Source organism: Pseudomonas sp. Irchel 3E13 (assembly GCF_900187455.1).
In the GTDB taxonomy this organism is placed as follows: domain Bacteria; phylum Pseudomonadota; class Gammaproteobacteria; order Pseudomonadales; family Pseudomonadaceae; genus Aquipseudomonas.
Genome location: NZ_FYDX01000010.1, coordinates 1 through 111,674, shown reverse-complemented (window position 1 = coordinate 111,674; position 111,674 = coordinate 1). Strand labels below are relative to the sequence as shown.

At 62.7% G+C, this 111,674-nt stretch carries 117 protein-coding genes, 1 other RNA gene and 2 pseudogenes (1 of these 120 running past the window's edge); 37 read left to right on the top strand and 83 right to left on the bottom strand.

Features of this window, described 5'->3' with window-relative positions; genetic code table 11:
• Nucleotides 1-373, top strand: partial view of an NADH-quinone oxidoreductase subunit NuoN gene (gene nuoN / locus CKW37_RS18925; RefSeq protein ID WP_095157251.1) — the final stretch only. Its footprint begins 1,097 nt before the window's first position; the window shows 373 of its 1,470 coding nt (coding positions 1,098-1,470); the start codon falls outside the window, past its left edge; it ends in the stop codon at nt 371-373.
• A gap of 170 nt (nt 374-543) precedes the next feature.
• Here the strand turns inward: nuoN and CKW37_RS18920 are convergent, their stop codons facing one another.
• Nucleotides 544-822, bottom strand: coding sequence for an ogr/Delta-like zinc finger family protein (locus tag CKW37_RS18920; RefSeq protein ID WP_095157250.1), 279 nt, complete (start codon nt 820-822; stop codon nt 544-546).
• A 234-nt stretch (nt 823-1,056) separates the two neighbouring features.
• Between CKW37_RS18920 and CKW37_RS18915 the strand changes: the two genes are divergently transcribed.
• Nucleotides 1,057-1,467: a helix-turn-helix domain-containing protein gene (locus CKW37_RS18915; protein ID WP_095157249.1), complete on the top strand. Its 411-nt coding sequence runs from the start codon at nt 1,057-1,059 to the stop codon at nt 1,465-1,467.
• A gap of 9 nt (nt 1,468-1,476) precedes the next feature.
• Here CKW37_RS18915 and CKW37_RS18910 read toward each other — a convergent pair whose 3' ends face one another.
• The 3 genes from CKW37_RS18910 to CKW37_RS18900 are packed head-to-tail and all read right to left on the bottom strand — an operon-like array spanning nt 1,477 to nt 2,484.
• A complete protein-coding gene (locus CKW37_RS18910) occupies nt 1,477-1,830 on the bottom strand; it encodes a putative holin (RefSeq protein ID WP_095157248.1) in 354 nt (117 codons plus the stop codon).
• Entirely contained in the window at nt 1,823-2,212 is a 390-nt protein-coding gene (locus tag CKW37_RS18905) for a head completion/stabilization protein (protein ID WP_095157247.1), read from the bottom strand. Before CKW37_RS18905 ends, CKW37_RS18910 begins: the two co-directional genes overlap by 8 nt.
• A 14-nt stretch (nt 2,213-2,226) precedes the next feature.
• Entirely contained in the window at nt 2,227-2,484 is a 258-nt protein-coding gene (locus CKW37_RS18900) for a LuxR family transcriptional regulator (protein WP_095157246.1), read from the bottom strand.
• 225 nt (nt 2,485-2,709) lie between these two features.
• On the opposite strand from CKW37_RS18900, the gene CKW37_RS18895 reads away from it, so the two are divergent.
• A complete protein-coding gene (locus tag CKW37_RS18895; RefSeq protein WP_095157245.1) occupies nt 2,710-4,791 on the top strand; it encodes a TonB-dependent receptor domain-containing protein in 2,082 nt (693 codons plus the stop codon).
• 18 nt (nt 4,792-4,809) lie between these two features.
• Here CKW37_RS18895 and CKW37_RS18890 read toward each other — a convergent pair whose 3' ends face one another.
• A complete protein-coding gene (locus CKW37_RS18890; RefSeq protein WP_095157244.1) occupies nt 4,810-5,874 on the bottom strand; it encodes an AI-2E family transporter in 1,065 nt (354 codons plus the stop codon).
• A gap of 122 nt (nt 5,875-5,996) precedes the next feature.
• Between CKW37_RS18890 and yegQ the strand changes: the two genes are divergently transcribed.
• Complete coding sequence (gene yegQ / locus CKW37_RS18885; RefSeq protein ID WP_095157243.1) at nt 5,997-7,316, top strand: tRNA 5-hydroxyuridine modification protein YegQ; 1,320 nt, start codon at nt 5,997-5,999, stop codon at nt 7,314-7,316.
• A gap of 13 nt (nt 7,317-7,329) precedes the next feature.
• On the opposite strand, the gene CKW37_RS18880 is transcribed toward yegQ, so the two are convergent.
• Nucleotides 7,330-9,645, bottom strand: coding sequence for an acylase (locus tag CKW37_RS18880; RefSeq protein WP_371864302.1), 2,316 nt, complete (start codon nt 9,643-9,645; stop codon nt 7,330-7,332).
• Nucleotides 9,646-9,859: 214 nt separating this feature from the next.
• On the opposite strand from CKW37_RS18880, the gene CKW37_RS18875 reads away from it, so the two are divergent.
• Nucleotides 9,860-10,243, top strand: a complete 384-nt coding sequence (locus CKW37_RS18875; RefSeq protein WP_095157241.1) for a fe2+ zn2+ uptake regulation protein — start codon at nt 9,860-9,862, stop codon at nt 10,241-10,243.
• A 41-nt stretch (nt 10,244-10,284) separates the two neighbouring features.
• Here CKW37_RS18875 and CKW37_RS18870 read toward each other — a convergent pair whose 3' ends face one another.
• Nucleotides 10,285-10,473, bottom strand: a complete 189-nt coding sequence (locus CKW37_RS18870) for a hypothetical protein (protein WP_095157240.1) — start codon at nt 10,471-10,473, stop codon at nt 10,285-10,287.
• Between the two features lie 166 nt (nt 10,474-10,639).
• Between CKW37_RS18870 and CKW37_RS18865 the strand changes: the two genes are divergently transcribed.
• The 4 genes from CKW37_RS18865 (at nt 10,640) to CKW37_RS18850 (ending at nt 13,123) form a co-directional block, all read left to right on the top strand.
• Complete coding sequence (locus tag CKW37_RS18865) at nt 10,640-11,098, top strand: hypothetical protein (RefSeq protein ID WP_095157239.1); 459 nt, start codon at nt 10,640-10,642, stop codon at nt 11,096-11,098.
• Between the two features lie 304 nt (nt 11,099-11,402).
• A complete protein-coding gene (locus CKW37_RS18860; RefSeq protein WP_095157238.1) occupies nt 11,403-11,783 on the top strand; it encodes a Mor transcription activator family protein in 381 nt (126 codons plus the stop codon).
• Nucleotides 11,784-11,852: 69 nt separating this feature from the next.
• Entirely contained in the window at nt 11,853-12,491 is a 639-nt protein-coding gene (locus CKW37_RS18855) for a DUF2589 domain-containing protein (protein WP_095157237.1), read from the top strand.
• Between the two features lie 95 nt (nt 12,492-12,586).
• The gene (locus CKW37_RS18850; RefSeq protein ID WP_256587811.1) at nt 12,587-13,123 is read left to right on the top strand and encodes a DUF2589 domain-containing protein; all 537 of its coding nucleotides are present in this window, start codon (nt 12,587-12,589) and stop codon (nt 13,121-13,123) included.
• Nucleotides 13,124-13,132: 9 nt separating this feature from the next.
• On the opposite strand, the gene CKW37_RS18845 is transcribed toward CKW37_RS18850, so the two are convergent.
• The 3 genes from CKW37_RS18845 to CKW37_RS18835 all read right to left on the bottom strand — a co-directional run bounded on the left by CKW37_RS18845 (nt 13,133) and on the right by CKW37_RS18835 (nt 19,263).
• Nucleotides 13,133-16,807 carry a translocation/assembly module TamB domain-containing protein gene (locus CKW37_RS18845; RefSeq protein ID WP_095157235.1) on the bottom strand — a complete coding sequence of 1,225 codons (3,675 nt, stop codon included), beginning with the start codon at nt 16,805-16,807 and terminating at the stop codon, nt 13,133-13,135.
• The gene (locus CKW37_RS18840) at nt 16,804-18,546 is read right to left on the bottom strand and encodes an autotransporter assembly complex family protein (RefSeq protein ID WP_095157234.1); all 1,743 of its coding nucleotides are present in this window, start codon (nt 18,544-18,546) and stop codon (nt 16,804-16,806) included. The genes CKW37_RS18845 and CKW37_RS18840 overlap by 4 nt, the downstream gene beginning before the upstream one ends.
• 66 nt (nt 18,547-18,612) lie before the next feature.
• Nucleotides 18,613-19,263 (bottom strand): GNAT family N-acetyltransferase, encoded by a 651-nt coding sequence (locus CKW37_RS18835; RefSeq protein ID WP_095157233.1) that lies wholly within the window; start codon nt 19,261-19,263, stop codon nt 18,613-18,615.
• A gap of 169 nt (nt 19,264-19,432) precedes the next feature.
• On the opposite strand from CKW37_RS18835, the gene xthA reads away from it, so the two are divergent.
• The 3 genes from xthA (at nt 19,433) to CKW37_RS18820 (ending at nt 22,858) form a co-directional block, all read left to right on the top strand.
• A complete protein-coding gene (xthA, locus tag CKW37_RS18830; RefSeq protein ID WP_095157232.1) occupies nt 19,433-20,245 on the top strand; it encodes an exodeoxyribonuclease III in 813 nt (270 codons plus the stop codon).
• Nucleotides 20,246-20,379: 134 nt separating this feature from the next.
• Nucleotides 20,380-21,684, top strand: a complete 1,305-nt coding sequence (locus CKW37_RS18825) for a substrate-binding domain-containing protein (protein WP_095157231.1) — start codon at nt 20,380-20,382, stop codon at nt 21,682-21,684.
• 178 nt (nt 21,685-21,862) lie between these two features.
• Nucleotides 21,863-22,858 (top strand): TerC family protein, encoded by a 996-nt coding sequence (locus CKW37_RS18820; RefSeq protein ID WP_095157230.1) that lies wholly within the window; start codon nt 21,863-21,865, stop codon nt 22,856-22,858.
• A 107-nt stretch (nt 22,859-22,965) separates the two neighbouring features.
• On the opposite strand, the gene CKW37_RS18815 is transcribed toward CKW37_RS18820, so the two are convergent.
• Entirely contained in the window at nt 22,966-24,195 is a 1,230-nt protein-coding gene (locus tag CKW37_RS18815) for an acyl-CoA dehydrogenase (RefSeq protein ID WP_095157229.1), read from the bottom strand.
• Nucleotides 24,196-24,332: 137 nt separating this feature from the next.
• On the opposite strand from CKW37_RS18815, the gene CKW37_RS18810 reads away from it, so the two are divergent.
• Nucleotides 24,333-25,259: a LysR family transcriptional regulator gene (locus tag CKW37_RS18810; RefSeq protein ID WP_095157228.1), complete on the top strand. Its 927-nt coding sequence runs from the start codon at nt 24,333-24,335 to the stop codon at nt 25,257-25,259.
• A 212-nt stretch (nt 25,260-25,471) separates the two neighbouring features.
• On the opposite strand, the gene CKW37_RS18805 is transcribed toward CKW37_RS18810, so the two are convergent.
• Entirely contained in the window at nt 25,472-26,128 is a 657-nt protein-coding gene (locus CKW37_RS18805) for a CoA transferase subunit B (RefSeq protein ID WP_095157227.1), read from the bottom strand.
• A gap of 36 nt (nt 26,129-26,164) precedes the next feature.
• Nucleotides 26,165-26,863 (bottom strand): CoA transferase subunit A, encoded by a 699-nt coding sequence (locus CKW37_RS18800; RefSeq protein ID WP_095157226.1) that lies wholly within the window; start codon nt 26,861-26,863, stop codon nt 26,165-26,167.
• A 131-nt stretch (nt 26,864-26,994) separates the two neighbouring features.
• On the opposite strand from CKW37_RS18800, the gene CKW37_RS18795 reads away from it, so the two are divergent.
• Nucleotides 26,995-27,891, top strand: a complete 897-nt coding sequence (locus CKW37_RS18795; protein ID WP_095157225.1) for a LysR family transcriptional regulator — start codon at nt 26,995-26,997, stop codon at nt 27,889-27,891.
• A gap of 39 nt (nt 27,892-27,930) precedes the next feature.
• Complete coding sequence (locus CKW37_RS18790) at nt 27,931-28,752, top strand: aldo/keto reductase (protein WP_095157224.1); 822 nt, start codon at nt 27,931-27,933, stop codon at nt 28,750-28,752.
• 3 nt (nt 28,753-28,755) lie between these two features.
• On the opposite strand, the gene CKW37_RS18785 is transcribed toward CKW37_RS18790, so the two are convergent.
• From CKW37_RS18785 to lexA, 4 genes are read right to left on the bottom strand one after another with little or no spacing between them, the layout of a single operon-like run.
• Nucleotides 28,756-31,857: an error-prone DNA polymerase gene (locus tag CKW37_RS18785; RefSeq protein ID WP_218241318.1), complete on the bottom strand. Its 3,102-nt coding sequence runs from the start codon at nt 31,855-31,857 to the stop codon at nt 28,756-28,758.
• Nucleotides 31,833-33,248 carry a DNA polymerase Y family protein gene (locus CKW37_RS18780; RefSeq protein ID WP_095157222.1) on the bottom strand — a complete coding sequence of 472 codons (1,416 nt, stop codon included), beginning with the start codon at nt 33,246-33,248 and terminating at the stop codon, nt 31,833-31,835. Before CKW37_RS18780 ends, CKW37_RS18785 begins: the two co-directional genes overlap by 25 nt.
• 6 nt (nt 33,249-33,254) lie before the next feature.
• Nucleotides 33,255-33,875, bottom strand: coding sequence for a translesion DNA synthesis-associated protein ImuA (gene imuA, locus CKW37_RS18775; RefSeq protein ID WP_095157221.1), 621 nt, complete (start codon nt 33,873-33,875; stop codon nt 33,255-33,257).
• The gene (gene lexA / locus CKW37_RS18770) at nt 33,875-34,492 is read right to left on the bottom strand and encodes a transcriptional repressor LexA (protein WP_177454448.1); all 618 of its coding nucleotides are present in this window, start codon (nt 34,490-34,492) and stop codon (nt 33,875-33,877) included. Before lexA ends, imuA begins: the two co-directional genes overlap by 1 nt.
• A 91-nt stretch (nt 34,493-34,583) precedes the next feature.
• On the opposite strand from lexA, the gene CKW37_RS18765 reads away from it, so the two are divergent.
• The 3 genes from CKW37_RS18765 to CKW37_RS18755 all read left to right on the top strand — a co-directional run bounded on the left by CKW37_RS18765 (nt 34,584) and on the right by CKW37_RS18755 (nt 36,664).
• Nucleotides 34,584-35,240 (top strand): HAD family phosphatase, encoded by a 657-nt coding sequence (locus tag CKW37_RS18765; protein WP_095157220.1) that lies wholly within the window; start codon nt 34,584-34,586, stop codon nt 35,238-35,240.
• 99 nt (nt 35,241-35,339) lie between these two features.
• Entirely contained in the window at nt 35,340-35,741 is a 402-nt protein-coding gene (locus CKW37_RS18760; RefSeq protein WP_095157219.1) for a MerR family DNA-binding transcriptional regulator, read from the top strand.
• Nucleotides 35,742-35,764: 23 nt separating this feature from the next.
• On the top strand, nt 35,765-36,664 hold the full coding sequence (locus tag CKW37_RS18755; protein WP_095157218.1) for a hydroxymethylglutaryl-CoA lyase: 900 nt from the start codon (nt 35,765-35,767) through the stop codon (nt 36,662-36,664).
• A gap of 559 nt (nt 36,665-37,223) precedes the next feature.
• Here the strand turns inward: CKW37_RS18755 and CKW37_RS18750 are convergent.
• The gene (locus CKW37_RS18750; protein ID WP_095157217.1) at nt 37,224-37,739 is read right to left on the bottom strand and encodes an MgtC/SapB family protein; all 516 of its coding nucleotides are present in this window, start codon (nt 37,737-37,739) and stop codon (nt 37,224-37,226) included.
• Between the two features lie 170 nt (nt 37,740-37,909).
• Between CKW37_RS18750 and CKW37_RS18745 the strand changes: the two genes are divergently transcribed.
• From CKW37_RS18745 to CKW37_RS18730, 4 genes are all read left to right on the top strand, one after another.
• Complete coding sequence (locus CKW37_RS18745) at nt 37,910-38,149, top strand: DUF3203 family protein (RefSeq protein ID WP_095157216.1); 240 nt, start codon at nt 37,910-37,912, stop codon at nt 38,147-38,149.
• 121 nt (nt 38,150-38,270) lie between these two features.
• The gene (gene ccoG / locus CKW37_RS18740; protein ID WP_095157215.1) at nt 38,271-39,683 is read left to right on the top strand and encodes a cytochrome c oxidase accessory protein CcoG; all 1,413 of its coding nucleotides are present in this window, start codon (nt 38,271-38,273) and stop codon (nt 39,681-39,683) included.
• Between the two features lie 40 nt (nt 39,684-39,723).
• Nucleotides 39,724-41,133, top strand: a complete 1,410-nt coding sequence (gene mapR / locus CKW37_RS18735; RefSeq protein ID WP_095157214.1) for a GntR family transcriptional regulator MpaR — start codon at nt 39,724-39,726, stop codon at nt 41,131-41,133.
• A gap of 56 nt (nt 41,134-41,189) precedes the next feature.
• A complete protein-coding gene (locus CKW37_RS18730) occupies nt 41,190-43,259 on the top strand; it encodes a PAS domain-containing sensor histidine kinase (protein ID WP_095157213.1) in 2,070 nt (689 codons plus the stop codon).
• On the opposite strand, the gene CKW37_RS18725 is transcribed toward CKW37_RS18730, so the two are convergent.
• Nucleotides 43,256-44,002 (bottom strand): SDR family oxidoreductase, encoded by a 747-nt coding sequence (locus tag CKW37_RS18725; protein ID WP_095157212.1) that lies wholly within the window; start codon nt 44,000-44,002, stop codon nt 43,256-43,258. The genes CKW37_RS18730 and CKW37_RS18725 overlap by 4 nt on opposite strands.
• A 162-nt stretch (nt 44,003-44,164) precedes the next feature.
• Between CKW37_RS18725 and CKW37_RS18720 the strand changes: the two genes are divergently transcribed.
• The 5 genes from CKW37_RS18720 to CKW37_RS18700 all read left to right on the top strand — a co-directional run bounded on the left by CKW37_RS18720 (nt 44,165) and on the right by CKW37_RS18700 (nt 50,143).
• A complete protein-coding gene (locus tag CKW37_RS18720) occupies nt 44,165-45,877 on the top strand; it encodes a copper resistance system multicopper oxidase (protein WP_095157211.1) in 1,713 nt (570 codons plus the stop codon).
• Complete coding sequence (locus CKW37_RS18715; RefSeq protein ID WP_095157210.1) at nt 45,870-46,760, top strand: copper resistance protein B; 891 nt, start codon at nt 45,870-45,872, stop codon at nt 46,758-46,760. Before CKW37_RS18720 ends, CKW37_RS18715 begins: the two co-directional genes overlap by 8 nt.
• A gap of 43 nt (nt 46,761-46,803) precedes the next feature.
• Nucleotides 46,804-47,235, top strand: a complete 432-nt coding sequence (locus tag CKW37_RS18710) for a DUF411 domain-containing protein (protein ID WP_095157209.1) — start codon at nt 46,804-46,806, stop codon at nt 47,233-47,235.
• Nucleotides 47,236-47,368: 133 nt separating this feature from the next.
• Entirely contained in the window at nt 47,369-49,156 is a 1,788-nt protein-coding gene (locus CKW37_RS18705) for a monovalent cation:proton antiporter-2 (CPA2) family protein (RefSeq protein WP_095157208.1), read from the top strand.
• A 75-nt stretch (nt 49,157-49,231) separates the two neighbouring features.
• On the top strand, nt 49,232-50,143 hold the full coding sequence (locus tag CKW37_RS18700; RefSeq protein WP_095157207.1) for a LysR substrate-binding domain-containing protein: 912 nt from the start codon (nt 49,232-49,234) through the stop codon (nt 50,141-50,143).
• Nucleotides 50,144-50,396: 253 nt separating this feature from the next.
• Here the strand turns inward: CKW37_RS18700 and CKW37_RS18695 are convergent, their stop codons facing one another.
• Nucleotides 50,397-51,215, bottom strand: a complete 819-nt coding sequence (locus CKW37_RS18695) for an alpha/beta fold hydrolase (RefSeq protein WP_095157206.1) — start codon at nt 51,213-51,215, stop codon at nt 50,397-50,399.
• A 58-nt stretch (nt 51,216-51,273) separates the two neighbouring features.
• Nucleotides 51,274-51,840, bottom strand: a complete 567-nt coding sequence (locus tag CKW37_RS18690) for an antibiotic biosynthesis monooxygenase (protein WP_095157205.1) — start codon at nt 51,838-51,840, stop codon at nt 51,274-51,276.
• 233 nt (nt 51,841-52,073) lie between these two features.
• Here CKW37_RS18690 and CKW37_RS18685 point away from each other — a divergent pair, with 233 nt between their 5' ends.
• On the top strand, nt 52,074-52,508 hold the full coding sequence (locus tag CKW37_RS18685) for a YqaA family protein (protein WP_095157204.1): 435 nt from the start codon (nt 52,074-52,076) through the stop codon (nt 52,506-52,508).
• A gap of 18 nt (nt 52,509-52,526) precedes the next feature.
• Here the strand turns inward: CKW37_RS18685 and zapE are convergent, their stop codons facing one another.
• From zapE to CKW37_RS33700, 53 genes and pseudogenes are all read right to left on the bottom strand, one after another.
• A complete protein-coding gene (gene zapE, locus CKW37_RS18680; RefSeq protein ID WP_256587804.1) occupies nt 52,527-53,666 on the bottom strand; it encodes a cell division protein ZapE in 1,140 nt (379 codons plus the stop codon).
• An 85-nt stretch (nt 53,667-53,751) separates the two neighbouring features.
• Nucleotides 53,752-54,900 carry a PQQ-dependent sugar dehydrogenase gene (locus CKW37_RS18675; RefSeq protein ID WP_095157202.1) on the bottom strand — a complete coding sequence of 383 codons (1,149 nt, stop codon included), beginning with the start codon at nt 54,898-54,900 and terminating at the stop codon, nt 53,752-53,754.
• Between the two features lie 23 nt (nt 54,901-54,923).
• Nucleotides 54,924-55,205 carry a hypothetical protein gene (locus tag CKW37_RS18670; RefSeq protein WP_371864309.1) on the bottom strand — a complete coding sequence of 94 codons (282 nt, stop codon included), beginning with the start codon at nt 55,203-55,205 and terminating at the stop codon, nt 54,924-54,926.
• Between the two features lie 178 nt (nt 55,206-55,383).
• Nucleotides 55,384-57,825: a TonB-dependent receptor gene (locus CKW37_RS18665; RefSeq protein WP_095157200.1), complete on the bottom strand. Its 2,442-nt coding sequence runs from the start codon at nt 57,823-57,825 to the stop codon at nt 55,384-55,386.
• A gap of 118 nt (nt 57,826-57,943) precedes the next feature.
• Nucleotides 57,944-58,816, bottom strand: a complete 873-nt coding sequence (locus tag CKW37_RS18660; RefSeq protein ID WP_095157199.1) for a FecR domain-containing protein — start codon at nt 58,814-58,816, stop codon at nt 57,944-57,946.
• A 4-nt stretch (nt 58,817-58,820) separates the two neighbouring features.
• Nucleotides 58,821-59,327, bottom strand: a pseudogene (locus tag CKW37_RS18655) (RNA polymerase sigma factor); the annotation flags it as partial.
• Between the two features lie 191 nt (nt 59,328-59,518).
• A complete protein-coding gene (locus tag CKW37_RS18650) occupies nt 59,519-59,947 on the bottom strand; it encodes a phage tail assembly chaperone (RefSeq protein WP_095157197.1) in 429 nt (142 codons plus the stop codon).
• 12 nt (nt 59,948-59,959) lie between these two features.
• The gene (locus CKW37_RS18645) at nt 59,960-61,417 is read right to left on the bottom strand and encodes a hypothetical protein (RefSeq protein WP_095157196.1); all 1,458 of its coding nucleotides are present in this window, start codon (nt 61,415-61,417) and stop codon (nt 59,960-59,962) included.
• On the bottom strand, nt 61,417-61,992 hold the full coding sequence (locus CKW37_RS18640) for a YmfQ family protein (RefSeq protein ID WP_095157195.1): 576 nt from the start codon (nt 61,990-61,992) through the stop codon (nt 61,417-61,419). The genes CKW37_RS18645 and CKW37_RS18640 overlap by 1 nt, the downstream gene beginning before the upstream one ends.
• Nucleotides 61,989-63,059: a baseplate J/gp47 family protein gene (locus tag CKW37_RS18635; RefSeq protein ID WP_095157194.1), complete on the bottom strand. Its 1,071-nt coding sequence runs from the start codon at nt 63,057-63,059 to the stop codon at nt 61,989-61,991. Before CKW37_RS18635 ends, CKW37_RS18640 begins: the two co-directional genes overlap by 4 nt.
• Before the next feature lies 1 nt (nt 63,060).
• Nucleotides 63,061-63,378: a phage GP46 family protein gene (locus CKW37_RS18630; protein WP_256587803.1), complete on the bottom strand. Its 318-nt coding sequence runs from the start codon at nt 63,376-63,378 to the stop codon at nt 63,061-63,063.
• A gap of 89 nt (nt 63,379-63,467) precedes the next feature.
• The gene (locus tag CKW37_RS18625) at nt 63,468-64,010 is read right to left on the bottom strand and encodes a phage baseplate assembly protein (RefSeq protein WP_095157192.1); all 543 of its coding nucleotides are present in this window, start codon (nt 64,008-64,010) and stop codon (nt 63,468-63,470) included.
• On the bottom strand, nt 64,010-65,137 hold the full coding sequence (locus CKW37_RS18620; protein ID WP_095157191.1) for a phage baseplate assembly protein: 1,128 nt from the start codon (nt 65,135-65,137) through the stop codon (nt 64,010-64,012). The genes CKW37_RS18625 and CKW37_RS18620 overlap by 1 nt, the downstream gene beginning before the upstream one ends.
• Complete coding sequence (locus CKW37_RS18615; RefSeq protein ID WP_095157190.1) at nt 65,127-66,491, bottom strand: DNA circularization protein; 1,365 nt, start codon at nt 66,489-66,491, stop codon at nt 65,127-65,129. Before CKW37_RS18615 ends, CKW37_RS18620 begins: the two co-directional genes overlap by 11 nt.
• A complete protein-coding gene (locus CKW37_RS18610) occupies nt 66,488-68,836 on the bottom strand; it encodes a phage tail tape measure protein (RefSeq protein WP_095157189.1) in 2,349 nt (782 codons plus the stop codon). Before CKW37_RS18610 ends, CKW37_RS18615 begins: the two co-directional genes overlap by 4 nt.
• Before the next feature lie 177 nt (nt 68,837-69,013).
• Nucleotides 69,014-69,400, bottom strand: a complete 387-nt coding sequence (locus tag CKW37_RS18605; protein ID WP_095157188.1) for a hypothetical protein — start codon at nt 69,398-69,400, stop codon at nt 69,014-69,016.
• 4 nt (nt 69,401-69,404) lie between these two features.
• The gene (locus tag CKW37_RS18600; RefSeq protein ID WP_095157187.1) at nt 69,405-69,776 is read right to left on the bottom strand and encodes a phage tail protein; all 372 of its coding nucleotides are present in this window, start codon (nt 69,774-69,776) and stop codon (nt 69,405-69,407) included.
• A 12-nt stretch (nt 69,777-69,788) separates the two neighbouring features.
• A complete protein-coding gene (locus tag CKW37_RS18595; protein WP_095157186.1) occupies nt 69,789-70,886 on the bottom strand; it encodes a phage tail sheath C-terminal domain-containing protein in 1,098 nt (365 codons plus the stop codon).
• Complete coding sequence (locus CKW37_RS18590; protein ID WP_095157185.1) at nt 70,883-71,092, bottom strand: hypothetical protein; 210 nt, start codon at nt 71,090-71,092, stop codon at nt 70,883-70,885. Before CKW37_RS18590 ends, CKW37_RS18595 begins: the two co-directional genes overlap by 4 nt.
• Nucleotides 71,093-71,665, bottom strand: a complete 573-nt coding sequence (locus CKW37_RS18585; protein ID WP_095157184.1) for a phage protein Gp37 — start codon at nt 71,663-71,665, stop codon at nt 71,093-71,095.
• Nucleotides 71,665-72,156: a phage protein Gp36 family protein gene (locus CKW37_RS18580; protein ID WP_095157183.1), complete on the bottom strand. Its 492-nt coding sequence runs from the start codon at nt 72,154-72,156 to the stop codon at nt 71,665-71,667. Before CKW37_RS18580 ends, CKW37_RS18585 begins: the two co-directional genes overlap by 1 nt.
• Nucleotides 72,153-72,746, bottom strand: coding sequence for an HI1506-related protein (locus tag CKW37_RS18575; protein ID WP_095157182.1), 594 nt, complete (start codon nt 72,744-72,746; stop codon nt 72,153-72,155). Before CKW37_RS18575 ends, CKW37_RS18580 begins: the two co-directional genes overlap by 4 nt.
• A gap of 3 nt (nt 72,747-72,749) precedes the next feature.
• Nucleotides 72,750-73,658 (bottom strand): Mu-like prophage major head subunit gpT family protein, encoded by a 909-nt coding sequence (locus tag CKW37_RS18570; protein WP_095157181.1) that lies wholly within the window; start codon nt 73,656-73,658, stop codon nt 72,750-72,752.
• A 26-nt stretch (nt 73,659-73,684) separates the two neighbouring features.
• The gene (locus tag CKW37_RS18565) at nt 73,685-73,984 is read right to left on the bottom strand and encodes a hypothetical protein (RefSeq protein WP_256587802.1); all 300 of its coding nucleotides are present in this window, start codon (nt 73,982-73,984) and stop codon (nt 73,685-73,687) included.
• Nucleotides 73,985-74,082: 98 nt separating this feature from the next.
• Complete coding sequence (locus CKW37_RS18560; RefSeq protein ID WP_095157180.1) at nt 74,083-75,063, bottom strand: phage protease; 981 nt, start codon at nt 75,061-75,063, stop codon at nt 74,083-74,085.
• A gap of 295 nt (nt 75,064-75,358) precedes the next feature.
• The gene (locus CKW37_RS18555) at nt 75,359-75,895 is read right to left on the bottom strand and encodes a phage virion morphogenesis protein (RefSeq protein WP_256587801.1); all 537 of its coding nucleotides are present in this window, start codon (nt 75,893-75,895) and stop codon (nt 75,359-75,361) included.
• 114 nt (nt 75,896-76,009) lie between these two features.
• Nucleotides 76,010-77,290: a PBECR2 nuclease fold domain-containing protein gene (locus CKW37_RS18550; RefSeq protein WP_095157178.1), complete on the bottom strand. Its 1,281-nt coding sequence runs from the start codon at nt 77,288-77,290 to the stop codon at nt 76,010-76,012.
• 441 nt (nt 77,291-77,731) lie between these two features.
• Nucleotides 77,732-79,285, bottom strand: a complete 1,554-nt coding sequence (locus CKW37_RS18540) for a DUF935 domain-containing protein (RefSeq protein ID WP_095157176.1) — start codon at nt 79,283-79,285, stop codon at nt 77,732-77,734.
• A complete protein-coding gene (locus tag CKW37_RS18535; protein WP_256587800.1) occupies nt 79,285-80,853 on the bottom strand; it encodes a hypothetical protein in 1,569 nt (522 codons plus the stop codon). Before CKW37_RS18535 ends, CKW37_RS18540 begins: the two co-directional genes overlap by 1 nt.
• Complete coding sequence (locus CKW37_RS18530; protein WP_095157175.1) at nt 80,850-81,776, bottom strand: DNA cytosine methyltransferase; 927 nt, start codon at nt 81,774-81,776, stop codon at nt 80,850-80,852. Before CKW37_RS18530 ends, CKW37_RS18535 begins: the two co-directional genes overlap by 4 nt.
• The gene (locus CKW37_RS18525) at nt 81,773-82,285 is read right to left on the bottom strand and encodes a DUF3486 family protein (protein WP_095157174.1); all 513 of its coding nucleotides are present in this window, start codon (nt 82,283-82,285) and stop codon (nt 81,773-81,775) included. The genes CKW37_RS18530 and CKW37_RS18525 overlap by 4 nt, the downstream gene beginning before the upstream one ends.
• Nucleotides 82,286-82,288: 3 nt before the next feature.
• Nucleotides 82,289-82,597 carry a hypothetical protein gene (locus tag CKW37_RS18520; RefSeq protein ID WP_095157173.1) on the bottom strand — a complete coding sequence of 103 codons (309 nt, stop codon included), beginning with the start codon at nt 82,595-82,597 and terminating at the stop codon, nt 82,289-82,291.
• Complete coding sequence (locus CKW37_RS18515; protein ID WP_095157172.1) at nt 82,594-82,926, bottom strand: hypothetical protein; 333 nt, start codon at nt 82,924-82,926, stop codon at nt 82,594-82,596. Before CKW37_RS18515 ends, CKW37_RS18520 begins: the two co-directional genes overlap by 4 nt.
• Entirely contained in the window at nt 82,923-83,138 is a 216-nt protein-coding gene (locus tag CKW37_RS18510; RefSeq protein ID WP_095157171.1) for a TraR/DksA C4-type zinc finger protein, read from the bottom strand. The genes CKW37_RS18515 and CKW37_RS18510 overlap by 4 nt, the downstream gene beginning before the upstream one ends.
• Nucleotides 83,125-83,766: a DNA-packaging protein gene (locus CKW37_RS18505; RefSeq protein ID WP_143502037.1), complete on the bottom strand. Its 642-nt coding sequence runs from the start codon at nt 83,764-83,766 to the stop codon at nt 83,125-83,127. Before CKW37_RS18505 ends, CKW37_RS18510 begins: the two co-directional genes overlap by 14 nt.
• The gene (locus CKW37_RS18500) at nt 83,763-84,401 is read right to left on the bottom strand and encodes a transglycosylase SLT domain-containing protein (protein WP_095157169.1); all 639 of its coding nucleotides are present in this window, start codon (nt 84,399-84,401) and stop codon (nt 83,763-83,765) included. The genes CKW37_RS18505 and CKW37_RS18500 overlap by 4 nt, the downstream gene beginning before the upstream one ends.
• 2 nt (nt 84,402-84,403) lie before the next feature.
• Complete coding sequence (locus tag CKW37_RS18495; RefSeq protein WP_095157168.1) at nt 84,404-84,706, bottom strand: putative holin; 303 nt, start codon at nt 84,704-84,706, stop codon at nt 84,404-84,406.
• A complete protein-coding gene (locus CKW37_RS32495) occupies nt 84,703-84,996 on the bottom strand; it encodes a hypothetical protein (RefSeq protein WP_143502035.1) in 294 nt (97 codons plus the stop codon). The genes CKW37_RS18495 and CKW37_RS32495 overlap by 4 nt, the downstream gene beginning before the upstream one ends.
• Nucleotides 84,997-85,108: 112 nt before the next feature.
• The gene (locus tag CKW37_RS18485; RefSeq protein WP_095157166.1) at nt 85,109-85,561 is read right to left on the bottom strand and encodes a Mor transcription activator family protein; all 453 of its coding nucleotides are present in this window, start codon (nt 85,559-85,561) and stop codon (nt 85,109-85,111) included.
• Nucleotides 85,554-85,958 (bottom strand): gp16 family protein, encoded by a 405-nt coding sequence (locus tag CKW37_RS18480; RefSeq protein ID WP_095157165.1) that lies wholly within the window; start codon nt 85,956-85,958, stop codon nt 85,554-85,556. Before CKW37_RS18480 ends, CKW37_RS18485 begins: the two co-directional genes overlap by 8 nt.
• Nucleotides 85,955-86,635, bottom strand: coding sequence for a DUF2786 domain-containing protein (locus CKW37_RS18475; protein ID WP_095157164.1), 681 nt, complete (start codon nt 86,633-86,635; stop codon nt 85,955-85,957). Before CKW37_RS18475 ends, CKW37_RS18480 begins: the two co-directional genes overlap by 4 nt.
• 30 nt (nt 86,636-86,665) lie before the next feature.
• On the bottom strand, nt 86,666-87,073 hold the full coding sequence (locus CKW37_RS18470; RefSeq protein ID WP_095157163.1) for a hypothetical protein: 408 nt from the start codon (nt 87,071-87,073) through the stop codon (nt 86,666-86,668).
• Nucleotides 87,074-87,081: 8 nt separating this feature from the next.
• An RNA gene (locus CKW37_RS18465) (hammerhead ribozyme type II) lies at nt 87,082-87,152 on the bottom strand.
• The gene (locus tag CKW37_RS18460; protein WP_095157162.1) at nt 87,151-87,384 is read right to left on the bottom strand and encodes a hypothetical protein; all 234 of its coding nucleotides are present in this window, start codon (nt 87,382-87,384) and stop codon (nt 87,151-87,153) included. The genes CKW37_RS18465 and CKW37_RS18460 overlap by 2 nt, the downstream gene beginning before the upstream one ends.
• A 41-nt stretch (nt 87,385-87,425) precedes the next feature.
• The gene (locus tag CKW37_RS18455) at nt 87,426-88,070 is read right to left on the bottom strand and encodes a DUF3164 family protein (protein ID WP_095157161.1); all 645 of its coding nucleotides are present in this window, start codon (nt 88,068-88,070) and stop codon (nt 87,426-87,428) included.
• The gene (locus CKW37_RS18450) at nt 88,070-88,543 is read right to left on the bottom strand and encodes a hypothetical protein (protein WP_095157160.1); all 474 of its coding nucleotides are present in this window, start codon (nt 88,541-88,543) and stop codon (nt 88,070-88,072) included. The genes CKW37_RS18455 and CKW37_RS18450 overlap by 1 nt, the downstream gene beginning before the upstream one ends.
• On the bottom strand, nt 88,536-89,030 hold the full coding sequence (locus CKW37_RS18445) for a hypothetical protein (RefSeq protein WP_095157159.1): 495 nt from the start codon (nt 89,028-89,030) through the stop codon (nt 88,536-88,538). The genes CKW37_RS18450 and CKW37_RS18445 overlap by 8 nt, the downstream gene beginning before the upstream one ends.
• The gene (locus CKW37_RS18440) at nt 89,030-89,515 is read right to left on the bottom strand and encodes a hypothetical protein (protein ID WP_095157158.1); all 486 of its coding nucleotides are present in this window, start codon (nt 89,513-89,515) and stop codon (nt 89,030-89,032) included. Before CKW37_RS18440 ends, CKW37_RS18445 begins: the two co-directional genes overlap by 1 nt.
• A complete protein-coding gene (locus CKW37_RS18435) occupies nt 89,499-89,873 on the bottom strand; it encodes a hypothetical protein (RefSeq protein WP_095157157.1) in 375 nt (124 codons plus the stop codon). The genes CKW37_RS18440 and CKW37_RS18435 overlap by 17 nt, the downstream gene beginning before the upstream one ends.
• Nucleotides 89,870-90,640 (bottom strand): hypothetical protein, encoded by a 771-nt coding sequence (locus CKW37_RS18430; protein WP_095157156.1) that lies wholly within the window; start codon nt 90,638-90,640, stop codon nt 89,870-89,872. Before CKW37_RS18430 ends, CKW37_RS18435 begins: the two co-directional genes overlap by 4 nt.
• Nucleotides 90,640-91,362, bottom strand: coding sequence for an AAA family ATPase (locus CKW37_RS18425; protein ID WP_095157155.1), 723 nt, complete (start codon nt 91,360-91,362; stop codon nt 90,640-90,642). The genes CKW37_RS18430 and CKW37_RS18425 overlap by 1 nt, the downstream gene beginning before the upstream one ends.
• Nucleotides 91,363-91,424: 62 nt before the next feature.
• Entirely contained in the window at nt 91,425-93,476 is a 2,052-nt protein-coding gene (locus CKW37_RS18420; protein ID WP_095157154.1) for a Mu transposase C-terminal domain-containing protein, read from the bottom strand.
• Between the two features lie 65 nt (nt 93,477-93,541).
• Nucleotides 93,542-93,772: a transcriptional regulator gene (locus tag CKW37_RS33700; RefSeq protein ID WP_371864308.1), complete on the bottom strand. Its 231-nt coding sequence runs from the start codon at nt 93,770-93,772 to the stop codon at nt 93,542-93,544.
• A 275-nt stretch (nt 93,773-94,047) separates the two neighbouring features.
• On the opposite strand from CKW37_RS33700, the gene CKW37_RS18410 reads away from it, so the two are divergent.
• Nucleotides 94,048-94,725 carry a helix-turn-helix transcriptional regulator gene (locus CKW37_RS18410; RefSeq protein WP_095157152.1) on the top strand — a complete coding sequence of 226 codons (678 nt, stop codon included), beginning with the start codon at nt 94,048-94,050 and terminating at the stop codon, nt 94,723-94,725.
• A gap of 80 nt (nt 94,726-94,805) precedes the next feature.
• Here CKW37_RS18410 and CKW37_RS18405 read toward each other — a convergent pair whose 3' ends face one another.
• On the bottom strand, nt 94,806-95,174 hold the full coding sequence (locus tag CKW37_RS18405; RefSeq protein WP_095157151.1) for a phage protein Gp27 family protein: 369 nt from the start codon (nt 95,172-95,174) through the stop codon (nt 94,806-94,808).
• 186 nt (nt 95,175-95,360) lie between these two features.
• A complete protein-coding gene (locus CKW37_RS18400; RefSeq protein ID WP_095157150.1) occupies nt 95,361-95,627 on the bottom strand; it encodes a hypothetical protein in 267 nt (88 codons plus the stop codon).
• A 133-nt stretch (nt 95,628-95,760) separates the two neighbouring features.
• Between CKW37_RS18400 and CKW37_RS18395 the strand changes: the two genes are divergently transcribed.
• Entirely contained in the window at nt 95,761-96,081 is a 321-nt protein-coding gene (locus CKW37_RS18395) for a YqjD family protein (RefSeq protein ID WP_095157149.1), read from the top strand.
• 64 nt (nt 96,082-96,145) lie between these two features.
• Here CKW37_RS18395 and CKW37_RS18390 read toward each other — a convergent pair whose 3' ends face one another.
• Nucleotides 96,146-96,772: a response regulator transcription factor gene (locus CKW37_RS18390; protein ID WP_095157148.1), complete on the bottom strand. Its 627-nt coding sequence runs from the start codon at nt 96,770-96,772 to the stop codon at nt 96,146-96,148.
• 14 nt (nt 96,773-96,786) lie between these two features.
• Entirely contained in the window at nt 96,787-98,583 is a 1,797-nt protein-coding gene (locus CKW37_RS18385) for a PAS domain S-box protein (protein WP_095157147.1), read from the bottom strand.
• 206 nt (nt 98,584-98,789) lie between these two features.
• Between CKW37_RS18385 and CKW37_RS18380 the strand changes: the two genes are divergently transcribed.
• The 3 genes from CKW37_RS18380 to CKW37_RS18370 all read left to right on the top strand — a co-directional run bounded on the left by CKW37_RS18380 (nt 98,790) and on the right by CKW37_RS18370 (nt 103,412).
• Nucleotides 98,790-100,412: an acyl-CoA synthetase gene (locus CKW37_RS18380; protein WP_095157146.1), complete on the top strand. Its 1,623-nt coding sequence runs from the start codon at nt 98,790-98,792 to the stop codon at nt 100,410-100,412.
• A 30-nt stretch (nt 100,413-100,442) separates the two neighbouring features.
• The gene (locus tag CKW37_RS18375; RefSeq protein ID WP_095157145.1) at nt 100,443-102,212 is read left to right on the top strand and encodes an acyl-CoA dehydrogenase C-terminal domain-containing protein; all 1,770 of its coding nucleotides are present in this window, start codon (nt 100,443-100,445) and stop codon (nt 102,210-102,212) included.
• Between the two features lie 186 nt (nt 102,213-102,398).
• Nucleotides 102,399-103,412: a FecR family protein gene (locus tag CKW37_RS18370; protein WP_095157144.1), complete on the top strand. Its 1,014-nt coding sequence runs from the start codon at nt 102,399-102,401 to the stop codon at nt 103,410-103,412.
• 31 nt (nt 103,413-103,443) lie between these two features.
• On the opposite strand, the gene CKW37_RS18365 is transcribed toward CKW37_RS18370, so the two are convergent.
• Entirely contained in the window at nt 103,444-104,763 is a 1,320-nt protein-coding gene (locus CKW37_RS18365; protein ID WP_095157143.1) for a Na+/H+ antiporter family protein, read from the bottom strand.
• Between the two features lie 268 nt (nt 104,764-105,031).
• Between CKW37_RS18365 and CKW37_RS33695 the strand changes: the two are divergent.
• Both CKW37_RS33695 and CKW37_RS33690 read left to right on the top strand, forming a co-directional pair.
• A pseudogene (locus CKW37_RS33695) lies at nt 105,032-106,321 on the top strand (HAMP domain-containing protein); the annotation flags it as partial.
• Between the two features lie 102 nt (nt 106,322-106,423).
• Nucleotides 106,424-107,179, top strand: a complete 756-nt coding sequence (locus CKW37_RS33690; protein WP_371864307.1) for a methyl-accepting chemotaxis protein — start codon at nt 106,424-106,426, stop codon at nt 107,177-107,179.
• Nucleotides 107,180-107,203: 24 nt separating this feature from the next.
• Here the strand turns inward: CKW37_RS33690 and CKW37_RS18355 are convergent, their stop codons facing one another.
• The 4 genes from CKW37_RS18355 to CKW37_RS18340 are packed head-to-tail and all read right to left on the bottom strand — an operon-like array spanning nt 107,204 to nt 109,810.
• Nucleotides 107,204-108,526 (bottom strand): sensor histidine kinase, encoded by a 1,323-nt coding sequence (locus tag CKW37_RS18355; protein WP_095157141.1) that lies wholly within the window; start codon nt 108,524-108,526, stop codon nt 107,204-107,206.
• The gene (locus tag CKW37_RS18350) at nt 108,523-109,188 is read right to left on the bottom strand and encodes a response regulator transcription factor (protein WP_095157140.1); all 666 of its coding nucleotides are present in this window, start codon (nt 109,186-109,188) and stop codon (nt 108,523-108,525) included. The genes CKW37_RS18355 and CKW37_RS18350 overlap by 4 nt, the downstream gene beginning before the upstream one ends.
• On the bottom strand, nt 109,188-109,502 hold the full coding sequence (locus tag CKW37_RS18345; RefSeq protein ID WP_095157139.1) for a PepSY domain-containing protein: 315 nt from the start codon (nt 109,500-109,502) through the stop codon (nt 109,188-109,190). The genes CKW37_RS18350 and CKW37_RS18345 overlap by 1 nt, the downstream gene beginning before the upstream one ends.
• Nucleotides 109,502-109,810, bottom strand: coding sequence for a PepSY domain-containing protein (locus tag CKW37_RS18340; RefSeq protein ID WP_095157138.1), 309 nt, complete (start codon nt 109,808-109,810; stop codon nt 109,502-109,504). Before CKW37_RS18340 ends, CKW37_RS18345 begins: the two co-directional genes overlap by 1 nt.
• 169 nt (nt 109,811-109,979) lie before the next feature.
• Here CKW37_RS18340 and CKW37_RS18335 point away from each other — a divergent pair, with 169 nt between their 5' ends.
• Both CKW37_RS18335 and queD read left to right on the top strand, forming a co-directional pair.
• The gene (locus CKW37_RS18335) at nt 109,980-111,062 is read left to right on the top strand and encodes a hypothetical protein (protein ID WP_095157137.1); all 1,083 of its coding nucleotides are present in this window, start codon (nt 109,980-109,982) and stop codon (nt 111,060-111,062) included.
• 50 nt (nt 111,063-111,112) lie between these two features.
• Nucleotides 111,113-111,469, top strand: a complete 357-nt coding sequence (gene queD / locus CKW37_RS18330; RefSeq protein WP_095157136.1) for a 6-carboxytetrahydropterin synthase QueD — start codon at nt 111,113-111,115, stop codon at nt 111,467-111,469.
• Nucleotides 111,470-111,674 lie beyond the last annotated feature (205 nt).

Sequence of the window (111,674 nt, the reverse complement as noted above, 5' to 3'; positions counted from 1 at the left end):
CCTGTTCTGGCGCCGTCCGTACCTGACCGCAGTGCTGACCGTGATGATGCTGTCGCTGGCCGGTATCCCGCTGACCGCAGGCTTCATCGGCAAGTTCTACATCATCGCTACCGGCGTCGAGTCGCAACTGTGGTGGCTGGTCGGTGCCCTGGTAATCGGTAGCGCCATCGGCGTGTTCTATTACCTGCGCGTCATGGTCACCCTGTTCCTGATCGAGCCGAACCTGCGTCGTCACGATGCACCGCTGAACTGGGAACAGCGCACCGGCGGCGTCATGCTGCTGGCCATCGCGATCCTGGCCTTCGTCCTCGGCGTCTATCCGCAGCCGCTGCTGGACCTGGTGCAACACGCCGGCCTGCAACTGGTCGGCTGATAGCCCCGGAAAGACAAACACCCCGCTTCGGCGGGGTGTTTTTTTTCCACGACATTACGATTGCCTCCTTCCCTGGCAACGTCACGCCAGATCCTGCTTCAGCCAAACACCGGCTGACAGGGACCGCGTGCCCCTTCGACGAAGATCCCTTCCCCGTCAATCGACCTGCATCACAGGCTCATGCCCTCCTGGCCCGTCCCTTCCGGCATGGGTGCAGGGAAAGCCGCGCGTCGCAACTCACTGTCGGCACGCGGCAGATGCACCTCCGGGTTGGGCATGCCGCTGGGGGACAGCTCGTGGGTCATTTCGAATTCGGCCCGTACCGACCAGCCGCAGGCTTCCGTGGTGCACTGCAAGTAGGCTACGCGCAAGAAAATGTGCCGGCCCTCGCTGGTGCGGATACGCATGCGGCTTTTGCAATGCGGGCATACGAGCTTGTAAGTACTCACAGCAGCCCCCTCGATGTGAGGCAGCACACTCCGCTGTTCTGACGGTAATTCATTCCTATTCCAATCTCCTGTAAGCTCAAAACGCCCAAGCAGAGAAATTTCCTATTCTCATGATGGAAACTTCCGACATTTAATTTCCCCAAACGAGTAGTGCTCGATGTTGCAAAGAGAGAGAATGCGATTTGCATATTTTTTTGCCGAACATTATATCAGCACCCCACAGGATTACTCGTTATGAGTATTAATGGATTTGCTGCGGTTCTTGCCAGAATGAAGCTCGTGACCCAGTCAACCACCGATTCAGGCCTGTCATCCGCACTTGGCGTAAGCCCGCAAACCGTCAGCAGCTGGAAAGGCCGCGACAGCATCCCTTACGCGATATGCGTAGACCTTGCCGAAAAACATGGCGTTTGCCTCGATTGGCTGTTGGTCGGCGAAGGTCCGAAATTTCGTACCGCTGCCCAATACGCGATAAACACCTCGATCGACCCGGAGTGGGAGACCCAGCTGATCGCCCAGTTGCGCCTGCTCGAACCGAGCGACCTGCACGCCATCACCCTGGCCATTCAAGAGAAGCAGCGCCTGCGCGAGCTGGAACGGCAGGTCGAGGAGATCGCCGGCCTGCTACCGCAACGCAACAGCTAGCCACCGCGCTCAACTCCCACCCCGCAAGCGCTGGATAATCTCGCGGAGGTCCGCGCCGTCGATCCAGATCATCACTTTGATGACAATCGGAATCACCACCACCGCACCGATGAACGCGGCCTCACCGCCAGAGAGAAACGGGGCGATCGAACGCATCAGCGGGGTGAAGAGATAGCCAACCCCCGCCGACAGAAACAAAGACCCCATACGCTGCCAGGCCTTCAGAAGGCCACGGGTGCTGGCAACCAGCCAGGCGCCAAGCAGCGCGCCAAACACCACGTCACCGTCCACCGTCGGCAGGGCCGAGGCCAGCCCGAGCCCAACGAAAAGACTGGAAAGATTGGCCGAGGTCGGATCACTCATCGCGCGCCCCTTTTGCAGCCTTGAGGCGGCGACGCGGGCATTCGACGACCGTAACCTGCTTGCCCAGCTCGAACCGGGTCGCTTCCGCCACCGCACGCCAGTAAAGCTGCGCCAGGGTGGGCCGCTTGCCATCACCCGGTAGGTCGAGCAGCGTCCTGTAGCCGCGTCCGCGCAGGGCCTGGCGCCACGACAGAAACTCCTTCACCACGCTCGACGCAGCCACCCGCGCCGCCACTTCGAGGCGGGCGTGGCCGATCTCTGCGGGCAGTTGCAACTGCTCGCGGATCAAGCGCAGATCGATGGTTGGCCAGAACGGATCGCTGGCCACCAGATAACGATGATTGTCCGCGTGGGCCGCGAGACAGGAATCATTGGATTGCATTTCCACTCCCTGGCTCACGAAAGGTCCGACTGATGATTGAGGATGCCGTAGCGCAGCGCCTTGATCACTGCCGCCACCCTCGAATGCACGGACAGCTTGCGCAGCACGTTGCCGACATGAAAGTTCACGGTCGATTCCTTGCATTCAAGAATTTTGGAAATTTCCCACGAGGTTTTTCCGTAGGAACACCAGAACAGCACTTCCCCTTCTCGCTTGGTCAACGACGGTGGATCGGCGGCCGCCAGGGCCGGGGTTACAGGGTCGGATGGCATGTCTCTCTCCGTGCACGTGGCCCTGATCTCGCGGGCCGATTGACGATGCCCGAACGATACGAAGGTGACGCCGTGTCGGACCAGTCGCACAACCTGTAGCCAACGCGACTACATATCAGCGAGGGAAAGTCCTGCCTCGAAAGCGGAAGATTGTGGTGATTTCACAGGGCTTTCGTTCGTCTGATCTCACATTGCCTGCCAGACCAAATCCGTTGGAGCTGTAAGATGCCTTCCCCCTTGTCCCTGCATTCCTCCCTGTACCTGCTTGGCCTGAGCCTCGCTGGCGGCACCGCCGTCCAGGCCGCTGATACCGTCGAACTGGGCCAGGTGGTGATCCAGGAAAAACAACAGGACGAGTTGCACGCCGCGCAAGAGCGCCTGCGGGAAGTGCCGGGCGGGACCAACCTGGTGGACATGAGCCGGGTCGAACAAGGCCGGGTCGCCAGCAACCAGGATGTGCTGGCCTACCAGCCCGGGGTGTTCGCCCAGTCCGCCGGCAACGACGGCATCAAGCTGTCGATCCGCGGCTCAGGGATCAACCGCGCACCGGGCGCCCACGGCTCCGGCACTTACGTGATGTTCGACGGCCTGCCACTGACCGGCCCGGGCGGCACGCCCTACGAGTTGTTCGAACCGCTCTGGCTGAGCCGCGCCGAAGTGTTGCGCGGGGCCAACGGTTTCGACCATGGCGCCCTGGCCCTGGGTGGCGCGATCAACTACGTGACCCACACCGGCCATGATGCCGCGCCACTGCAACTGCGTTACGAAGCTGGCAGCCGCGGCTACATGAAGCGCCAGATCAGTTCCGGCCAGGTGCTGGGCGACCTCGATTACTACGTCGCCCTCACCGACTCGGAGTACGACGGCTATCAGGACCACAGCAGCGGCAGCAGCAAAGGCATCGCCGCGAACGTCGGTTATCGCTTCAACCCCAATTTGGAAACGCGCTTTTACCTGCGCTACCGGGAAACCGATAACGAGCTGGCCGGACGCGTGACCCAGGACCAGATCAAGCACCACCCCCGTGCCGCCAACCCGGCGTACCTGACCCGCGACGACAGCCGTCCGCAGCCGGGCAGTACCTGGCTGGGCAACAAGACCACCTTCTATCTCGATGACGATTCGCAACTGGAAGCAGGCCTTGTCTATCACGACTATCCGATGGATCTGCGTGAAGGTCCGATGCGTCTGAAGGTCGCCTACACCGACGTCAGCGGCACCCTGAATTATCAGCGCCGCCATACCCTGTTCGGACATGAGAGCAAAACCACGATTGGCTGGCGCACCACCAAGCACCTGCCCAATAGCGGCGCGTCGCAATACTCGCGAGTGAACGGCGTATTCGGTGCGAAAACCCGCGATTTCACCTACCAGGGTTCGGACACCGTCCTGCATGTGGGCAACGAACTGGAGCTGATCCCCGACCTGTGGCTGACCAGCGGTCTGGCGGCGATCTACACCCGCCGCGAGAGCGACGTTACCTTCCCGGTTTCCGGCGGCAAGGTCAGCCAACATGACTGGGACTACGCGCCGCGTCTCGGCCTGCGCTACAACCTGAGCCCGGCGCTGCAGGTCTACGGCAACCTCAGCCGCTCGGTAGAACCGCCGCACCCGTGGTCGCTGATCTGGAGCGCCCCGACCCAGACCCAGCCGATCGAGATGCAGAACCAGACCGCTACCACGCTGGAACTGGGTGCCCGTGGCGACTCGGATCTCGGGCGCTGGGACCTGGCGTGGTACTACGCCAAGGTGCGTCACGAATTGCTGGCCGTGGAAACCCAGGCGGCAACCCAGACAACCGCGGCAATCGTCGGCGAATTCAACGCCAGCCCGACCACCCACCAAGGCGTCGAGGCCTCCCTCGACAGCCCGCTCTGGGAACGCGCCGCGGTCGGCAAACTCTCGCTGCGCCAGGCCTACACCTTCAGCGACTTCCACTACCGCGACGACAAGGTCTTCGGCGACAACCGTCTGCCCGGTATCCCGATGCATTACTACCAGGCCGAGCTGCGCTTCGACCTGCCGAGCGGGTTCTATGCCGGGCTGAATACCCAGATGGCATCGAAGGTCCAGGTCGACTACGCCAACAGCTACAACGCCGACGCCTACGCCCTGCTCGGCGCCACCGTCGGTTACAACGCGCCGAAACAGGACTGGCAGACCTGGCTGGACCTGCGCAACCTGACCAACAAGCGTTACGCGGCCATCGTTGTTCCGGGCTACAACGACAGAGGCGCCGATGTGGCGCGCTCGGTGCCGGGCGAAGGATTCGGCGTCTACGCGGGTATCTCCTACAGTTTCCGCTGAAAAATCCGGCTCACGGCCTCAAGGCGGCAACTGCACCTGAGGCCGGGTCTCGCTGTAAATACCCCAACTGGACACAAACAGCGCCGCAATCAACGGCCCGATCACAAACCCGTTGAGACCAAACACCGCCAGGCCGCCGAGCGTCGATACCAGCACCAGATAGTCAGGCATCCGCGTGTCCTTGCCCACCAGCAACGGGCGCAGCAGATTGTCCACCAACCCGATCACCCCGACGCCAAACACCGTCAGCACCACCCCTTGCCAGACCGCGCCGCTGAGCAGGAAATACACCGCCACCGGCGCCCAGACGATCCCCGCCCCCACTGCCGGCAACAGCGACAGAAACGCCATCAGCACCGCCCAGAGCAACGGACTCGGCACATCCAGCACCCAGAAAATCAGGCCACCCAGCGCTCCTTGGGCTATGGCCACCAGCAGGTTGCCCTTGACCGTCGCCCGCACCACCCGGTTGAACTTCAGTTGCAGACGGCGCTTCTGCTGCTCGGCCAACGGGATGGCCTGGCGAATCTTGCGCACCAGCTCGGCACCATCACGCAGGAAGAAAAACAGCAGGTAGAGCATCACTCCGAGGCTCACCATCAGTTCGAAAGTGCTCTGACCAAAACTGTAAGCCTGGCTGGCGAAGAACTGACTGCCCTGCAGCGCGCCCTTGGCGGTCTTGTCCCGCAGCCCTTCCAGGTCGCCCATGCCCATGCGTTCCAGCGTGCGCTGGGCGACATGCGGCAGCATGTCCTTGAACCGCTCGACATTCGCGGCGATATCCAGCTCACCGCTTTCGATGCGCTTGTACAGCGACGAGCCTTCCTGCACCAGCAGGCCACTGACGATGATCATCGGCAACACCGCGATCAGCAGGCAGGTCAACAAGGTCAGCGCCGCCGCCACATTGCGCCGCTGATTGAAGCGCAGCAGCAGCCGGCGCTGCATCGGCGCGAAGAGAATGCCGAGGATCACCGCCCAAAACACCGCGCCGTAATACGGCAGGAGAATCCAGATAAAGGCCAGGGTCACCAGCACCAGTAACCCGATAAGGGTTTTTCGTTGTACGGCCGTTTCGTTCATGTCCACTCCTTTAGCACTCTGAGCATTAGTGCGCGGCGCCAAGGAGAAAGTGCCGTTGCTCCAGATCAATAAATCCGAAGAGGCGTTGGGGTAGCATCCGCGCCTTTTGCCCCGACCTGATCATGACCAACCTGACCAAACCCGAACTGCTCGCCCCCGCCGGCACCCTGAAGAACATGCGCTACGCCTTTGCCTATGGTGCCGATGCGGTCTATGCCGGCCAGCCGCGCTACAGCCTGCGGGTGCGCAACAACGAGTTCGACCATGCGAACCTCGCCCTCGGCATCAAGGAAGCCCAGGCCCAGGGCAAGCAGTTCTACGTGGTGGTCAACATCGCCCCGCACAACGCCAAGCTGAAGACCTTCCTCAAGGACCTGGAGCCGGTGATCGCCATGGCCCCGGACGCGCTGATCATGTCCGATCCCGGGCTGATCATGCTGGTCCGCGAGCACTTCCCGCAGATGCCGATTCACCTCTCGGTGCAAGCCAACACGGTGAACTGGGCCAGCGTGAGGTTCTGGAAAAGCATGGGTCTGACCCGGGTGATCCTGTCGCGGGAACTGTCTCTGGAAGAGATCGGGGAAATCCGTCAGCACGTGCCGGAAATGGAGCTGGAAGTGTTCGTCCACGGCGCTCTGTGCATGGCCTACTCCGGCCGTTGCCTGCTGTCGGGCTACATGAACCGCCGCGACGCCAACCAGGGCAGTTGCACCAACGCCTGCCGCTGGAAATACACCGCCACGCAGGCCACCGAGAACGAAACCGGGGACATCGTCCGCGAAGTCGATCCGACCCTGGGCATCGGCGCGCCCACCGAGCAGGTGTTCGTCCTGCAGGAGAGCAACCGCCCGGACGAAGACATGCCGGCGTTCGAAGACGAACACGGCACCTACATCATGAACGCCAAGGACTTGCGCGCGGTGCAGCACGTCGAGCGTCTGACCCGTATGGGCGTGCATTCGCTGAAGATCGAGGGCCGGACCAAGTCGCACTTCTACTGCGCCCGCACCACCCAGGTGTATCGCCAGGCCATCGACGACGCGGTGGCCGGCCGCGAATTCGACCGCTCGCTGATGCTGGATCTGGAATCACTGGCCCAGCGCGGCTACACCGAAGGTTTCCTGCGCCGCCACGTGCATGACGAGTACCAGAATTACCAGCGCGGCAACTCGGTGTCGGACCGCCAGCAGTTCGTCGGCGAACTGACCGGCGAGCGGGTCAACGGTCTGGCGGAGGTCCAGGTGAAGAACCGCTTCGCCCTTGGCGATCACCTGGAGTTGATGACGCCGGGCGGCAACTTCCACTTCGACCTGGCCGACCTGCGTGACCGCCAGGGCAAGCCGATCGAGGTCGCGCCCGGTGACGGCCACACGGTCTACCTGCCCGTGCCGGAGCAGGCAGACCTGGCCTACGCCCTGCTGATGCGCGACGTCAGCAACTGACCGCGCTTTGCGGTTAGCGCTGGGCCGCCATGTCGGCGCTGTCCGTAGCGCGGATCACCAGGGAGCGGTACTGCGGATCGGCCTTGATCTGCGCTTCGGTGAACGGCGTCGGGTACCACTGCTTGGCCGAAAACGCGCGGGTCTGGTCACTGCCATGGGGCGAAGCGGCCTCGCTGGACTGGGAGAACACCAGCAAGCCCTGGGCTTTCGGGCCCTTGTCGTCGAAAGTCACCAGTTGCAGGTAGCTGGTGCCGCTGACCACCAGGCGTTTGCCCGGCGCCACTTCGACACTCTGGATCGCGTTGTACACGCCGAGGTTGGCCGGGCCGCCATGGATCGGTGTGCCGTCGGCGGCCTGCTGAATCTGCCCCCATTGACGTTCGTCAGCGAGCCCGGCCTGGGCCACTTGCTGCGCCGAGGCGCGTAGTGCGTCTCGCAGTTTCGCCGCGACATCGGCACGCTCGTAAGCCAGGCCACGCGGGGTGTACCAAGGATCGGCCGGGTTGAACGGCACGCGCCAGAACCCGCCCTGTTTCTGCAATGCCTGCATGATCGACTGGAAATGCACCAGGCCCAGCCCGCTCTCCAGATTGGCGCGCCGGTCCCAACCCGCCAGGCTGTCGCAGACGGCTTTCAACGAAGCGTCATCGCGCTCGCCGGCACACCACTTCAGCAAATCAGGCAACAGCACGTCGGCCAGATAGACCTGGTCGTCCATGACCATCTGCTTGAGGTCTTGCGCGTCGAGCTTGCCGGGCTGCTCCAGACGGGTCAGGGCGAAACGGCTGCGCGGCCCGAGCGGCAGGCTGTCGCGGCTGATCAGCGGCGAGAAGCCGGTCAGCGGCTCAGCCGGGTTGGCCAGCCAGGCGGTGTCGTTGGAGTGCTGGACGAAGTCCGCGCGGCTCAGGTGCGGTTGCATCTGCGCCGGGAAAATCCCCGGCTGCGCCGCGCGCGCATCGACCTTCCAGTTGCACGCGCTGCGCGAACCATCGAGGACGATCATTTCCAGCCCGGCCGCCGGATCGCTGCAGCGGCCCAGCAATTCGGTATCGACGTAGGGCACAACCGAGAAATTCATGTACAGGGTCTGCCCGGCCGCATCGGTGGCCAGCGTGTTGACCCACGGAATACCCTGCAAACGCTGCACCGAGTCCTGCAACGCGGCCAGGCTGTCCGCCTGGTTGATCGCGTGCCATTGCTGCAGCACGCGGGTGTTATCGAGGTTGGCATCCCGCAGGCTGAAGGCAACCTGCGAGGTCCAGTCCAGGCGGCCGGGCCACTGGACCACGGGGCCGAAACGGCTGCTGAACAATTCGCGGGTCACCGTGCTCAACTGGCCATCCGCGCCTTTGACGGTGACGCTCAGTTGCTGCCGGTCCAGCGGCAACGATTGCCCATCCAGCAGGTAACGAGTCGGGTCTTTCGGGTCCAGTTGCAGGCGGTGCAGGGTGAAGTGGCGCGAGGCATCGACGGTGTGGGTCCAGGCCAGGTGCTGGTTGAAACCGATATTGATGACCGGCAGCCCCGGCAGCGCGGCGCCCATCACATCGAGCTGGCCGGGCACGGTCAGGTGCATCTGGTAGAAACGCATGCCGCCGCCCCAAGGGAAATGCGGGTTGGCCAGCAGCATGCCGCGCCCCGTGGCCGAACGCTCACGGCCAACGGCCACGGCGTTGCTGCCGCGCTCAAGGGCAAAGCGCTGCTGACGTTCCATGGCCAGGTGGAATTCGTGGGTGCCACGCTGCGCCGCAACCGTCGGCGGCTTCGCCCCCACCACCGCTTCCGCGAACTGGCCGACCCCACCTTCCACCAGCAAGCGCCGGGTCAGCTTGACCAGATCGAAGGCCGTGATCGGCCGCAACCATTGCGCCTGCCGGCATTCCTCCGGCAGGCCCTGGGCGGTGCGCTCGGCGAGCGCGCGGTTGAAGCCCTTGGCGTAACCCTCCAGCAACGCCTGGATCGGCGCCGGCTGCGCCTGCCAGAACGCCGACACGGAGGTCGGCGTGTTGAGCCAGGTGAAAAACAGGTCGCTGGTGAGGTTTTCCCGCTGTTCGAGGGTGCGCTGTTGCGGCCCGAAGTAGCGCGAGCGCTGGCCATTGACCGTCAGCACTTCATTGGCCAGCAGGCAGAGGTTGTCCTGCCCGTAGGCGTAGCCGATGCCGTAGCCCAGGCTGCGGTCGTCGCTGGCGAGAATGTGCGGCACACCGAAGGTGGTGCGACGGATTTCCGCGTGGATGTCGTCCGGGACATCCCGGGCCTGGGCCGAAAGACCGAGGCCGACGAGCAGTGTGGCCAGGCAAAGTTTGGGGAGGGATGCAAAGGTGATCACGCGAACTCCAGCCGGATCAGGATCAAGGGGCATCCTGAATGAACGAAGCTCACATGAAAAATTTACGGTAAAGGGGGCTTTGCTTCGTTACAGGTAGGAACGCGGAATTTTTTTTCCGAAAAGTTGCAGATTTGCCGCGCTCATTCGTCTTATAGGGTGAGAGCGTCATTTTTGAACGCAGGACAGACAGGCTCTGGAAAGGGAGTTTTTTCGAATGTACAACCAACAACAACCGGTTCAACCGCTGCGTTACAGACGCAAGGTCAACGCCCCGCTACAGGTCAAGAGCGAAGCCCCGGAAACCGAGGAACGCGCTGGCAACGAGCAGATCCGCGAACTGCTGCGGGTCTTCGGCCTGCGCACCAGCCTGATCCGGCTCAAGGTCATCGACGCCTTGCACATGGCTGACCGTGACGGTCGCAGCATCGGCGTGCGCGGCATCCACAGCCAACTGGAGAAGCTGGATATTCCGCTGTCCTTCCTCAGTGTGCGCGAGGTGCTCAAGCGCCTGTGCGTCGAAGGCGTGATCAACATGGGCAGCGACAAGTGCTACAGCCTCAACCCCCAGGCCCGCGCCGTCCTGGAACAAAACCGCTGAGCGACCGGCCGGCGCAAGCCGGCCGCCCTGCTCGACTTCCGTCAGGGTTTGACCTTGCGGCGCATGATGCCGTTGATGACCACGAAGATCACCGCCAGGCCCATGGCCAGGTACTGGAACAACTGCTCGGTGATCACGCCTTGCTTCTGCAGCCAGGACATCCCCAGCATGGCGCCCAGCAGGATCAGGGTCATCAGGATCGAGTATTTGAGGCGTTGCCGTTGAGTCATTGGTAAATCCTTGCGACAAACTGTGGTGACGGCCCGGAACTGGCCGGGCGCCATGATACAACGCCGCTTTCGCCCCGAGGATGTTTTCCCGGTTTTTTACACCCCCCGTACCTGAAAGCATGCGTGGCTCCGGGCACTGCGCCCTCTCCAGCGAGCCGACCCTCCCATGTCCATCCGCCTTCTGCTTGGCAGCCTCACGCTGGCCACCAGCCTCGGCGCCCACGCGCTGAACACTGAAAAACTCCCCGAATCCGCCTTGCTGTCCCTCGGTGCCACCCTGGCCCATGGCGCCGGCAGCAGCCAGTGGCAGCAACTCTGGCAACGCACCCGCGCCGCCGGCCACCTGAGCCCGGGCGAGATGGCCCACTTCACCCTCCCCCAACCGCAGGTCGCCGAGCTGGTGAAGACCACCCTGCGCCAGGCCGACAGCGCCGACGCCGCAAAATCCACCCAGGTGCGCTATCGCCGCGACTTCCAGCCGCAAGTGGTGGGCATGCTCAGCGGCACCCCGCTCAGCGCCATCTGCCTGTGGGTCGACTGGCGCACCCTGCCGGAGCGCCATGAGGCCTCCATGGCGCCGCATATGGGTCAGGTCAGCCTGCTTGTCAGCCAACCTTGTCCCTGAGTGAGCTTTGCCAACACATGTGGCGTGTTGCGCGGCGGTGACGCCGAACCACAACGGCTGGAATCGCGAAGCAGAGGTTCTGCCTACCACCGGCGATCATGAAACTTACAGTTCTTTGACTCGTTGGCTACCGTCGCTGACCTGCTTGATACCTAGCGACCCCGGTTCGGCTGATCGAGAATCGACCTCACGCCACCTGCCCAGTCCAGTGCTCGATCGCTCTTCGCTTGGCACGGATATTCAAGCCCTGCATGGCCCGACACGGTGGCCCTTTGCTCACCACGCCAACAACAAGGAAGTCATCATGCAATCCTGTGAACTGAAGCGAATCGACATCGGGCAACTTCCGCAATCACTGCAAATGCTCATTGACTGTATCGGCATCGAACATGCTTACCGCCTCACCAGCATTTACGGCGGGCGCCCCAAGTACATTCCCAAGCACCTCGAACGCACCTCGCTGGCGGAAATTCTCCCGGTCGACGCCCTTGAAGCGCTGATCAAGCGCTACGGCGGCATGGCCCTGGAAATTCCCAAGTGCGATCACTTCAACCGCCAGCTGCGCAACCAGCAGATACAGGAGGAAAGCTCCAACGGCCTGTCCCGCAGCGTGCTGGCGAACAAGTACGGCCTGAGCCTGCGTCAGATCGGCAACATCCGCCGACAGGACGCACACCAGCGCTGATCCACAACCTGCAGGCAGGTTGCCGGCAACCCGCGCAATCCCGCGCACTTCGAGAAAAGGAACTCTTGAATGGCAACTCTCGACAGCGGCCTCATCGGCTCTGTAATGAACGCACTCCCCCTCGACCGCATGATCTCCGGCCCGCTGCAAGCCATGATCCAGGCCCAGGTCACCGCCAGCAAATCCTACGCGGACTTCCTCATGGGGGTCTGCATCAAGGACGGCAAGGCCGTCGCCATCCAGTTCGACTACGACGAAGCCCTCACTGATGAGCAAGGCGTCTACAAAGGCACCGTGTCGCGCAAGATGCAGATCCCGCTGCTGGCCGCCGTCGCCCACCCGAACATCGTGGTGGAAGAAGGCACCATCGACTTCGAACTGACCGTCAGCCAGCAAGCGGAAAACACCAGTGAAACCGCCGGCTCTGCCGAGTTTGGCGCCTCACTGGGTTGGGGGCCGTTCAAGGTGGACGTACGCGGCCAGGTCAGCCACAAGTCCACGCAGACCCGCAAGACCGACACCCGCGCCCGCTACGCCGTCAGCACCAAAGTCCGGCGCCAGGACCCGCCGGAGGCCCTGATGCGGGTCATCGACTTCCTCACCGACGCCGCCACCAAACCCATCACCCTGCCCAACACCGAAGCCCGCAGCCCCGAGGCGCTGCCCGACGACAACAAACTGCCGGCGCCGGACCAGCAGACGGCCTGAACACCTCGCCCCGACCGCCCCGCCCTCACCGGCGGGGCATCCTTTCATCCCGCTGAGGAATGCTGCCCGTGGATCAAACGCCCCCCAAGGAACCGATCGCGTCGAGTGACCTGTGCGACATCACGCGCGGCCTGCAAGAAGCCGCGTCCGCCACCACCAGCCTGATCGCCCAGCAATACATCAGGCTGTTCGACCAGTTTTTCGACTACGACCCCGAAGCCCTGGGCACACCGATGAAGGCGAAGATGGTGGAAGTGGCGGTGGACGACCAGCACAGCCTGAAGATCCCGTTGATCGCCCTGGTCGCGCCGCGCGGGCTGGCGCTGGAGCGGATGCAGGTCGACCTGTCAGTGAAGATCCAGAACACCCGGCCGGCCGCGGACCAGTGCCCGGAAGCCCGCCATCAGCGTTTTTTCGTCAAGGTCGGGCAACAGACCAAACGCCAGGGCGAGGCCCGCGACCCCGACGAGGTGCAGATCCGCATGCAGTTCCACGCCTGTGAGCCACCGGAGGCACTGAACCGGCTGATCGAGGAATACACCCACCTCATCTCGCCCTCGCGCCGGGCCGCCCTGCCCGACGACCGCCCGCCTTCCAGCAACGAGTTCATCGACGCCGCCACCGTGCGTTGACCCGCCGCCTCAGAAGTCCCGCTTGTAGAACAGATCCAGGGAGCTGGCCACGCCGCTGGCCGCTTCCAGGTACAAACGCTTGCTGAGCATGTAGCGCAAGGCGATGGTGTTGGCCGGTTCGAACACCCCCACGCCGTAGCGCAAGCTCAGTTTCTCGGTCAGGTTGCCGCTGGCCACCACGCTGGTGGCGTTGCCGCTGCCTTCGGTGTCGAGCTGGAAGTCATCGATGCCCAGGCTCGACGCCAGACTGCCGGTGATCCCCGCACTCCCCGCCAGGCCCAGTCCCAATGCCGCTTGCGCCAGCATGTTGTTGTCTTCGCCGGTGGTACTCAGCGGACGCCCCAACACCAAATACGACAAGGCCTGTTCCTGGCTCATGGCCGGCTCGGAGAACACTTGGGTGGTGGGTTGTTCGGCGCTGCCGCTGAGGCGGATCCCGGCAATCACGTCATCGGTCTTGCGGATCGCTTCGATATCCAGATACGGCTGGTCGATCGGCCCCGCGAACAGCAGACGCGCGCGGCGGATGGTCAGGCGTTGGCCATAGGCGCGGTAGCGGCCATCGGACAGGCTCAGTTCGCCACGGGTATCGAGGTTGTCGCCGATATGCACATGACCGAGCAGATTGGCGGTCAGGCCGAAGCCGCTGAACGAGAGTTTTTCCTGGCCCACCTGGACATCGATGTCCATCGCCACGGCCATCGGCGCTTTACCTTCCTCGGTCTGATGACCAACGATCACCGTGTCCTCGGAGACCTTGACGGTGGACGGCGGCAGATCGCGCACCGTGATCTTGCCCTTGGGCACCAGCACCTTGCCGCTGATCGCCAGCCGCTCGCCCTGCAGGCTGATCTTGAGGTCAGGCGCCACTTCGAGGGCGGCGTAAGGTTCGACGTTGACCGGCAGACGCTGCCCTTGCAGCGCCAGGTCCACCGCCAGGGCCCGGCCCCAGCCGATCTCGCCACTCAGCCGGCCTTGCCCGGCTTCGCCACTGCGCCAGTCGCCCGTGAGTTGAACCTGCTCGCCCGCGATCAACGCCCGCACCGTCAGCTCGCGCAGGCTGATCGGCAATTCCGCCCCGCCGACCTCGCCCCCCGACAACACCAGGTTACCGTTGACCAGCGGCGCCAGCAGCGTGCCGGAAATCTGCCCGCTGCCATTCAGTTGCCCGGCGAGCCGCTCGACCATCGGCACGAACGGCCGCGCCACCGCCAGATCCAGACCGCTCAAACGGAACTCGCCGCTCAGCGGCTTGTTGCGCGCCAGCGGATCGATGCGCGCCGACAGGCTCAACTCACCCAGGCGTCCACCGCGAAAATCCAGGCGGGTATCGACCCGACGTGGGCCCAACGTGCTGTCCAGACGCAGGCTCTGGTACGGGAAATCAACCCACTGCCCCTTCTCGCGAATACGCAGGGTGCCGCCACTGGCATCCACCTGCACCGTGCCTTTCGGCCCGCTGGCCGGCAGGTCGAGATTGATATCGGCGTTGAGCTGGCCCTGCCAGGCGAAGTCCTTGGGCAGCCATTGCGCCAGGCTGTCGAGGGGGAATTGCTTGAGGTGGTAGCGAATCCGCGGCTCCGGCGCCAGGCGCTGCTCGTCGCCACACAGGCTGGCCTGCCCGGACCGCCAGCAATGGGTGCCGAAATCGATCTGCCCATTCGCCAGCCGTTGCAGTTTCGCCGGCGCTTGCAGACGCCAGTCCTGACCACCGGCGCGAATCTCGCCAGAGGCCAGGCGACCGCGCCAGTTGCCCTTGTCCAGTTGGCCCTCCAGGCCCAGGTCGAGCTTGAGCTGCGGCCCGTCCAGCGCCAGTTGCAACTGCTGTTGACGGATATCGCCCTGGCCCTTGGCGGTCAACGTGCCGAGCGCCGTCTCGCCGGCGCGAATGCCGCTGGCGCTAAGGTCGATCAGGGCTTTCTGGTTGCTGTCGAGGCGGGCGTCGAGACTCAAGGTCTGCAGGCGATTTTCTGCCTGGGCCAGTTGCTGCCCTTGCAGCTTCAACTGACCTTGCGGCGCCTTGAGGGTGCCCGCCACATCGACGCGGCCCTTGATCTGTCCCTGCAGTTGCGGCCAGAGCTGGCCGAGACGCGGCAGGTTGAGGTCGATCTGCCCGGCGAGGCGCTGTTGCAGGCTGCCACTGCCAATGACCTGGTTGTCACCCAGGCGTAATTGCAGGGTTCCCAAGGTCCACTGCTCGCCCGCGCCTTCGGCCTTGAGCTGCAACACCGCCGGTTGGCCACGCAGTCGGCCCTTGAGGTCGAGGTCGGCATTGAGGCTGAGTTTTTCGTTCTTCAACTCGCCTTTGCTACGCAGCGGTCCGCCCAGGGTGCCGGGCATCTCCGCCAGCCAATACGCAGGGTTCAGGTCCGAGAGATCCAGCGCCGCATCCCACGCCACGCCATCGGCGAACGCGACGCTGACACTGCCGGCCGCCTTGCCCTGGCCTGCTTCCAGTGCGAGCTGCGGCAGGCTGATCTTGCCGAGGTCGCCCTTGAACGGACTGCTGACTTTGAACGCGCCAGCCGGGCCGTCGAGGTCGCCGTTGAAATCACCTTCGTAGTTGCCATCGCGGTACTGCACCTGGGCCTTGAGCCGGTGCAACTGCACTTGCGGAGGCTGCTCCAACGGATAGAGGCGCAGCCATGGAAAGTCCTGCCAGTCGAGGGTGGCGCTGGCCGTCAGGGCTTGCTCCCAGTTGGCGCTGGCGGTCAGACCCAGGCGTTGCGCCGGGGTGGCGGTCAGGTCGAGGGCCGCCAATTCGGCGCCCTTGGCATCGACCCGGCCGCGCAGGGCCAGGTTGATCGGCCCCTGCTCCGCCGCCAGGTTGCCCGCACCGATCAGTTGATAGCCGGCCTTGAGGTCGCCGTGGGCGGTGAGTTCCAACTGCTCGAAACGCAGGGTGTCCGGCAGGCTGCCCAGCGCCTTGAAGCCGGTGGCGCTCAGGCGCACTTGCGCCGGCAGGTTGTCGGCCAGCGGCTGCAACTGGCCGCTGAGGCGACCTTGCAGATAGCCGCTGCTATCGGCTTGCAGGTCCAGGCTCTTCTGCAGTTCGCCCTTGACCTGCAACGCCAGGTTCCAGGCCTGGCCGTCCACTGCCGGCAATTGCAACTGCCCTTCGGCCTGCAACGGCCAGTCGCCGCCGGGTTGCAGCAGACCCTGAAGGGTCAGGTGCAGGTCTTCGCGCTTGAGGTCGAGGCTGTCGATCTTCAGCCCTTCACGGGTCCAGTGCGCCGCCAGGGTCAGGCCGCTCAACTGTTCGGCGCCGTCCAGACGCAGGGTGCCGACCTGCACTTCGCCCAGTTCAATGGCCAGCGGCAGGTCGAGTTCGGGAAGTTTCAGCGGCCCGCTGTCAGGGTCAGTTTCGGTGGGCGCGAAGGTCAGTTCGACCTGCGCCGCGTGCAGTTTGTCCACGCACAGGGTGCGCCGCAGCAAGCAACCGGGCGTCCACTCCAGCAGCGGCGCGACCAGTTCGACCCGGTCGCCACCCGACTGCCAGACCAGCTTCTCCGCCTGCCACTGCCGGGCGAGGGTGCCCTGAAAACCGTCCACCTCAAGCCCGGGCACCAGGCCCAGTGCCCAACGGCTGCCGGCCTGGGTGCCGAGTACCAGCCCCAGCGCCAGAAGCAGCAAGACCAGCAGCGCGAACAGGCTGATCGCGATCCATTTCGATACCTGCTTCACAGCTCCGGCCCCATCGAGAAGTGCAAACGAATACCGCCGTCGTCATCCAGCGCCTTGGCCAGGTCCAGGCGCAGTGGGCCCACCGGCGAAACCCAGCGCACGCCGAAGCCGACGCCGGTCTTGAGGCTGGGGAAGTCGAGATTGTTGAAGGAGTTGCCCTGGTCGACGAAGGTCGCCAGCCGCCATTTGTCGGCGATCTGGTACTGGTACTCGGCGCTGCCGGCAACCATGTAGCGGCCACCGATGCGGTCGCCGTCGCCATTCTCCGGTGACAGGGTCTGGTAGTCGTAGCCGCGCACGCTCTGGTCGCCACCGGCGAAGAAGCGCAGCGATGGCGGCACCGATTTGTAGCCGTTGGTAGCGCTGCCGCCGAACTGCACGCGGCCGAGGAAACGGTGGTTCTGCGCCAGCGTGGTCAGGCCCTTGACCAGCACGGTGCCGTTGACCAGGTTGGTGTCCGAGAGCAACCCTTCCTTGGCCACCCGCACATCGAATTGCAGGCGATAGCCATTGTGCGGATCGATACGGTTGTCGCTGCGCAGGTAGCTGTAGCTGACGCCGGGCATCAACAGGGTGCTGAGGCCGGAGTCGTCGCCGAGGCGATATTCTTCGCGCTGCCATTTCAACGAAATCACCCGCTGCCAGCCGCTGGGCAACTTGCTGTGCCATTCCGGGCCGACGGTCAGCAGCTTGCTGAGGGTGTCGGTGCCGGCGATCTCTTCATATTGATAACCGCCGGCATAGCGCAGCTTGTCGGTGAGCGGCGGGTCGAGGGGCACGTCGTACCACAGGCCGACGTTCTGCCGCGGCGCCGACAATTCGGTTTCGATGCCGTAGCTGTGGCCTTGCGGGTTGACCCAGTGGCGCGTCCAGCCGGCCTTGCCACGCGGACCGACGTCGGTCGAGAAGCCGAGGCCCAGGCTCATGGTCCGCGGTTTGCGGGTCTGCACCTGGACATCCACCGGAATGCTCTGGCCCACTGCTGCGGTCGGCGCGGCATCGACCCGCACGCCTTCGAAGTAGCCGCTCGATTGCAGCGCGTTGTTCAGTTCAGCGATCAACTCGGAGTCGTAGGGCGTGCCTTCCTTGAACGGCACCATGCGTTGCAGCAGCTCTTCGTCGAACGGTGAATCGCCGTCGAACTGCACCCGGCCCAGGCTGTAGCGCGGGCCGCTGTCGTAGACCAGTTCGATATCCGCGACCCCGGCAGCCGGGTCCACCGCCAGGCGGTTGCGCACGAAGTGGCCCTTGAAGAAACCGTAGCGCGACGCCTGGTTCTGGATCAGCCGCTTGGCGTCTTCGTAGTGACCGTGATTGAGCACTTCGCCGCTGCGCAAGGCACGGCTGTCGGGGACCCGGAAGGATTTGAGCTGGCTGGCCGGGCCTTCGATGCGCACGCTGACATCGCGCAGGCGGATCGGCTCGCCCGGCTCGATGGTCAGGCGCAAGCGCGGGCCTTTGTCATCGTCGCGCGGTGGCAGCACCTCGCTTTCGATCTGTGCCTGGTAGTAGCCCAGTGCCTGGGCGGCCTTGCGGGCCTGTTCCTCGGCCCCGCGACTGAAGCGCAGCAGCGCCTCTTCATCGCGCTCGCCGAGGCTACCGATATAGCCCTCGACATTGGCCTTGAGGTCGTTATTGGCGGGTTTGATGCGGATAACCAGCTCACTCTGTGCCGCCGCCGCGAAGCTGCTGGCCAGGCACAGGATCAAACCGCAGGTGAAGCGTCCTGAATACGTCATAGGCGCGGATGCTACCAGAGCCTGGCGAATGGCTGGAACCCGAAAGGCGTCTGGATCGGGCCTGCGTCAGGCACTTTCCTGTGCGACCCGCTGTGGTCCCGGGTGAAAAAACACATGCTCGCGGATCGGTCCCACAGCGATTTCGCCAATCTCCTGGTAGCCCTGGCGCTGGTAGAACGCCAGGTAATGCTCGTTGCCGGTATCCAGCACCACGCCGTGGGAATTTTCATCCTCGGCGCACCAGTCGTGGACCGCCGTCAGCAATTGCTCGCCGTAGTGCTTGCCCTGGAACTGCGGATGAATGCCCAGCAGCGGCAGCACATGCACGGCGTCGCCGGGCAGGCAGGCCATGAGCGCGGCGCGATAATCGAGGTAGCGGCGGGTGCAACGGAAGCCGGCGCTCAACACCATGCGCATGCGCCAGGCCCAACTGTCGGTGACGCCCAGGCGGCGTACCGGCGGCGAGATCAGGGCGATGCCAATCAAGCGGTCGTCCACCAGCAGGCCAATTGCCGGCAACTCCTGATAGAAGTGCTGACGCACCCGCTCGCGGACCAGCGCCCGCACGCGCTGGTCGAAGCCGGCGCGTTCGGCTTCAAACAGGTAACCGTAGGTGGGTTCGTGGCGGTAGGCGTGGTAGAGCAGCGAACGTGCCTCGCGGCTGTAGCCACTGTCGAGTAGACGGACTTCGGCCGGCGCGGGGGTCGATTCAGGCATGGTCACGGTTCTCCTGATGGCAGTTGGGCATGGCTCTTTGAGATGCGGGCGACGCCAACGTTCCTTCTTGGTTGGGCTGGAGTATAGACAGCCGCTTCAACGGCATCATCGCTGGCCGGCCAGGCCGATGTCGGCTAGCATCCAGCCTTTTACCCAGGACCCTGTTTCCATGAAGATCGTCTCGTTCAACATCAACGGCCTGCGCGCCCGGCCCCATCAATTGGCGGCGTTGATCGACAAGCACCAGCCCGATGTCATCGGCCTGCAGGAAACCAAGGTGTCGGACGAACAGTTCCCACTGGCGGACGTCCAGGCCCTCGGCTACCACGTTCATTTCCATGGACAGAAAGGCCATTACGGCGTCGCCCTGCTCTCGCGCAAGCCGCCACTGAGCCTGTTCAAGGGCTTCTCGACCGACGAAGAAGACGCCCAGCGCCGTTTCATCTGGGGCACGTTCGCCGACGACAATGGCAACCCGATCACCATCATGAACGGCTACTTCCCACAAGGTGAAAGCCGCGATCACCCCACCAAGTTCCCGGCCAAGCAGCGCTTCTACAGCGACCTACAGGCACTGCTGGAAACCCAGTTCAAGAACGACCAGCCGGTAGTGGTGATGGGCGACGTGAACATCTCGCCGGAAGACTGCGACATCGGCATCGGCGCCGACAACGCCAAGCGCTGGCTGAAGACCGGCAAGTGCAGCTTCCTGCCCGAAGAGCGCGAGTGGATGGCCCGCCTGAAGAACTGGGGCCTGACCGACAGCTTCCGCCACCTGCACCCGGAAGTGGTGGACCAGTTCAGTTGGTTCGACTACCGCAGCCGCGGCTTCGAAGACCAGCCCAAGCGCGGCCTGCGCATCGACCTGATCCTGACCTCCCATGCGCTGTTGCCGCGGGTCAAGGCGGCAGGTGTGGATTATGAGTTGCGCGGGATGGAAAAGCCTTCCGACCACGCGCCGATCTGGCTTGAATTGAACTGATCGATCCGGGGACCGCCTGGCGGTCCCCCACAAGGGCCATCTGCTCGCGATCAGCCTCCGCCGCACCTGTCATCTTTCGGTCACCTGCCTGTCTTAATCTGCCGAAACCTTCGTTTCCAGAGTCTCCGCCGGCAATGATCCGCCCCTGTGCCCTTCTCCTTATTCTGCTCGCGCCCCTTGCCGCCGCCGACACCCTGCGCATCCAGGGATCCAACACCATCGGCGCGGTGCTGGCGCCTGCGCTGGTGCGTGGCCTGCTGGAAGAACGTGGCCTGCGCAATGTCGAGATCCTGCCGTCGGACGTCGCCAATGAAGTGCGCGTGCAGGGCCGCGACGACAACGGCCAGGTGCAGCGGGTGGAAATCGCCGCCCACGGCAGCAGCACCGGTTTTATCGCACTGAAAAACGGCAGCGCCGACCTCGCCGCCGCCTCACGCCCGATCAAGGACAGCGAACAGGCGGAACTCCAAGCCCTGGGCAACCTGACCGGCGCCGACGCCGAGCAGGTCATCGCCCTGGACGGCGTGGCGGTGCTGGTCCATCCGGACAATCCGCTGCCGCAACTGACCACCGAGCAACTGGCCGGGGTCTTCTCCGGGCGCATCGCCACCTGGGAAGAACTCGGCGTCGGCGGCGGGCCGATCCAGTTGTATGCCCGCGACGACCGCTCCGGCACTTGGGAAACTTTCAAGAATCTGGTGCTCGACCCGCATCACCAGCGCCTCGCCAGCAGCGCCCGGCGCTTCGAGTCCGGCGAACAGTTGGCCGAAGCGGTGCGCCACGACCGCCAAGCCATCGGTTTCAGCAGCCTGACCACCGTCCACGGCGCGCGGGTGCTGGCGGTTGCCGACGGGGCCTCGCGGGCCATGCTGCCGAGCGCCGAGCAGATCGCCAGCGAGGACTATCCGTTGTCGCGGCGGTTGTATTTCTACCTGCCGCCGACGCAACGCAATCCCCTGGCCAAGGCGCTGCTGGACTTCACCCAAAGCCCGCGCGGCCAGGCCATCGTCGCCAGCAACGGCTTCGTCGCCCAGCAGGTCCGCCCGCTCAGCGAACCACCCCAGGCCGACCTGCCGCCGCGCTATCGCCACCTGCTCAGCGAGGCGCGGCGGCTGTCGGTCAATTTCCGTTTCCAGGAAGGCAGCGCGACCCTGGACAACAAGGCCCTGCGGGATATCGAGCGGCTGGCGGACTACCTGCGACAGAACCGCAAGCTCGACGGCAAAGTGGTGCTGGTGGGTTTCGGCGACGCCAAGGACGACGCCCGCCGCGCCGACCTGTTGTCGCGCCTGCGGGCAATGGCGGTGCGCCGCGAACTGGCCAGGCACGAGGTCACCCTGCGCGACGTCATCGGCCTCGGCGCCGAATTGCCGGTCGCGGCGAACACCGATACCCAGGGCCGCATCCGCAATCGCCGGGTTGAAGCCTGGGTGTATTGAAAGAACGGTGCGCTGAAGGAAATTTCTTAAAGTCTTGTAAGACCTTGTAACGCTCTCGCCCGCCCCGCCCCGTGTCCGGCAACTAGGCTAGAGCATGTGACGCCGGGCCCCTCTGACGGTCGCCAACCGCCATGTCGGAGTCACAGTTGCTTGCCAACTACGACATCGGGAGGGGCTCATGACAGCTCTGCAAGATTTTTTCAGCGCCGAATTCCTCGGCACCAGCAGCCTGCTCTGGCTGGCCTTTATCGTGATCGTCATCGCCCTGCTGGTCTTCGACCTCGGGGTGCTGCACCGCGACCAGCATGAAATCGAAATGCGCGAAAGCCTGCTGCTGTATGCCGGCTATTTCAGCGTGGGCGTGATGTTCGGCGGCTGGATCTGGTACGAATTGGGCGCCCAGAGTGCCCTGGAGTTCTACACCGGATTGCTGGTGGAACAGTCGCTGTCGATGGACAACGTGTTCGTCATGGCAATGATCTTCGGCTTTTTCGGCATCCCCCGGCGTTACCAGCACCGCGTGCTGTTCTGGGGCATTCTCGGCGTGGTGGTGTTGCGGGCGATCATGATCGGCGTCGGTAGCGCGCTGGTGAAGGAGTTCGACTGGATCCTCTATATTTTCGGCGCGTTCCTGCTGATCACCGGGGTGAAGATGCTGTTCAGCCGCCAGGAGTCGCACCCGGACCTGGCCAACAATCCATTAATCAAATTCATCCGCAGGCATGTGCGGGTCACCGACCAGTTGCACGGTGCGCGCTTCTTCGTGCGCCTGGTGCCGGCGGGGCAATCGAAGGCGATCCGCTACGCCACGCCGCTGTTTCTTGCCCTGGTGCTGATCGAACTGGCCGACCTGGTGTTCGCCGTAGATAGCGTGCCGGCGATCTTCTCCATCACCCAGGACCCGTTCATCGTCTACACCTCGAACATCTTCGCGATCCTCGGGCTGCGCGCGTTGTATTTCGCCCTGGCGGCGTTGATGCACCGGTTTGTCTACCTGAAGTACGCGTTGGCGCTGGTGCTGATCTTCATTGGCGGCAAGATTTTCCTGCACGGGTTCATCGGCAAGATTCCGGCGTTGTTGTCGCTGGGGGTGACGTTCGGGCTGCTGGCGGGCGGGGTGGTGCTGTCGCTGTTCAAGACGCGGGATGAGAAGGAGCCGCAGAAAGAGCATTGAACATATGGCCTCATCGCTGGCAAGCCAGCGCCCACAGGCTTTGGACTGTGTGGAAGCTGGCTTGCCAGCGATAAGGCCAACAGAGCGACAAGTACTTGCTGAACGTATCAGTGACTGCCGCGCAGCATTTCCTTCGGCACATACTTGCCGATCTCGTACTTGCCGATCGCCGCCCGGTGTACTTCATCCGGGCCGTCGGCCAGGCGCAGGGTGCGCTGCATGGCGTACATGTAGGCCAGCGGGAAGTCGGCGGAAACCCCGGCACCACCGTGAATCTGGATCGCCCGGTCGATGACCCTCAACGCCACGTTCGGCGCCACCACCTTGATCTGGGCGATTTCGCTACGGGCCACCTTGTTGCCCGCGTGGTCCATCATGTACGCCGCTTTCAGGGTCAGCAGGCGGGCCATGTCGATCTCCATCCGCGAGTCGGCGATCTTGTCGACGTTGCCGCCCAACCGCGCCAGTGGCCGGCCGAAAGCGGTGCGCTCCACCGAGCGCTTGCACATCAATTCCAGTGCCCGCTCGGCCATGCCGATCGAACGCATGCAGTGGTGGATACGGCCCGGGCCAAGGCGGCCCTGGGCGATTTCGAAACCACGGCCCTCGCCGAGGATCACGTTGTCATACGGTACGCGCACGTTCTCGAACAGCACTTCGGCGTGACCATGCGGCGCGTCGTCGTAACCGAACACCGGCAGCGGACGGACGATCGTCACGCCGGGCGCGTCGGTCGGCACGAGAATCATCGAGTGCTGCTGGTGACGCGGGTTTTCCGGATTGCTCAGGCCCATGAAGATCATCACTTTGCAGCGCGGGTCGCAGGCGCCGGAGGTCCACCACTTGCGGCCATTGATGACCCACTCGTCGCCATCGCGCACAGCGCGGGCGGCCATGTTGGTGGCGTCGGACGACGCGACGTCCGGCTCGGTCATGGCGAAGGCCGAGCGAATATCACCGCGCAGCAGCGGCTCCAGCCACTGGCGTTTCTGCTCGGCGCTGCCGTAACGCACCAGCACTTCCATGTTGCCGGTGTCCGGCGCCGAGCAGTTGAACGGCTCCGGCCCCAGCAACGAACGGCCCATGATTTCCGCCAGCGGCGCGTACTCCAGGTTGGTCAACCCGGCGCCCAGTTCCGACTCGGGCAGGAACAGGTTCCACAAACCTTCGGCCTTGGCCTTGTTCTTCAGTTCTTCCATGATCGCGGTCGGTTGCCAGCGATCGCCCTCGGCGACCTGTTGCTCGAACACCGGTTCAGCGGGATAGACATAGGCGTCCATAAACGCGGTGACACGTTCGCGCAGGGCCTGGACCTTGGGTGAGTAGGCGAAATCCATGAGTAGTACCTTCTTCGTGAAAGGAATCTGGAATCGATGCTAGATCACCGGGCAAAATCCACCTAGTCTATTTTCGGCGTGTATAAACATTCATAACCGATATATGATCGAGCCATAACGCCAACAAGAGCAGTGCCATGAACTTGAGCAAGGTCGACCTCAATCTGTTCATCGTTTTCGATGCCATCTACACCGAAGCCAACCTGACCCGCGCCGGGCAGATCGTCGGCATCACCCAGCCGGCGGTGTCCAACGCCCTCGCCCGCCTGCGCGAAACCTTCAATGACCCGCTGTTCGTGCGCACTGCCCAGGGCATGGTGCCGACGCCCATGGCGCAGAACATCATCGGTCCGGTGCGCAACGCGCTGTCGCTGCTGCGGGTGTCGGTTCAGGAAAGCCGCATCTTCAATCCGCTGCAGGCCAACAAGACCTTCCGCATCAGCATGACCGACCTCACCGAGGCGGTGGTTCTGCCGCCGCTGTTCCAGCGCTTGCGGCGCCTGGCGCCGGCGGTGGTGATCGAGAGTTTCCTGTGCAAACGCCGCGAAACCACCAAGGAACTGGCCGCTGGCCGCCTGGATTTCGCCGTCGATGCGCCGCTCAACACCGACCCGCAGGTGCGCCACGTCAAGTTGATCCAGGACCAATACGTGTGCGCCATGCGCCAGGGCCACCCGATGGCCAAGGACAAGATCAGCCTCGACGAGTACATGAGCCTGACCCACATCCACATTTCCAGCCGCCGCAACGGCCTGGGTTATGTCGACCTGGCGCTGGGCAAGATGGGCCTGCAACGGCGGATCGCGCTGCGTTCGCAGCATTACCTGATGGCGTCGCAGGTCTTGCAGCAGACCGACATGGTCATGACCGTGCCCGAGCGCTTCGCCCGTCGGCACAACCTCAACTACGCGAGTCTGCCGGTGAATGACGTGCCGCCGCTGGAAACCCATTTGTACTGGCACGAAAGCACCGACCAGGACCCGGCCAACCGCTGGATGCGCGAGCAGATGATCGAGTTGTGCCAGGCGGTGGTGGCGCAGGATGAGCGGGATGTGAAGGCGTAGAAAAACAATCGCGGGGTCGGTTCGGGGCAAGGAGTGCGTGGTTCCTTGTCCCGGGCCAGCCCCGCGAGTGCATTTACAACCCGGTGTGTATTCGCTGGCTTTGGGCCTCATCGCTGGCAAGCCAGCTCCCACGGGCATCGCAGATCGTCAGAACAGCGCTGTAGTTGTGGAAGCTGGCTTGCCAGCGATGAGGCCCGAAAGCCCCTACAAAATCAGAAGGTCATTTCCTTCACATCATCCGCCACGATCAGCTTGCCCGCGGTCTTCTCGATGATTTCCTCGACACTCACCCCCGGCGCCGTCTCGCGCAGGATGAACGTGCCGTTCTCGATCTCCAGGTAAGCCAGGTCGGTCAGCACCTTGCGGATGCAGCCGGCACCGGTCAGCGGCAGGCTGCAACGCGGCAGCAGCTTGGACTCGCCGTCCTTGGAAGCGTGGGTCATGGTGACGATGATGTTGTCGGCGCCAGCCACCAGGTCCATCGCCCCGCCCATGCCCTTGACCAGCTTGCCGGGGATCATCCACGAGGCGATGTTGCCTTCCACATCCACCTCGAACGCGCCCAGCACGGTCAGGTCGACATGGCCGCCACGGATCATGGCGAAGGACTCGGCGGAGTTGAAGATCGACGCGCCACGCCGGGCGGTCACGGTCTGCTTGCCGGCGTTGATCATGTCGGCATCGAGCTGGCTTTCGGTAGGGAATTCGCCCATGCCCAACAGGCCGTTTTCCGACTGCAGCATCACGTCGATATCAGCCGGGACATAGTTGGCCACCAGGGTCGGGATGCCGATGCCGAGGTTGACGTAGTAGCCGTCCTTGAGTTCGCGGGCGACGCGCTGGGCCATTTGTTCGCGGGTAAGTGCCATGGTCAGGATCTCTTTGTTGTTCTGTGCAAGGACGGGTCAGGCTTTGACCGTGCGTTTTTCGATGCGCTTTTCGAACGTGCCGACAATGACCCGGTCGACGTAGATGCCCGGGGTATGGATCTCGCTCGGCAGCAGCACGCCCGGCTCGACGATTTCCTCGACCTCGACCACGGTGATCTTGCCGGCGGTGGCCGCCAGCGGATTGAAGTTCTGTGCGGTGTTGCGATAGACCACGTTGCCGTAGTGGTCGGCTTTCCAGCCTTTGACGATGGCGAAATCACCGGTGATGGCTTCTTCGAGGATGTAGTTGCGTCCGTTGAACTGGCGCACTTCCTTGCCGTCGGCAACCGGCGTACCGTAGCCGGTGGCGGTGTAGAAGGCCGGAATACCGGCGCCGCCAGCGCGCATTTTCTCGGCCAGGGTGCCTTGCGGGGTGAGTTCCACCTCCAGCTCGCCGCTGAGCAACTGGCGCTCGAACTCGGCGTTTTCGCCAACGTAGGAGGCGATCATCTTGCGGATCTGCCGGTCTTCCAGCAGCACGCCCAGACCGAAACCATCAACGCCGCAGTTGTTCGAAACCACGGTCAGGCCGCTGACGCCGCGGCGCTTGATTTCAGCGATGAGGTTTTCCGGGATGCCACACAGGCCGAAACCACCAGCCAGTACCGTCATGTTGTCGGTCAGGCCTTCGAGGGCCTGTTCATAGGTTGCTACGCGCTTGTCCAGTCCGGCCATGCTGATCCGCCTTTTGTCGTTGTAAGAGCCCGACAGCGTGTCGGGAAGCGTCTGTCGGCATCTTCTCCCCTGGCGACTGATTTGTTAATTTTGTTTTTCTCATCGATTGATTTGGTTTTTAAAACAATCCCATGAACGTCAAGCAATTGCGTGCCTTCGTCGCCGTCGCCACTTACCAGAGCTTTGCCCAGGCCGGCGAGCACCTGCACCTGTCGCAGCCAGCCCTGAGCCTGACCATCAAGAGCCTGGAAGAACACCTGGGCGGCACCCTGCTCAGCCGCACCACGCGCAGCGTCAGCCTGACCCCGGAGGGCGAAGTCCTGCTGCCGTTGGCCCGGCAACTGCTGGCCGACTGGGACAACACCGAAGAGCTGCTGCGCCAGCGCTTCACCCTGCAACTGGGGCGGGTGTCCATCGCCGCCATGCCGGCCTTCGCCGGTAACCTGCTACCACCAGTCTTGAAGGTGTTTCGCGAGCGTTACCCGCGGGTCAACGTCACCGTGCATGACGTGATCAACGAACAAGTGCTGGAACTGGTGCGCCATCGGCGGGTCGAGTTGGGTATCGGCTTCGAGCCGGAAACCAGCGAACCGCTGCTGTTCAAGCCGCTCTATCTGGACCGCTTCGTCGCGGTGGTGCCAACCGACTCACCCTTGGCACAGCAGCCACAGGTGCGCTGGCAAGAGCTGCTCAAGGAAGATTTCATCACCCTGCAACGTCCTTCGGCGGTGCGCCTGCTGCTGGAACGGCATGTGGCGGCGGACCACGGCAAGCTGGCGGTGGCGTTCGAGAGCCATCAGTTGTCCACGATTGGCCGGATGGTCGCCAATGGGTTGGGGGTCAGCGCGGTGCCAGCCTTGTGCATCGGCCAGATGCGCGAGCTGGGGGCGCAATGCGTGCCGCTGGTGGCACCAAGTATCGAGCGGCGGATCGGGGTGATCCTGCTGGCGGACCACAAGCTGTCGGCGGCGGCGCAGGCGGTGCTGGACGTATTGATGGAACAGATCAAGGAGCCCGCGCTGGTGTGATGTGCGGCCCCACTACACTCAAGAAGGAGATGTTCAACCATGCGCAACACAACGCTCGGCGACAAACAGGTGCCCATCATCGGCCAAGGCACCTGGTACATGGGCGAGGACCCTGGCCAGCGCCCGCGTGAAGTCGCAGCCCTGCAACAGGGCATCGACCTCGGCCTGACGCTGATCGACACCGCGGAGATGTACGCCGAAGGCGGCGCGGAAAAGGTGGTCGGCCAGGCGCTGGCTGGCCGTCGCGACAAGGTCTTCCTGGTCAGCAAGGTCTACCCGCACAACGCCAGCCGCAAAGGCGCCATCGCCGCCTGCGAACGCAGCCTGCAGCGCCTCGGCACCGAGCACATCGACCTTTATCTGCTGCACTGGCGCGGTCAGTACCCGCTGGAAGAAACCGTCGAAGCCTTCGAACAACTGCGCGACGCCGGCAAGATCGGGCGCTGGGGCGTGTCCAACTTCGACACTGACGACATGCGTGAACTCGATCAGCCGACCTGCGCCACCAATCAGGTGCTGTACAACCCCGAGCAACGTGGCATCGAGTTCGACCTGCTGCCGTGGTGCCGCGAGCAGCAGGTGCCAGTCATGGCCTACTGCCCGCTGGCCCAGGCAGGCCGCCTGCTGCGCCACCCGGTGCTGACGCAGATCGCCGAAGCCCATGGCGTCACGCCGGCGCAGGTGTGCCTGGCCTGGGTCACCCGCCAGGACGGGGTGATCGCCATTCCCAAGGCGGTGGAGCCGCGCCATGTCCAGCTCAATGCCGCCGCGGCCAACCTGACCTTGCGCGCCGAAGACCTGCTCGCCATCGACCAGGCGTTTCCGGCACCGACGCGCAAGCAGCGCCTGGCGATGGTCTGAGGCTCAGTGAAAGTCCCGGCTGCGCACATCCAGCCCGTGTAACAGCGGGCTGAGATCTTCCAGGCGGCGGGCGATCAGATGGCGCACGCCGTCGGCAAACTCCAGCTTGCCCATCACCCGCATCAATTGCGCCCCCACCAGCACCCGCCGCTGACGCTCGGCCAGGTCGCGCCAGACCACCACATTGAGCATGCCGAACTCATCTTCCAGGGTGACGAAGGTCACGCCGCTGGCGGTCTGCGGTCGCTGCCGGCCCACCACCAGACCCGCCACGCTGATCACATCACCATGGGCCACGCCCTCCAGCCCCTGCGAACTGCGACAACCCAGCCCCGTCAGGCGTCGACGCAACAACGACAGCGGGTGTGGGCCAAAGGTGGTGCCCACGCTCTGGTAATCGGCGAACAGGTCTTCGCCGATGCTCGGCGCAGGTAACTCGACGGGCGCTTCGGCGGTGGGCTCGATGCCGGCGAACAGCGGCAATTGCGCCTGCACCGCCGCCACCTCCCAGCGCGCCTGATAGCGGTGCCCGGCCAGCGCCGCGAGGGCACCGGCATCGGCCAGCAGGTCACGGGCGCGACCGTCGAGGCTGGCGCGCAGGCACAGGTCGGCGACATCGCGAAAACCCCGTTCTTCCCGCACCCGCACCAGACGCAGGGCATCGTCCTGGCGAAACCCGCGTACCTGGCGCAAGCCCAGGCGCAGCGCCAACTGACCGTCTTCACCCGGTTCCAGGGTGCAATCCCAATCGCTGTGATGCACATCCACCGGACGGGTCTCGATCCGGTGGCGGCGCGCGTCCTGCAGAATCTGGTCGGGGCTGTAGAACCCCATCGGCCAACTGTTGATCAGCGCACAAGCGAAGATCGCCGGCTCATGGCACTTCAGCCAGCAACTGGCGTAGGTCAGCAAGGCAAAGCTGGCGGCGTGGGACTCGGGAAAACCGTAGCTGCCGAAGCCCTTGATCTGCTCGAAGATGCGCTCGGCGAACGCCAGGTCGTAGCCGTTTCTCAGCATGCCGTCGGTCAGCCGCTGGCGGTGGGGTTCCAGACCGCCGTGGCGCTTCCAGGCGGCCATGGAGCGGCGCAGTTCGTCGGCTTCGCCGGGGGTGTAGTCGGCGGCGACGATGGCCAGGGACATGACCTGCTCCTGGAACAGCGGCACGCCCAAGGTGCGCTCGAATACCGCCTTGAGCTTGAGGGACGGATACGTCACTTCCTCCTTGTCGTTACGTCGCCGCAGAAAGGGATGAACCATATCGCCCTGGATCGGCCCCGGCCGGACGATCGCCACCTGGATCACCAGGTCGTAGAACTGCCTGGGCTTCAATCGCGGCAACATGGCCATCTGCGCCCGCGACTCGATCTGGAACACGCCGATGGTGTCGGCGCGGCTGATCATGTCGTAGGTCGGCGTGTCATCGGCGGGAATGCTGGCAATGGTCAGGCGCTGGCCGCGATGCAAGGCGTACAGGTCGAAACAACGGCGCAAGGCGCTGAGCATGCCGAGGGCCAGCACATCGACCTTGAGCAGACCGACGGCATCGAGGTCGTCCTTGTCCCACTGGATCACCGTGCGCCCTTCCATCGCTGCGTTTTCCACCGGCACCAGGGTGTCCAACGGCTGCTCGCTGATGACGAAACCACCAGGGTGCTGGGACAGGTGCCGAGGGAAACCCATCAGCTCGCCGGTGAGAGTCAGCACCCGGTGCAGCAGCGGGCTGTCCGGGTCGAAACCGGCTTCGACCAGGCGTTCGGCGGACGGCACACGATCGCTCCAGCGCCCGCAGCAATCGGCCAGGGCGCCGAGCTGGTCGGGCGGCAGGCCCAGCACCCGGCCGATGTCCCGCACCGCGCCCGCGGCGTGGTAGCTACTGACCACCGCAGTCAACGCCGCCCGATGGCGACCATAGCGGTTGAACACGTATTGCAGGACTTCCTCGCGGCGTTCGTGCTCGAAGTCCACGTCGATATCCGGCGGCTCGTTGCGCTCGCGGGACAGGAAACGCTCGAACAGCAGATTGCTCCGGCTCGGGTCGAGCTCGGTGATACCCAGCACGAAACACACCACCGAGTTGGCCGCAGAACCCCGACCCTGGCAGAGGATGCCTCGCTCGCGGGCGAACTGGACAATGTCGTGGACCGTCAGGAAATAGGACGCGTAGTTGAGGTCGGTGATCAGTTCCAGCTCGTGCTCCAGCGCCTCGCGGTCCTTGGCACCGATGCCCTGCGGCCAGCGCCGGGGGATGCCCCGCTCGCACAGCGCGCGCAACCAGGCGCTGGCGCTGTAGCCGGCGGGCACGACTTCGTGGGGGTAGTGGTATTTCAGGTCACGCTTGAGGTCGAAGTGGCAGCGCTCGGCGATCCGCGTGCTTTCTTCCAGCAACGCAAACGGGTACAGCGCCGCCAGTTGCGGCAGGCTGCGCAGGTGCCGCTCGCCATTGGCGAACAGGCGGTGCCCGGCTTCCGCGACGGTGGTGTGATGGCGAATGGCGGTCATGCAGTCCTGCAAGGCGCGGCGACCGCGGGCGTGCATGTGCACATCACCGCTGGCCACCGCCGGAATGCGCAGGCTCGTGGCCAGCGCCAGCAAGCGCTCTAGGCGTTGGCGATCATCGTGGCCGTGATGCAGTTGCACCGTCAGCCACAGGCGCTCGGCGAACACGTCGCGCAGCCAGTGCCCTGGCGCCGGGTCGCCGAGGTCATCCGGAACCCACAACGCCAGCAGGCCTTCCGGAGGATTGTCGAAATCCTCGCGCAGCAACCGATAGCTGCCCTTCTCCGCCCGCCGCCGGGCCCGGGTGATCAGGCCGCACAGGTGCTGGTAACCCCGCAGGTTCTCCACCAGCAGCACCAGCTTCGGGCCATTCTCGATGCGCATTTCGCTGCCGACGATCAGCGGCAGCCCCACCTCATGCGCCGCCTGCCAGGCGCGGACGATACCGGCGAGGGTGCACTCGTCGGTGATCGCCAGGGCCTGATAACCCTGTTGCCGGGCGCGGCCACACAACTCCTGGGCGCTGGACGCGCCGCGCTGGAAACTGAAGTTCGACAGGCAGTGCAACTCGGCATACCCCATGCTCATGCGAACCAGCCCTGCAGCCACAGCACATCGCGCTCGCCGCTGTGAAAGTAGGCCCAGCCGCGCAGGCCGCTATCGGTTTCGACCCGGTAGTAATCGCGCCGCACATCGCCGCCGTCCCACCAGCCGGACTCGATTCGCTCCGGCCCGGCCAGCAGGCGCACGCTCGCCGGCGCCACGGCGCGAGGCTCGGCCAGCAGCCAGCCGGGGCGCGGGGCCTGGTTGCCGCTGGCCGGCGACAAGGCCGGGCCATCGCTGCGCCAGGCGCATTCGGGGCGGTGGTCGGCCACCAGCCCGACGCCGCGCACGGCTTCGTCACCGAGCCGCGCACGCAGGCGTTCGCGCAACTGCTCCCAACTGTGCTGCTGTTGAGGGCGGGCCGAAAACAGTTCGCTGGCCTGGGGCACGAACGCCGGCAGCTCTTCGGCGGTCAGCCGAAGGGTGCGGACCGGGGCTCTCAGGGTCAGTTGCTCAAGACGGCCGCGCGCCAGTTCCAGCAAACGCCCGGCATCGCGTTCGGCGGCGAGCAGGCCGACCTGCAACAAGGTGTCCGGGCCTTCGGCGTGTTGCAGAAACAGGTTGAAGCGCTGCACGCCAGCATCGCGCCCGGCGAGAAAGGCCGCCAGATCGCCGACCAGACGACGCAGCGGAAACAGCAGCGCCTGGCTGGATTCCACATCGAAATTCAGCTCCAGGCGGGCCTCGAAACGGTCGGGCGGCAGGTAACAGTCAAGGGCCATGGCGCGCTGCCCCAGCAGCCGGTCAAGGTGCAACTGCACGGCTGCGGCGAAACGCCGGGCCAGGGTTTCGCGGGGCAGCGCCAGCACCTGGTCGAGCTGGCGCAGGCCCATGCGGCCGAACGCCGTGGCCGCCTCCGCGGGCAGGCCGAGGCGGTCAATGGGCATGGCAGCCAGGGCGGCGCGGGTCGTCTCGGCATCGGTCGCGGCCAGACCGTCGTAGGCATTGGCCAACATGCGCGCCGCCACCGGGTTGCTGGCCAGCACGATCCGGTGACGAAAGCCCAGCGCCGTCAGCTCCGCCCGCAAGCGCGCCTCGAATTGCGGCCAGGGGCCGAACAGGCCGAGGCTGGATTCGACCTCCAGCAACACGGCCCGCGGGTAATGCAGGCTGACCTGGGAACTGAAGCGGTAGGCCCAGGCGGCGAGCAGTTGTTGCTGCTGCTCGGTGGCCGCCGCGTCGTGCTCGACCATGTTGAAGCCCTGGGCCAGGGCCTGCGCGGCAGTCAGGCTCTGGCCTGCACGCAGGCCAAGGGCGCGGGCGGCCGGGTTGACCGCCTGCAGAACCCGGCGCGTGGCCGGGCCGCTGAGCAGCACCAGCGGCTGCTCGGCGTCGTCACGTCCGCGCAGCACGCAGTCGAGCGCCAGTTGTGGCAAGAGAATGCAGGCCCAGAGCATGGCACGTCAGCCCACACGGCCGGGTGCGGCAATCGGGGTATTCGGCGCCAGCCCGCCACGGCACTTGAGCACCCGCCAGCGCGCCGGACTGGCATCGATGGCGATCCGCAAGGCAGCGGGCGACGGGTTGAGCGCCGCCGACTGATCGCGACAGGCGAACGCCAGCGCCTGGCCGGTTTCCGCCGCCACCTGCAACCGCCGCAGCGCACGGTCGTCAGCACGCCGGGGCCAGCACAGCACGGCGCCACAACTGCCGGAGCGCAGGCATTGCTCCGCGGCCCAAAGACTTTCCGCGGTGCTCGCCTCAACCACCGACAGCCAACGCAGATCGACACCCGCCGCCTGCCAGGCCGGTGGATAGGGAATGAAGGGCGGCGCCACCAGGACGATACGCTCGCCCGCCGAACTCAACCGCGCAAGGCTGGGCCAGAGCAGGTGCAGTTCGCCCGCGCCCTCTTCACTCAGCAGCAATTCGCTGAGCGCCGCCGGTGGCCAGCCGCCGCCCGGCAACAGCGCATCCAGGGCGGCATGCCCGGTGGGCTGCAGGCCGTGGGACTCGGCGAGCGGCCGGCCCTTCCAGACCCGCCGCGTGTCGAGCAGCCCGTCGAGGCTGACCACCGCGCCCATCAGTCGCGCCTCACCAGGCCGCAGAACACGCCTTCGATGACGAAGTCGCGATCCGGGCCGACCTCGATCGGCGCATAGGCCGGGTTGCGAGGCAGCAATCGGTAGTGACCGCCCGCCTTTTCGAAGCGCTTGATGGTCACCTCGCCATCGAGTCGGGCGACGACGATCTGGCCGTCACGGGGGTCGGTCTGCCGGTAGATACCAACCAGGTCGCCGTCGAGGATGCCGTCGTCGATCATCGAGTCGCCGCGAACCTTGAGCAGGTAATCCGGGGTGCGGCTGAACAGGTGGGCGTCGAGCATCAGTTGTTCGTGGATGCCCACGTCCGGGCCGATCGGCCGCCCCGCCGCCACCTGGCCCAGCACCGGGATTTCCAGCACTTCGGGACGGCGCAGCCGGCCGACGAGGCGGATGCTGCGGGCCTGGTTGGGGGTGATCTCGATAAGGCCGGCCTCGCACAGCGCCTGGATATGCTTGCGCGCCACGCTGCGCGAGGCGAAACCGAAGGCCTGGGCGATGTCCGCGAGGCTGGGGGGCTGCCCTTTATCGGCGATGCGGTCGCGGATGAAGGTGAGGATGGCAGCGCGTTTTGGAGATAGAGTCGTCATGGAGCACATTTGTACTCTTTTCGTTTCCGGCTGACCAGCCCCGCTGATCGGCGTGCCGTTGCGGTTATCATGGCCGACCACTGATTCACGGATGTTCTCCATGCTCGATGCCCTGCTGTTCGACCTCGATGGCACCCTCGCCGATACCGACAAGCTCCACCTGCTGGCCATGCAGCAACTGCTGCGCGAAGAAGGCCGCACCCTCACCGAGGAAGACTTCGACGCCCATGTCAGTGGTCGGGCCAATGCGGATTTGTGCCGCTACCTGTTTCCTGATCGCCCGCTGAGCGAGCATCTGGATTTCGCCGACCGCAAGGAAGCGCGCTTTCGCTCGCTGTCGCCGACCCTACAGCCCACCCCCGGGCTATTGGCCTTGCTGGCGCATGCACAGAAAAACGCGATCGGCATGGCGGTGGTCACCAACGCACCGCGGGCCAATGCCGAGCACATGTTGAGTGCCCTGGGCCTGGCCGGGCGTTTCGAACATGTGCTGGTGGCCGAGGAACTGCCCCGGGCCAAGCCCGATCCCCTGCCCTACCTCACCGGCCTGCACAGGCTGGAGGCTCGGGCCGCGCATTCGCTGGCGTTCGAAGACTCTGTGCCGGGGGTGAAGGCGGCGAGCGGCGCGGGGATCTTTACCGTGGGCTTGTCCACCAGCCAGCGGCCTGAAGCGCTGCTGGAAGCCGGGGCGCAATTGGTGGTGGCGGACTTCGAAGATCAGCGGTTGTGGCAGGTGATTGCGCGGATGCAGGGGTAACGGCCATTCGCGAGCAAGCTCGCTCCTACGCCGACCTTGACGTAAACGTAAACCTGCCTATAGGTTAGGCCCATTGCCTTCATCATCGAGCCCCGCGCAATGAGCAGCCAGACCTACAGCATCTCCGACCTGTCCCGCGAGCTGGACATCACCACCCGGGCGATCCGTTTCTACGAGGAACAGGGGCTGCTCAGCCCCGAGCGCCGCGGTCTGGAGCGTATCTATTCGGCCCGCGACAAAGTCAGCCTCAAGCTCATCCTGCGCGGCAAGCGCATCGGTTTCTCCCTCGCCGAATGCCGCGAGCTGATCGAGCTCTACGATCCCTCCGGCGGCAACACCAAGCAGCTCAACAGCATGCTGGCCAAGATCGCCGAGCGCCGCGCCCAACTTGAACAGCAACTGCTCGACATCCAGCAGATGCAACTGGAACTCGACACCGCCGAAGAGCGCTGCATGCTGGCGCTGACCAACACCCTGAACAATCAGAAGAACGGCCACTGAGCCCACACAGGAAACCCGAAGCCATGCCATTGCCCGCCACAGTTCGTCTGGTCGAAGTCGGTCCTCGCGACGGTCTGCAGAATGAAGCCCAACCCATCAGCGTCGCGGACAAGGTCCGGCTGGTCGACGACCTGACCGCCGCTGGCCTGTCCTACGTCGAAGTCGGCAGTTTCGTCTCGCCGAAATGGGTGCCGCAGATGGCCGGGTCGGCCGAGGTCTTCGCCGGAATCCAGTACAAGCCCGGTGTCACCTATGCGGCCCTGGCACCGAACCTGCGCGGTTTCGAGGACGCCCTCGCCGCCGGGGTCAAGGAAGTGGCGGTGTTTGCCGCAGCGTCGGAGGCGTTCTCCCAGCGCAATATCAACTGCTCCATCAGCGAGAGCCTGCAACGTTTCGCGCCGATCATGGAGGGTGCGCGCCAGCACGGTGTGCGCGTGCGCGGCTATGTTTCCTGTGTGCTGGGCTGTCCTTATGAAGGCCAGGTGGACGCCAGCCAGGTCGCCGCGGTCGCCCGCGAGTTGTACGAGATGGGCTGCTACGAAGTCTCGCTCGGTGACACCATCGGCACCGGCACGCCCGGCGCGACCCGTCACCTGTTCAACGTGGTCGGCGCCCAGGTGCCGCGCCCGCAACTGGCCGGGCACTTCCACGACACCTATGGCCAGGCCCTGGCCAATGTCTATGCCAGCCTGCTGGAAGGGATCAACGTATTCGACAGCTCGGTCGCGGGCCTCGGTGGCTGCCCCTACGCCAAGGGCGCCAGCGGCAACGTCGCCAGCGAAGACGTGCTGTACATGCTCCAGGGCCTGGGCATCGAGACCGGCATCGACCTGGAAAAACTCATCAATGCCGGCCAGCGCATCAGCGCGGTGCTGGGCCGCGCCAATGGCTCCCGTGTGGCGCGCGCCCGTAACGCCGGCTGAGGCCCGGCGGTAACACCTCCCTCACTGACACAAAGTGTTACCGCCTTCACACTTCACAGGGAAATTCCGGGTAACACGGAAACAAATCAGCAGAATTCCCCGTGCCAGCTTTTCCCCTGAAATCACTAAACCATTGATTTTATTAGGTTTTAAAAAGTTGGCACGGCACCTGCTATATCTTCCGTACAACAACAATAAGAAATGCGGCAAACCCAATAAAAATAAGACGTAACGGCTCTCGAACAACAAGAACAAAACGGTAGAGGCGAAGCTAACTGATTTTTTTGGAGAGGATGGCTTTTCGGGGGCGTGCCCCGCAACCAGACAGAGAACAATAAAACTACCTCAAGGTAGCGCCCGTCACGGTTGGATCAGCAATGATGAAGGTCTATCAGCGCTCAAAAAAATACGTTTGCTCTTGATCCCGAATGGGGATCGCACATGCACCAAAGAGGCAACGGCTGCCAAAAACAACAATAGGCCGCCCTCCAATAACAAAAAAAGAGCACGCAACAATCTTTGAGGGGAGCTTCGGCTCCCCTCAGTGCATTCCGGCCTTTCAGTTTTTCTCCTCGCGTTCCTCGTCCTTGCCTTCCAGGCGATTCACCACCAGCGGCATCACTCCCAGTACCGCCAGCGCCAGCAGCGTGCTGACCAGCGCCGTGGCTTCGCGTCCCATACCGGCGGCCACGCCGATCGCGGCGGTCATCCACAGGCCGGCTGCAGTCGTCAGGCCCTTCACATGGCTGGCGTCCTGATCGTGGCCTTTGAGAATGGTCCCAGCACCGAGAAAGCCGATCCCCGCAACGATGCCCTGCACCACCCGGCTCAACGCCGCATCGTCGGCCCCGGCCATGCGCGGCACCAGCACGAACAGCGCCGCGCCGATCGCCACCAGCATGTGGGTGCGCACCCCGGCGGCCTTGCCCTTCATCTCTCGCTCGAAACCCAGCACCGCGCCCAGCAGCGCCGCCATCACCAGGCGCACCGAAACCTGCGTCAGTTGCTTGGCATCAGTAATGTCGGCGAATTCCGCCACCAGCGTCACCCACACCTCATGCCACCAAGCGTCCATGGCCGTGTCCATCGTCAGGGAAGTTATGGGATGGACAACGGCGGGCTCGGCAAAGTGCGATATGACCGCTGATCGGTCGGGGCCAGTAACCGGACACTGGGCGGGGTCACTACAGTAAGGGCCGTTGCAGCCCGTTCGCGAGCACGCTCGCGCCTACCGAGGACACCGTCATGCCTGTAGAAATCAACGAACAGACCCAACGCTGCACCCTGATCGGCGAAGACCTGAATATCGAAGGCGCCGCCAGCGAAGTACAGGTCACCACCGATGAAGACCTGCGCATGTCGGTCGCCGAACTGGCCGGCAAGCGTGTGCCCATCACCGAAGCCGAGGCCGATGCGCTGACTGTAGCGGGTGCGGTGGATGGTCGCAGGCATCTGAAAAGTAGCGTTCCGGGCTCGATAATCTAAGGCCCGGAGCCGTTTCGAGGACGATCTGATACGGTTTTTATAGAAATACCTGAGCCTGTTATGCAAACAGATGGGTCGCCATAGTGCTCTGGCCTGATCGAGGCCTGATGAGCGACGAACCATGAGCGAACATATTCCCGTCCAGATCGTTGAAATTGCCGAGCCGACCCACAAGAAGAAGGCCGCCAACAGCAGCGACGGACACATCTACACCCGCAGCTTCACCGGTCTGTACCGCAACCTGCGCCTGGGTGGCGCGGGTTTCCTTTTCCTGCTGTTCTTCGCCACCGCCTGGCTGACCTGGGACGGCCGCCAGGCCGTGCTCTGGGACCTGGCGGATAGCAAGTTCCATATCTTCGGTGCGACCTTCTGGCCGCAGGATTTCATCCTGCTCTCGGCCCTGCTGATCATCTGCGCCTTCGGCCTGTTTGCCATCACCGTGTTCGCCGGCCGCGTCTGGTGCGGTTACACCTGCCCGCAGAGCACCTGGACCTGGCTGTTCATGTGGTGCGAGAAGGTCACCGAAGGCGACCGCAACCAGCGCATGAAGCTGGACAAGGCGCCGTGGGGCGTCAACAAGCTGGCCCGGCGCGCCACCAAGCACACCCTGTGGATCGCCATCAGCGTACTGACCGGCCTGACCTTCGTCGGTTACTTCACGCCGATCCGCCCCCTGGCCGAAGAGCTGTTCACCCTGCAGGCGGGTGGCGTCAGCCTGTTCTGGATTCTGTTCTTCACCGGCGCCACCTACATCAACGCCGGCTGGATGCGCGAAGCCGTGTGCATGCACATGTGCCCGTACGCCCGGTTCCAGAGCGTGATGTTCGACAAGGACACCCTGGCCGTGGCCTACGACCCGCGCCGCGGCGAGTCCCGCGGACCGCGTAAAAAGGACGTGGACCACAAGGCCAGTGGCCTCGGTGACTGCATCGACTGCACCATGTGCGTCCAGGTCTGCCCGACCGGCATCGACATCCGCGACGGCCTGCAAATGGAATGCATCGGCTGCGCAGCGTGCATCGACGCCTGCGACAGCATCATGGACAAGATGAACTACCCCCGCGGACTGATCGGCTACAAGTCCGAGCACAGCCTGCAAGGTGGCCACACCCATTGGCTGCGCCCGCGCCTGCTGGGTTATGTCACGGTGCTGGTGGTGATGATCGGCGCGCTGGCGATCGCCCTGCACGAGCGGCCGATGGTGTCGATGGACGTGATCAAGGACCGTGGCCTGTTCCGCGAGAACGTCCTTGGCCAGATCGAGAACATCTACATCCTCAAGGTCATCAACAAGACCCTGCAACCGCAGAACTACGACCTGCGCCTGCTCAACGCCGAGGGCTTCGAGCTGCACGGCAAGACCCACTTCAGCATCCCCGCCGGGGAAATGGCCGAGCTGCCGGTGTCGGTGGCGATGCTGAGCGACCGTCCCGCGAGCAGTTCGCTGGAGCTGGACTTCGAACTGGTGGACAGCGACGAGCCGAACATCCGCAGCGTTGCCCGCAGCCGTTTCGTCGCGCCGCTGAACCGCTGATCACATACACTGCGTTGCAGTCCGACCGTGCAGAGCCATGATGAAACGCTACGAGAAATTCGCCGACGACATTGCTGAACTGATCTACTCCGGGGTCCTCGGCCCCGGGCAGCGGGTGCCGTCGGTGCGCTACGCCAGCCAGACCCACGGGGTCAGCCCGTCCACGGTGTTCCAGGCCTATTACCTGCTGGAGCGGCGCGGGCTGATCCGCGCCCGGCCGCGCTCGGGCTACTTCGTCAACGCCCATGCCCCGCGGCCGTTCAGCGAGCCGCAGATCAGCGAGTCGGCCAACGAGTCCACCGAGGTCGATGTCAGCGAACTGGTGTTTTCCATTCTCGAATCGATCAAGGACCCGCACACCGTGCCGTTCGGCTCGGCCTTCCCCAGCCCGGCGCTGTTCCCGCTGCCGCGCCTGGCCCGCTCGCTGGCCAGCGCGAGTCGCGACATGGACCCCCGCATGGTGGTCACCGACCTGTCGCCGGGCAACCCGCACCTGCGCCGGCAAATTGCCCTGCGCTACATGGTCGGCGGGCTGATGTTGCCGATGGAAGAACTGTTGATCACCAACGGCGCGCTGGAAGCCCTGAACCTGTGTTTGCAGGCCGTCACCGAGCCAGGCGATCTGGTGGCCATCGAGGCGCCGGCCTTCTATGCCTGCCTGCAGGTGCTGGAACGGCTCAAGCTCAAGGCCGTGGAAATTCCCGTGCACCCGCGTGACGGCATCGACCTCGGGGTGCTGGCACAGACACTGGAGCGCCACCCGGTAAAAGCGGTCTGGTGCATGACCAACTTCCAGAATCCGGTCGGCGCGAGCATGCCGGAAGACAACAAACAGGCGCTGGTGGAGCTGCTGCGCCAGCATCAGGTGCCGCTGATCGAGGACGACGTCTACGCCGAGCTGTATTACGCCCAGCAAGCGCCCAAGCCGGCGAAGGCGTTCGACACGGAAGGGCTGGTGATGCACTGCAGTTCCTTCTCCAAGAGTCTGGCGCCCGGTTACCGCATCGGCTGGGTCGCGGCCGGACGCTTCGCACAGAAAATCGAGCGTCTGAAACTGATGACCTCGCTGTGCGCCTCGATGCCGGCCCAGGCTGCCATCGCCGACTACCTCCAGCATGGCGGCTACGACCGTCACCTGCGGCGCCTGCGCTATGCGCTGGAAGAACAGAAAAACGCCATGCTCGCCGCCATCGCCCGGCACTTTCCGGCGCAAGTGCGGGTCAGCCAGCCATCGGGCGGCTACTTCCTCTGGCTGGAGTTGCCCGAGCGCATGGACTCGCTGAAGCTGTTCCAGATGGCCCTGGCCCAGGGCATCAGCATCGCACCCGGGCCGATCTTTTCGCCGACCCGGCGCTTTCGCAACTGCATCCGCCTCAACTACGGCAGTCCGTGGAGCGATCAATCGGAAAAAGCCATGGAAACACTCGGACGGATCGTGCGCTCGTTCTAGCCGCCGCCCCGCCCGTCAGGCTAAAGTTCCGCCATGGTTCACCTCCGGAAGACTTCATGCCCGCCAGCGAATTGAACGCCCTGCGCCAGCAACTGCGCGAACTCCAGGAACGCAATGCCGTGCTGGAGCAGCAACGGGTGCAGCAGCAACCGCTGAACGAGGCGTTCTATCGCTTTCTGTTCGACACCATGGACGACGGGTTCTGTGTCATCGAATTCTTCGACGGCCCACATGGCCCGCTCAGTGACTACGTCCATGTCTCGGCCAACGCGGCCTACGCCCGGCACACCGGAATTCCCGACGTGGTCGGTCAGAAACTGCGGGAAATGGTGCCCGACGAAGCCGACGAGTGGGTCGCCCGCTACGGGGAAGTGTTGCGCACCGGTCGACCGCTGCAGTTCGAGCAGGAACTGGTAGCCACCGGCCGTATTCTCTCGGTCAGCACCTTTCGTATCGAGCCGGCCGAGCGCCGTCAGGTCGCCGTGCTGTTCAAGGACGTGACGGCACGACGCCACGCCGAACAGGCCCTGGTGCACCTCAACGAAGAACTGGAGCAGCGCATTCTCGGCGCCGTGGCCGAGCGCGAGCTGTTCGCCATGCTGGTGGACAACAGCGTGGCCTGTGTCCAGGTGGTGGACAACGACCTGCGCTGGCTGGCGATCAATCACCAGTCGCTGAAAGACTTTCACTTTCTCTACGACCATGTGCCCAACGTCGGCGATACCGTCGAGCAGACATTGGGTCGCTATCCCGCCGACTGCGAGCTGGGCCTGTCGCTGTGGCGCCGCGCCCTGGCCGGGGAAGTCTTTATCGAGAACGCGGCCTTCGGTGTCGGCGAGCGGCGCCGCCACTATGAACTGCGCTTCAACACCCTGTATGACAGCGAAGGCCTGCAACAGGGCGCGTACCTGTTTGCCTACGACATCAGCGCGCGCATCGAAGAACAGCAACGCCTGCTCAGCGCCGAGGAAGCCCTGCGCCAGGCGCAGAAGATGGAGGCGGTCGGCCAGCTCACGGGCGGCATCGCCCATGACTTCAACAACCTGCTGGGCGGCATCCTCGGCGCCCAGGAATTGCTGCGCCAACGCCTCCACCAGCAACGTTACGAAGACCTCACGCCGCTGCTGGATGCGGTCAGCAGCTCGGCGCAGCGTGCCGCGTCGCTGGTGCACCGCCTGCTGGCGTTCTCTCGCCGGCAGACCCTGCAACCGCAGGCGACCGATGTCGGCGGGCTGGTCAGCGGCATGCAAGACCTGATCGGTCGCAGCGTCGGGCCGTCCATCGACGTCCGCTGCCACTTCGCCGCCCACCTGTGGCCGACCCTGATCGACCCGCCGCAACTGGAAAGCGCCCTGCTCAACCTCTGCATCAACGCCCGCGACGCCCTGCCCGCCGGCGGCAGCATCGATATCGGCAGCGACAACCTGAGCCTCGACGACGAACAGGCCCGCGCCCTGGACCTCGCCCCCGGCGATTACCTGTGCCTGAGCGTCGAAGACAACGGCCAGGGCATGCAGCCGGAAGTGGTCGAGCGCGCGATCGATCCGTTCTTCACCACCAAACCGCTGGGCCAGGGCACCGGGTTGGGACTGTCGATGGCCTACGGTTTCGTGCGCCAGTCCGGCGGCCAGTTGCGAATCTCCTCGACACCCGGCTCCGGCACCCGGGTCGAACTGTTCCTGCCTCGCCATCACCAGGCGCCAGCGCCCGGCGTTGCCGAAGCCGATGAAACACTCAGCGAGCGCGACAGCGGTCGGCGGATCGTCCTGGTGGAAGACCAGACCGCGCTAAGCATGGTGATCGCTGAAATCCTCGAAGACTCCGGTTACCGGGTCGAGTCGTTCGAAACCGCCGTCGCCGCCCTGCCCGCCCTCGAACACGGCCCGCGGCCGGACCTGCTGCTCAGCGATATCGGCCTGCCCGGCGGCCTCAATGGCCGTCAACTGGCCGAAAAAGCACGCCTTCTGCACCCGGACCTGCCGGTGCTGTTCATCACCGGCTACGACGAGAGCGCCGCCCTCAGCGACGGCCCGCTGGGCGCGGGGATGAGCGTGATGATCAAGCCGTTCAGCCTGGAGATGCTGGTGGAGCGGGTGGGTCAGATGCTGGGTGACGAGCGCGCTTAGCGCCCGCCCCCAAGATCAATGAAGCTCCCCGTCGAATAGGACGCCTTGTCCGACAGCAGCCACAGGATCGCTTCGGCCACTTCCTCGGCCTGGCCGCCGCGGCCCATGGGAATGCCGGGTTCCAGCTTGCTGACGCGGTCCGGGTCGCCGCTCAGGGCGTGGAAGTCGGTGAAGATGTAGCCCGGACGCACGGCGTTGACCCGCACGCCCTCGCCCGCCACTTCCTTGGCCAGGCCAAGGGTGAAGGTGTCCAGCGCGCCCTTCGAGGCGGCGTAGTCGACGTATTCGTTGGGCGAGCCCAGCCGCGCGGCCACCGAGGAGACGTTGACGATGCTGCCACCGCTGCCGCCGTGGCGGGTCGACATGCGCGCCAGCGCATGTTTGGCGCAGAGCATCGGCCCGACCACGTTGGTCTTCATCAGCTTCAGCAGACGGAACTCGGACATTTCCTCGACCCGGCTCTTCTGGCCGATGGTGCCGGCGTTGTTGACCAGCGCGGTGACCCGCCCAAGCTCATGGTCGACCCGCTGAAACAGGTGGATCACTTCGTCCTCGACGCTGGCGTCGGCACGCACGGCAATCGCCTCGGCGCCCAGTTCGCGTACCTGGGCCAGCACGCGGTGCGCCGCTTCATCGTCGGCGAGGTAGTTGATGCAGATCCGATAACCCTGACGCGCCGCCAGCAGCGCGGTGGCGGCGCCGATGCCACGACTGGCACCGGTGATGATGATGACTTTGTCCATTGCTACTCCTGGTACAACCGACCATTCAAATCCTGTGGCGCAAAAAACCCGCGCATGAAGCCCGCTATTTTCTCGCTGACAAATCTGTAATTCAAACCTCAGTTTTCTGACAGCACCCTGCGACTAAGGTCAGCCCATCTTTGCTGATGGACAGACGACCCCATGCCCCACCTTCCGACCCGACGCACCTTCGTCAAGGGCCTGGCCGCAGCCGGCGCCGTTGGCGGCCTCGGCCTCTGGCGCCCGCACGCCTGGGCCAGCGAGCGCAACAGCGGCGAACTGGCCGGCCAGCACTTCGAGCTGTTCATCGGCCAGACGGCCGTGAACTTCACCGGCAAGCCGCGCACTGCGCTGACCATCAACGACAGCCTGCCCGGCCCGGTGCTGCGCTGGCGCGAGGGCGACACCGTGACCCTGCGGGTGCGCAACCGCCTCGCCGAACCCACGTCGCTGCACTGGCACGGCATCATCCTGCCCGCCAACATGGACGGCGTGCCCGGCCTGAGTTTCGCCGGTATCGAACCCGGTGGCGATTACCTCTACCGCTTCACCCTGGAGCAGCACGGCACCTACTGGTACCACAGCCATTCGGGGCTGCAGGAGCAGGCCGGCGTCTATGGCGCCATCGTCATCGAGCCGAAAACACCCGAGCCGCATGTCTATCAGCGCGACTGCGTGCTGCTGCTCAGCGACTGGAGTGACCAGCCACCCGCCGAGCTGCTGACGACCTTGAAGAAGCAGTCCGACTACTTCAACCGACAGCAGCGCACCCTGGGCGACTTCGTTGACGATGTTGCCCGCGACGGCTGGCGCGCGACCCTGGCCGAACGCACGGAATGGGCGCAGATGCACATGACCCCGACCGATATCGCCGACATCAGCGCCGCCACCTACACCTACCTGCTCAACGGACAGCCGCCCGAGGGCAATTTCACCTGCCTGTTCCAGCCCGGCGAAACCCTGCGCCTGCGCTTGATCAACGGCTCGGCGATGACCTATTTCGACTTCCGCATCCCCGGACTGAAGCTCACCGTGATCGCCGCCGACGGCCAGCCGGTGCGACCGGTAACCGTAGACGAACTGCGCCTGGCGGTGGCGGAAACCTATGACGTGCTGGTCAGCGTCGGCGATCAGCCGGCCTACACCCTGTTCGCCCAGAGCATGGACCGCAGCGGCTACGCCCGCGGCACCCTGGCCCGAGCGCCGGGGCTACAGGCCGAGGTTCCAGCGACCGATCCGCGCCCGCGACTACGCATGGCCGACATGGGCATGGACCACGGTGCCATGGCGGGCATGGGCGGCATGGACCACAGCCAGATGAGCGGCATGGACCACGGCAACATGCCCGGCATGCAGCAGCACCCGGCGTCGGAAACCAACAACCCGCTGGTGGACATGCAAACCATGACACCGCAGGCCAACCTCGCCGATCCCGGCCTCGGCCTGCGCAACAATGGCCGCCGGGTGCTGAGCTACGCCGACCTGCGGAGCACCTTCGCCGACCCCGATGGTCGCGAGCCGGGCCGGGAAATAGAACTGCACCTGACCGGACACATGGAGCGCTTCGCCTGGTCGTTCGACGGCGTGCGTTTCTCCGACGCCGAGCCTTTGCGCCTGAAATACGGCGAGCGCCTGCGCATCACCCTGGTCAACGACACCATGATGGCCCACCCGATTCACCTGCACGGCCTGTGGAGCGATCTGGAGGACGAACACGGCCGGTTCCAGGTGCGCAAGCACACCATCGACATGCCGCCGGGCAGCCGCCGCAGCTACCGGGTCAGCGCCGATGCCCTGGGCCGCTGGGCCTACCACTGCCACCTGCTCTATCACATGGAGACCGGCATGTTCCGCGAGGTGCGCGTCGATGAATGAACGACTCAACCGGCCGCTGCTCGGCGGCATGGCCCTGGTGTTGCTGCTGGGCAGTGAAGAACTGCGGGCAGCGGCGATGAACCACGCGGGCATGGATCACGGCAGCATGAATCATGGCGCGATGAATCACGGCGGCATGGACCACGGCAGCCCGCCGTCCAACGTCGATCAGCCGCGCACGCCACTGAAGCCCATCACCGACGCCGATCGCCAGGCCGCCTTCCCGCCACTGCCGGGCCATCAGGTGCATGACCGGCAGATCAACTGGGCGGTGACCGTCGAGCAACTCGAATATCAGGACGTCGAGAACAGCAACGCGCTGAACTGGAATGCCAACGCCTGGGTCGGCGGCGATATCGACCGGCTCTGGCTGCGCACGGAAGGCGAGCGCGAACAGGGCAAGACCCACAAGGCCGAACTGCAGGCGCTGTGGGGCCATGCGGTCAGCCCGTGGTGGGAAGTGGTCGCTGGCCTGCGCCAGGACTTCAAGCCGGGCAGCGGGCAAACCTGGGCCGCCCTCGGCATCCAGGGCACGCCGCTCTACGGCATGGAGCTGGAAGCCACGCTGTACGCGGGCGAGCGACATCAAACCGCGCTGCGCCTGGAGGCCGCGTACGCTATTCTCCTGACCCAACGCTGGCGGCTTGAGCCGAACGTGGAAGTCAACCTTCACGGCCGCGATGACCCGGGCCGCACCCAGGGTTCCGGGCTGTCGGACAGCGAGGTCGGGCTGCGCCTGCGCTACGAAATCACACCGTGGTTTGCGCCCTATGTCGGGGTGTCGTTCAACCGGGTGTATGGCGACACGGCCGAGATGACCCGGGATGAAGACGGGGATGTCGGACAGACACGCTGGCTGGCTGGGGTGAGGTTCAGGTTTTAGCCCCCGCCGCCCGCAAGCACACAGAATTCCAAGGAGACAACCCATGCTGAAAAACAACCTCGCCGCCCTCGGCCTGCTGGCCCTGAGCACCCTGGCCCAAGCCGGCCAGACCATCGATGTCTACCGCGATCCCAACTGCGGCTGCTGCAAGGAATGGATCACCCACCTGCGCGACAACGGCTACACCGTCAACGACCATGTCGAGCCGAACATGAGCGCGGTCAAGCAGCGCCTCGGCGTGGCGCCGCGCCTGGCTTCGTGCCACACCGGCGTGATCGACGGCAAGTTCGTCGAAGGCCATGTGCCGGCGGAGCAGATTTCGGTCCTGGCCAAGCGCCCTGACCTGCGCGGCCTGGCCGTGCCGGGCATGCCGATGGGCTCGCCCGGCATGGAAATGGGCGACCACAAGGACGCCTACCAGGTGATCGGCCTGACCACCGACGGCAAGGACGAAGTGGTCGCGCAGTACAAGTAAGCCACAAGCCGCTTACTGTCCCTCTCAGGTGGACGATCTGTCGCCATTCAGACAGATTGTCCGACCCTGAGCCCGACGCCAAAATGCAGGCTCTTTTTAAACGCTGCCTCATGCAGCTCATGGAGTCCGAGCGATGCCACACGAAGGCAGCCTGCTGCAAACCGCAGTGATTTTTCTCGTCGCCGCAGTCATCACCGTCCCCCTGGCCAAGCGCCTGCAACTCGGCGCCGTGCTCGGCTACCTGCTGGCCGGCGTGGTCATTGGCCCGCAGGCGCTGGGGCTGATTCGCGACACGCAAAGCGTCGCGCACATTTCCGAGCTGGGCGTGGTCCTGCTCCTGTTCATCATTGGCCTGGAGCTGTCGCCGCGTCGGCTGTGGCTGATGCGCAAGTCGGTGTTCGGCGTCGGCCTGGCGCAAGTGCTGCTGACCGGCGCGGTGATCGGCGCCATCGCCCTGTTCGGCTTTGCCCAGTCGCTACCGGCCGCGCTGGTGCTTGGCCTGGGCCTGGCGCTGTCGTCCACCGCCTTCGGTCTGCAAAGCCTGGCCGAAAGCAAACAGCTCAACGCGCCTCATGGCCGGTTGGCGTTTGCCATCCTGTTGTTCCAGGACATCGCCGCGATTCCGCTGATCGCCCTGGTGCCATTGCTGGCCGCCAGCGGCCCGGACACCAGCCACGGCGACAGCCTCGAACACGGTTTGAAAGTGTTCGGCAGTATCGCGATTGTCATCGTCGGCGGTCGTTACCTGCTGCGCCCGCTGTTCCGCACCGTGGCGCGCACCGGCTTGCCGGAAGTGTCCACCGCCACCGCGCTGCTGGTGGTCATCGGCACCGCCTGGCTGATGGAGGAAGCCGGAATTTCCATGGCGCTCGGCGCGTTTCTCGCCGGGCTGTTGCTCGCCGATTCGGAATACCGGCATGAGCTGGAATCGCAGATCGAACCGTTCAAGGGCCTGCTGCTGGGGCTGTTCTTCATCAGCGTCGGCATGGGCGCCAACCTCAGCCTGCTGGTGCAGATGCCGCTGGTAGTGCTTGGCCTGACCCTGTTGCTGGTGGGGGTGAAGTTGCCGTTGTTGATGCTGGTCGGGCGCCTTGCCGGTGGGCTCAGCAACGTCAGCGCCCTGCGCCTCGGCGTGGTGCTGGCGGCGGGCGGCGAGTTCGCCTTCGTGGTGTTCAAGCTGGGCCGCGACCAGGGCCTGTTCGACGCCCAGACCTTCGACCTGCTGCTGATGACCATCACCTTGTCCATGGCCATCACCCCGCTGTTGCTGCTGGGCTGCGCCCGCCTCGGCAAACGCCCGCAGGCGCCCCGCGAAGTGCCGGAGCAGTACAAGGACATCGCCACCGATGCACCACGGGTAGTGATTGTCGGCATGGGCCGCATGGGCCAGATCATCGCGCGCATCTTGCGCGCACAGAAGATTCCCTTCGTTGCCCTGGAAACGTCGGTGGATGCCATCGAAATGACGCGCATGTTCGAACAGGCGCCGGTGTTCTACGGCGACCCGCAGCGCCCCGAAGTGCTGCATGCGGCCAAGGTCGGCGAGGCCGAATACTTCGTCATCACCACCGACGACCCGGAGATCACCACCCGAACCGCCGCACGGGTCAAGCAGTTGTATCCGCACCTCAAGGTCATCGCCCGGGCGCGTAACCGCCAGCATGTGCACAAGCTGGTGGACGTGGGCGCCGAACCGATCCGCGAGACGTTCCACTCCAGCCTGGAAATGAGCCGGCTGACGCTGGTGGGGCTGGGTTTGAGCGAGGCGCAGGCGGCTGATCGCATCCAGCGCTTTACCCGGCATGACGAGGAAGTGCTCAGCGTCCAGGGGCGGGTCCGCGACGACAAGGCCAAGGTGATGCAGACCGCCCAGGAGGCGCGGCTGGAGCTGGAGCGGCTGTTCGAGGCGGATGTGGATTGAACCGGGCCTGAAAGATCACCTTTGCTGAGATAGACTCCCCGGTTTTCCACTAGCGTTCCAGCCGGAGAACGATCCTTGGAAGACCTCAACTCCCTCTATTACTTCACCCAAGTGGTCGAACACGGCGGCTTCGCCCCGGCCGGGCGGGCGCTGGACATGCCCAAGTCGAAACTCAGCCGGCGCATCGCCGACCTTGAAGAGCGGCTGGGCGTTCGCCTTTTGCACCGCACCAGCCGCCATTGCTCACTGACCGAAATCGGCCAGGAGTATTACCGCCGTTGCACGGCCATGCGGGTCGAGGCCGAAGGCGCGGCGGAAGTCATCGCGCGCAACCTCAGCGAACCCCGCGGCCTGGTGCGAATCAGTTGCCCCACCACCCTGCTCAACTCCTGGGTCGGCCCGATGCTGACCCGCTACATGCTCAAGTACCCACGGGTGGAACTGTTCATCGAGAGCACCAACCGCCGCGTCGACCTGCTTCACGAAGGCGTCGACGTAGCGCTGCGGGTGCGCTTCCCGCCGCTGGAAAACACCGACATGGTGATGAAGGTGCTGAGCAACAGCACCCAATGCCTGGTCGGCCAGCCCGCGCTGCTCGAACGTTTGCCGAAGGGTTTCGATCCGCAGATGCTCAGCCAGTTGCCCAGCGTTCACTGGGGCAGTGCCCAGCGCGAATACCAGTGGGAGTTGTTCCAGGGCGAGGACATGAGCACCAGCCTGGTGATTCCGCACAAACCACGGATGGTCACCGACGACTTGTTCGCCTTGCGCCACTTCGTGGTTGCGGGGGTGGGCATCGCGCATTTGCCGCGGGTCGCAGTGCGTGAAGACCTGGCCGAGGGGCGGCTGGTGGAGTTGTTGCCGGAGTGGCAACCACGTTGCGGGATTGTCCACGCCATCTTCCCGTCGCGACGTGGGCTGCTGCCGTCGGTGCGCTCGCTGATTGACCATTTGGCGGAGGAGTTTGCGCAGAGCGATATGGCGTGAGTGGGGGGATGCCTGAGAATTTTCGGTATTGATGGGATCGAGCGCCGACTGAGCGACGCATCGCTGCATGAGTATCTACACATCTCGCAGACAATACAGAGCGTCAGGTCACCGCGAATGTGGATGAATCCACTCCCACAGGGTAGTGATGGCGCTCAATCTGAAGGGCGCCAAAACGATCGAGGCGAGGACCGGGCAGCCCTCGCCCGATCCTCGCCTCGAAGTATTTTGGCCTTGTAGCCGTAAACCCGACTTACCGCGACAAAAACGCCAGCAAATCGTCATTCAACTGCTGCGCATGGGTCACCGCGAACCCGTGCGGCGCACCGCTGTACACCGTCAGTTCCGCCCCGCGAATCATCTCCGCAGCCTTCTTGCCGGTGGTTTCGAACGGCACGATCTGGTCGTCGTCACCGTGGATCACCAGGGTCGGTACGTCGATCTTCGCCATGTCGGGGCGGAAGTCGGTTTCCGAGAATGCCGTCACGCAATCCAGCGTGCTCTTGAGCGACGCCATCAACGCGATGTTCAGCGTCTGGGCCTGCACGCCCTGGGACACCTGCTGCCCATGGTTGATGCCATAGAACGGCGTGGCGAAGTCGGCAATGAACTGGGCGCGGTCGGCGCGCAGGCCGGCCTTGATGCCGTCGAACACCGATTTGTCGACGCCATCGGGGTTGTCGACGGTCTTGATGAACAGCGGGGTCACCGCACCCAGCAGCACCAGGCCGGCGACCCGCTCGCTGCCATGCCGGGCGATGTAGCGGGTGACATCGCCGCCGCCCATGGAGAAGCCCACCAGGGTGACGTCGCGCAGGTCGAGGTGCTCGATCAATTGGGCGATATCGTCAGCGAAGGTGTCGTAGTCGTAACCGTTCCACGGCTGGCTGGAGCGGCCGAAACCACGGCGGTCGAAAGCGATGGCGCGGTAGCCGCGGCTGGCCAGGAACTCCATCTGTACATCCCACATGTCAGCATCCAGCGGCCAGCCGTGGCTGAACAGCACGGGCTTGCCGCTGCCCCAGTCTTTGTAATAAATCGCGGTGCCATCACGGGTAACGAGGGTGCTCATAGGGGTATCTCCGGGAAACAGGGTGGTCAGAGTCTTGAGTACGGGGTGTGGGAAACGTTCAGGCGCGCAGCCAGGCGGCGGTGCGGCGGGTCAGCCAGGGCATGATGAAAAAGACCACCGGCAAAATGACGAACAGGTTGCCAATCATGTTGCCGATGATCCGCCCACCGAGCAGCGGGAACTGCGCGAACAGCGGCGCCAGCAGCGCCGGGATCAGAAAGGTCATCGGGCAGATCACCAGGTAGGTCAGCAAGGCCTGTTTCCAGCGCGGCGGTTGTGGTGCGCCGGCGCTGGGCGGGGTGAACCAGAATTCGGGGTCGTCATGGACCTGGGTGTTGTCGCCATCTTCCAGCAGCGGCATGACCTCATCGATCATCGCCTGGCGCTCGGCGGAGTTGACCCACGCCTGCAACTGGCTCGCCTGGGCAAAGCGCACGACCGTGGTGAAGTGGCGCCCATCGGCGTCGGGACGGATCACATTGACGTCCAGGTGACCCGGCTGCTGGCGGGCGACGCTGACCGCGCGCTTGAGCCAGGCTTCGTACTGGGCGAGCGCGTCGGCGCGGGCCTTGTGCTGGATCACCAGTGTTACCACGCTGCGGTTGTCTTGATCGGCGCTGTTCATATGCAACATTCCCTGACGATTAGTAGGCCCGTGCCCCGATACTGAGGCCGCTCGGCTGCGTTTGCGTTGATGGGAGAAGATTAAATTCAGAACCTTATTGGCACTAGATAGCGAAAATTCGCTTTAGCGTTCTATTTTATGAACGATCATGTCAGCAAAGATTTCCTCGCTGGCCGCGGCGATATCCGGGAAATATCCTACGAGGCCTGTCGAACGATGATTGTGGCCATGCCGTGTTGAGTTACTGGGGTCTGTTTCTGGCGGCGTTTGGCGCCGCCACCTTGCTGCCGTTGCAGTCCGAGGCGGTGCTGGTCGGGTTGCTGCTCCACGACCCGGCCGCCGTGGCGAGCCTGTGGCTGGTGGCGACGGTGGGCAATGTGCTGGGTTCGATCGTCAATTGGCTGCTGGGGCGGGCCATCGAGCGCTGGCGCGACAAACGCTGGTTCCCCTTCTCTGCCGCGCAACTGGAAAAGGCCCAGCAGCGTTACCGTCGCCATGGGCAGTGGTCGCTGCTGTTGAGCTGGATGCCGGTGATCGGCGACCCACTGACCTTGATCGCCGGCATCATGCGCGAGCCGTTCTGGCGCTTCGTATTGCTGGTGACCCTGGCAAAAGGCGGGCGCTATCTGGTGCTGGTGGTCATCACCCTTGGCTGGCAGAGCCTGTGACAGGCCCTGCGCAAATCCTCAGCAGAAGCGCTGCAGTTGCATTTCCTGCAACCGGCTGAGGGTCCGGCGGAACGGGAACTCCAGATACCCTTGCGTGTAGAGAACTTCCAGCGGGACGTCGGCTTCGAGATACAGGGCCACGCGCTGGTCGTAACACTCATCGACCAGCGCGATGAAACGCCGGGCGCCGTCGTCCTGCACCGACAGTTGCGGCAGTTCGCGGTCCCCTGCCACGACCCGTTCGGCGGCGTCCTCGGTGCCCCGGGCGATCTTGCCCGGCCGCGTCGGCGCGCCAAGGGCCGGCACGCCGCCCAGCAGGATGGCGTCGAAACGCTCGCACAGGGCCATGAACTCCATGGCCGCCAACGGTTGCTCGCAGAGTTGCGGGTAATCGCACCACAGCACCTTGTCACTGCGGCGCACCACCTGCAGGGTGCGATAACCGACTTCCAGGTCTTCGCTGGTCGCCGGTGCGTCACCGCTCAATTGCGCGAACACATTGGCCAGCGCCGCCGGATCGCGAACCCAATAACGCTGATGCAGCGCGCCGGGGTGCAGGCGGTGGTCCTGCTCGCCGTGAACCGGCACCACGGTCATGCAGCGCTCGATCGCCTCGATCGCCGGCAGGAAACGCTCGCGGTTGAAGCCATCGGCATAAAGCTGCCGTGGCGGCTGGTTGGAGGTGGCGACCACCACCACACCGGCCTCGAACAGCACCTGGAACAGGCGGCCAAGGATGATTGCGTCGCCGATATCGTTGACGAACAGCTCATCGAAACACAGCACGCGGATTTCTTCGGCCAGGGAAAAGGCCAGGGCCTGCAACGGGTCAGCGGTGCCGTTGAGCTGGAACAGACGCTGGTGAACCCAACGCATGAAATGGTGGAAGTGCTGGCGCCGGGCGGGAATGGTCAGGCAGCGATGGAACTGGTCCATCAGCCAGGTCTTGCCGCGCCCGACCGGGCCCCAGAGGTAGACGCCATTGGCCGGCTCACCGCGTTCGACCGCCTCGAAGCAGGCCTGCAGGGCTGCGGCGGCCTGTTGCTGGGCGGGGTCGGCGACGAAACCTTGGGCAGTGATGGCCTGCTGGTAAAGGGCCAATGGGGTGTTGACGCTGGACATGCAGGCCCTCGGTGGGAAAAAGGGCACAGGGTACATCAGGGATGACGCGGATTGTGTAGGGATTTTCAGGGGCCTCATCACCGGCATAGTCGGCGATGAGGCCCGCACAAACGGCCGCGAATTACTCGGCCAGCCCGACCTTCAACAACTGCCCGTCTTCCTCGTCTGTCAGCACATACAGAAACCCGTCCGGTCCGACCCGCACATCGCGGACCCGGGCATTCAACTGTCCGAGCATCCGTTCTTCGTGAACGATCTTGTCGCCGTTCAGTTGCAGGCGAATCACCTCCTGCGCCGCCAGCGCGCCGATGAACAGGCTGTGGTCCCAGGCCTTGAAGCGCTCGTTGTCATAGAAGGCCATGCCGCTGATGGCCGGGGATTTCTCCCAGACGTGGTGCGGCGGAACGGTCCCCTCCACTTCCTTGCCCTTGGCCTCGGGAATCGGCAGCAGCGAGTAGTTGATGCCATGGGTCGCCAGCGGCCAGCCGTAGTTCTTGCCGGGCTTGGGGATGTTGATTTCGTCGCCGCCACGCGGGCCGTGTTCGTGGGTCCAGAGCTGCCCGGTCCAGGGGTTGAGCGCCGCGCCCTGCTGGTTGCGATGGCCATAGGACCAGATCGCCGGCTGCACGTTTTTCTGTCCGACGAAGGGGTTGTCCTTGGGAATCTCGCCATCGGGCAGGATGCGCACCACCTTGCCCTGTAGTTTGTCGAGGTCTTGCGATGTGGCTCGCTGATTGTTCTCGCCCAAGGCGATGAACAGGTAGCCATTGCGGTCGAACACCAGCCGCGAGCCGAAATGGTTGCCGGTCGAGAGCTTCGGCTCCTGGCGGAAGATCACGTTGAAATCCTCGATCCGGGCGAGGTCGCTGGACAGCCGTCCGCGGCCTACCGCAGTGCCTGCCGTGCCGCCCTCGCCACCGCCTTCGGCATAGGACAGATAAACCAGCCGGTCCTTGTCGAAGGTGGGTGACAGCACCACATCGAGCAAGCCGCCCTGCCCTTGCGCCCAGACCTCCGGCACACCGCTCAGCGGCGGGCCGACCCGCCCTTCCGCGCCGATCACGCGCAGGTTGCCCTGGCGTTCGGTGACCAGGATGCCCTGGGTTCCCGGCAGGAAGGCCAGGGCCCACGGATGCTTGAGGCCTTCGGCCAGGGTGTTGACCTTGAGGGTGCCGTCTTCGCTGGGGAAGGTGCGTTCGGGCGCGGCCTGGGCGCCGAGCGGCAAGAGAACGGAGGCACCCAGGGCGAGCAGCCAGGAACGTGAGGTCATGCGGGATTCCTTTCGAGGGGCGATCACGGCGCGCGCTGTGAATCGCGGGGCGGACGGGAGGGTTCGAGACGCGGCGTCTGTTGTTCGCGCCGCAGGTTGTCGCCGTTGCCGATGCCACGGTTTTCGAGGGTCGGCGGACGAGGATTGGGTGCGGTGGAAGGTCCAGGCATGGGCGGCGTGGTCGGCACCGTGCCTTGGCGGCTGTTGGGGTTGGCCCGGTGAATCGGGCTGTTCTGCGGGTTGTCAGCAGTGGCGGCCAGCAGCGGGCCGCTGATCGAGAAGATCAGCGCGGTACCGATCAGGATGGAATGGGCGCGTTCGAACACAATCACCTCCGCACGTGGGCATCACCAAGCGTTGGATAGCCTACGGCCCGAGAGGTTCGCGACAAAGCCGCAAACCTCACGGAGGTAATTCATATTGTTACAGGGGGAACGATTGCCCTGATGGCACCCGGCGCGTTCACCGGGTGCCATGGCCGGATCAGTAGGCGAGCGACCAAGTCAGGGTGTAGGTCCGACCGCGTCCCTGGTAGTCGTAGAGGTAGGCCGGGCCGTAAACCGGCGAATAGAACAGCGTCGCGCGCTGGCCCCAGACGGTGCTGTACTGCTTGTCCAGCAGGTTCTGGATGCCGGCGCTGAAGGTGCCGAAGCCGGTGTCCTGGCTGCCCAGCAGGTCGAGGGTGGTGTAACCGCTGATCGTGTGGTCGGCGTCGTCCTTGAGGGTGAAGGCTTTGTTCGCTTGCAGGCGCGCGCTGCGACCATCGCCCTTCCAGCCGACGAAGGCGGTGGACTTGGACAGCGAGGCATAGCGGGCATCGCGCTTGATCCAGTCGCCGCTGGCGTCTTCTTCTTCCGAGCGCACCAGGTGCAGGGTGGTGCCGGCCTCCCAGCCGCTTTCGAAGTGACGGGTCAGCGCGCCTTCGAGGCCGAAGTCGCGGCTCTTCTTCTCATCGACGTTGATGGTCAGGGTCTTCGAGTCGACGTTGATGATCTTGTCCGACCAGATGTAATACACCGCCGCCTGGGCATCCCAGTCGAGGTCGGCATAGCGCCAGCCCATTTCCACCTGCCGGCTCTTGATCCCCGCCAGCGGGTTGTCCTCGACGCTCATGCCGGCCTTGCCGTAGTACTTGGCCGGGTCCGGCAGGTCGAAGCCTTCGCCGTAGTTGGTCCAGACCTGATGACCGTTCTTGAAGTCGTAGATGGCGCCGAGGTTATACAGGCTGACCTGGTAATCGTTGCTGCCGCCGGGAACACCCTTGAAGTCGCTGACATCCACGTCCATCTGCTGGCGCCGGGCACCACCGGACAGGGTCAGGTTATCGGTGAGGTGCCAGTCCAGTTGCGCGTAGGCGGAAATGCCGTCGACGCGGTAGCTGGGATAACGCGCCGCCTTGCTCGCCTCGTTCAGGTCCAGGCCGCCGCTGTTCGATGAAGCGCGCGCGTCGAAGGTGGTTTGCTCGGCGTTGAAACGCTCGCGGTCGAGGTCCACGCCGTAGGTCAGCTTGAGGCTGTCCCATTGCTTGGCAAACAGCGCCTTCAGGCTGCTGACCTCGAAGTTCTGTTGCGAAGCGGCGAAGTACACGCCGCGGGAACCGGCTGGCGTGCCCGGATTGTAGTAGGGAAACGGGTAGAAGTTGTCGTCTTCCTTGCGGTACGACGCCTGCAGGTAGAAGTCCTGGCCGAGCACGTCGGCGTGGTGGTAGTTGGCGTTGAGCAGCAGGCGCTTGGTGCGCGGCTCCAGGTCGGTGGAGTAGCCGCTGCGCAGCTCGGCGTTTTCCAGGTCCGACGGGGCGTTGTAGTTCAGGTGGGGAAAGAAGATTCCGGTGCTGCCGTGGTTGCCCGAATCGTAGTACTGGGCGAGCAGGTCGAGGCTCTGCTGCTCGTTGAACTGCAGGCCAAGGCTGCCCATCACGTCGATGGTGCGGTTGTATTGCAGGTCGGTCTGGGTGTTGTCGATGAAGATCTGGTTGCCGGCACCGTCGTAGAAGGCTTCGTTCTGCTCGGCGGAAACGCCCAGGCGGCCGTTGATGCGCTCGTTGCCGCCGCTGATGGACTGGGCGACGCGGGTGGACAGGTCATCGCTGTTGTTGAAGCCGCTACTGGCGCCGACCTGGGTTTCGAAGCGCGCCGGCCCCGGCTCACCTTTCTTGGTGACGATGTTGATGATGCCGCCGGTGGCGCCGCCGCCATAAATGGCGCTGGCGCCAGACAGCACTTCGACGCGCTGGACGTTGAACGGCGAGATGCTGTCGAACTGCCGCGACAGGCCGCGGGAGCTGTTCTGGCTGACGCCGTCGATCATCACCAGCACGTTGCGACCGCGCATGTTCTGGCCGTAGTTGGTCCGCCCTTCCGGCGCCAGGTCGAGGCCCGGCACCAGCTTGCCGATGGCTTCCTTGAGGCTCACGCCGCTGCTGATCTGTTCTTTCAGTTGCTCCTGGTCGACCACCCAGACAGTGCCAGGGATTTCACTGATGGAAGTGCTGGTACGCGAGGCGACGCTGACTTCGATCGGCTTGAGGCTGACGCTGGCCTGCGGTTCGCCCTTGCGCAGGATCACCGTGCGCGCGTCGCTGAATTGCCAGCTCATGCCGCTGCCGGCCAGCAGCCGCTGCAACGCGTCTTCGATGCTGAAGGTGCCGCGCAGCCCGGAGCTGGACAGCCCGGCGACATCACTGGTGGTGAACAGCAGGTGCAAATCGGCCTGGTCGGCGAAGCGGGTCAGGGTCTGGTCGAGGCTTTGCGCTGGCAGGTCGAGGCTGACCTGGCGGGCCTGCGAAGCGGCGGCCTGTACCGGGGCGACGGCTTCGGCGGCCTGCACGGCAACGGCGCCGAGCAACGCGGCGGCAACGGAGGATGCCAGCACGGCATGCTTGAAATAGTCGGTGGAACGCGCGGCGGAGTTGAACGGACCTTTCACTGTTTTCTTCCAGACAGGTAAACGTAAATGAGAACGGATTGCTGATCAGTCCCACTACGACGATCTGGCGTCGAAGAACTTGCAGTGACTTTCCGAAATTATTTTCGCCCGGAAAAAATCAGTAGAGCACGGCCAACCACGGCAGGTAGGTGACCTTCAGCGCATAGCGCTGTTCGAGGGTGCGCAGCAGCGCATGGGGATCATTGAGGTCGAACACGCCGCTGACCTGCAGCGCGCCCACCTGGCTGTCGGAGATCAGGATGCGCCCGTGCTGGTAGCGCTCAAGTTCAGCGATCACTTCGCGCAGCGGCCGGCCATTGAAGATCAGCTTGCCGCGTTGCCAGGCGGTCTGGGCCTGGGCGTCAGGACTGACCGCCACGCGCAGCTCGCCAACCTGCGCTTCGCCACGGGTGACCACCACGCTGTTGCCGCTACCCTGCCGCCGCACGCTGAACACCGCGTCGCTGCCCTGCACCGCCTCGGCGCCGCTGTCTACCACGAAGGGGCGCGGGTCCGCGGCCGGTTCGAACAACGCCTCGCCCGCCTTGAGCGACACCGTGCGGCGCTCGCCGCTGAAATTCACCGACAGCGCACTGGCGCTGTTGAGGGTGACCTTCGAGCCATCTTCCAGGGTGATGGTGCGGCGCTCGCCGGTGCTGGTGTGGTAATCGGCCAGCAGCGCCGGGGCCTGCTGCCAGCCACCGTAGCCGAGCATGGCCGCCAGCAGCGAGGCGGCGATGGCCGACCCCCAGTGGCGACGACGGGGGGCCTTTGGCAGTTGCGCCGCGGCCTGGGTGTGACCGAGATCGCCCCACAGCGCTTCGGCCTCTTCGGCGGCGGCCAGATGCTCGGCGCTGAGCCCGCGCCAGCGCTGGTAGCGGTCGCGATCGGCCTGAGTGGCGTTGCCCGAATGCAACAGGACCTGCCAGTCGATGGCATCGTCGGAAAGGTCGGTCACTGGCTGCGGTTCGGACATGGAGGCTTCAGTCATGGTTGTGCTTGAGCCAGTCCCGGCAATGGCGCAGGGCCTGGCCGATGTATTTTGCCACCATGCTCTCGGAAACGCCCAGTCGTTGTGCAATCTGCGCCTGGGTCAGGCCCTCGACGCGATTGAGCAACAGCGCCTGGCGGGCGTTTTCCGACAGTTGCAACAAGGCTTCATCAAGGATTTCCAGACGCTCCCGGGCCAGCAGCGCCGCCTCCGGTGCGGGCGCCGGACAAGCCATCTGCGCTGCGGCGTCGCTGTCGCCGAGGTTGCTCTCCTGGCGTTGTTCGCGACGCAAGGTGTCGATCGCCAGATTGCCGGCGACGCGGAAAATGAAACTGCGCGCATGCAGCACCGGCAGCGCCTGCTGCTCGATCTTCACCAACTTGAGGTAGGTTTCCTGGGCGACATCGGCCGCGCGCTGGCGGTCGTTCATGCGCCGGGTCAGGAACTGCAGCAGCTCATCGTAGTGTTCCTGGAAACTGGCCAGCAGCCCGGACACGGGAGACGTCAGCATGGGAAAAAGGATCGCCGGTGGGAGGAATTATCGGACGTTAATGAGAAACAGTATCTTTCATAATGTGTCCGAATTTCAATCCTGAGCGAGGCGGTCTGGCTTTTTTGTCGGATGTCAGGAGGGGTGTCGAGACCGATCTGTAAGCGCGCGCCGGATTTGGCACCGCTGAACGACGGGTTTGGCACCACTGGTTAGCTCGCCGGCTGGTCGATTAGCCAAGTAGGCGGCTGCGGCCTGTGTTCAATGCTTGGAAACGCCTCGACTGCCGGCCAGTCGCGAAGGGCCTTGCGGTAAGCCATCAGCTCCGCGAACTGCTCAAGGTCGACGGACGTACCGTAGTCCATCTCAACCTCGTCGCGATGCCGGGTCACGACCCACTCATAGCGATTCAGTTCAGCATCGCGCCAAGACCGCTCAACATCGCGCAGTACCTCGGCGCTCGGCGGCGCTGGCTCCGCAATTTCGGGCACTCCCTTCCTGCCTGGTCGAATTACCTTGCCGCCTGAGCCTGCATCAAGAAGCGCCAAATGCCGCTCCTTGGTAATCTCAACTCCGCCGTTATCAGTAAGGGAATACAAGAAACGGCCATCAGCCTCAACCCACGTTGCCCAAATGCTCATACTTACCCTCTCTTAATAACCAACTGCAATCCAGCGGATATAAGCTGTCGCGCTGAATGCAGATGCTGTTCCAATGTCTTCCCGGCGAGACTGAAAACCCGATGCACTCAAGCCGCGAGCCTGAGAAACAACACTTGACTGAGCGAGAACACCGTCGTGGGTGAGCATACTTACGCACGCTGGGATAATGTTGAACCCCAGCGGGAAAGTGACGGCAGTTTCCGCATCAGAGGTATTAGCAACGTGGACCCCCCACTGGATCATCAAGCCGCCAAGCCAAGCAGGAAATACTACTGCGTTATTTGCACCCCCGCCGCCTTTGATCATGTTGAAGCCAAACCGTAGTTTGGAAACCGTTACCACATTATCGGCTCCGCCTCCGTCGCCGCCGACTTCACCTTGGGTAGCTCTTGCGCCAGTGAGCAGCGCAATACCATTCCATTTCAACACACCAAGGGCGTCCATAATTAACCGGCCAGTAGTACGCCCAAGCCAATGGAATCCGATGGCCGGCGCATACTCATCACTTGACTGCGCAGCACCAACAACTTTTGCCTCACGTATGTGCATTGCAGCATCTGTGTACCCTAGACCGACTGTACCTGCCGCAACTACAGGTACTTGCTGACTTACACCACCGACCGAAAGTTTATTGGAAAGTGCTGCATCTACTTCCGTCTTTGTATAAGCATCACCTATTCCGTAACCGGCCAGCGTAATTGCCAAATACGCCCTCTTTGCGAATTCAGCGTCTATATAAGACTTGGTATAAGCATCCGCAATCCCATAACCGACCAAGCTGGTTGCCTTTGTTGCTTTTGCAGCCAACAGATCATTTGTTTCCGACCGAGTGAATGCGTCGTTGATGCCATATCCGGCGAGCGTCGTTGCTTTCGCAGCGTAGTAAGTGGGGTTAAAGTTGCCACTATGCCAAAGCACGCGCACATTGCCCCAAGCACCAGAAGACTTTGCCGCACGCACACGAACAATGGGCTCATCACCGGAGTATGCAAAAGCAAGTTGCGCGGCATAGTCTGCCGTTGAGTAAGGGATATTCAGTACGGATACATACTGTCCCAGCGCACTACCTCCCTGCGCATAGGAATAAAAGCCGCCCTCAAGCCCGATATCGTCCACCAAACCAGCCGGCGCGGTTTTACCACCCAGCCCTCGGTAGCCTTTTTTAAGGCCGTCCCCAATGCCATAACCTTCCAACGTAGTAGGCTTGTTCAACAACTTGTCGAAATCGGCAGCAGTTCCTGCCAGCGCCTTCACAGCTTTCAATACTTGGGCATCGTCACTGGCACTTAGTGAAATACCGGCCCCGAGAACAAGCCCCACTAACTCTCGCTGGATGGTATTAAACCATTGCGCCTTTAACAGCGTTGCCTCAACGCCTGCCGCTGGACTGCCCTCAGTAAACTCGCCAGACGCATTAGCGGTGTTGGTGATGTCTCCAATTTTTTGCATTAGTTGCCTCCGTACCCGAACAGCAAAATAGATTCGGCTGGCTTCATTTGACTAAGCCGGCATTCAAGGGCCCTGTTGCCCCAAATCGTTAGCGGATCGCCTGCACCGGTTGCACCGGCACGGGCATGCGTGACGGTGACGGCAGGCGCATTCACTCGCCAGGTGAACGACCAGTCGCCACCGTTGATGGGATCGCCGGCTCTTGCGAGGCCCGCCCGAGCAGGTTGAAACGTGGTGATCGTGATGTCATAGCCCATGGCCTTTGCCAGAGCGATGAAGAACCCTTTGCTCTGTCCTGCACGCCCTTGCAGCTTGCTGACGACCGCCTGCACCCGCTGACCCACAGTCCGAGCGATGCCCGCTACGCACGGGTCAGGAAGGGCAAGGACACGCTCCCAGTCGGCCAGCCCCTCGCCGGAGTCCGGGAAAATTGCGCTATAGACTCTGCTTGCCTGAGCGTCAGCAAGATTCATCGCATTCGCTTCCGCCTCAATGGTGGCGGATAAGTAAGGCGCGTTGCCGCTGTAGGAAACCGGCGGCAATAGCAACCGCAACTGATCAGCGAGCGTCGTCATTCCAGAAGCCCCAAGGTGAGAGCGCCTGGCCTAATCCAGCCGATCAACGCGGGATCATCGGATGCGGCAATGTTGCCCGCTGGAGCCGTAACAGAACGGTCAACGACGCCGGCCAGGTTGCTGATCAACCCTTCGATCTGCGAGCGCTTGAGCCCTTCACGCGGCTTCAAAGCCTTCAATAGCGCGTCATATGCCCGCTGGGCCGCTGCCTGAACATCAGCAAGGGTGTAGCCATCTGCCAACTCGACATTGGCTGCCGCGCTCACCGTGCGGATTGTTGGGGCGTATACCCAGACATCCGCGATAACCGAACACTGGCCCTGTATGTGCGACAGACAGGCCGCAATAACTGCCTCGGAAGGGATGCCTTCGCTGGCCGTGATGACTACATCGATGGTCCCGCCGCCCCGACGCCGAGGGATAACCAGGGCACCCGTTACCCCCTCGACCTCCAGCGCCCAACGGCGGAAGTCATACTCTGCGCCGCCGGCAGGTGGCGACTGAAGAATGTCCAGGAAACGCGCCAACAAAGATTCGACCGTCTCCTGATCTTCACCACCCGCTGTTTCACCCTCAAATGCGGCGTTTGCGTCCATGCCTAGCGGCGGGCTGGTGACGGTCAACGCACCTGTGAGGTCGTTCATCGACAGGCCGACGGTCTCGGCCTCTACGACAACTGACGCGGTGCCATCCACGCCAAGTTTTGTGTTCGCTTTCGCCGTGAACACCGCACCCGTCGCAACATGCCGCAACGATGCGCCCAGCAGCAGCCCGACCCCCGGCGCCCCTTTCAGTATCGCCGTGCCGGCCGCCGCAACTGGATCCTTACGCACGACGCCACGCAAGGCCGCAGCGTGAACTAGCTCTTCCTCATCAGCCGTATCTGGGAATATCTGGCGGTACAGCCAAGCCAGCTTTTGATACAGCCCCTCAATGGCCGATGCGACAGCGGCTGATCGAACGTAGTTATCACTGTCCGGGCCGATATCGGCTTCGGCTTGAAGGTTGCGAATGTCCCGCAGGATGTTCCGCAAAATCGCGTCAAGACCTGGAGCGGCAAAAGCCATGTCAGTTCACCCTTACAGGTTGGCGAAAAACCTGCGGATTGCCGGTAACGTCGACAACCTCAATCAGCAGGTTGAGCCAGCCGTTGTGCGGCTGCTCGTAGGTGACGGAGATCGCTTGGGCCCGCCCGTCATCGAGCAACGGTTGAAGTGCTTGCTCGGCGTATTGGGCGGCGAGCTTGCCAACTCGGGGCAGGTCTTTTGAGCGCTTGAGTTCGTGCAGCCGTGAACCCACGGTGGGGTCTTTCCACCAGGAGCCGAGGGGAGTTGTGAGACGGATGTAAACGGCGTTGCCAAGCGTATTGATACGTTGACCCGTCAAGTCGCCAGTGGTTGGGTTTATGCCTGCGTCCATAGCTCGGCATACTGTCGCGCACGCCTGATCGGGCGAGTATCAGCAAGGTTTAAGGTTTACTGAGCTGGAGCTGGCGGCGGTCCATTAGGGTGACCGTGCGCGTTGTAAAGGTCGCGATCCAACTGCATGCTTCGCGTGTGGTCTTCGATTTCACCGTCTGCCTTGAGGTCTTTGCTCAGTTCGACCAGGGGCGTCTCAAACCGCACCTTTGTCTTAGCCCGAACCAGCAACGTTTCGGTCTCGACCTCGATCAAGCGACCGCGCTTCATGTGGATGAAGTCGCCCTCATCCGTGTACAGCGATACTTCGCCATCCTTGAGCACAACGCGATAGCGCCCGTCCTCACTTGCCACAACAACCGCATGCTTACTGTTGCCACCCACAGGGACGGTGATGAACTCGGCCCCCGGCAATGGCGCCGAGGTGAACCCATAGTGCTGCATCAACTCACCGGAAACCGACTCACCGGCAAGCCCTTCCATTTCGACCCCAATCAACTTGCCATGGTTGTTCCTCGCCGCTGTTCCCCGGAAAGCCTGCCGGACATTCGACATTGCTCGGTTAACTTGCTCGCGTACCAGCTTCGCCATGATGCTCATTAAACCCCCTTGATCATCTCGATGAATGCCGCATCTGCATTGCCCTTCTTGCCTTTGCGTTTCTTGGCGGGGTTGCTGTCGAGCACCCACATCTTGTCCTCTCGCAACCGCAGCTCGGTGATGGGACCTTCGCCCCGCGTCAGGCGCAGTGTGCGCGCCATCATGAAAAACGTTGCATCAAGCCCATGCGGCTCGCTGCGGACGATGACACGCTGACCTGGCGTCCACACTTGACCGTTGCCAGCACGATGCCCAGCGACGATGGCGCGGATTTCAAAGCCCTCCAGACGACTATCGGCAAGCAGCTTGCGTGCGCGGGTTGTCGCCATGTCCTGGTTCTCACTGGAGCTATCAATGACGACTTTGGGCCGGAAGATTCCGCGCCGGGTCAGTGCCTCGTCCTGAACAACCGAGCGCAGATGGGCGCGCTTTGTATCCAGCCCGTCGTTGTCGTACTGCCCGTGCTGCCCGAGTACCGTGATCTGGCTGTAGCGGTTCGCAATGGAGCGGCGCACGCTCAAGCGCTGCACGTTGTTGCCGACGCCATCTTCGCGAAGAATCAGCACCCCTACGGGCGGCGCCGTGTAGTCAGGACCACCGACAACCAGACGCCCATCCGGCTCGACCCAAGGCCAGAGACCGTTTGCCTCGGCCACCTGCAACAGCGCCTCCCACGCTGATTGACCTGGCTCGATCTGAATCCTCCGCCGGGTCTTGGGTTTCGCTGCACGGACCTCGATTTGGGTTACGCCCAGCGGCCTGACAACCTGCTCCAGGATCTGCTCAAGACTGGCCTCACGCATCGATACAAACGGCGCAGAGCAGTCGACCAGAGGCGCCGCACGATCCCTACCGTTGATGCGCATGAATACGCCTTGACGGGAAATGTCGTGCTCAAACTCATCTATCTGGCCCGTCAACACGCGGTCCTTGCCCAACGTCAAAGAGCAAGGCGCACCCTCAGCCAAGACTGCTGGCAAGCGCGTCGCATCCTTCGTGTACAGCTCAAGCTCAAAACCGTCTGCCGCCGTAAGCAGATCGGACTCAACTGACCAGCCATCCCACTGTTCGTGGGTCAGACCGCCGATAGACAGACGGATGGATTCGTCCGGCACACTATTTGGCATAAGCACGAAGCACCTCCCCGGCCTCAATGTTGTGCGGAGTCTTCAGCCCCGGGTTGAGTCGGATCAGCTCGACTGCGCGTGTGTGGTCTCCGTACCAATGATGAGCAAGTAGCCGCAGGCTGGTCGGAGACTCAACCACACGCTCCATCATCGGCGGGCTTTGCAGAATGACCTGACGAGCGCGGGCCTGTATCAAGGCGGCGACGTTGCGCAATGCCTCAATGACTGGGCGGGAGGATTCAACATCAAACAGGTGGCGCTGCAAGAGGATGGACGACTGCACCAAAGACCGGACAAGGTTGACCAAACCCTCAAGTTCGAACGGGCTCAAGGTCGGCGTTTCGGCCTCGTCTTCTATGATGACGGCAACGGCTTGTGCATGAGCCAGTGCCAATTCGGTGATGACCAGGACCACCAGCGCGAAGCCATTCGCAGCCACAGGATCGTCCGGCATGCCATCCGGCAGCAGCACCAGGCCACCGCCACTCGAAACCCCGTCAACCAGTTTGCCGACTACGGGCAGCACGCCCTGCCGCGCAGCAAGAAGAAAACCAGCGCCGGCTCGGGCCGCATCGGCGGCAAGGCTAGCATTGCCTGGCACCACCGCTGGTACACCTGACTTCGCCAGTAGCGCTGTCGACGTAACCGGCGTGCTGCCCTGGATTGCACCGCGAACTTCGGACGGTGTTCTCATCAGATCCGTCAGCGGATCGAATGCCGCCGAGGGGCGCTTGAGCATGCCGGCGATACCGCTAACAATGCCGAGGATCTGTGAGCGTAACTGCTGTAGACGCAGGCCAATACCTGGGAGACCGAGCGCCTTTTCGATCAGCCCAACCCACCCGCCGCCGATCCACGATTGAATCTCAGCGACTAATGAATCGATCCGACCGAACAGGTCAAAGATCCCGTCCTGCCAGGTGTACTCGTCTTCCTGCTCCAGTACGCCTATATCCACGAACTCAAACTGACGCTCGAAGAACGGCGCATCCGGCGTGTCTTCGACAAAGACGACGCTGAGTTCGGCATAGTCTGGGCGTTCAGCGTGATGCTTGACCTCGCCCGTGCTGCTGACGACGTTCATGCTGCCGTAGATCGGGTGAATCAGTTCGCCCGGACCAGGCGTGTTCAGTGTGCGGAGGATGCTCTGTAGTTCGATCTCATAATTGACGCCGAATACCACCACCTGCATCGGAATGCGCCGGGCGCCACGGCCCAAATCTTTAACACGGTCGCCGTCCTTGAACGGCGTCCCATGCTCTGATAGTGCACGCTGCCATTGCAGGCTTTCGCTTTCGACATTGAGCCGCACGCCACGGAAAGAAGCATCAAGTAGCGTTTCTGACCAGCTCATCCGCCGCGCCTCATCATAATGTCGGTTCTTCGCTCTAGCTCAGCTTGAATCAAGCCCGAGTCCGTTCGGACTTCAATGACGAGCGGTTTGGATAGCAACGAGTTCAGCCGTGCTTCCAGAGCTTGCGAGGCTGGGCTTTGTGCAGAAGCTCCACCCTCGGTGCCCCCAGAGGGGTAGTTGACGTCGGCTCCATAGCCCGGCAGCCCCAAGTTGGGGCCATTGAGGCGATCCGCTTGCACCTTGAACCACTCGGGAGCTTGCGGCGATTGGGCGGCAGGCTTTGCGGGAAAGCTCATAGCCGCTGCCGTTAGGCGGTCAGAAAGATCCTTGCTCCAGGCTTGCGCCTTGGCGACGGGGATGCCAGAAGCGGTCAAGCCTGTTTGGACATGTGCCAACCGATAGGATTCTGCTGACAGCCAATCTGAGGACTGCTCGGGATTGCTCTTCGCCAACTCCATTCGATTGCGGTAGAACGCCTCTTGGAACCGCTTCTGATCAGCCTCCAGGAGCTTGCTGTTTTCGACGTTACGCAGCCGGCCTTCGTCCGTCGAGGCGCTCGCACCTCCGACCTGAGCAGCAGTTAAGGCCAACGCGGCCAATCCAAGACCCTCCATGTTTTTGCCTTCTTTGTCCTCATCACCACCGCCACCCATTTTTTCCGGCCAGTTCGTAACAAAGACCGACTCAACACCTGTTGCGTCTTCCAGGACTTTGCCGACCGCGATGTTTCGCAGAGTCTCAGGCCCACCAAGGTACTTTTTCAGCAACGAGCCTGCCCCGGCTTGCAAGCCGCGTCCCGCGTAATATCCGCCCAGGCCAAGTGCAGCGCCACCGACCAACATCTGCTCGCCCGACAGATTCATGTCGTCGAGCAGGTAGCTCCCGAAGTCGGCAAAGCTCTTGTTGAGTGGTGTTGCCATCCTGTCGACGGCTTCGGCAAGAGTTGCCTTCATGCGTGCCGCCGTGCCACTGGAACTATTGGTGTTTTCTTTCAGATCCTTGCTGAAAATCGGCTCGGCATCACCCAAGGTCTTGGCACCGGACTTCAAATCATCCAAGCGCTCGCCCGTCAGCATGCTGCGCCACCCGCGTATCGTGTCCTGGTCCATGCCTTTGAACACCACGCCCATGAACTTGGCACGCTGCTCATCTGTTTTCATGGCTTCATACTTACGCTTCAGGTCGGCAAATACTTGTTCGGGGTTACGAGAGCTTTTGTCCTTGTTGAAAAACTGGATACCCGTGGTCTTGGTGATCTGGTCCCGATACTCCTTGTTGCTGAAAACACGCAAGGTTGACTCTGCCAACGTACCAAGCCTGTCTGGCTGCAACTCGACCTTAGAAAGCGACTCGGTAAAGGCTAACGCCTGTTCAATTGACATACCGGCGGCGGCTGCCGCACCGCCAATCTTCGGGAACAAGTCCGACAAGTTCTCAAGCTCCGCGTTACCGAGCCTGCCGGCGACGGTCATTTTTTGCAGCAACTCAAGCGCTGCGCCTTCCTTGTTCAAATCAATATTGAACGCACTTGCCGCCGCCACAACAGCTTTGCCTAGCACCGCCGGATTGGCACCGGTAATGGCGTTAGCCTGACCGATTGCATCAGCGGTCTTCTTCGATGCGTCATAGTTGACCCCGGATGCGATCAAGGTGTTAAAACCCGTGTCGACATCCGCCCGAGTCGCACCGTAGGTCTTGGCAATCCGCCATCCGTCCTTGCGCCACTCGTCCGTCTGCTCCCCCGTCATGCCTGCCGTTTGCTTAGTACGGATCAATACGCGCTCAAGCTCAGCGTTTGCTTTCAGCCCAGCAACCACCCCGACGCCGAGGCCCAGCCCCGCCAGTTGGCCGGTCATGGTGCCGCCGAAGTTCTTGAGCCGCTCAAACTCTTGTCGCACTCCCGTTGCAATCTTCTTCAGCGCCGTAAGGCCGCGACCACTGCTCTGTGCCATGCGCCGGAAGGAAGATTCGGCACGCTCCACGCTCTGCCTCAACGGCGCAACGCCCTGCCGGTCAGTATTCGCCAACTCAGTCTTTGCATCGCGCGCGGCCTTACGAGACGCCGCAGCCATCTCCTTTAATTCGGCAGTGGTCTTACTGACTTCGATGCGTGTGCCCGACCCCGCCTGCGCGGTTTGGCGCATAGCGCCTCGGATGACCTTGTAGCTATTCGCGCCGACTTGGCCGACTTTGCCGATGGCCGAGGATGCCTTCCAGCTTTCGTCGGCCAGCGATCTGGCGCCCTCTTTACCGGCCTTGCGTAGGTCACGGTTGATTTGCTCGATTTCCCTGCGGCTTTCGCCGGCATGGGCTTGCACACGAAGCGCAACGCGCAGATCAGTCATGGAGTAGCCTCAGGAGATGTCTTACGGATACAAGAAAGGCCCATCACTGAGCCTTCCGGGACGGCTTGGGCAACGCTATGCGCTGCCGCTTGCTGACAAAGCGAGTGCCTTTGGACTTGCCGACGATCATGTCAATCCGAGAATCGATCTCCGCCCTTGTCATGTGCCGAATTTCGTCTAAACGGTATCCGAGGCGGACAAGGGCGTGCTCGACTCGACGCCAATCGACGTTGCCGCGCTCGGCGGCGCGAGCTTTTTTTCCAGCTCAGCGTCGGCGTCGGCGATGATCGCCAAATCGCTTTCCGCCAACTCCTCTCGCAGCAGGTCAGTAGTCAATACGTCGAGCGGGATGTCACCGAGCGCCAGCAACTGGCGGCGGTATACCTCCAAGGTGACCAACTGAAGCGGCGCACCGGGATGCTCCTCCTGGGCCCCTATCAGGTCGCCAGCAACTGGCACACGAATGATGAAAGTTTTATGGCGTTGTCCCGCATACCAGACGCCCATCCGCAGTTCGCCGGAGATACTGAGCCCTTCCCAGCGCTTGATTGCTTGTTCGGTCATGACATCACTCCAAGTAGAAGTTAAGGGCGCTGATGGTCAGGTCGCGGGTTGCCTCACCCTCTACCTGGTACTTGCTGCCCATTTCACTCAGTGAGCAGCCCGTCCAGGTCTGGCGACCGCTACCGCCGTCTTGCGGGTAGATGGTCAACTTGGCGTCCACCATCGCTCGCCAATCCGGCTCACCTTTTTTCGGGATAGGCACGGAGATTTTCAGGTCGTGCTCTTCGATGCCTTTCGCCGTGCCTGTCGGTCGCCCAGATCGATTCATGGTCTTAACGACCTTGCGCCCGGTCTTAAGGCTCGGTTCGACGCTGGTCACTTCATAGTCGGAGCCGTTGATCTCCAGGACGATCTGCCCTACATAGTTGTCTGCCATCTTCAAATTTCCTTACAGAAGCAAGTCAATACGGCCTGCGAACACATGCAGACCATTGACGACATCGGCGGGGATCGCCGCATTGAGTCGGTTCACGTCCTGACCGGACCGCTCCACCACCAGCCCAGGGGCGTTGGCTTCGACCTCTTCCACGATTTCCAGCTCTTCGCACTTCTTCAGCACGTCCAGCAGCTCTCCGCGCACAGCCGCAGGGGTCTTACTGCTGAGTTTCGAACGAGGGAAACGCAGGCGGATACGATCCCGACATGCCTGGCGGACGTAGTACAGGGACCGGATGGTGGTCAGATCGAGCAGAGACACATCGGTCGCGCCGGCTGCTGACTTCGTGTAAGTGCTGATTGCACGAACGATCTGGATAACATCGCCAGCAGCGACCTCAAGCGGGGTAATGCCGTTCGCAAGGCAGGTTTCCTGCTCAACTCGACCGAGCTTGCTCGCAATAGGCGGCACGGTAATCCCGGTCAGAGCCAGGGTGTTCAGCGGACGGGCCGGGTCTTCTTCAGAGGCGATGACAGCGGCGTACGCTGCCGCGACCTGGCGTGGCGTCGACGACGTGCCAGGCAGCAACGCAACCGTGATCGCTCCAGCATTGAGACTTGTAGCAAGAGCGGTGGCAGCGGACAAGGTGCTGGTGACAGCGCCGACGCCGAGGATCGACTGCTGCTCAATCGAGCTGGTCCACGTCGCGATGTGAGTGCGGAGGGCCGTCATAGCTACCTGGCTGAACCAGGCGGGAACGATGATCGTGAAGCCGCCCAGTGCGGTCGATGCCAGAGCCTCAGCAATGTCCGGTTCGGCATTGCTGGTGACGGTCACACCGACGCAAGAGATAGCGACGTAGCGATAGGCTGCAATTGCCGCTGCAACCATTTCACCCGCGACAGCACCGAACGATGCTTTGGCCTCAGCGGCGCTGTATACCTGCTGGGGAACGTTGACGAGGGCGGTAGCCTCGGCATCGAGCGGAACAATCAAGCAGATATGCTGCGCGTTCGTCGGCAGGTTGCGTACAGCGAGGCTGGTATTGAACTCGATGTAAACACCGGGCTTGCGGATGCTGGCCGGAATAGTATCGAAAGAGATAGTCATGCTTTGGCCTCATCTTTTTTAGCGGCCTGTTTGGCACCGCTCTTGGTGCTCACCCGTTCCAGTTCGCCAGCAGTGATGCGGCGCAGGTAGTAAGCGTTTTCTTCCACGTCCACCGGCTCAGCGGGTGCGGGCCTGATGAACTCTTCACCATCCTTTGCGGCGCCCGACATCACTGGCACAGGGTGTTGCGTTGCGATCACAAGCATTTACTGTTCTCCAAGATCAACTGAATCGGTCACGGTGGCCTCCGGGTTGCCTGCCGGTACGTGATAAGCAATGTCGACGCCTTCCAGCCACGGCAACTCGCCCTCAGGGACGTCCCAGTCCAGCTCGACGGCGAACGATTGACCGAGCACCGACAGGTGGCCGCTCTGAAACTTCCCGTTGATCAGGTTGGCGAACTCGGTCGGCCTCATCTGCGCACCGTCCGGCGTGTGCTGCCAGTTCGTCAGCAGCCTCATGCAGCTTTCCCAGATCCAGTAGCTGCCGGGATCGCTCGCGGGAGAGCCGGAGCCGCGTCGAGTCTCACGCTCGCCGCGCACGGACGTGCTTGATATCACCAGGCGGAACACAACCGAGGCCGTGTAGCGGCGGTGAGACCTTGGCTTGAACACCACTTTCGGGGTGGTGATCAGCACGCTCGGCGTGTTCTTCAGCAAGTCGACAAGATGGTCATCGTCGCTGAGTTCACCGCCGTAGCTGTCGATGTGCAGCCGGCGCAGTTGGCTCTTCAGCTCGCCGAGGCGCGCTTGAATAGCATCCTCAAGTTCGCCAAGCATCACAGCCCCCGCATGGTGGTGCGGCTGAACAGGCGCTGGTTGTGGCTGATCTGCAAACCGGACTGGCCCGACTCCGCCGCACCACGTCGCTCGTCTTCGGCGGCCAGGTTCTCCAGCCGCTTGATGATGTCGCGGTAGCGCAAGCGCACGGCGGATTCAGCGTTGGCTTTCTCGCCGTACAGATGGAAGCGGGTCAACTCCGGCAGGTCATCAGCCACCCAGTCCGGGGCGTCCTGCCCCGGTTGGCGGTAGCGAAGGTAGAACTGAATCTCGCTGCGAGCGCGGGTTGCCGCATCAGCGATGCGAGCCAGTGCAGCGACGGCAGACGCAACATCCTCGGCATCCCATCCGTCCAGCTCAGCACCCTTCGCGGCAGCCTCCAGTAGCTCGCCTTCAATGGTCCGATTGATCTCTGGAACCGCGAGGTCTGCCATTTCCTTGGCACCAAACCGGGTGATCAGAGCGAGCGCGCTTGGCAGCGAGAGGTTCATTCACCGGTCCCTTTCTTGTCTGCGGCACCACGCTTGTTGGCTGGTTTCTCCGGCTTCACGGTTGCGTCAGTACCAGTTGCCGTAGGAACTGTCGTAACCGGCGCCGGCTCCGGCGGCGTGTCAGGACCGCCGGGATTGTCGAGCGTCGATTGGCTTGCATCGCTACGGGTCTCCTTCAGGTATTGACCGATGATCTCTGCCAGCACTTCTTCCTTGATGCTGATGACGCCTTCGCCCGGCGCGGCAGGTTCCAGTAATCGAGCGGCATCGAGCACCTGGCTTGGCACCTTCGCCTGATTGTCCAGGACGGCAGTCAGTGTCGACACGGCGCTACTCAAGCCTGCGCGCTCTCTGCCCAGGTCATGTTCAAGTTGAGCGATGGTGCCGCCCAACTCCTGGATCAACTGGTCGTCCTGGCCAGAAGGCAGGTCATTCACCGCCACTTCGGTAACGAGCAGATTCGGCTCCTGCCGGAACTGCTCCAACTGGTCCTCAGTGAAATAGCCAGTCGGGTAGTAGGTGCCTTTGGCTGAGTGCGCGATGCCTCCACGACGGAAGCCATCCACCACGGCTTTAATATGGACGCCCATGCTTTAGGCCCCCGTGCCGGTCGAGCCGTAGGCCAGTTGCCAGAACCCATAACCGCCAGCCGCCCGCGCCTCGGCGCCGAACTTGTACTTCTTGCGGTTGAAGACGTCGTCGGCTTCGGGATCGGTCTGCTGCACGAACACAGGCGCCTTGCGTTCCTGGTAGATGAACGGAAGTACAGGTTTGGTGGTGTCCAGCAGGAACCAGGCAGTTCGGGAAGTGAGACGAGGCTCGACCACCACTTCTGCGGCACCCTTGTAGGGGTTCGCTTGGCCGTCCTCCAGCTTCTCCGAGTTCATCATTCGGCGGGCCGTGTCTCGCAACGCAGGCGGCACCAGGAGCACGTTCGGCATGACGCTGATCGGGCGGCCATCCTCGTCTTTGAACTCCTGCATGATTGTGCAGGCGGCACCGAAACTTTCTTCAGCGTGAGCCAGCGTCGCAACGGACAAAGGCTTGGTGCCCATGTTGCTGACACTTCGACCAGCGACTGGGTGGTCTGTATCGAAGAAATACTGACCGTCATAGCAGCGACTGGTGAAGGCGCCGTTCACCAGTTCATAAACGATCTCGTCGGGCAGTTGCTTCGCGGAGTGGCCCGCCATCTTGGCCTGCGGCTCGTAGATGCCCAACTGATCGTCTTCAATGTGGTTGCGGTCCACCTCGACAGTTGCTTCGAAGTCTTCGTTTACCACGGTGTAGGTGTAGGCCTGGAGGTTCTTGACGTGCTTGTCACCGATCCAGCGGCGCATCCGGGGAAATGCCGACAACCAGGCATACAGGTTACTGCCGGTGCTAGATGGCACCTTCATGGCGACTTTCTGCCAAGTGCTTGGCGCCGCTGTAAAGGCGTTGTTGAACAGGGTTTTCATGGCGACGAAAGCCGCCTGGATGGAACTCTTATTGACCAGCATGCGCAGTGCGCTCCTTTGTAGAGAAGTTACTCGACCCAGACACCGTCGGAGTCGATGGCGACGACCAGCCCGGACGCAGAGCGAGTGCCGCCCCCATCGGTCGCGCTGACCGTGGCGTCGTCGACGACGTATGCGCGCTTGAGCAAGTGGGTTTGATTGATGCTCCCGTCGTTGTCCCACTTGAACGCGGCGCCCCGACTGATCTCGACGGTTGCGGCCCCATCGCTGCCAGCGGTGTTGTCCACCGACTCTTCGGCGCGACCTGCGTAGGTGAGGCCCGTGGCGGTCTTTCCGGGGATTGCCAGCCCGGCTGCCGAAAGAACCACTTGGGAGCCGGCATGGATACGAACACCAGCCCCCACGCGGAGAACCAGAGTTTTCGCTTCCCGCTTCGGGGTATTGCGATCAGAGATCAAGGCCACGATCAGCCCTCGCTTTTCAGGGTTTTGGCGAAGTCCGCCGGGTCGAGGCCGAACTGAGCGCATACGGCTTGTTGCTCAGCATTCAGCGCGGTAGATGTGCCTTCAGGTTGGCGCTGACCCAGGCTGGAGGCATCGGCGACGACCGGAGCGGCTTTCACGAAGTCACGGAAGCGGTCGAGGCCGGCTTGCTCAGAACAGCTAGCGCGGTGGTAGTCGACGGTGGCCGGGGTGATCTTGCCGGCCTTCAACGCCGCATCGATTTCGCTGTCCACGACCGACTTGTGCTCTTCAGCTTTGCGGGTAGCCAACGCCTGTTCGGCATTGGTGGCCCGCAAAACAACTTGCTCGTAGTCACCGCGTGGCACGAACTTGTCCAGGCTCGGCTGTTCATTGTTGCGAGCCGTGGCGGTGGCTTTCAGTTGAGTGACGGCGGCGACGGCCTGGTCATCGGTGGCGGTTGCGTCCAGGCCGAGCAATGCCGCGAGTGCGGGTGAGATAGCCACGTTGTGAGTCTCCTGCTGTTCATGATTGAGTGCGGTTAAAACGAGATTCGGCTTGTTGGTCAGGCCAGCGCTGACCATGCGAAGGATTCGGCGGTACTCGTCGTCGTAGTCGAATACGGGAGAGACAAAGCGATACTCGCGGGCGGCAACCTGCTCACCAGCGCGAGGCGTCCAGGACACATGGCCCCACAGCGCGTCGGCGCGGATCTCCAGCTTGTCGATCCAGGCAGCAGCCGGAGCCGGCATGCCTTGAGGGGCAACAACCTCGGTGGCGTGTTCCCAGTCGATGACCATGTCAATGGCGCGGGCCGTGAACGCGGCCAGGACCAGTTGTTGAGCCAGTTCGTCAAACAGCCAGGTGCGCCCATCCCGACCAGTGACAGCCGGGCCGGCGGGAATCAGTTCGATCCATTCGGGCGCCTGGCCGTCGGTCGATGGCAGCGCAGAGAGGTCGGTGTTCAGTGCGAGAAGTGTTTTCATGCCGCCATCTTGGGCGGCACGTTGAGGGGAGTGTTTTTAAGCTCGACGCAAGAAGTGGTCGATTGAGGAAGGGACTATTTGAGGACTGGGAATGCTACCGGGAATCGAGAGCCGATCCGCGCAAATTAATCAGCTTTCCCGACTTTCTTAGAAATTGACCCGCAGCCAGGAGACGCTTAGGGGTCAGGAACAAAATCTAACGCAGGTCTAACGCCATTCCTCGCCGACTTTGAGCCGGATGTACCTCCCTACCGCGACGACACGCTTAAAACGGCTCTCTGCTAACGCTCGATTTTTACCCCTTCAGGTAGCTCGCCACGATCTCCAGCACCTCAGTTTCGTCCTCAGCGGACAATCCGAGGTAGGGACGAGCTGGCATCTGGGTAGACCTGGCTCCGTGCGTGACCCACTGCGCGAAGTTCGACTGTCTCTTTTTAACGAAGCGGTTGCCCACCACGCCCCCTTTCTCTTTGAAGTAGACCTTCTGAGAACGAGCTGCGTGCTCGATCTTGCCGCCGAACTGGTGGATGGCACCGTAAGGCCGGTCAGTACCGAACTGGAGTTCGTCGCCTGCAATCTGGTGGCGAAGCGTGTCGAGCAGCGCACCAGACTCGCGCAAGGTCTTGTTGCCTCTCTTGCGCGCCAACGTGCGCGGCGACAGTGGCGCCCAGGGCGAACCATCCGGCCCCACCTGGCGGCGAGCACGGCTATCGGTGGACTGGTGCAGGTACTCCGCGATGTCGTTGAGGGGGACACGCATTGAGCCCAGGCGCTCGGCCAATTCCTCCAGCGCCTTGCCGACCGTTGACACGTCGACGGTTACATCAAGCATTGCTCCGGCCACTGATGCCTCCTACTATCTATATACGTTCATTGGCTGAGCAGTCCCCGCCGGGACCTCCAAGCCTACAGCCAGGATGCAAACCCGTGCGGCGGCGCGGGTTTTTTATTGCCCGTTATCCGGGCGGCGGTACAGGCGGACGCCAAGGCGAAGCTGCTCCAGGTACTCGGGGTTGTCAGCGTCCGGGGCAAAGGTGGTGATGCCGTCCCAGCCATCTGGTCCGACTTCGAACACTGCCAGCGCCGCCACCGGTTCACCCTCGACCTGAAGCCGGCTTATATAGCGGCGACGCACCACGGCCTTGTTCTGCGCGTACTGCCATTCAAGCCTTACCCAAACTTCGTCCGGCTCTTTCAGCGCATCCGCGAGCAACAGCAGCTCGCGTGCGTGGCCGCGCTTGCTCACTTTCAGAGCGCCGGTTTTGGCATTGGTGAATAGCTCGCGACCGATCACCACCCCGTCGCCGACCTTGTCGCGGAACACAACGGGCTTGGCCTCGGTCGCTCCGAACTCGCCCAGGAACCGCCCGACATACTCGTCATCAGGCAGCCCAGCCGGCAGCAGGCGGTCAGCCGCAGCAGGTCGAGGCGCAGGCAGCGGACCTGGTGGGCGCCTGTTTGGTAGCCCTGCGCCCTGTACCGCTGTACGGTTGCCCGGCTCCGGCAGTGGGTCGTATGCACGCAGTGGCGGAACCGCCGACGTCAGTCGCGATTGACCTGGTGCGTACTCAAAACCGGGATCGATACCCACTGGCACGCGCACGGTGCGAGGACCGTTGGGGCTGTTCACGCCGATGGTACGGTCTTCGTACTCGACTGCCGGCGCTGGGCCGACCTTGAGCCCCTGACGCTCGACGTCACGGTCACTGAGCATGAACTTCTTGCACTTGCACCCCCAGCCGTTCTGGGGCGTGTGCGTCGACCACCACGGATCATCATGCGGCAGCACCGTCCCGTCCCACGCCTTGTGCTGGGGGCGAGGGTTGGCACTGTCACCGTGGCGGTACATCGCATAGGGGCGAGCCTTGCGTAGCTCGGGGTCAGCCATCTGAGCCTCACGGCCAGCGTTGTAGGACTGCCGGAGGTTGGTTTCGAAGATGGTCCGGGTTCGCCAACCGCGCCCGCCGTTGTACTCCCAACCGTGCTGGCTGACGATCTTGTCGAAGTCAGTACGGAACTGCTCCAGCGTCAGGCCCTTCGTGATCGCCTTTTCGACCGCGCCGCGCATGTCAGCCAGCAGCTCGCGCTTGGTAGTGCCTGCGACGACGAACGCCCAGTCGTGCTCAGCAGCATAGATGTCCGTCCAGGCGCGGGTCGGCAGGTTGGTTTTGCCCTTGAAGTAGTCAATCTGTTCCTGGAAGGAAAGCGAGCCGTGAGAGACAGCCATTGTTTATTCCACGAGGTCTGTTGCGTTAGAATCAAGGAGTGACGGAGGAGGTGTGAATATGTGGCGGCCCCAAAATACTTTACGACCGATCTAGTCTTGACTTACCCAGTCTTGGCTGTAGGCCTAGTGGAGCTTCGGCTTCCGTTACGGTAAAGAGCCGCTGCGCTGTCAGTTACATTTCATTGGCAGCACCATCACCTCCTTCGTCACTCCCCCTGCATGATGCCTACTGCATTCAAACACCCCGCCTGATGAATTCAGCAACCTCAGTCGCTTCCGCGCGACTCAGCTCGACATCCATAGGCCCGTCCTCTGTTTGAATCGTAAAATCAACTTTTCCGCTTGATGCCTGATGGCAGGTGACAATCAGGGCATATCCATCAGTGCTGTAGAAGGTCAGGGTCTTCTTTTTCGTAGTTGAGTCCTCGGTCGCCCCTCTCATCACAGCCCCCTCAGCACGTCGAACCTGCCGGCCAAGCTCGCCGCCGCCATGCCATCAGCCATGACGTTGGCGAGCTGATCGGCGCTCAGATCCGGGTAGCCATCTATGAGCCGATCCCGGAACTCTTCAAGACTCGACACCGAATCCAACAACTCACGAATGACATTGACCATGTCATCCATCGGCGCAGCCGCTGCGCCTGCCAGCGTTTTCACCTGAACATCCACGATGTCCAGCGGCCCTGCTGTAGTCAGTGGCTGCTCGCGGTTGGTCGCAGTGGCCACGCCTGACGGCGCCGGCTCCGCAGGCTTGCCAAGGATTTCGGCACCCTCCGCAGGCTCGGGCAGTCCGAACTTGTCACGGATAACAGACTGCTCAACGCGCAGACCCAGCGGCACGAACACTTCCATTGCCTTGATGATTAGCTCAAGGTTCTCAGGCTGCGGCACGTCGATAATCAGACGCGGGTAGCGCCGACCTGGTGCGAAATTCAGATCACAGAAAGGCCGGACAAACATGCGGTTCAGCGTATTGGACTCAGCCTTTGCATCCGCCTCCAGCAGATCCAGGCGCACTTCGTTATGCACCTTGGCCTGCGCCATGCTGGAGCCGTCGTCGGCGCTCATGGTCTGCCCGACGATGGCTTTGGACATTTGCTTGTCCCACCACTCTGCCAGCCCTTTGAAGAACTCCCCGGCACCGGCAACGTTCGCCGCCTGTGTGAAGTCGATACGCATCGAGTCAGGGATAACGGCGGCGGCATCGCTGCCCAGGTTGGCCACTGCGGACATCAGAATGCCGATGTCTTCCTTGGAGGCGCTCGGCCCGTAGCGCCCGACACGCATCGGGATACCGTAGATATCCGCGAAGCCCATCCAGTCCTTCCACGCCCACGCCTTGCACATGTAGCCGACCGCTGCCAGGCGTGCCAAGCCGCCACGGATCGGCAGGCCGCAGCGCAGGCGCGGACGATGGACAATGAACTTGTAGGGTGAGAGTGGCAGCCCATTGACGATGCCGGCCTCATCGAGCAAGCGAAGCTCTTGCCCGGTTTCACGGTCGAACATGAAGAAGCGCGGGTCGCGCCATTCGAAGCGCTCCGGCACCCATGTTTTGCCGCTACGATCCCAAATGATCTCTGCGACCGAGTAGCCCTTGCCCAGCGCGTCGGTCAGGTCAGTTTGCAACTCGCCGAACTCGGGGGATTCGACCACCTCGCGCAGAGCATCAGCCCGGCGAACGTCTTCGGCTTCGTCGGTGGCAGCCTCTACGCGGATGTTCAGCCCCGCTAATGCCAGCTTGCGGGTGCCGAGCACCGAGGCGTAATGCAAATCCCGCTCTTCCATTTCCTCTGCGAGTGTCAGGTAGTCACGGGCGTCACCCTCCGCAGCGGCCTGGAGCAGTGCCGAGAGCCGACCCGGCGTCAAGCCACCCGCCACCGATGGGTGCCAAACTTGGCGCACACCAGCCATGCGTGGAGCAGCGACCTCTTCAGTGAGCTGGTCATATTCAATGGGGCGACCGTAATGGTCGACAATAGGGGAGCGAGCCATTACCAAATTCCTTTCCCAGAGCGCCAACCGGCACCCAGCTTGACCTGACGATCATGCTGGGCTGACGGTTGGACGCGGTGATATTCGAAGATCTCAACGTCTTGCCGACTGGCGAAGTCGGCAAGGGCGAGCGCAACCCCGGCGTCACCGTGGCGCTTGTCTCCGCCTTTCTCGGAGGTCCGCGTTTCGGGGATACGGGCTACACCTTTCACGACCCGGAAAGCCCGGATATCCCCGGTAACGTCCTTGTCTGCGGGAATGCCATTGAGCGTATCGTCTTCCAACGCAGCCTTGAGCTTCGGCATGTTGTCCCGATACCAGCCCTCGGTAAGCATCACCTGGTCAATGCGGTTGAACCCGAACTCGACGGCGGCGGCTTCGGCAATCTGCTGGCCGTTGCCTCTTGCGTCATGCGCCCCCTTTAGGAAGTTCGGCAGACGCCGGACGATGTAAAACAGGATGAACTCCTGCTGCTTGAATGGAACGTTGCGTAGCTCCAGCACGAAGGGGGCACGCTTGCGCAGATCCTGCTCTTTGAGCAGCGGCCAGATGACTGAGAGGTCGCCCGAACGAGCGAAGTCCATCCCGTAAAATGATTGAGCCCCAGCGGGAAGCTCCTTCAGCAGCGGAAGCAGCTCGCTGTCGCACCACTCCTTGGTTTCGGCAAGACGCAGGCGCTCTTCTGCTGTTTCGTACCCCTGCGGGTATTTGAGCCGAACGACCGGCACCTCTCGACTGGTACGGCCTTCTACCAAGGCCAGCGAGAAGTAGGCGCCGCCGCCCTGGCTCGGAATACAGTCCAGCTCTTCGCTGGCTGCATCGCCATAGACGTCGTACACACCCTGTACCCAGGCGCCTCGCTCGGATTCAACAAATGGTATCCCCTTGCGCAGGCACACACGGTGATAGAGCCCGTCCTCGACAGCCTCGTTGAAGGTGCGGCGGAACAGCTCACCCTTGCGCTTACCAGACCGGATCTCTTCGACCAGCTCATTGAAAGGGTTCTCCGTACCGTCATGAGTGCTGATGACGTGCACCTCGCCGCCCCAGATCAGCAGTGCTAGTGCGGCTTTCAGCAGCTCTTTCAGATCCTGGTGGAACGCGGCCTCATCGATCACTACCACGCCCTGACGGCCACGGAGGTTACTCGGGCGACTGGTCAAGGCCACGATTCGGTGCCCACTGGGAAACACGATTGTGAACGTCTTGATGTGCTTGTCCGGGTCTTCGTCCGGCCAGATGCCTTCCTCAATCTCGTCCGCCGCGTAGTTGAACGCCCGAGCCCACATGGCGCATGCCTGGATGTACTCAACCGTCATGTCCTGGTTGTAGCCCAAGTAGTAAACGGTCTGGCCACCTGCCTTCTTTTCGGAAGCGGCAACCAGCACGTTGTCCGCTGCCTCCGCCCAGGTCAGGCCGATCCGGCGAGACTTCTCCCCGACCTTCAGCGGGGCTCGGATGCCAACCCATTCCTTTTGGTAGCCGAGCAGAACCGATGGCACGTCGATGGGCAGATCCTCACCCATAGCCTCAGCGAGCGGCGAGAGCTGCCCAGGTTGTATGGTCATGCCGCCTCCAGCAGGGCTTCGATGTATCGTTGTGCCGCAAGCGGAGGCATTGCGTTGCCCGCCATATGGACTGTGAGTCGATGGCTTGTCGGGCGCATAACATCAGCAGGGAATGTCATGGCTCGCAGATTTTCGTTGGCGGTGAGCATGCGCATTCTGTCGCCGTTAACCAGAGCCCAGCGGTCACGGGTGGTGATCGTACCGATTGGTCGGTTAATGTCCCGCCCAGTAAGGCCAGAGCCCTTGCCGTAATAGGGCATGATGAATTGATCGCCGAAGCGCATGCGCCCATTGCGAACTCGGTCGAGCGTCGCTTGGGCTCGTCCTGGCTTGTCGATCTGCGACCAGTTCCCAGAGTTGAAGTCGAGGAAGCTGCTAGCCGGGACATGATGCTCTTTCGGAAGTCGCAGAATCAGCGGCGCCTTGCTGCGGGTCAGTACCAAGACCAGACGCACGCGATTCTGGGGAACCCCGAGGTCCGCACAGTCGACAACGTGAGGGCTGACCTGATAGCCCAGCGACTGCACTGCTTGCAGCCACGCGGGATACAGCGACCAGTCGGTGAACTCTGGGACGTTCTCGACAAGGGCCGCCTCTGGCCGGTGAAACTCCAGAGCGGACACTACCGCCCAGGCAGTCGACCGCGAGGCATCATGCTGCGGATTGCCGGACGACTTGCCGCGAGCCTTCGAATGGCCCTGACAGCATGGAGAGGCCAGTAATAGATCATGCTTTGGCACTTGCTCCCATTTCGCCTGGTGCAGATCCTGACAAGCATGCTCGGTATGCGGATGGTTAGCAGCATGCCATTTAACAGCTTCCGGCCAGTGATTCGCTGCCCACAGAACCTCAACGCCTGCCTGCCGCGCGCCGGTACTCCACCCGCCCAACCCGGCGAACAGATCAATTGCGGTGGTTTTCATGAAGCGACTCCCAAAATTTCACGACGGATCTCGGCCACGGTCTCGGCGTTGAGCCCACCTTTCTTGGCGATCTTCTCGATTTGATTTGCTGCGGCTTCCGCCTTCGCCCGGACTTCGGACTTCCATTTCGCCTGCACGACAGAAGCCCGGCCCAGCTCGGCCACGGCCTTGGCGACCTTCGGCAGATCCATCTTCCCGTCAGCGGCCATCAGCAGCTTGAACAGATGTTCCTGGACGAGGCGCATGAGTGCTTCGTTGACCGCGCCTTCATCGTCCGGCGCGGCCTGGACGACTGCCTTGGCCTGCTCGCTGGACATTTTGAGAGCGGCCAGCTTGTCTTCGAACTCGCTGCCGTAGCGATGCAAGGCGCTCTTGCCGATTGAGTACCCGCGTGATTCCAGCTCAGCAGAAAGCACTTCGTATCCACTGAAATTGGATTCGACCAGGTATTGGTCCAGCCAGGCTTTCACCTCGGGCGGCAGCGCCGCGACTTTGCTACGTGGCGGCATGGCTCAGGACCAATATTTTTCAGGGCGCGCAATGCCGGGATTACACGCAATGGTGTACTCCGCGATGTCTACGCCGTAGTGAGTCAGCCCGCAGATCCAGACACCAGAAGGCTGTTTGATGAGCGTCACCAGGGAGCGGTCAGCGAGATAGTCCAGCTCGCGGCGCAGCTCCATCGCTGTAGCGTCTGGGTAGATGCCCTGGATAGTGGACAGCACCACGGCTTCGTGCGGGTCCACGGGGCGACTTGTGTTGAGGGTGAGCAGGATGTACCAGCGCAGGGACTCGCGCCGGGTTTTGGCTGGGTCGATCATTGACGCGCTCCTTTGAGCTGTACGTTTTCAAGCTTGAGGGCCAGCGCATCGAGCTTGGCCTCGATCACTGTCTGGTTACGGACGAAGTCTTCTCGGCGCACGTAGTGAAGCGGCATCTCACCGCGCAGGCGCTCCAGGCCGAGTTCGACTTGGCGCAGGCGGTCCGAGTCCTTAGCAAGCTCTTCAAAGCGGCTGTCCATCGTCTCGAAGCGCTGGTCCAAGCGGCGCTCAATGGCCGCCACGACCAGCTTGAGCAAGCCAAAAAATGCGCCAAGGAGCCCAGCGCCTGCGGTAATCAATTGCCACACCGGCAGCTCGATAGTGGTCATCGGCCACCCATTCGCTCGACGTGCTGCTTGCACGGCACGCAAAGCACCACCCCAGGTACGGCCACTCGGCGCGCTTCAGGAATCGCTTCGCCGCAGTATTCGCAATGTGTTGCTGAAACCTCAGTACAAGTGCCGTGTGCGGCCAACTGGGCAGCAAGCGCCTGCTCCAGAAACATTTCCTCCGCTTCGGAGGCAATGTCAGTTATGTCCATTTTTCGAATTCCATTTGATCAGGTCGTTGAGCTGCGCCCGGCAGACGGCGTATTGCTCGCTATTGCGGTTGTGGTTGGTGAGCAGGTCAGCGCGGGTGATGCCGACAATCAGATCGTCAGCGGCTCCGGCTCCGGGGCCGGACGCATCAGCTCCGCTGGTGGTTGTGCTGGAGGCAGGCACTGCGGCGGCTGCGGTGGTGCCAAAGAGGGCGCTGTTCCACACGCGGACAAAGCCAGCAGTGAAGTCAGCAGGAGGCAGCGGCTCCAGTTGCGCGTCCAGGGCGCGGCGGTAAAGGGTCGTGACACGGTTAACCTCTCTAGAGAGTTTGTCGGTGACTGCGCGCAGCCTGTCTTTGGTGTCGCCAAGCTCAGTCGCCAGTTGGGCCCCGTAGGCATGCGAGGCGACCAGCTTGTCCGCTTCGACCTGGAGGGCTTTGTTCGCCAGCTCTGCGGCTTGGCGCTTTTCTGCTTCATTGGCCAGCGCCTGCTTGGCCAGGGCCTCTTCGCCCTCAGCTTTCGCAGCGGCGAAACCGGCGTCATAGCCAGCGCTGTGATTGATTGCGAGCCCTGCGACGGCCAGGCCAACGGCAAGCATCCATGCGAGAAACGGTTTCAGCGCTGCACTCATGAGCAGACCCCCAAGCCCCAACCAGCGGCGATGTAGTCGGCTTCCCACCGCCTCAGGATCAGGCGGGGGTAGCCCCGGTTTTCAGCGAACGCGGCAGCCGAGCGGCCAGCGTTGAACCGCTCGATGGATCCGAACCAGGCCTGCGGATCGGCGCCCTTTGCCGAAGCCAGCTTGCGGTCGCGGATCAGCCAGCCCAAACCGCCGTTGTAGGAGGACAGAACCATTGCGACCTGCTCGCAGGTGTTGCGTGCTTTGATACGGTCGGCCAGCCAGCGGTCATAGCTGACCAGCGCCATCAGGGACCAGCTCGGGTTGTACGGCTCGACCTTGCCCAAGGTCTTGGGAAACAGTTGGGCAAGCCAGGTCGCGGTCGTGGGCATCACTTGGCCCAAGCCTTCCGCCCCAACTGGGGATCTCGCGTTTAACCTCCAGCGCGACTCCTGGTGAACCTGCGCTGCGAAGGTTGCGACCGGGGCATCCAGGCCCCATTCGGCGTGTGCGATGCGGGTAAGCTCGCGGCGGTACTGCTCAGCCTCGGCAGGTACGGCAGCCCATGCGCCTTTCGGGCCGAAGCAAACCGCGAGTAACGGGAGAGCGATCAGTACCCAACGCGTCAGAAAGGTGACTTTCCTCATGGTCAGAGCCCCAGCGTCAGACCAAGAACGCAGGCCAAGACGATGATTGCCCGGCGCAAACCGGCCCACGGCTGATGGGCTGCGCGGGTCTGGTCTGGTCGTGCGTATGGGAACAGGGCCCGGTCGATCCAGTAGCCCAGGACCGCACCACCCGTAACCAATGCGGCCTTGTACAAAACCACGGCAATCTTGGTTGGAGCGATCAGGTACAGGACGACCAGGAGCAGAACGGTGACCAGCGCCCAGAAAGTCAGGCGCGGTGCTTTGGGCCGGCGATTGCGCAGGCGAGCACGAAAGTTGTTCATGGGTGAACTTCCTTGGTTGGTTTCAGAGTTGCGCGGATATCGGCAAGAGAGCGGGCGGCAACTGCGGGATTGCCCCGTACCGGGAGTGCCGCTTGTTGCTTTTGCCGTGGGTGGTTGGGTCGGGAGGAAAAGTCGCGGGCGACCTGGCGCTGGTGTGCAGCAAGCCGCGAGATAACGTAGGTGCGCCACTCATTCGGGCAATCGTCGACCAACCTTTTACGAGCAACGGCGCAACGCTCGTCGATGACGCGCTGTGCGTATTCCGCTGATTTGGGCTCGTACTCAAACATGGTCGAATCTGCCAGAAGGTTGGACCTGGCTAGATTCGCTCGCTGTCGAAGGGCGCTGTCATTCTTGCGCGCGCAAGAAAAACCCCGCTCAAGGCGGGGTCAGGAGAGGTAGCTAGTGCAGCCGGGGCGGCAGGCCTTCGAATCCAAAAAGGTCGGGCTCTGCTCGGCGGTGCAACTCGCGCTGGCGAGCGATGATGTCATAAACCGTCTGGCTGGCAAGGTCGAATTTGCGGGCCAGCTCGTCCGGGCGCGTACTCTGCTCTCGCCACTCTCTGAAAATCTCGGCATTACGCATTGCTTTGCGCAGCGCCTCGCCGCGAGGGATGTAGACGACCGATCCCCCCATGGTTTCGCAGATGGCGAACACAACAGCCCGGGCAATCTGCGGAACCTGATCCAGGTGGTTAGGTAGCAACTCCCGCAGTTTGATCTCCGCCAAACTCGACATCTCGATCAGTGTGCCTTCCCAGCGTTTCAGAACTACTGGGTCGTTCATGTGGGCGAGCACCTTGCTCGCGTCCAGCTTGTCTATCTCTCCGCTATCGAACAGCTCTCCATTATTCATGCTGCCTCCCGTGTCGTTTCGCGTCGTATGCCAGAGCAGCGACGACGCCGCGCAACTGCTCGGGGTTAAGCCACTCGACCTTTTCCACCTTGTACAACCGCTTGGCGATGCCGTCCCCGTACTCCCAAGGGCGACCAGCCGCAGCCAACTGCGCCTCGATCTTGCCGACCAGCTTTACGCGGTCCGTCGCCGGATTTGGCTTGGCGCGACCACGCTTCGCTTGCCAGCCCAGGCGCTCCAGCTCTCGCAGGACGTTGGCGACCTGGAGCGGGCTCAGATCCTTTGCCGACGACTTCCCGGCAACCCGCATCAACATGGCCCGGTAGGTGTCGTCGTCCAGGCCAAGGTCTTTCTTGGCGATATGGATCTTGCTCAGTTGCTGGTTGCGCCTGTTCATGTCGCCCCCAAGGCCAGTGGGGCCGAGCTGGTCATGCCGTGGTTGAGGCGTACCTCTGATGCGGCAAGCAGGCCATGCATCGAGTCACTAAGCGCACGAATGCCGGCCCGGCGACGGGTTGTCGCATTTCGGTCGCGAGGGGCTTGCTTCACCAACTCAGGGTAGTGATGGGTAAGGTACAGCTCCACGGCTGGTGACAGGTCGGCATTGGCAAAGGTCATCACCTGGTCATAGACAGCGCGCACCCATGCATCACAGAACACGTCGGCGCGCCTGACCTTCGTTGCCAACTTGCAGTTCTTCAGCTTGGTCAGCGTGAAGTCTCGGCGAGCCTGCCGCACCTGGCGCAGCAGCACGGTCATCGTGTAGCTCCCGACCTCCGCCATTTCGCCGATGAAATTCCAGCGGCCTACGCCCATCGCGAACAGCACCTTGCAGGCATAAGCCTTGGCCACGGTGCTCGCCAGTTGGCTTTCCCACTTCGCAGGCGTGTGTTTGGCACCGGCAATGGCGGTGCTTTCCTCAATGCCTGCCATATCGATGTCGGCCTGGCCGACGCCGTACTCACGCATCAGCGCTTGAGCCTGACGCATCGCCGCTGCCGCCTCATGCGGGTTGTCGCTCAGAGACAACCGCAGGCATTTCTTGATCTTGTCCAGGGCCTTCTTACGGTCCATGATTTCCCCTATCCGTTGCGTCAGCGCGGCTCAGTGAAGGCGCTCAATCTTGGTGTTGTTGGCCTGAAGGTGCTTCTTCAGAGCGTTGAAGTTGGACCAATCCCAGTTGAGGCTGGTGATCACCTTCGTAGCCAACTCGTCCGCTCGTTTCTTGCCATAGAGCTTGCGATGAAGCGCGATCTCGGCAGCGGAGTACAACTTCTTGTTTGACCGGCGATAGAACCGGCGCGCCTCTTCGTGAACTGGTTCCCCCCCATGGTCCATGCTCAACCAAACCCCTTTAATGGAGTCGTTGACGTAGATGTTTGTGCACCAGCTCCGCTTCCGGGGCTCGGTGTACTGGACCAGATCCACGCGGAAGCCGTCACACATCAAAGCCATCTGCCCGTAGGGCTGGTCCATCTGCTCCCGCAAGTCATCCCAATCAGACTGCTGCATGTTTCTATCCTCGGCTGCTCGTCAGTACCCGGCCACCATGGCGGGCAGACCGCCCCGGTTTCCCGAGGCGGTTTCGCTTAGTGGATGGTTGGCTTGGTCTGATACAGCTCGCGGGTCGCCTTGCAGATGTCGCAGTCGCAGCCAGGCATTGCGGCATTGATCGGGACGGGGATACGTCCGAGCAGGCGCGCACCATTCATCATGGCGTCAACCACACGCCCAGCCGGGCTGCTGTGCAGCTCGCTCTGGTTATCGATGCTGATGGAAACGGTGTCGCCGTTGTCGTCTACGGTGATTTGGAACTTGGCCATTGGTACTTCTCTCGATTCGGGAATTGGTGGTGTCAGGAGGATCAGTGCAGGGTCGACGGCGCCTTGTCGGCGACGAAGATGCTCGCGATATCCAGAGGAATCGGAGCGTACTGATCTGATGTACCAATGCGTTCGTACACACGGATGTAGCTCTTGGAGCCCACCACTTGAACCGCATCACCAATGGCTTGCATTGCGCGTTGCCAGCGCTCGTCCTGGATCTCCAGGCGGCGCAGCCCGAGGACACGACCGGTGCTGATTTCGCCGGCCTTGTCAGTACGGAATGCCTCATTCACCAGCACGCGCACTTCACTGCGGGCGTCCTGGGTCCACTCCGCTGCGCACTCGTCGATCAGGGCGCGAGCGGCTTGCAGGCGTTCGTCGAATTTGATTGAGTCCTGTACGGCGTGGATGATTTTGTACTGGCCATCAAACGACAGGAGGGTCACGTTCCCTTTCTTGCCGCCGATGGTGGCCTTGTACTGCTCAGCCGACATGTCGACGAAAGCCTTGATGTCACCGAACGCGGCGACCTTGAAGCCCGCGAGCGCAGCGGATACAGCTTTTGCACGACCAACCAGCTCGTTGACCAGCTCGTCGCGAGCCAGATCAATCGGCTTAATCAGATCCTCCGGCACCAGGTGCCCTTTTGCGTCCTGGCGAAAACCTTGTGGGATATTGTTCATCAACTCTGTTCCATGTTTGTTTGTTGGGTGGCCTGGCCTTGCACCTGCGCAACTGCCTTCATGGCCTGCTTTCTTGAGTCTTCGATTTGCTCGTCCGATTTCAGCGCTGCATCTGGATTCGCTCGGCGCTTCATCGTCGCCATGAGCTGATCTAGTGCGGCGTTCCCTGTCTGAACCTGCGCGTCGGTTCTTTTTTGCTTCGTGATCTGTAGTGGCTGTTCAAGCACTGGCATTGCGCGGATCAACGCAGCCGGTGCCGGCCAGCGCTCACAGGTCGAGAACAGCGTTTGGAACCCCTTGCGGATGCGAGGTGTATCAACGTGTTCCTCTCGCTTGCTGCCCTTGCTTAGTGCGACAAGCCAGACGTCGAGCGTCATGGTGATCGCGTCAGCCGCTGGAGCGCCGTCCAGGCGCAACGCGACCAAGCCCATCAGGCCGCTAGCGAGTTCGCGCTCTAGCCACTTCTCAACCACGAATCCTTGCCTCCAGCGCGCTCATGGCTGATACGGTCTGGCTTTCCTTCCGTGGCGATACCGACACGCTGCGTCCTTCTGGTGCCAAAGCCAGCGCGCTACTGCTCGCGCCAGGCTGGTATTGCGTCATGACCTGGTACAGCCAGCCATGCCCCTTCAGCGGCGTGACCAACTTCCCGTTTTCACGGGCCGTAAGGGTCTGCTCGATAGCCCACAACCAGCACTCGGGCGGGGCCTCATAGACCTGGCGGTCGCGCTTGATGCGCTGGGCCTGGACATCGGGCAGCAGTTCACCGAGCAGCTTTGCAACGCGGTCCATCGTCAGCTCGCGGGTCTCAGGCCGGAACAGCCCGAGGTAACGCACCAGCGCATTACCGAGCGGGCCCGACATTTTGAAAGCGATCCCCAGCGCCTCACGGGCGCCGTCGTGAGCGATCAGCGCATCGAGCGAAAGAGTGGTCCCGCAGTTCGGGCAACGGGTACGCATCAGTGAACCCCTACTTGGCGGACATGGAGCCGACCACCGCAGGCCGATGCAATCGGCGCGGGATGGTTGCGGAACCAGTCGATCTGAGCGGCGGACCATTCCCCGTGCTCGCCACCTGGGGGCAAGAGCCGGTCATAAGCCTGAATGGCGCCGCGATACCATTCGGCAGCCTCTTGCGATGGAAATGTACGCAGGGGGGTGCTGTCGTCGGTCTCCACGACCCACTTTTGTTTTGTGACGCCCGCCACACTGCCTACAGACATTTCCGGCATCACGGAACCGAACGAAACGCCCGTAGTCGTATCGGATGCCCAAATGCGCTCGCGATTCCGAATCGCGAAAAGAAGGCTTTCCAGTTGAGCAGCCTGATGGCCCGCAGAGCGGTACGTCATCGCGAACCCAACGCACTGGCCAGCGAAGTGGAGCTGGATCATCGCCGAGCCCCTTACATGGATCTGAATTGCTGGCTTAGTGAACTGCTGCATTTCCATTGCCTCCACAGTTGGGGTTAAGCGGGCATTGCTGACATGCCCGCCAGTGCTGCATTGCCATAGGATTGTGGGTAGGTGCCGAGCGCTGATAGAAGCCTTGGCACTGCTCGACCGTCAGGGTTTCCCCAACGGCCACGCACTCGATACGGCCCAGCACCTCCATCACGCGGCGCTCAACGCTGGCGGTGCTCGGGCTTGAGTACTTGTTCGCAAGGATCAGACTGACCGTCGTGCGGCTCATACCGATGCGCTTGCTGGCACGGGTTCGGTCTGTCGCCACCGCCTCAGCGGCGAGCAGGCGGACGAACAAGGGCGGCTCAGCGCCCCACGCAGAGATATCCACTCGGGTCATTGCAGACCTCCAGACTCTCCCGGCTCAGCCAGCTCAAGGCGCGTCCGCTCAACCAGATCGGCGGGGAGCTTCGCTTTCCTTGCAGCAACATCCAGCCACTCAGCCAGAAGGTCGCGGCTGCGGATCAGCGCAATCCCAGGCTCCACCAAACTCCGGTCGGCATCGATAGAACCGGTCGTTTTTACGTGGACCAGTTTGCTCAAGTTCGGGTCGTACACCTGAAGGGACTCAAGTTGGCGAATCTCCGGAGGGCGCGGACCGGTATTTTTTTCGCTAAGCAAACGGTAGGTATCGGCGACTTGGCCACCTCCCTCTTTCTTCTCCAAGTAACCGGCTTCAGTAAGGGCAGTCAGGTACTGGCGCACCTTGATGGGTGTCAGGGCAACGTTACCCACCGATGCAGTGAGCACCACATCCGGTACAGTCAGATCCCCACCCAAAATCCGCAGGGTCCGCCAGATGTTTTCAGTAGCCAGATGCTCGTATGTGCGCTGCCCCTTGCTGTTCACTCGCGGGTGGTCCGCACCCTCATCGCGGAGAAGAGCAAACACTCGACTGGCCTTTCCGCCAGGTGCCTCAATCAGCTCAATAATCCCAGCCGTGGTCAGGGCTTTGAGATAGACGCTGATGTCGTAGGGCCGCTGACCGGTGCGCCTGGCAATATCGTTAATTGAGAATCCCGGTGCGAGTACCCGGATTGACTCCCAGATACGCTGCCGTGGGTCTTTTTTCCCCTGCACAACCAAATGATGTTTACGACCCGACATTAGTAAGCCCTCCGGCTTGGAGCCTCACCGGTAAACCAGCCACGCTTACCCCAGGTTGCGAGGTCGATTCGGTCCATCATGTTCGCTGTTGCCTCACTTTGAACACGATGCAGATTCACAGCAGCACGGCGCAAACAGCCGCGAGTCGCCTGCGCCAAGTCCTCCAACAGGTCGTCCGTAATATTCAAATGCGGATAGTTAGCTTCGGCGAGCTTTCGCAGATCCGACAACGTAGCCGGTTGCGCGGGAACCCACTCCAATACTCGGTTATGCAAGCGCTCCAGCTTGACCAAGGAACCTGGCACTCGCTCTTCGCCGATAAGAACAATGGTTCCTTGACTCGCGTTGTAAAGATCCGTCAAGACGTTAGCGATGGACTTGTCCAACATGTACTGGACATCGTCGACGATCAGCGGACGCATTGAGCGCGACAGTTGCTCCGCGATTTGATCGAGCATGTCACTGAGCGTTCGCCCAGGGATAATGGCCATGTCTTTCAGAACGGCCAGCAGAAACGCTTTCTTAGACCATGTGTCCCGGCATTCCACGTAATAGGCCCGGTGCAGATTCGCTGCGTATGACGCTGCGACACTTTTTCCGAGGCCACTCGGACCGTACATTACGACCAGTCCGGGAAGCCCGACTGGACGAGCCTGCGCACGTTGCATAGCTCCGCCGAGTAGGCCAACGTTGGTAAGGGCGACGACTTTGGTTACACTCACTGTGTTTACTCCTGTAAACGGCGTGCGCCAACACGCCGACTGCTACAAATGCGGGCTGGCAATCAGCCCGCGTGCTTTTCAAATCCTTCCATCAGCTCACGCTGGAAAATCAAATCCGGATGGGTCGCGTAGACTTTCCACCAGCGCGATTGATCGGCGCTTAACGTTTCTCCAGCCGCTTGGCGCTGATCCAACTCTTTCCATAGCTCGTACCGAGCAACGTCATTTCCCGGAATATCAAATACATCCTGCCGGGCCTGCATGTTCTCTGCATATTCCAAGGCGGCGGCAAGTTCGCTAGGTTGCAAGTTCGCTGATGGCGCCGTAGTAGGCGCGATCATTTCAACCTGGTGGCCGGTGAGAGTTTCCAGCTTGTCCACTGCCCGCTTGAATTGCCCTTGTTGCCTCTTGTCACGCGCCATTTCCAGCATCGTTTGAGGCATGTAGTCGGTGCTATTTCCATCGAGCTTGGCCGCGCCGACCAACTCACCATCCGACGTATAAGCCCAGACCTGACTAGCATCTCTAACGTCGTATGCAATACGTATTTCTTGGCCATGAAAGGCCGTTAGATCCGCCATAAAATAGGTATTACCTGCCCATGCAATCTCACCACGCCTAGTAGTTCTGGTGACTTGCGGACGTATGAGCGAATCCACCAGCGCAGTTGAAGCGCACATTGGCTCCCAACCCTCGGCAATAGCTGCTTGCCATGCCTCGTTAGGCGTCATATGTCGAAGGAGACCACTTTCTGTGTCGCGAACCTTCGTTAACCCTCGATGCGGTGTGTTGTTGTAGTCGGCGATTTCCTGCTCTACGCCAGCCATGAACAAACCGAATTCAGGAATAAGTTGAGACTTACCGGTCTGACGCAACTGCCTGCGACCGATACGATGCACTTTTGTGCCCGCATGCTTGTCCATGTCGGCGCCGATATAGGAAGTGAGCTTTTTGGCAGCACGCACCCATATAGTCTGGTGTCCCCGCTCCGATAGTCCGCGAGCTTGGCTGTTATATGGCAATGAGTGGGTCATCGTTCCCCCCAACCGATCTACAACCTCGCGAACTGTGTCGTTGGCGAAACCCGACCCGTTATCGACGTAGAAAATCGAAAACATACACTCACGAATTGCATCACGCAGGGCATCTAGAACACCGATAGCCGACTCGGCTTCGCCTACTGAAACCCCAACCACCCGTCGTGTTGCAACATCAAGAACAGTAGTTATCTCAGGGCGGTAAGGTTTGCCAGTAAGAGGGTTGATAACCTCTGCATCAAACTTGTGACCATCTGCGGTATATACGTCACCCGGGTACAAGTTCTTTGTGGAGCGACGGCGAAACGGTTTAAGCGCCTTTAGCTCTTGTGAACTCATACGTCCTACGTTCAATGCTTCAGGCGACAGCTTCTTCAGAAAGCGCTGGACTGCATGAATACTCGGTAAATCTCCCTGCCACTTGGTCGAGAACTCAGCATAGCTGGCAGCAACACTTGGCTTCGTGGGCCGCTGGTAACAGCGCAAGAACGATCCAGCCCAATCGGGAACATCTAAGTTTGCCCGCTGACGCAATGGGGCTAGAGCCAGTTCGTTTCGGTTAGCTGAGCGCCAAGTTGAAAGCCAGCGCTTGAGGGTGCGTTCCGATAAACCACGTCCTTCGGTTTTACGGTCGTTTGCAAGCTCTACCCGCTGTTGGAGATAGGGAGATAGCTGACCGTCCTGGGCATGCTTAACCAGTGTGTCTATTGCCGCATTCTGCGAAACAACCCCCATCAGGCGTTCGACTTCACGACAGAACGCCAATCGAGCGAGCATGACCGAGCGCTGTTTTTCATTCAGGCGCGAGGACGGGCCGGTACATTTCTCGTCTTGGCACGGGCCACTTATAGCCAGCGACTGAGAGTCGCCGTCCGATTCAGCGACAGACTTTGACAAGATTGCAGCCTGAGTCTCCGGCGGCAAATCGACGAGGCAATACTCGGTCGCCTTGGATCCTGCCCGCTTCCGGCCTTGCCAGTCAGCCTTAGCTCTGATCTGGATGGCTCTTTCGGTGCCGGGCATGCCTGGCAATCCCGCAAGTTCGCGGGCGGTAAACCAGCCAAGTTGATTGTTCATCTATCCGAACCTGTTATGTGTTCTTGGTAATAAGCGTTAGACTTCTAGCCGTTTTCCGAAGGCGTCTAGTTACGCGGGCTTCGTTGGCGGCTTGGGTTGCCATCGCTGTTCCAACGGTCAGGCCAAATCTGTTCCGGCTTGAGGCCGATGGCTTTGGCGATTGCCGCCTCCATCCTTGGATAAGGACCGCGCTTCACGTTGTGAAGGGCGTTGCGTTCGACGCCCAGTTGTCTCGCGAGTGCAGACAAAGAGGTGCCGTGAGCGCGGAGCTGGAACTTGATCCACTCCCACCGCATAGCCGGGTCCTTCGGAATTCCGTTAGCTGGTTTCATTTTCTGTTTCCGTGGCCACTGAAAAAGGTGGTTTTTTTGGGGGTTCTAACGTTCCCTTGTGAATAAGCTAGCCGTTTTCGGAAAGCCATACAACAAAAAACAGAAGATTCGTTTACGGTTTTTGGCATTGCCTTACCAGAAAACGACGCAAACCCCTGATCCTTCAACAGTTTTTCGGAAAGCGAAATTTCGGATTGCCCGACAAACGGCATTTCGCTTTCCCACCACTGGAAAACGAAATGTCCGAGACAGATACCCAGGCATTCGCCAAGGCATTGGGAGAGCGCATCAGGACGTGTGCCGGCATAGCGGGGAGCGGCGAAGAGCTGTCCCGCAGAACAGGCATACCCAGGAGCACGCTGGAGTCTTACCTGAACGGCGAGAGCGAACCTAAGGTTTCGCGTCTTTTGTCTATTGCGCACGCCGTAGAGGCTGACATCGAGTGGCTTGTTACGGGCCAGGCCCGGCAGGTAGCAGCCGACGCACCTGCCGAAGACGAGGTCTACGCATACATACCTCTCTATGACGCCTGCATCAGCCAAGGGCACGGCGCATGGACTGAGGGAGCGAGAGTGCTAACGAAGCTAGCCTTTACGCGGTACAGCCTGCGTAAGAAGGGGCTGGTACCAGAAATGCTGGCGGCGGTACGAGTGGATGGAGACTCTAACGAACCGATCCTCGGTGACGGGGATACGGTGATGGTCGACTTGAGCCGAAACGTGCTCCAGGGCGAAGCGTTTTACGTGATTCGTCTGGACGACCTGCTATACGCCAAGCGCCTACAGCGCCTCTTCGACGGGGGCGTCAAGATCATCAGCGCTAACCCCGCGTATGACCCAATGATCGTTCCACCAGACCGGTTGAACACCTTACATATCATTGGCCGGGTCGTATGGGCTGGCGGCTGGATGATCTAACCGCCAGATGCCAAAGAGCCCGCTAAATGCGGGCTCTTTTTGCTTTTCTGATCTGAAACGCTTTCGCGAGCGATTTGGCACTAAATGGGCACCTCAACTGACGCCTCGGTATCGGGACATCCCAAATCAATATAGCCAATCTGCTCCAGCCTCTTGAGTATACGATGCTCCCTGATTCTCAGGGTGCCAAGCTCGACAAGGAGGTCGATTGCTTGCCTATCGGTGAGGCTGTCTCTCATATCCCGAGCAACCAGAACCGAAGCTCTGTCTTTAGCCTTAAGATCCTGCGAATAGCGGCCCAGGGCGGATTTCGAGATCTTTACTCCATGGGCTGCTGATAACCAGTTGGCCAGCGATATCAGTTCCCCATAGGCTGTAGCCCTGAGTTTCTGATCCACCTCCAGCTTAATCTGGTCACTCAACGACTCGACTATTCCTCTTGGGGGCATTCGGGCATTCCTTAATGGGATTTACCGGGATCATATTGGGAACATCCCATTTCGACAAGTTCCGCTTTGCCCCGCTTCTTCCCACTTTCACTCACCCCCTTGGTGCCAAACACAACACCTCCTCACACGATCGCAGGGCGCGCCCGGTCTCAAGAGTGCTGAATAGCCTGAGGCATGTGGCCTGGATCAGGACTTCCCGGCGCTGGCCGCGGCCATCAGCTTGTTGATCTCGCTGCGCACCATGTTGGCGAATTCCGGCGGCGTCATGCTGTCCAGCTCCGCGCGCACCCACTCGGCCCACTTGCCCTTGCGCCGCGGCTTCTCGCCAATCATGCGGGCCGCTTCGCCCTTGGCCTTGGCCAGGTTGGTCTGCCACAGCTCGAACAGCCGCGCTTTCTCATCCTCGATCTCCGCCCGCTCGGCGAAGCTCTTGTTGGCCAGATTGAAACTCATGGGGGTAATTCCTGCCGCGTGAAAATGGCCGCTATCTTACACTGTAGCCGCCGACGCCCGGCAAACCACTGCAACTTTCCGTACAGACGGACACTCCATTCAGTAGGTCCATCACTTACCCGAGGAAGTATTCATGGCGAGGAAAAGCACCCTGCACAGCGAAAGCGAGCAAATCAAGGATCAAGCGTTCAGTGACTTGCAGGCACTGATCGAAGAGTCGGAAAAGCTGCTCAACGAGAGCGCTGCGCTGGTCGGCGAAGAAGCCGAGACCCTGCGCGCGCAATTGCAGCTCAAACTCAAGCAGGCAAGTAACGCGGTAGGCAGCGTGCGCGACCAGGTCAAGCCGGTGGTGGACGCCACCGAGACCTACATTGGCGGCCATCCGTGGCAGACCGTGGCGATTTCGGCGGGCTTCGGGCTGGTGGTGGGGTTGCTGCTGGGTCGCCGGCCTTGAGCTGAAGATCGTTTCTGACTATTCGGGCCTTATCGCGGCAAAACCGCGATGAGGCCCTGATGTCTCACCGCAACTGCAACGGATCCACCAGCGAACAGGCAATCGCCATCCCCACCAGATCGGGCAGATGCTCGGCCTGCATTCGCTTCATCACCCGCGACCGGTACAAATCCACGGTTTTCACGCTGACCTCGAGTTGCTCGGCAATCTCGCGGTTGGTGTAGCCCTGCACCAGCGGCAGGAACACGTCCCGCTCGCGCGGGGTGAGGCTGTCGATCCGCGCCTGCACCGTGTCACGCTGGCGGCTTCCCACCTGGACTTTCGATGACCGGCCCAAGGCTTCCTGGACGCTGTCCAGCAGCAACTGGTCGTTGTAGGGCTTTTCGATGAAATCGCAGGCGCCGGCCTTGAATGCCCGCACCACGATGGGCACGTCGGCGTGGCCACTGACGAAGATCACCGGCAGGTCAACGCCACGCGCGCGCAGCGCTTCCTGAACACTCAACCCGCCCATGCCGGGCATGCGCACATCGAGCAGCACGCAGGCCGGCAAGTCGCCCTCGCAGGCATCGAGAAACGCCTGGCCACTGGTGAAGGGCAGCGCCTTGAGGCCGACGGATTCGAGCAGCCAGACCGTGGAGTCGAGCATGCCCTGGTCGTCGTCGACCACATAGACCTTCGGATCCTGCATGAAAATCCCCTTGTTCAAACACTTGCCGCCGGCGCCAGCCGACAGCTCAAAATCAATCCGCCGCCGTCGCTCGGGCCGGCCTGCAAGGTGCCGCCAAAGCCTTCGACGATGCTGCGGCTCATGCTCAGGCCGAGGCCCAGCCCTTCGGGCTTGCTGGTGGTGAACGGGGTGAAGATCCCGTCCAGTCGGTCCTGCGCCACGCCCGGGCCCTGGTCGATCACCTCGATCAGCAGCCAACCGCCCTCCTGCTTACCGCTGAGCACGATCCGCGACGGCTGGCCCGGCTGTTTCTCGCGGTTGGCGTCGATGGCGTTGCGCAGCAGATTGAGCAGCACCTGCTCCAGCAGCACCCGGTCGGCGTAGACCGGCGGCAGATTGTCCGTCATTCGCTGCTCGATCGTCACCTGCGCGTGATTGGCTTCCCAGGCACACAGGCGCACCGCCTCGCGCGCCACCTGGGCGACCGACAGCGCCTGCAGGCGCCGCGGCTCCTTGCGCAGGAAGGCGCGCAGGCGCTTGATCACTTCGGCGGCGTGGGTTGCCTGTTCGCTGATGCGCTGCAAACCCTGGGCAACCCGGCCCGCCGCCTGTGGATCACGGTCCAACGCATGCAGGTAGCGCTGGCTGGCGGCGGCGTAGTTGAGCACCGACGCCAGCGGCTGGTTGATCTCGTGGGCGATACCGGAGGCCAGTTCGCCGAGGGTCACCAGCCGCGCGGTGTGGGCCAGTTCGTCCTGGTGGCGACGTTGCTGGGTTTCGCGCAGCTCGCGCTCGGTCATGTCGCGGGCGACCAGCGAGTAATAGCGCTCGCCACCGGCGGCGCTGTGCGCCAGCAACACCAGCGACACCGGAAACGCCGCGCCACCGTCGTATGGCGCCAGCCGCGCCTCGCACTGCCAGACACCGTCGCGCTCGGCGCACAGCCAGCCTTCGTCATCCAGGCGCTGCTGGGCGTCTTCATCGAGCAGTTGGCGCAGCGGCGGCACCGCGTCCACGTCCATCAAGCCGAGGGCGCGGCGCGCGGAACGATTGAGGTAGGTCAGGCGCCCGTCCGGGTCGGTGAACAGCACCAGGTCGGTGTTGGCCTCGACAACTTCAGCCAGCCGCCTGCGGTTTTCCTGCGCCTCGATGCGCACGCTGATGTCCCGCGAGACGCTGACGATTTCCACCACCGCGCCGGTGTAGGTTTCGCGGATCGCCCGGCTGGCGATCTCGAACCACAGGTCGCGGCCATCGCGGTGGCGTACCCGGCAGGTCATGGTCTGGTAGCCGTCTTTCTCCAGCGCTTGCGCCGCCTGTTGCAGGAATTGCTGGCGGTCCTGGGGATGGAACAGCGACTGCACCGCGACCCCCCGCAACTCTTCCGGCCAGTAGCCGAGCAGGCGATAAGACGCCGGCGACGCATCGAGAAAGCAGCCGTCGGGCGTGTGCCGGGAAATCAGGTCAGTGGTGTTCTCGGTGATCAGCCGGTACAGGCGGCGGGCCTGGCTGGCCTCGCGTTCGGCACGGCGTTCGACGGTGGCGTCGCGGCACCGGACAATAACCAGATCGTCGCTGGCGGGGATAAAGGTCCAGAGGAGAATGCGCTCGCCGGCCTGGCTCTCGACATCGCTGATCGCCCGCTGCTGACTGAGGCAGGCACTGACCAGCGCGGCATGATTAGCCGGCAGCAACACGGCCAGGCTCTGCGGTGGCCAGCCGTTGAGCTGTTCGAGCATGGCGGGGTTGGCCGCGCGCAGGGTGGCACCGGCATCGAGCAGCAAACTGGGCTGCGGGTCCTTGTCGAGCAAGGCCGAGGGGATGGCGATCAAAGCGTCTGCTCCGGGATTTTTATAGTATTTGTACCATATTGCTATAGTCTATCTTCCAGGTAACATGGCGAACAGCGTAAAAATGCACCACCGGAGCAGTCCCCGTGAATCTGCTCCATGAAACCTGATCAGAGCTAACAATCAGCCATCGGAGGTTTCAGCATGCGTCCCGACGCGGCTGCCTCCTGCACAGGACCATGCTTTCCATGTCGATCTTCTCTCAGGGCCTGCAGCCCGCCCCCGTCAACCACGTCGCCCTCACCCCCCTGAGCTTCATCGAACGCACCGCCGCGGTCTACGGCCAGTACCCCGCCGTGATCCACGGTTCGATCCGCCGCAACTGGCAGGAAACCTACCAGCGCAGCCGGCGCCTGGCCAGTGCCCTGGCGGGCCGCGGCATCGGTCAGGGCGATACGGTGGCGGTCATGCTGCCGAACATCCCGGCCATGCTCGAAGCGCACTTCGGCGTGCCGATGATCGGCGCGGTGCTCAACGCCCTCAACGTTCGCCTCGACGCCGAGGCCATCGCCTTCATGCTCGAACACGGCGAAGCCAAGGTGCTGATCACCGACCGCGAATTCCACAAGGTCATCAGCGCCGCGCTGAAACTCATGGCTCATCCGCCGTTGGTGATCGATGTCGATGACCCGGAATACGGCGAAGGCAGCGCCGTCAGCGAACTGGACTACGAGGCGTTTCTCGCCGAGGGCGACCCGGCGTTCGCCTGGCACTGGCCCGAGGACGAGTGGCAGGCGATCTCGCTGAACTACACCTCCGGCACCACCGGCAACCCCAAGGGCGTGGTCTATCACCACCGCGGCGCCTACCTCAACTCGCTGGGCAACCAGATGACCTGGGCGATGGGCAACCATCCGGTCTACCTGTGGACCCTGCCGATGTTCCACTGCAATGGCTGGTGCTACCCGTGGACCGTCACCGCGCTGGCCGGCACGCATGTGTTCCTGCGTCGGGTCGATCCGCAGAAGATTCTTACGCTGATCCGCGAACACCAGGTCACTCACCTGTGCGGCGCGCCGATCGTTCTCAATGCGCTGATCAACATGCCTGATTCGGCCAAGGCGGCGATCGATCATCCGGTCAACGCCATGGTCGCCGGCGCCGCGCCGCCGGCCAAGGTGATTGGCGCCGTGGAAGAAATGGGTATCAAGGTCACCCACGTCTATGGCCTGACCGAGGTGTATGGCCCGGTGACCGTCTGCGCCTGGCATGCCGAATGGGATGAAAAGCCGCTGCAGGAACGGGCGCGGATCAAGTCACGCCAGGGCGTGCGCTACGCCACCCTCGAAGGCCTGATGGTCGCCGATCCGCAAACCCTCGAACCGGTGGCCCGCGACGGCAACACCCTGGGCGAGATCTTCATGCGCGGCAACACGGTGATGAAGGGCTACCTGAAGAACCCCGAAGCCACCGCCGAAGCCTTCCGCGGCGGCTGGTTCCACACCGGCGACCTCGCCGTCTGCCACCCGGACGGCTACGTCGAGATCAAGGACCGGCTCAAGGACATCATCATTTCCGGCGGCGAGAACATCTCCACCATCGAAGTCGAAGACGTCCTCTACCGTCATCCCGCGGTGCTGGAAGCCGCGGTAGTAGCGCGGCCGGACGAAAAATGGGGCGAGACGCCGTGCGCCTACATCACCCTCAAGGCCGGCTGCGAAGACACCCGCGAGGCCGAGATCATCGCCTTCTGCCGCGAACACCTGGCCGGTTTCAAGCTGCCCAAGACGGTGGTGTTCCGCGAGCTGCCGAAGACCTCCACCGGCAAGATCCAGAAGTACCTGTTGCGCGACTGGGCCAAGGCGCTCTGATCCCTCTTACTCATTCCAACGAGAACCACGATGCCTGAATTCAATGCCCCGCTGCGCGACATGCGCTTCGTCCTCCACGAGGTGTTCCAGGGCCCGGCCCAATGGGCACGGCTGCCCGCGCTGGCGGCCAGTGTCGATGGCGAGACCGCCGACGCGATCCTTGAAGAGGCGGCGAAAATCACCGGCCAACTGATCGCCCCGCTCAACCGCAGCGGCGACGAACAGGGGGTCGGCTTCGAGGCGGGCCAGGTCACCACGCCCGAAGGTTTCAAGCAGGCCTGGCAGACCTACCGCGAAGGCGGCTGGGTCGGCCTCGCCGGCAACCCGGAGCACGGCGGCATGGGCATGCCGAAGATGCTCGCGGTGCAGTTCGAAGAAATGCTCTACGCCGCCAACTGCAGCTTCAGCCTCTATTCGGCGCTGAGCGCCGGCTGCTGCCTGGCGATCGACGCTCATGCCAGCGACAACCTGCGCGCCCTGTACCTGCCGCGGCTGTACAGCGGCGAGTGGGCCGGCACCATGTGCCTGACCGAACCCCACGCCGGCACCGACCTGGGGATCATCCGCAGCAAGGCGGAGCCGCTGATCGACGGCAGCTACGCCATCAGCGGCACCAAGATCTTCATCACCGGCGGCGACCAGGACCTCACCGACAACATCATCCACCTGGTGCTGGCCAAGCTGCCGGATGCCCCCGCCGGACCGAAGGGCATCTCATTGTTCCTGGTGCCCAAGCGCATCGTCGCCGACGACGGCAGCCTGGGCGTGGACAACGCGGTCAGTTGCGGCTCGGTCGAGCACAAGATGGGCATCAAGGCATCGGCCACCTGCGTGATGAACTTCGACGGCGCCGTCGGCTACCTGGTCGGCGAGCCGAACCGTGGCCTGGCGGCGATGTTCACCATGATGAATTACGAGCGTCTGTCCATCGGCATCCAGGGCATCGGCTGCGCCGAGGCCTCGTACCAGAATGCCGCGCGCTATGCCCGCGATCGCCTGCAAAGCCGCGCCGCCACCGGCCCGCAGGCGAAGGACAAGATCGCCGACCCGATCATCGTCCACCCCGACGTGCGGCGCATGCTGCTGAGCATGCGCGCCCTGACCGAAGGTGGCCGCGCCTTCGCCACGTACGTCGGCCAGCAACTGGACACCGCCAAGTACACCGAAGACGCCGCCGAGCGCGAGGCGGCGCAACGCCTCGTCGCACTGCTGACGCCAGTGGCCAAGGCGTTCTTCACCGACACCGGTCTTGAGAGCTGCGTGCTCGGCCAGCAGGTCTTCGGCGGCCACGGCTACATCCGCGAATGGGGCCAGGAGCAACTGGTGCGGGATGTGCGTATCGCGCAGATCTACGAAGGCACCAACGGCATCCAGGCGCTGGACCTGCTGGGGCGCAAGGTGGTGGCCGACGGCGGCCAGTCGCTGGCGTTGCTGGCGGCAGAAATCCGTACCTTCTGCGAAAGCGAACCGCCGTTCGCCGCGCAGGTGCTGGGCGCCCTGGAGCGGCTGGAAAGCACCAGCCAGTGGGTGCGCGAACAGGCCAGCCAGGATGCCAATGCCGTGGGTGCGGCGTCGATGGAGTACCTGCATTTGTTCGGTTACGTCGCCTACGCCTACATGTGGTCGCGCATGGCCGCTACCGCCCGCGCGCATCACGCCGACGAGCCGGACTTCTATGGCGCCAAGCTGGCCACGGCGACGTTCTACTTCGAGCGTTTGCTGCCACGGGTTCTGTCGTTGCAGGCGAGCATTCAGGCGGGTAGCGACAGCCTGCTCCAACTGGCCGCCGAACAGTTCTGAACTGCACGCACTACGGCAAGTGGCGGCTTGCCGTAGCCTTGCGACCGTTGGTCGGTTTGTGCGGAGAAAATCGTTTTTGTAGGTGATTTCCTGCGAATAAATCTCACAACTGATAGTGATTCGCCATGATCTCGGTTCTCCCCGCCTACCCGGCGGGGTTAGAATTGCGCAAAACCGGGAGTATCAATGAATCAGGTCAGCCCCAGCGACGCCGAATTGAATGCCATCACCGATGCCGCCGCGCATTGGTGCATGCGCTTGCACGCTGAGGACTGCACCGCGCAAGAACTCGCCGAATTCGAACAATGGCTGGCCGCCAACCCGCTTCACCTGCAGGAATACGAAGCCATGCAGGAGATCTGGGTCACTGCCGATCACCTGCCGCGAGCCACCCCCGCACAGATTCTGCACCTGCCGATCAAGCCCAGACCACAGCCCCAGCGCATGCGTCACTACGCGTCGGCAGCAGTGATCACCCTGCTGGCGCTGCCGGTCGGCGCCTGGATCGGCTGGGAACAAGGCTGGTTGCCCAACGACTACCAGTCGGAAAAAACCACCGACGCCCGCAGGACCGTCACCCTGGGCGACGGCAGTGAAGTCGAGCTGAACCTCGGCACCTCGCTGCGCTACACCCATTACAAGGACGAGCGCCGGGTGACCCTGGTCAAGGGCGAGGCGTTCTTCAAGGTCCATCACGACACCGGCCACCCGTTCATCGTCCGCGCCGGCAACGGCCAGACGCAGGTGACCGGCACCCAGTTCAACGTCTGGAAATACCGTGACCAGGTCAAGGTGACACTGGTGGAAGGTTCGGTGCTGGTCAGTAGCGAGAGCTTCAAGCCCGGCAGCGGCTACCGCCTCGGCCCGGGCATGCAGGCCAGCTATACCACCGGCGATCTCGAACCGAGCCTGAACCAGACCTACGCCAACGACTCCAGCCTGTCGTGGCGCAGCGGCAAGCTGGTGATCGACAACCTCACCCTCGACCAGGCCCTGCCGCTGATCAACCGCTACCTGGAAAGCCCGCTGCGCCTGGCCGATGCCAGCACCGGCAACGTGCGCATCAGCGGCATCTACAACACCAACGACGTCAACCGTCTGGTCCGCAGCCTGCCCAAGGTACTGCCGGTCTACCTGACCCAGGACAAGGACGGCAACACCGTCCTCAACCGCATCTCCCCGCCGCCGAAAAAGGGCTGAGCCTCGCGCCCCGCCCTGTTCCACTTCCTGCTTACAAGACCATCGCCGCCACCCATCCCGCCGCCAGCAATGGCAGGTTGTAATGGATGAAGGTCGGTACCACCGTGTCCCAGATGTGATGGTGCTGGCCGTCGACGTTCAGCCCCGAGGTCGGGCCGAGGGTCGAGTCGGACGCGGGCGAGCCGGCATCACCCAAGGCGCCAGCGGTGCCGACGATGCACACGGTGGCGATCGGGTCGAAGCCCAGTTGCACGCACAGCGGCACGAAGATCGCCGCGAGAATCGGCACTGTGGAGAACGACGAACCGATGCCCATGGTCACCAGCAGGCCCACCAGCAACATCAATAAAGCGCCGACGCCCTTGCTGTGATCGATCCACGCCGCGGACGCCTCCACCAGCGTCTTCACCTCGCCGGTCGCCTTCATCACCTCGGCGAAACCGGACGCGGCAATCATGATGAAGCCGATCATCGCCATCATCTTCATGCCTTCGGTGAACAGGTCGTCGGTGTCCTTCCAGCGCACGATGCCGGAGGCCGAGAAAATCAGGAAGCCAGCCATGGCGCCGATGATCATCGAGTCCAGCCACAACTGAATGATGAACGCCGCGGCGATGGCGCAGCCGGCTACCAGCAGGGTCAGCGGGTTGTAGCTGACCGCCACCTGCTCCACCTGCTCGATCTTTTCCAGGTCGTAGACGCGCTTCTTGCGGTAGCTGAAAAACACTGCGATCAGCAGGCCAGCGAGCATGCCCGCCGCCGGAATCGCCATGGCATGGGTGACATTGACGCCACTGACGTCCACGCCGCTGCGGGCCACATTGGCCAGCAGGATTTCGTTGAGGAAGATATTGCCGAAGCCCACCGGCAGGAACATGTACGGCGTGATCAGGCCGAAGGTGATGACACAGGCCACCAGCCGGCGATCGATCTGCAGGCGCGTCAGCACATAGAGCAGCGGCGGCACCAGCAACGGAATAAAGGCGATGTGGATTGGCAGAACGTTCTGCGAGGAAATCGCCACCACCAGCATCAGGCCGACCAGTAGCCACTTCACCCGCGCGCCATTGCCTTCGCTCTGTCCGTGGAACATTGCCAGGGCGCGATCGGCCAGGGCGTGGGCCAGGCCGGATTTGGCGATAGCCACGGCGAAAGCGCCGAGCAAGGCGTAGGACAGCGCCACGGTAGCGCCGCCGCCAAGGCCACCGTTGAAGGCCTTGAGCGTGGCCTCGATACCCAGCCCGCCCACCAGGCCGCCGACCAGCGCGCCGACGATCAGGGCAATGACCACATGCACGCGGGACAGACTCAGTATCAGCATGATGCCGACCGCGGCAATGACTGCATTCATTCTGTGAACCTCTTGAAACGGACAAAAAGCGGGTACGTCGGCGACAGTTTTGCCCTCAGGCACTGGCCGAATGACGGTATGTTTTTGGAAGGCGCACACTCTGACGGAGGCCCCCCCGGATGTCAAAGCGCGGCGCCTCATCCTGGTGCGAGGGTCGCCTGAATGAACGAAAACGGCGCATTTCAATTGAACGTTTGAATAAAGAAAGTTCACACATTGCCGTTACAGTCGGCAGTGTCTATCTCTTTTGGTCCAAAGGATTTCGCCGATGTTGTTCAGACAACTTTCCATTCAATGGAAGATCACCTCGCTGGCCGGATTGTGCCTCGCGGGCATCGTCACACTGCTGGTGGGTCTTTCGTTGTACCGCATGGAACACACAACGGAGCTGGTCAAGGCCAGCAGCATGCACATGCTCACCGAGGCGGCCCAGGGCCGTATCGAGTCCCAGGGCGAAGTCCAGGCACTGAACATCCGCCGCCAGTTCATGGACGCCTATCAATATGGCGCCGGCTTCTCGCGCCAGGTGCTGTTCCTGCGCGAACAGGCGGAAAAGCGCTTCCTCGACGCCTTCGACCTGCGCGAAGACATGACCCGCCAGGTGCGCTCGGCGCTGCAGGCCAACCCCGACCTGCTCGGCCTGTCGCTGGTGTTCGAGCCCAACGCGCTGGATGGCAAAGATGAACTGTTCGCCGGCCAGGAGGCCATCGGCGGCAACGAAACTGGCCGCTTCGCCCTGTACTGGTCGCAACCGACCCCGGGCAAGCTGACCTCCATGGCGCTGCCCGAGCGTGACATGGCCGACACCACCATCGGCCCGAGCGGCGAGCCGGCCAACACCTGGTCGGTGTGCCCGCGCACCACCCGCAAGACCTGCGTGACCGAACCGTATTTCTACGAAATCGACGGCCAGCAGGTGCTGATGACCAGCATCGTGTTCCCGCTGATCGTCGCCGAGAAGGTGATCGCCACCCTCTCCATCGACATCAACCTGAACAGCCTGCAAGCCATGAGCAAACAGGCCAGCGCCAACCTCTACGGCGGCCAGACCCAGATCGGCATCCTCAGCCCCGCGGGCCTGCTGGCCGGCTACAGCCCGGACGCCAGCAAACTGGCCCAGCGCTACGAACAGATCGACAGCCGCAACGGCGCCGAACTGGTACGCCTGATGGCCGACGGCACGGTGCTGCACAGCATTCAGAACGACGGCCGCTTGAAAATCCTCGCCTCCTTCGCCCCAACCCCGGGCGCCAAGCCCTGGGGCGTGCTGCTGGACGTGCCGGAAAGCGCACTGATCGGCCCCGCCGAAACCCTCAAGCAGGAACTCGACCAGCGCAACACCAACGGCACGCTGATCGAACTGGCGCTTGGCGTGCTGGCCGCGGTGGTCGGCCTGCTGTTGATCTGGCTGATGGCCCGTGGCGTGACCCGGCCGATTCTCCACGTCGCCCACCGCCTGCGCGAAATCGCCAGCGGCGACGGCGACCTGGCCAGCCGCCTGGCCTACAACAAGCAAGACGAACTGGGCGAACTCGCCGGCTGGTTCAACCGCTTCCTGGACAAGCTGCAACCGACCATCGCTGAAGTGAAACGCTCGGTGCACGCCGCGCGCAGCACCGCCGACCAATCTTCGGCAATCGCCAGCCAGACCAGCGCTGGCATGGAACAGCAATACCGCCAGGTCGATCAGGTGGCCACCGCCTCCCACGAAATGAGCGCCACCGCCCATGACGTGGCCCGCAGCGCCGCGCAGGCCGCGCAAGCCGCCCGCGACGTCGATCAGGCCACCCGCCAGGGCCTGGCGGTGATCAACCAGACCACCAGCAGCATCGACGCCCTGGCCGCCAACATGAGTACCGCGATGAATCAGGTCGAAGGCCTGGCGGAAAACAGCGAGAAGATCGGTTCGGTACTGGAAGTGATCCGCTCGATCGCCGAACAGACCAACCTCCTCGCGCTCAACGCCGCCATCGAGGCGGCCCGCGCCGGCGAGGCCGGGCGCGGCTTCGCGGTGGTCGCCGACGAGGTCCGCAACCTCGCGCAGCGCACTCAGGAATCGGTGGAAGAAACCCGCCATGTGATCGAGCAGTTGCAGGCCGGTACCCGCGAAGTGGTCGGTGCGATGGACAGCAGCCATCGCCAGGCCCAGGGAAGTGTCGAGCAGGTCGGTCAGGCGGTGAGCGCGCTTCGGCAGATTGGCGAAGCGGTGACGGTCATCACCGACATGAACCTGCAGATCGCCAGTGCCGCTGAAGAACAGAGCGCGGTGGCCGAGGAGATCAGCAGCAACGTCGCGACCATCCGTGACGTCACCGAGTCGCTGTCTCATCAGGCCGATGAATCGGCCCGGGTCAGCCAGTCACTGAACAGCCTGGCCAACCAGCAGCAAAGCCTGATGGACCACTTCCAGGTTTGATCTGTATGCCGCGCCGGCAGGGCCTCAGCGCCCGGCCCGGCGCGGCAGCTCGATACGCACCCGCAACCCGCCAAGCGCACTCCCCTCCAGGTCCATCCGGCCATGCCAGGCTTCGACGATGTCGCGCACGATGCCCAGGCCGAGGCCGTGGCCATCGATCTGCTCATCCAGCCGCGCACCGCGCTCCAGCACGCCCTGCCGAGCGTCCTCGGGAATACCCGGGCCGTCGTCATCGATACACAGCCGGTAGTGATCCGGCGTCTGGCTGATGCTCAGGCAGACTTCGCTGTCCGCCCATTTGCAGGCGTTGTCCAGCAGGTTGCCGAGCAGCTCCAGCAGGTCTTCACGGTCCCACGGCAACGACAGGCCGGCTGGCACATCCTGCCGGATCGACAGCCCGTCGCCATGGATCATTCCCAGCGTGGACAGCAGGCCGGGCAGTTCCGCATCGCAATCGAAATGCGCGCCCGGCAACGCATCACCGGCCAGCCGGGCGCGGTTCAGTTCGCGGCTCAAACGCTGCTGGATCTGCTCCAGTTGCTCGCGCATCTGCGCGCACAACCCCGGCACTTCCCGCAGACGCTCACTGGCAGCGAGGCTGAGCAACACGGCGAGCGGCGTCTTCAAGGCGTGCCCGAGATTGCCCAGCGCGTTGCGGGAACGGCGCAGGCTGTCTTCGGTATGGGCCAGCAGGTGGTTGACCTGCGCCACTAGCGGCTCGAGTTCGCTTGGCACCTCGGTGTCCAGTTGCGAACGCTTGCCCTGCTGCAACTGCGCGATCTGCTCGCGGGCACGCTCAAGCGGATTCAGCGAGCGCTTGACGATGACACGCTGCAACACCAGCACCAGCACCAGGGCCAACAAGCCGAGGCCGAGGCCGATCTGCTGCAGACGCCGGAAGCTGTCGCGCATCGGGGTGTAATCCTGGGCGACGCTGATGGACATCGCCTGACCTTGACGCCGGTAGTCAGCCCGCAACACCAGCAACTGCTGGCCTCGCGGGCCGAGTTCGAAGCCGTCGTGCAGCCCGGGTGTCTCCGGTTTGGGCATCTCCATATCCCACAGCGAGCGGGAGCGCCAGGTCTTGCCGTCGAAATCGATGCGGAAGTAATAGCCGGAGAATTGCCGGTTGTAGGCGGCGGAAATCCGCTGTTGATCCAGCTCGACCCCGTCGTGACCGTGGACCAGGGCGACCAGCAGGTTCTCGCTTTCCTTACGCAGCCCGGCCTCGAGATAACGCTGCAAGCCCACCTCGAACAGCCAGAGGCTGACCTGGGCCAGGACCAAGCCCACGACGATCAGCACCCCGGCCAGGCCGAGGCTGAGGCGCGACTGAATGGACCTCACGCCACCCCACCGAAGCGGTAGCCCTGGCCCCGGTGGGTTTCGATCACGCCGCGGCCCAGCTTGCGACGCAAGTGGTTGACGTGAACTTCGAGGACATTGGAATCACGTTCGGTCTCGCCGTTGTACAGGTGTTCGGCCAAATGGCTTTTCGAAAGGATCTGCTGCGGGTGCAGCATAAAGTAGCGCAACAGGCGAAATTCAGCGGCGGTCAGTTGCACGTCCTCGCCTTCACGGGTCACACACTGGCGCCCTTCGTCCAGATGCAGGCCGGAGGCTTCCAGGGTCGGCTGATTGGCCAGGCCTCGCGCTCGGCGCAGCAACGACTGGATACGCAATTGCAGCTCTTCGGGGTGGAATGGCTTGCTCAGGTAGTCATCGGCGCCGGCCTTGAGCCCTTCGATGCGGTCGGCCCACGAGCCGCGCGCGGTGAGGATCAGCACCGGTATCACCAGGCCACCGGCGCGCCATTGCTTCAGCACTTCAAGACCGGGGATGCCGGGCAGGCCGAGGTCGAGCACGATCAGGTCATAGGGCTCACTGCTGCCCTGATACACCGCGTCACGGCCATCGGCCAGCCAGTCCACCGCATAGCCTTGGCGTTGCAGGCTGTCGGTCAGTTCGTCAGCCAGCGAGACGTTGTCCTCGACCAGTAGCAAACGCATCAATCATCTTCCTCATCTTTGAGCAGGACACCGCTGGCGGCATGCAACTTGATTTCCCGCACCACGCCTTCGACAGTCAGCAACTCGACCTCGTAGACGTATTCATCGTCGTCCTCTTCCAGCTCCGCCTCCAGCAAACGCGCCCCAGGATAGCGTCCCAGGGCCGATTGCAGCAGTTGCTCGAGCGGGAGGATCACCCCTTCTCGACGCAACTGCAGGGCTTCATCCTGGTCAAGGTCGCGGGCCATGGCCAGCGAGCAGCAGGCCAGTAGCGCAAGCAGTGTCCAGCGTGCCGTTTGCGAAAGCCGGATCATCAGCGGTCCTGGACATCCTTGAGCACTTCACCGGTCTTGGCGTCCAGATCCACATCCCACTCGACGTTCTGCGCATCACGCAGTTCGACCTTGTAGACGTAACGGCCGTAGACATCTTCCAGCTCGGTGTCTTTGATCGTGGCGCCGGGGTGCTTGGCGAGCGCTTTCTGGTTGAGTTCGTCCAGCGACTGGATCTGCTTGGTCTGGACCAGTTTCACCACTTCGTCGGTGCGCACATCCTTGGCCATCGCGACGTTGGCGCTCAGGGCCAGGGCAGCGGTTGCGAACAGGGCAGTCAGGGTCTTCATCGTGTTTCTCCATTGAGGTTCGGTTGGGTACGTGGGAAATGTTACCCAGTCGAACTTAATTGAACCTGAAAATAGCTGGCGACATGATAGCGCCGCTTGGACGCACCGTCTTGGCGCGCAAGGTCGCAGCGATTCTCTATACTCGCACCCTCGACACAGAGAGACCCGCATGACCGCCATCCAGATCAAATACCCCGCGCTGACCCTGAAGGCCGGTAAACGTGCCCTTGCCCGCATCCGTCAACGCGGCCTGGCGCCCGCTGACGTCGGTGTGCTGCCCGGCGCTGCTGGCGGGCCAAAGGCGCTGGGCATACAGGGGCTGGATCTGGCGTTGTTCGGTCAGTGGCTGCCAAGTGCGCCACGCGAGCGCGCGCTGATTGGCGCCTCGATCGGTTCCTGGCGCTTCGCCAGCGCCTGTCTGCCCGACCCGGCCCAGGCCCTCCGCCGACTCGGCGACCTCTATACGGCCCAGGACTTCGCCAAGGGCGTGACTCAAGGCGAAGTCAGCCTGAGCTGCCAGCGCATGCTCGACGACCTGCTGGAGGGCCGTGATGCCAGCATCCTCGATAACCCGCTTTACCGGCTCAATATCGTTGTGGTGAAGAGCCACGGCTTACTTGCCGATGACCATCGCGGGCGGCTGGGCATCGGCCTGTCCTCGGTGATCGCCGACAACCTGATCGGCCGACCACGGCTGGCGCGACACTTCGAACGCATCATCCTGCACGACGCCCGCAGCGCGCCGCCGTTGCAGCCGCTGATAGATTTCCCGTCGCGTTATCTGCCGCTGGCCAGCAGCAACCTGCGCCATGCATTACTGGCGTCGGGCTCGATCCCGATGGTCATGGAAGGTGTACGGGACATCCCGGGCGCAGGGCCAGGAACCTATCGCGACGGCGGCCTGCTCGACTATCACCTCGACCTGCCCTACAGCGGCGAAGACATCGTTCTGTACCCGCACTTCACCGACAAGGTGATCCCGGGCTGGTTCGACAAGGCATTGCCATGGCGACGCGGCGACGCTGACCGACTACAAGACGTCCTGCTGCTCGCTCCATCAGCGCAATACCTGGCGCGCCTGCCATACGGCAAGCTGCCAGACCGCAGCGACTTCAAACGTTTCATGGGCGATGCGTCCAGTCGCCAGCGTTACTGGCACACAGCAATGAGCGAGAGCCAACGGCTGGGTGACGCGTTTCTCGAACTGGTGGAGACCGGCAGGTTGGGCGACCATCTGCAACCACTGAAGTGACCTTGCTGGTAAACTGCGCTCCAGCATTGGTTCTCAGAGTTATAGATACCTTGGAAATCTTCAAAGAGTTTACGTTTGAATCGGCACACCGCCTGCCGAACGTCCCCGCCGGTCACAAATGCGGTCGTCTGCATGGCCACTCCTTCAAGGTCGCCCTGCACCTCACCGGCCCGCTGGATCCTCATACCGGCTGGATTCGCGACTTCTCCGAAATCAAAGCCATCTTCAAGCCGCTTTATGAGCAGCTGGATCACAACTACCTCAACGACATTCCTGGCCTGGAAAACCCGACCAGTGAAGTGATCGCCAAATGGATCTGGGAACAGGTCAAACCGCTGCTGCCGGAGCTGAGCAAGGTTCGTATCCACGAGACCTGTACCAGCGGCTGTGAGTACACCGGCGACTGATTACTTCGCGCCATACGAAAAGGGCTTGCCTCGATACGAGACAAGCCCTTTTTATTTGACCTGTTTTTTCGGCCATATAAAGACAAAACCCCTACCTGCATACGCAGATAGGGGTTTCGGAATTTAATCTTGACGATGACCTACTCTCACATGGAGAAGCTCCACACTACCATCGGCGATGCATCGTTTCACTGCTGAGTTCGGG

Coding starts and splice junctions, on each gene's coding strand:
- CKW37_RS18550 (WP_095157178.1), bottom strand. CDS start 77,290: ATGGCTGTCTCTCACGGCTCGCTTTCCTTCCAGGAACAGATTGACTAC.
- CKW37_RS18540 (WP_095157176.1), bottom strand. CDS start 79,285: ATGGCTCGCTCCCCTATTGTCGACCATTACGGTCGCCCCATTGAATAT.
- CKW37_RS18815 (WP_095157229.1), bottom strand. CDS start 24,195: ATGGATTTCGCCTACTCACCCAAGGTCCAGGCCCTGCGCGAACGTGTC.
- CKW37_RS18580 (WP_095157183.1), bottom strand. CDS start 72,156: ATGAACCTCTCGCTGCCAAGCGCGCTCGCTCTGATCACCCGGTTTGGT.
- CKW37_RS18755 (WP_095157218.1), top strand. CDS start 35,765: ATGCCATTGCCCGCCACAGTTCGTCTGGTCGAAGTCGGTCCTCGCGAC.
- CKW37_RS18890 (WP_095157244.1), bottom strand. CDS start 5,874: ATGAACGAAACGGCCGTACAACGAAAAACCCTTATCGGGTTACTGGTG.
- CKW37_RS18640 (WP_095157195.1), bottom strand. CDS start 61,992: ATGACGACGCTCGCTGATCAGTTGCGGTTGCTATTGCCGCCGGTTTCC.
- CKW37_RS18495 (WP_095157168.1), bottom strand. CDS start 84,706: ATGAACAACTTTCGTGCTCGCCTGCGCAATCGCCGGCCCAAAGCACCG.
- CKW37_RS18350 (WP_095157140.1), bottom strand. CDS start 109,188: ATGCGTTTGCTACTGGTCGAGGACAACGTCTCGCTGGCTGACGAACTG.
- CKW37_RS18610 (WP_095157189.1), bottom strand. CDS start 68,836: ATGACTGATCTGCGCGTTGCGCTTCGTGTGCAAGCCCATGCCGGCGAA.
- CKW37_RS18485 (WP_095157166.1), bottom strand. CDS start 85,561: ATGAATAATGGAGAGCTGTTCGATAGCGGAGAGATAGACAAGCTGGAC.
- CKW37_RS18430 (WP_095157156.1), bottom strand. CDS start 90,640: ATGTCGGGTCGTAAACATCATTTGGTTGTGCAGGGGAAAAAAGACCCA.
- CKW37_RS18395 (WP_095157149.1), top strand. CDS start 95,761: ATGGCGAGGAAAAGCACCCTGCACAGCGAAAGCGAGCAAATCAAGGAT.
- CKW37_RS18435 (WP_095157157.1), bottom strand. CDS start 89,873: ATGACCCGAGTGGATATCTCTGCGTGGGGCGCTGAGCCGCCCTTGTTC.
- CKW37_RS18400 (WP_095157150.1), bottom strand. CDS start 95,627: ATGAGTTTCAATCTGGCCAACAAGAGCTTCGCCGAGCGGGCGGAGATC.
- CKW37_RS18730 (WP_095157213.1), top strand. CDS start 41,190: ATGCCCGCCAGCGAATTGAACGCCCTGCGCCAGCAACTGCGCGAACTC.
- CKW37_RS18600 (WP_095157187.1), bottom strand. CDS start 69,776: ATGGCAGACAACTATGTAGGGCAGATCGTCCTGGAGATCAACGGCTCC.
- CKW37_RS18345 (WP_095157139.1), bottom strand. CDS start 109,502: ATGATCCGGCTTTCGCAAACGGCACGCTGGACACTGCTTGCGCTACTG.
- CKW37_RS18635 (WP_095157194.1), bottom strand. CDS start 63,059: ATGGCTTTTGCCGCTCCAGGTCTTGACGCGATTTTGCGGAACATCCTG.
- CKW37_RS18560 (WP_095157180.1), bottom strand. CDS start 75,063: ATGAAAACACTTCTCGCACTGAACACCGACCTCTCTGCGCTGCCATCG.
- CKW37_RS18645 (WP_095157196.1), bottom strand. CDS start 61,417: ATGCAAAAAATTGGAGACATCACCAACACCGCTAATGCGTCTGGCGAG.
- CKW37_RS18555 (WP_256587801.1), bottom strand. CDS start 75,895: ATGCTTGATGTAACCGTCGACGTGTCAACGGTCGGCAAGGCGCTGGAG.
- CKW37_RS18405 (WP_095157151.1), bottom strand. CDS start 95,174: ATGCCCCCAAGAGGAATAGTCGAGTCGTTGAGTGACCAGATTAAGCTG.
- mapR (WP_095157214.1), top strand. CDS start 39,724: ATGAAACGCTACGAGAAATTCGCCGACGACATTGCTGAACTGATCTAC.
- CKW37_RS18530 (WP_095157175.1), bottom strand. CDS start 81,776: ATGAAAACCACCGCAATTGATCTGTTCGCCGGGTTGGGCGGGTGGAGT.
- CKW37_RS18800 (WP_095157226.1), bottom strand. CDS start 26,863: ATGGCCGGACTGGACAAGCGCGTAGCAACCTATGAACAGGCCCTCGAA.
- CKW37_RS18590 (WP_095157185.1), bottom strand. CDS start 71,092: ATGCTTGTGATCGCAACGCAACACCCTGTGCCAGTGATGTCGGGCGCC.
- CKW37_RS18745 (WP_095157216.1), top strand. CDS start 37,910: ATGCCTGTAGAAATCAACGAACAGACCCAACGCTGCACCCTGATCGGC.
- CKW37_RS18895 (WP_095157245.1), top strand. CDS start 2,710: ATGCCTTCCCCCTTGTCCCTGCATTCCTCCCTGTACCTGCTTGGCCTG.
- xthA (WP_095157232.1), top strand. CDS start 19,433: ATGAAGATCGTCTCGTTCAACATCAACGGCCTGCGCGCCCGGCCCCAT.
- CKW37_RS18525 (WP_095157174.1), bottom strand. CDS start 82,285: ATGCCGCCACGTAGCAAAGTCGCGGCGCTGCCGCCCGAGGTGAAAGCC.
- CKW37_RS18365 (WP_095157143.1), bottom strand. CDS start 104,763: ATGAATGCAGTCATTGCCGCGGTCGGCATCATGCTGATACTGAGTCTG.
- CKW37_RS18715 (WP_095157210.1), top strand. CDS start 45,870: ATGAATGAACGACTCAACCGGCCGCTGCTCGGCGGCATGGCCCTGGTG.
- CKW37_RS18625 (WP_095157192.1), bottom strand. CDS start 64,010: ATGAGCATCATGGCGAAGCTGGTACGCGAGCAAGTTAACCGAGCAATG.
- CKW37_RS18695 (WP_095157206.1), bottom strand. CDS start 51,215: ATGAGCACCCTCGTTACCCGTGATGGCACCGCGATTTATTACAAAGAC.
- CKW37_RS18860 (WP_095157238.1), top strand. CDS start 11,403: ATGCAATCCTGTGAACTGAAGCGAATCGACATCGGGCAACTTCCGCAA.
- CKW37_RS18420 (WP_095157154.1), bottom strand. CDS start 93,476: ATGAACAATCAACTTGGCTGGTTTACCGCCCGCGAACTTGCGGGATTG.
- CKW37_RS18615 (WP_095157190.1), bottom strand. CDS start 66,491: ATGAGCTGGTCAGAAACGCTACTTGATGCTTCTTTCCGTGGCGTGCGG.
- CKW37_RS18480 (WP_095157165.1), bottom strand. CDS start 85,958: ATGAACAGGCGCAACCAGCAACTGAGCAAGATCCATATCGCCAAGAAA.
- CKW37_RS18620 (WP_095157191.1), bottom strand. CDS start 65,137: ATGCCAAATAGTGTGCCGGACGAATCCATCCGTCTGTCTATCGGCGGT.
- ccoG (WP_095157215.1), top strand. CDS start 38,271: ATGAGCGAACATATTCCCGTCCAGATCGTTGAAATTGCCGAGCCGACC.
- CKW37_RS33690 (WP_371864307.1), top strand. CDS start 106,424: ATGGAACAGCAATACCGCCAGGTCGATCAGGTGGCCACCGCCTCCCAC.
- CKW37_RS18575 (WP_095157182.1), bottom strand. CDS start 72,746: ATGGGCGTCCATATTAAAGCCGTGGTGGATGGCTTCCGTCGTGGAGGC.
- CKW37_RS18515 (WP_095157172.1), bottom strand. CDS start 82,926: ATGACCACTATCGAGCTGCCGGTGTGGCAATTGATTACCGCAGGCGCT.
- CKW37_RS18460 (WP_095157162.1), bottom strand. CDS start 87,384: ATGGCCAAGTTCCAAATCACCGTAGACGACAACGGCGACACCGTTTCC.
- CKW37_RS18390 (WP_095157148.1), bottom strand. CDS start 96,772: ATGCAGGATCCGAAGGTCTATGTGGTCGACGACGACCAGGGCATGCTC.
- CKW37_RS18675 (WP_095157202.1), bottom strand. CDS start 54,900: ATGACCTCACGTTCCTGGCTGCTCGCCCTGGGTGCCTCCGTTCTCTTG.
- CKW37_RS18475 (WP_095157164.1), bottom strand. CDS start 86,635: ATGGACCGTAAGAAGGCCCTGGACAAGATCAAGAAATGCCTGCGGTTG.
- CKW37_RS18805 (WP_095157227.1), bottom strand. CDS start 26,128: ATGGCACTTACCCGCGAACAAATGGCCCAGCGCGTCGCCCGCGAACTC.
- CKW37_RS18605 (WP_095157188.1), bottom strand. CDS start 69,400: ATGACCGAACAAGCAATCAAGCGCTGGGAAGGGCTCAGTATCTCCGGC.
- CKW37_RS18910 (WP_095157248.1), bottom strand. CDS start 1,830: ATGAGTGATCCGACCTCGGCCAATCTTTCCAGTCTTTTCGTTGGGCTC.
- CKW37_RS18585 (WP_095157184.1), bottom strand. CDS start 71,665: ATGCTTGGCGAACTTGAGGATGCTATTCAAGCGCGCCTCGGCGAGCTG.
- CKW37_RS18535 (WP_256587800.1), bottom strand. CDS start 80,853: ATGACCATACAACCTGGGCAGCTCTCGCCGCTCGCTGAGGCTATGGGT.
- CKW37_RS18810 (WP_095157228.1), top strand. CDS start 24,333: ATGAACTTGAGCAAGGTCGACCTCAATCTGTTCATCGTTTTCGATGCC.
- CKW37_RS18445 (WP_095157159.1), bottom strand. CDS start 89,030: ATGCGTACCCGTTGCCCGAACTGCGGGACCACTCTTTCGCTCGATGCG.
- CKW37_RS18505 (WP_143502037.1), bottom strand. CDS start 83,766: ATGAGTGCAGCGCTGAAACCGTTTCTCGCATGGATGCTTGCCGTTGGC.
- CKW37_RS18510 (WP_095157171.1), bottom strand. CDS start 83,138: ATGGACATAACTGACATTGCCTCCGAAGCGGAGGAAATGTTTCTGGAG.
- lexA (WP_177454448.1), bottom strand. CDS start 34,492: ATGTGCTCCATGACGACTCTATCTCCAAAACGCGCTGCCATCCTCACC.
- CKW37_RS18900 (WP_095157246.1), bottom strand. CDS start 2,484: ATGCCATCCGACCCTGTAACCCCGGCCCTGGCGGCCGCCGATCCACCG.
- CKW37_RS18650 (WP_095157197.1), bottom strand. CDS start 59,947: ATGAGCATTTGGGCAACGTGGGTTGAGGCTGATGGCCGTTTCTTGTAT.
- CKW37_RS18905 (WP_095157247.1), bottom strand. CDS start 2,212: ATGCAATCCAATGATTCCTGTCTCGCGGCCCACGCGGACAATCATCGT.
- CKW37_RS18765 (WP_095157220.1), top strand. CDS start 34,584: ATGCTCGATGCCCTGCTGTTCGACCTCGATGGCACCCTCGCCGATACC.
- CKW37_RS18870 (WP_095157240.1), bottom strand. CDS start 10,473: ATGACTCAACGGCAACGCCTCAAATACTCGATCCTGATGACCCTGATC.
- CKW37_RS18375 (WP_095157145.1), top strand. CDS start 100,443: ATGCCTGAATTCAATGCCCCGCTGCGCGACATGCGCTTCGTCCTCCAC.
- CKW37_RS18790 (WP_095157224.1), top strand. CDS start 27,931: ATGCGCAACACAACGCTCGGCGACAAACAGGTGCCCATCATCGGCCAA.
- CKW37_RS18660 (WP_095157199.1), bottom strand. CDS start 58,816: ATGACTGAAGCCTCCATGTCCGAACCGCAGCCAGTGACCGACCTTTCC.
- CKW37_RS18455 (WP_095157161.1), bottom strand. CDS start 88,070: ATGAACAATATCCCACAAGGTTTTCGCCAGGACGCAAAAGGGCACCTG.
- zapE (WP_256587804.1), bottom strand. CDS start 53,666: ATGTACCCTGTGCCCTTTTTCCCACCGAGGGCCTGCATGTCCAGCGTC.
- CKW37_RS18835 (WP_095157233.1), bottom strand. CDS start 19,263: ATGCCTGAATCGACCCCCGCGCCGGCCGAAGTCCGTCTACTCGACAGT.
- CKW37_RS18570 (WP_095157181.1), bottom strand. CDS start 73,658: ATGCTGGTCAATAAGAGTTCCATCCAGGCGGCTTTCGTCGCCATGAAA.
- CKW37_RS18825 (WP_095157231.1), top strand. CDS start 20,380: ATGATCCGCCCCTGTGCCCTTCTCCTTATTCTGCTCGCGCCCCTTGCC.
- yegQ (WP_095157243.1), top strand. CDS start 5,997: ATGACCAACCTGACCAAACCCGAACTGCTCGCCCCCGCCGGCACCCTG.
- CKW37_RS33700 (WP_371864308.1), bottom strand. CDS start 93,772: ATGCGGTGGGAGTGGATCAAGTTCCAGCTCCGCGCTCACGGCACCTCT.
- CKW37_RS18865 (WP_095157239.1), top strand. CDS start 10,640: ATGTCCATCCGCCTTCTGCTTGGCAGCCTCACGCTGGCCACCAGCCTC.
- CKW37_RS18780 (WP_095157222.1), bottom strand. CDS start 33,248: ATGCTCTGGGCCTGCATTCTCTTGCCACAACTGGCGCTCGACTGCGTG.
- CKW37_RS18370 (WP_095157144.1), top strand. CDS start 102,399: ATGAATCAGGTCAGCCCCAGCGACGCCGAATTGAATGCCATCACCGAT.
- CKW37_RS18875 (WP_095157241.1), top strand. CDS start 9,860: ATGTACAACCAACAACAACCGGTTCAACCGCTGCGTTACAGACGCAAG.
- CKW37_RS18760 (WP_095157219.1), top strand. CDS start 35,340: ATGAGCAGCCAGACCTACAGCATCTCCGACCTGTCCCGCGAGCTGGAC.
- CKW37_RS18470 (WP_095157163.1), bottom strand. CDS start 87,073: ATGCAGCAGTCTGATTGGGATGACTTGCGGGAGCAGATGGACCAGCCC.
- CKW37_RS18840 (WP_095157234.1), bottom strand. CDS start 18,546: ATGACGTATTCAGGACGCTTCACCTGCGGTTTGATCCTGTGCCTGGCC.
- CKW37_RS18335 (WP_095157137.1), top strand. CDS start 109,980: ATGACCGCCATCCAGATCAAATACCCCGCGCTGACCCTGAAGGCCGGT.
- CKW37_RS18820 (WP_095157230.1), top strand. CDS start 21,863: ATGACAGCTCTGCAAGATTTTTTCAGCGCCGAATTCCTCGGCACCAGC.
- CKW37_RS18520 (WP_095157173.1), bottom strand. CDS start 82,597: ATGATCGACCCAGCCAAAACCCGGCGCGAGTCCCTGCGCTGGTACATC.
- CKW37_RS18915 (WP_095157249.1), top strand. CDS start 1,057: ATGAGTATTAATGGATTTGCTGCGGTTCTTGCCAGAATGAAGCTCGTG.
- CKW37_RS18690 (WP_095157205.1), bottom strand. CDS start 51,840: ATGAACAGCGCCGATCAAGACAACCGCAGCGTGGTAACACTGGTGATC.
- CKW37_RS18440 (WP_095157158.1), bottom strand. CDS start 89,515: ATGCAGCAGTTCACTAAGCCAGCAATTCAGATCCATGTAAGGGGCTCG.
- CKW37_RS18855 (WP_095157237.1), top strand. CDS start 11,853: ATGGCAACTCTCGACAGCGGCCTCATCGGCTCTGTAATGAACGCACTC.
- CKW37_RS18750 (WP_095157217.1), bottom strand. CDS start 37,739: ATGGACGCTTGGTGGCATGAGGTGTGGGTGACGCTGGTGGCGGAATTC.
- CKW37_RS18595 (WP_095157186.1), bottom strand. CDS start 70,886: ATGACTATCTCTTTCGATACTATTCCGGCCAGCATCCGCAAGCCCGGT.
- imuA (WP_095157221.1), bottom strand. CDS start 33,875: ATGGGCGCGGTGGTCAGCCTCGACGGGCTGCTCGACACGCGGCGGGTC.
- CKW37_RS18340 (WP_095157138.1), bottom strand. CDS start 109,810: ATGAAGACCCTGACTGCCCTGTTCGCAACCGCTGCCCTGGCCCTGAGC.
- CKW37_RS32495 (WP_143502035.1), bottom strand. CDS start 84,996: ATGTTTGAGTACGAGCCCAAATCAGCGGAATACGCACAGCGCGTCATC.
- CKW37_RS18795 (WP_095157225.1), top strand. CDS start 26,995: ATGAACGTCAAGCAATTGCGTGCCTTCGTCGCCGTCGCCACTTACCAG.
- CKW37_RS18410 (WP_095157152.1), top strand. CDS start 94,048: ATGTCCGAGACAGATACCCAGGCATTCGCCAAGGCATTGGGAGAGCGC.
- CKW37_RS18380 (WP_095157146.1), top strand. CDS start 98,790: ATGTCGATCTTCTCTCAGGGCCTGCAGCCCGCCCCCGTCAACCACGTC.
- CKW37_RS18500 (WP_095157169.1), bottom strand. CDS start 84,401: ATGAGGAAAGTCACCTTTCTGACGCGTTGGGTACTGATCGCTCTCCCG.
- CKW37_RS18705 (WP_095157208.1), top strand. CDS start 47,369: ATGCCACACGAAGGCAGCCTGCTGCAAACCGCAGTGATTTTTCTCGTC.
- CKW37_RS18710 (WP_095157209.1), top strand. CDS start 46,804: ATGCTGAAAAACAACCTCGCCGCCCTCGGCCTGCTGGCCCTGAGCACC.
- CKW37_RS18725 (WP_095157212.1), bottom strand. CDS start 44,002: ATGGACAAAGTCATCATCATCACCGGTGCCAGTCGTGGCATCGGCGCC.
- CKW37_RS18720 (WP_095157211.1), top strand. CDS start 44,165: ATGCCCCACCTTCCGACCCGACGCACCTTCGTCAAGGGCCTGGCCGCA.